This window comes from Microbacterium alcoholitolerans, assembly GCF_050408615.1.
In the GTDB taxonomy this organism is placed as follows: domain Bacteria; phylum Actinomycetota; class Actinomycetes; order Actinomycetales; family Microbacteriaceae; genus Microbacterium.
The window spans coordinates 396500-508947 of sequence record NZ_JBNTKD010000001.1 but is presented as its reverse complement, the minus strand read 5'-3'; the positions used below and the strand labels follow the sequence as shown (position 1 = coordinate 508947).

Below are 112448 nucleotides of genomic sequence, written 5' to 3'. Positions count from 1 at the left end.
CCTGGACCGGATCCTGGATGCCGTCGATCGGGTGATGGACCGCCCCAACAGCCTGACCGGCTCCGTCGACGCACAGGAGGCAGACCGATGAACGCCGAGTTCCGACTTCCCGATCTCGGTGAGGGACTCACCGAGGCCGAGGTGCTGCAGTGGCTGGTCAAGCCCGGCGACACAGTGACACTGAATCAGACGCTGGCCGAGGTCGAGACTGCCAAGGCGGTCGTGGAGCTCCCCTCTCCATACGAGGGAACCGTCACGTCGCTGCATGCGGACGCGGGTGAGACGATCGCCGTCGGTGCGCCGCTGATCGCCTTCGACATCGCCGGCGCGGAGCCGGAGGCGCCGAGCACGCAGAAATCAGACCAGGAAGAGGCGGGGGAGAAGGCCCAGCCGAATCTGGTGGGCTATGGCGCAGCACCCGCGGCCGGCGGGCGTCCGGCCCGCAGGGCTCGCAGAAGCGGCACCGCCTCGACGGTGGCCGCAGGCGCGGAGGCCGCGGTGATCGAAGCCGCGCCGCACGATGCGCTGCCGCCGGCGGCCGCCGAGCCGGCCGTCGGGGAGCGACCGCGATCCACGCCACCGGTGCGGGCCCATGCGAAGCGCCTCGGCGTGGATCTCGTGCTCGTCGCCGCGGAGGTCGGCGACCGCGTCATCACCCGCGCCGACGTGGACTCGTACGCCGAGCGCGTGGGGGCGAGCGCACCGCCCACGGAGGCGCCTGCCGAGACCGCATCTGCGGAGCCCGCACCTGCCGCGCCCTCTTCCGCAGCGCCCCTCGCGCCCGCGGGCGACCGCGCGCAGACCCGGATTCCGATCAAGGGCGTGCGCAAGCACACGGCGCAGGCGATGGTGCAGAGCGCCTTCACCGCACCCCACGTCACGACCTTCCACACCGTGGACGTCACCGCGACGATGGAGCTCATCGAGCAGCTGCGTGCTGACAGGTCGCTGGCCGATCATCGGATCGGACCGCTCGTGCTCATCGCGAAGGCCGTCTGCCTCGCACTGGGACGCAACCCCTCGCTGAACGCGACGTGGGACGAGCCCGCCGGAGAGATCGTCGAGAACCACTACGTGGACCTCGGAATCGCCGCCGCCACGGAGCGCGGCCTGATCGTGCCGATCATCCGGGACGCCGAGCGACTGTCGCTGACCGGAATGGCCGATGCGCTCACTCAGCTCACGCAGACGGCCCGCTCGGGCAGGACCAGCCCCGCCGAGCTCGCCGGCGGCACCTTCTCGATCACGAACATCGGTGTCTTCGGCATCGATGCGGGAACGCCGATCCTGCCGCCTGGACAGTCCGGCATCCTCGCCGTCGGCGCTGTGCGCCGGCAGCCATGGGAGCACCGCGGCGAGATCGCCCTGCGTCAGATGATGACGCTGAGCGTCTCGTTCGATCACCGTCTGGTGGACGGAGCGGAGGGCGCTCGGTTCCTGAAGGACGTCGCCGATCTGCTCGAGCAGCCGGGCCGCGCGATGCTCTTCTGAGGTGGAATCGTCGGCGCCGCGGTGATGCTCAAGCGTCCGCGAGCAGCGCCGACAGGGCCATGCACGAGAGCGTGTTCGCGGTGTGGGCCCGCCGGCGCAGTGCCTTGCTGGTGCTGTGCGGTGTGGAATTGAGCAGGCCGAAGCAGGCCTGCACCCGCAGTCGCAGCTCATCGCGGTCGGCATCGATCAAGGCGCTGAGACTGTCGATCCACAGTTCGATGTACGCGCGCTGCAGCCGGCGGACCTCGGCACGGGCATCTTCCGTGAGGTGCGGGAGATCCCGATCCTGCACGCGGATCACGGCTGCGTTGCCGAGTGCGAAGTCGACGTGGAAGTCGACGAGTGCTCGCATCCGATCGTGCGCTGTCGCATCCGCCGCGCCGACCTCGGCGCCACCGGCGACCAATCGCTCGCTGACACCGATGAGCAGTGCGGCCAGGAGTGCCTGCTTGCCGGCGAAATGCCGGTAGACCGCTGGTCCCGACACGCCGACCGCCGCGCCGATGTCCTCCAGGCTCACGCCGGAGTATCCGCGTCCGGCGAAGAGATCGGCCGCAGCGGCCAGGAGCGCGTCGGTGCGTTCGGCCTTGGCTCGGTCGCGAGCCGTGACGGGCGTTGTCATTTCGGTTAATCCTCGCTAACCTGAATTGTCGGGTTAGTGAACACTAACCAATCTGACGCGATATTTCAGCAATAAGACGTGAGTCAAGGAGGACCCACGATGTCGGTCACCCAGCAGACGCTCGCCGGCGAACTGCGCGACCGCCTCGCCGAGGCGGCACTCGGCGGGCCCGAGCGCTCGCGCGAACGTCATGTGGCGCGCGGCAAGATGCTGCCCCGCGACCGCGTCGCGCGCCTGCTCGACGAGAACAGCCCGTTCATCGAGGTGGCGCCGCTGGCTGCGCACGGGCTGTATGACGGACAGGCGCCCGGTGCCGGCGTGATCGCGGGCATCGGCCTCGTGCACGGCCGCCATGTCATGGTCGTCTGCAACGACCCGACCGTCAAAGGCGGCACGTACTTCCCGCTCACGGTGAAGAAGCACCTGCGCGCGCAGGAGATCGCTCTCGAGAACCGCCTGCCCTGCCTGTATCTGGTCGACTCCGGCGGGGCGTTCCTGCCGAAGCAGGACGAGGTCTTCCCCGACCGCGATCACTTCGGCCGCATCTTCTTCAACCAGGCCCGCATGTCGGCCGAGGGCATCCCGCAGCTGGCCGCGGTGCTCGGCTCGTGCACGGCCGGCGGAGCATACGTGCCGGCCATGAGCGACGAGACGGTGATCGTCCGCGGTCAGGGCACCATCTTCCTCGGCGGACCGCCCCTGGTGAAGGCTGCTATCGGAGAGGTCGTCACCGCGGAAGAGCTCGGCGGGGGAGAGCTGCACGCCCGACGCTCCGGCGTCGTCGACCACCTCGCAGAGGACGACGAACACGCGCTGGAGATCCTGCGGGACATCGTCGCGACGCTTCCGCAGCCAGGGGCGCCGGCCTGGCAGGTCGTGCCGAGCACACCCGCCCGCGAGACCGGCAGCATGTACGACGTCGTCCCGGTCGACGTGAACGCCGCCTATGACGTGCATGACGTGATCGATCGCCTGGTCGACGCCGACAGCTTCCGCGAGTTCAAACGCGAGTACGGCACGACGCTCGTCACCGGGTTCGCCGTCCTGCACGGGCATCCGATCGGCATCGTCGCGAACAACGGCGTCCTCTTCAGCGAATCCGCACTCAAAGGCGCGCACTTCATCGAGCTGTGCGATCAGCGCGGCATCCCGCTGCTGTTCCTGCAGAACATCACCGGCTTCATGGTCGGAACGGATGCTGAAGCCGGCGGCATCGCGAAGGACGGCGCCAAGATGGTCACCGCGGTCGCCACCACGCGCGTGCCCAAGCTCACGGTCATCATCGGCGGCTCGTTCGGCGCGGGCAACTACTCGATGTGCGGCCGCGCCTACTCGCCGCGCTTCCTGTGGAGCTGGCCCGCCAGCCGCATCTCGGTGATGGGCGGCGCGCAGGCGGCATCCGTGCTGGCGACCGTCAAAGAGGACCAGCTCACCGCCGCCGGCGCGAGCTGGTCCGCCGAGGATCGCGCAGAGTTCGAAGCGCCGATCCGCAGCCAGTACGAGGCGCAGGGCGAGCCCTACTACGCCACCGCACGACTGTGGGACGACGGCATCGTGGATCCCGACCAGACCCGCGACCTGCTCGGCCTCGCGCTCGACGTCGTCGCCCGCACGCCCGTGCCCGAACCGCGCTTCGGCCTCTTCCGGATGTGACGCCCATGAAATTCGACACAGTGAACATCGACACCGTGCTCGTCGCCAACCGCGGCGAGATCGCCCGCCGCATCATCCGCACCCTGCGCGAGCTCGGCATCCGCAGCGTCGCGGTGTACAGCGACGCCGACGCGCTCGCACCGCATGTCCGCGAGGCAGATGACTCCGTGCGCATCGGCCCGCCCGCCGCCACCGAGTCATACCTGAACGTGGATGCGATCATGGCCGCCGCGCAGCAGACCGGCGCGCAGGCGATCCATCCTGGCTACGGCTTCCTCTCCGAGAGCGTAGCCCTCGCGACGGCGTGCACCGCCGCAGGGGTGATCTTCATCGGACCCGACGTGCGAGCGCTGGAGATCATGGGCGACAAGGCCCGCGCACGCGACCACGTGGCCCGGCACGGAGTCCCGGTCGTTCCCGGCTTCGATGCCGCTGGGCTGGATGACGCGCAGATCCGCGAGCGGGCGGATGGAATCGGCTACCCGCTGCTCGTCAAGCCGAGTGCGGGCGGTGGCGGCAAGGGAATGGAGGTCGTCCGCTCCGGCGAGGAGCTGGCCTCCGCCCTCGCCACGGCGCGCCGCGTCGCGACCGCCGCCTTCGGCGACGACTCGATGGTGCTCGAGCGGCTGGTGCAGCGCCCGCGCCACATCGAGGTGCAGGTGTTCGGCGACGCTCACGGCAACGTGATCGCCCTCGGCGAGCGGGAATGCACGCTGCAGCGCCGCCACCAGAAGGTCATCGAGGAGGCGCCGGCCGCGAACCTTCCGGATGCCGTCAGACAACGCCTGCTGGACGCGGCCGTCGCCGCGGCGCGCAGTGTGGAGTACATCGGCGCGGGCACCGTGGAGTTCCTCGTCGAGGCGGATGCCGTCGACGACATCTTCTTCATCGAGATGAACACGCGCCTTCAAGTGGAACATCCGGTGACCGAGATGGTCACCGGACTCGACCTGGTCGCCCTGCAGCTGCACGTCGCCGCCGGTGGCACCCTCGAGCAGCCGCCGGTCGTCCGCGGGCACGCCATCGAGGCGCGCGTATACGCCGAGTCGCCGGAGCGGGGTTTCCTGCCCTCGACCGGACGTGTACTGCTCTTCGAGGCGCCTGAGGGTGCGCGGGTGGACGCCGCCGTCGAGACAGGCTCGGAGGTGAGCGGGTTCTACGACCCGATGATCGCGAAGGTGATCGCCCACGGTCCTGACCGCGCGAGCGCGCTGCGACGGCTGGATGCCGCGCTGGCGCGCACCGTCGTGCTGGGCGTGGAGACGAACATCGCGTTCCTGCGCGCGCTGTGCCGGCATGAGCGCGTCGTCTCGGGCGACCTCGACACCGCGCTGATCGAGACCATGCTTCCGCTGGCGCCCGCGGAGCCGACCGACCGGATGCTGGCATCCGCCGCCGCGGTGCAGGCGCGGGTCGCCGCCGTCGGGAGTTCCGCGGGCCCGATCTGGCAGAGCTTGAGCGGCTGGCGCCTGGGAGCCGCGGCATCCGTCGCCGACGCCGAATTCCTCACTGACGACGACCGCCTCGTCACCGCATCGGCTGAGGCAGCCCCGGGCGCAGCCGCGCTGCGAGACGCGGATGGCGCCGTCTGGGTGTCCGAACAGGGGATCACGATGCGTTTGCGTCCGCTGACACGGCGGGCGCGCCTGCACCGCGCGCTTGCCGAGCGGATGCCGGATTCCGGCCTCAGAGAACCGGAAGGTCGGGCGCCGATGCCCGGCAGCATCGTCGCTGTGCACGTCGCCGAGGGCGACTCGGTGCGCGCCGGCGATCCGCTCGTCTCGATCGAGGCGATGAAGATGGAGCACCCGGTGCTCGCGCCGCACGACGGCATCGTGCATCTGATGGTCGCCCTGGGCGACCAGGTGCGGCGCGACCAGGCGGTCGCCCGCGTCAGCGAACAGGAGACAGCATGACCGATGACCTCCGCTACGTCGATCTCGACGAGGACCAGCGAGAACTCGCCGCGATGGTGCGCGACTTCGCCGAACAGGTGGTCGCTCCACAGGCCTACGAGGCCGACCGCACGCACACGCTGAACCTCGACGTCGTTCGCCAGATGGGCGAGATGGGCCTGTTCGGCCTGCCGTTCTCGGAGGAGTACGGCGGGCAGGGCGGTGACTACCTGGCGCTCGGCCTCGCCATCGAGGGCCTTGCGCGCGCCGACCAGTCGATCGCGATCACGCTCGAAGCCGGCGTCAGCCTCGGCGCGATGCCGATCTACCGCTTCGGCAGCGAGGAGCAGAAGCGCGAGTACCTGCCGGCGCTGCTCGAAGGCACCGCGCTGGCGGGCTTCGGGCTCACCGAGCCAGAGGCCGGCAGCGACGCCGGAGCCACCCGCACGACCGCACGCCTCGACGGCGACGAGTGGGTGATCAACGGCACGAAGCAGTTCATCACCAACTCCGGCACCGACATCACCCGCTTCGTGACGGTGACCGCCGTCACCGGCACCCTTCGACAGGCTCAGGGACCGAGTGGGGAGAGGAAGGAGATCTCGACGATCATCGTGCCGAACGGCACTGCGGGCTTCACCGTCGAGCCCGCGTACGACAAGGTCGGCTGGAACGCCTCCGACACGCACCCGCTCACGCTGCAGGACGTGCGGGTTCCCGCCGAGAACCTGCTCGGCGAGCGCGGGCAAGGCTTCCGCAACTTCCTCAGCATTCTCGACGAGGGCCGGATCGCCATCGCCGCCCTCGCCACCGGCGCCGCAGAGGGATGCCTGGAGGCCGCCGTCGACTATGCGCAGAAGCGCATCGTCTTCGGCGCTCCGCTGAGCACCCGGCAGAACGCGCAGTTCACGCTGGCACGCATGCGCGCCCGGGTGCACACCGCACGACTCGCCTGGCACCACGCGGCACGCCTGCGCGATGCCGGACGTCCCTTCGCCGAGGCAGCGGCGATCGCCAAGCTCGTCTCGGGCGATGCGGCGATGGACAACGCCCGCGATGCGACGCAGATCTTCGGCGGCAACGGGTTCATGAACGAGTATCCCGTCGCGCGGCACTACCGCGACTCGAAGATCCTCGAGATCGGCGAGGGCACCACCGAGGTGCAGCTGCTGGTCATCGCCCGCGCACTGGGGCTGGCCGGGTAGGTTGACGCCATGACCGATATCGTCCAGCGCGGCCTCTACTACGAGGAGTTCGAGGTCGGCGCCCGCTACCTGCACCGCCCCGGCCGCACCGCCACCGAGGCCGACAACGTGCTGTTCACCACGCTCACGATGAACGGGCAGGCGCTGCACCTGGATGCAGCCTTCGCAGAGGCGCAGCAGCCGTTCGGTCAGCGGCTGATGAACTCGATGTGGACCCTGTCGACGATGGTCGGTGCCTCGGTCGGCCAGCTGACCCAGGGCACTCTGGTCGCGCAGCTCGGGCTCGGCGACATCTCGTTCCCGCATCCGCTGTTTCACGGCGACACCCTGTACACCGAGAGCGTCATCGTCGACAAGCGGCTCTCCTCGTCGCGGCCCGGTCAGGGCATCTGCACGATCGAGCACACCGGTCGGAACCAGGACGGCACCGTCGTCGCGAAGGCGACTCGCACGGCCTTGGTGCACTGCATGCCGGAAGGGGCATAGATGTCGTTTGCACTCGGACCCGCCCTGCTGTTCTGCCCGGCCGACCGGCCTGATCGCTTCGCCGGCGCGCTGCGGAAGGCTGATGTCGTGATCCTCGACCTCGAAGATGCCGTGCTGCCTGCAGCCAAGGCGCAGGCGAGGGAGAACATCATCGCGGCCGATGTCGATCCCGAGCGTGTCATCGTCCGCGTGAACGCACCCGACAGCGTCGAGTTCACCAAAGACCTCGCTGCGGTCGCACAGACCCCGTTCCGCACAGTGATGGTCGCCAAGAGCGAGGACGCGACCGCTTTCGATGCCTTCGAGGACGACTACCGTGTCATCGCGCTGTGCGAGACGGCGAAGGGCGTCCAGCAGTCGGCGGCGATCGCCGCGCACCCGCGGACCGTCGCTCTGATGTGGGGTGCGGAGGATCTGGTCGCCTCGCTGGGTGGCATGTCGAGCCGTTTTCCGGACGGCAGCTACCGGGATGTCGCGCGCATGGCGCGGGCGAGGGTGCTGCTCGCAGCGGGCGCCAGCGGCAAGGCGGCGATCGACGCGGTGCACCTCGACATCGAAGACCTGGAGGGTCTCGGTGCGGAGGCGGCCGATGCCGTGGCATCCGGATTCACCGCAACCGCCTGCATCCACCCGCGACAGGTCGAAGTCATCCGCGACGCCTACCGTCCCGATCCCGAGGCCGTGCAATGGGCGCGCGCCGTTCTCGTCGCGGCGGAGGGGGAGCGCGGCGTATTCCGCTTCGAGGGGCGGATGGTCGACGAGCCCGTGCTGCGGCACGCGCGCGCCATCGTCTCGCGCGGCTGACTCCTCGGCAGCGGCCGCGCCCGGTGCCCGGGCGGGCGCGATGCTCAGACTCCGATGGACTCCAGCAGCCGCAGACTGCCGGGCTCTGCGACGAACCGGTGCACGGATCCGTTCCTGATCACGTCGCCCTCGCGCGGCAGCGTCCCGCCGGAGACGTGCGTCAGCAGCGCCCGGATCACACCGCCGTGGCTGACCACGATGATCGACTCCGCGCGAGGCGCGGACCGACGACGTGACGCACGCGCGATGCGCGCGAGCGAGTCCAGTGCTCGCTCGCCGACCTGCTCGAGCGTCTCGGCACCAGGAGGAACGGTCTGCCAGTCGCTCCACTGCTGCAGGTACTCCTCGACGAGCATCCCCTCGCCGTCGCCGAACTCCCTCTCGCGCAGACCGCGGGTGAGCACAGGATCCGCGAGCCCCAGCTCGTCCGCGATGATGCGGGCGGTCTCCTGAGCGCGCACGAGAGGGCTGGCGTAGACCGCGTCGTAGCCGACCCCGGCCAGCACGGCGGCCGCGGCTCTGGCATCCGATCGTCCGGTGTCGTTCAGCGGGATGTCGGTGCTGCCCTGGATGCGTCGGTCGAGATTCCAATCGGTCTGGCCATGGCGCACGAGAGTCAGAAGGGTCACACTCTCACCCTAGGCGAGTCCGGCTCACAGAGCGCCGAGACGGGACGCCAGCGCCTGGAGGACGGGTGTGGTGCCCGCCGAGATGACCTGATCGGCCCACACGTCGGCGCGGGTGGGCTCGTGGTTGACGATGATCAGGGTCATGTCGCGTCGCCGGGCGCGCTCGATGACCCGGATGCCCGAGTTGACCGCCAGCGACGTGCCGGCCACCAGCAGGGCGTCGGAGCCGTGCACCAGCGACTCCGAGAGCCTGAACCGGGCGGGCGGGACGAACTCGCCGAAGTAGACGACCTCCGGCTTGAGCATTCCGCCGCAGACCGTGCACGGCGGAATCACGAAGCCCTCGGACGTCTCGGGGGTGACGTCGCCGTCCGGGTTGAGCGTGATGTTCTCGGGCACCGTTACCCACGGGTTCAGCCGATCTATCTGCTCGGAGATCGCCCGCCGATCGAACACCTGGCCGCAGTCCAGGCAGCGCACCCGGTGCATCGTGCCGTGCAGCTCGACGACGCGGCCGCTGCCGGCGCGCAGGTGCAGGCCGTCGACGTTCTGCGTGACCACGCCGGTGACGTCGCCGTGCTGCTCGAGCGCGGCCAGGGCACGATGCCCGCCGTTCGGGTCGGGTGAGGTGAAGGTGCGGTAGCCGAGGTGTCCGCCCAGCCAGTACCGGCGGCGTGCGGCCTCGTCGCCGAGGTAGGTCTGGATGGTCATCGGGTTCACCCGCGCGGGCGCTCCCGCGCCGCGGTAGGCCGGAATGCCGGAATCCGTCGAGATGCCCGCACCGGTCAGCACCGCGGTGCGGCGGCCCCGAAGCAGATCGGCGGCGCGGTCGATGGCGTCCGAGTCAGCGGTGGAGAGTTCGATCGACGGCACGAGAGCAGTCTAGGCCTGGCGTGCGCGCGCGGCGGGGGAGGATGGAGTCATGCAGCTGCTGCCCGTGAGCGACGCCGGAGACCGCGTGCTCGATGACTACCGCTCGCTGACGGATGCCGCGCTGCGGCGGGTGCGCGAGCCCGAGGGCGGCCTGTACATCGCCGAGTCCGCGAAGGTGATCGAACGGGCGCTGGAAGCGGGACACCTGCCGCGGTCCGTGCTCACCCAGGAGAAGTGGGTGGATGCCGTCGCCGCGCTCACCGCCGGGCACGACATCCCGGTGTACGTCGTCTCGGACGAGGTCGCCGAGAAGGTCACCGGGTTCGCGGTTCATCGCGGGGTGATGGCGGCGATGCAGCGCCCGACGCTTCCCGCCCTGGCAGAAGTGGTCGCCGACGCGCGTCTGGTGCTCGTGCTCGAGGACATCGCCGACCCGACGAACATCGGAGCCGCTTTCCGTGCCGCGGCGGGTCTCGGCGCCGACGCGGTGCTGGTCAGCCCGCGCTGCGGCGATCCGTTGTACCGCCGCAGCGTCCGGGTGAGCATGGGCACGGTCTTCCAGGTGCCGTGGACGAGGATCGGCGAGTGGCCGGATGCGGCGGCGGAGCTGCATGCGCACGGCTTCGAGACCGTGGCCCTGGCGCTGCGCGATGACGCGGTGCCCCTGGACGTCTACGCGGCCGACCGGCCCTCACGGGTCGCGCTGGTGATGGGCACCGAGGGCGAAGGCCTCTCGGCCGGCGCGCTTGATGCCGCCGACCGGATCGTCACGATCCCGATGACAGGTGGCGTGGATTCGCTCAACGTGGCATCCGCCGCCGCCGTCGCGCTGTGGGCGATGAGCCACTGACCTGTCGGTCTCGCGCTGAGTCTCAGGCGCCCTCGGCCTTGTCGTCGAGGACGCGCAGCACCGGCGCCGCTTCGGGGCGCTTGGCGGCGACGTGATCGCCCGACGACTGGTGGCGCAGCCGGCGCAGCACCCACGGAACCAGGTGTTCGCGCGCCCAGCCGATGTCCTCGGCGCGCGCAGCGCGCCAGGTGCGCACCGGCAGCGGCTCGGGTTGCATGGCCTGCAGGTCGTTCGGCACGTTCAGCGCGCGGAGCACCATGCGCGCGACCTCATGATGGCCGAGGGCGTTCAGGTGCAGCCGGTCATCTGCGAAGAAGCGGGTGTCCTGGATCGACTTCAGAGCCCACTGATCGGCGACGATGCAGTCGTGCCGGTCGGCGATGGCGCGCACGTTCTCGTTGTAGATGGCGACCTTGCCGCGGAACGGGCGGAACACCGGCGTGAATCCGGTGTCGATGCCGGTGAACAGCACGACTGCCGCGCCCGTCGACGAGAGCCGCGCCACAGCATCCTCGAGCTGTCCCGCGATGTCGTCCGGGTCGGTGCCGGGGCGGATGACGTCATTGCCGCCGGCGCAGATCGAGACGAGGTCCGGACTCAGGTCGACGGCGGGCTGGATCTGCTCCGCGACGATCTGCGCGATCAGCTTGCCGCGGACCGCGAGGTTCGCGTACGCGAAGTCGTCCACATCCTGGGTCAGCACTTCGGCGACGCGATCGGCCCAGCCGCGATTTCCGCCGGGCGTGTCGGGGTCAGGGTCGCCGATGCCCTCGGTGAACGAATCGCCCACCGCGACGAATCGCCGCCACGGGTGAGGGCCTTCGTTGGCGACATACGGGGTGCGCGACGAATCCTGGTCGGTCATCGTGTTCTCCTTCGACGAGCCGTCGCGGGGTGAGCGACATGCAGGAAGAGAGCCTACCCCTCGGCTGACACGCGTGGCAGACCGCGACGGGCCGTCGTGTCGGCGGCCTGGCCTATCGTAGATTCGATGCTCTCTCCGTCCTTCCCTCAGCGCGCCCCCTGGGGTACCGCCGACAAGCTGAGGGCATGGCAGCGCGAGGCACTCGAGCAGTACTTCGCCGACGACCGCCGCGACTTCCTCGTCGCCGCGACGCCGGGTGCAGGCAAGACGACGTTCGCGCTCACTCTCGCCGTCGAGCTGCTGCGGATGGGCGAGGTCAACCGGGTCATCGTGGTAGCCCCGACCGAGCACCTCAAGACGCAGTGGGCGGATGCCGCCGCGCGGGTCAGCATCCGCCTCGACCCGCGCTTCAAGAACAGCCACTGGGCGCCCTCGCGGCAGTACCACGGCGTCGTCGTCACGTACGCGCAGGTCGCGGCGCGCTCGTCGGTGCACCGTCACCTGACCGCGGATGCCAAGACGCTGGTGATCCTCGACGAGGTGCACCATGGCGGCGACGCCCTCAGCTGGGGCGACGCGATCCGTGACGCCTATACGCCCGCGAAGCGGCGCCTGCTGCTGTCGGGCACGCCGTTCCGCAGCGACACCGCCCCCATCCCGTTCGTCGAGTACCTGCCGGACGAATCCGGGGCGCGCGTGTCGAGCACCGACTACTCCTACGGCTACGGACGCGCACTCCAGGACGGCGTTGTGCGGCCAGTGCTGTTCCACATGTACGCCGGCAAGATGCGCTGGCGCACCAGCGCCGGCGACGAGCTCGAGGCGCACCTCGGCCAGGACAACACGAAGGATGTGAACTCCCAGGCGTGGCGGACGGCCCTCGATCCGGAGGGGGAGTGGATGCCCGCGGTGCTGTCGGCCGCCGACCGCCGCCTCACCGAGATCCGCCACCACGTCCCGGACGCCGGCGGCCTCGTGCTTGCCACGGATCAGACCGTCGCGAGGGCGTACGCGAAGATCCTGCACAGCATCACCGGTGAGCAGGCGACCATCGTGCTCTCCGACGACGCGACCGCCTCCGAGCGCATCGACCAGTTCAGTGGGAACACCCGACGCTGGATGGTGGCCGTTCGCATGGTGTCCGAAGGCGTGGACGTGCCGCGGCTGGCTGTGGGCGTGTACGCCACCTCGTCTTCGACGCCGCTCTTCTTCGCGCAGGCGATCGGCCGCTTCGTGCGGGCTCGGCGCCGCGGTGAGGCCGCGAGCGTGTTCCTGCCGAACGTGCCGGTGCTGATGACGCTGGCGAACGAGATGGAGCGCCAGCGCGATCACGCGCTGGATCGTCAGACGAAGGACGACGACGGGCTCGAGGACTCGCTGCTCGAGAGTGCGAACCGCGAGGAAGACGCATCGGATGCCCTCACGCAGGAGTTCAGCTACCAGGCCATCTCATCGCTGGCGCACTTCGATCGCGTGGTCTTCGACGGCAAGGACTTCGGGCAGCTGGCGGAGCCTGGCACACCCGAGGAGGAGGAGTTCATCGGATTCCCCGGGCTGCTCGAACCCGAGCACGTGCACGAGCTGCTGATGCAGCGGCAGGCGCGACAGGGACGTCTTCGAGAGGCGCGCGAGGCGGCGACGCCGGTGGAGGCCACCTCGACGCTTCCCGCGCCCCTGCACCGCACTCTGCGCGAGCAGCGCCAGCTGCTGAACAGCCTGGTCGGCCTGTATGCGCGCCAGAGCGGTGAGCCGCACGGTTCGGTGCACGCCGAGCTGCGTCGCGTGTGCGGCGGACCGGCGGTCGCGCAGGCGACCGTGACGCAGCTGCAGTCCCGCATCGATGTGCTCCGCAAGCGCGTCCGCTCCTGACCTCTGCGTTCGGGCATCCGAAAACCTGCCAATCCTCGCCCTGATGCGAGCGGACGCCACGGTGCTCGATAGCGTTGAGTGTTCGCCCACGAGCTCGGAGGATGCATGACCGCGCCCGTCCAACCCACCGCCGCCGACCGAAGGCAGTGGGCCCGCTACCTGGTCGAGGAGCGCGCCGAAGGCGCCGTCTACTCCCGTCTCGCGACCCGCAAGACGGGAGAGGAGCGCGAGATCCTGCTCGCCCTCGCCGAAGCCGAGCGTCGCCATGAGCAGCACTGGCTGAAACTGCTCGGCGGCGAACCGGCTCGCCTGCCCAGGGCCGGATTCCGCTCGAGGATGCTCGGGTGGATGGCCGGGCGCTTCGGGTCGATCTTCGTGCTCGCACTCGCGCAGAGCGCCGAGGCGCGTTCTCCGTACGACGCCGAGATGCACGCGACTGCCGCCATGCGCGCTGACGAGAAGGTGCACCACGAGGTGGTCCGCGGCCTCGCGGCGCGTGGGCGTCGCCGCCTGTCCGGATCGTTCCGTGCAGCGGTGTTCGGCGCGAACGACGGGCTCGTCTCGAACCTCGCGCTGGTGCTCGGCATCGGGGCGACCGGGGTCAGCTCATCCTTCGTGCTGTTCAGCGGCGTGGCGGGGCTGCTCGCCGGAGCGCTGTCGATGGGAGCGGGGGAGTTCGTCTCGGTGCGCTCCCAGCGCGAGCTGCTCACCGCGACCGAGGCCAATAACGATGCGGATGCCGCCGCAGGCGACCTCGACATCGACGCCAACGAGCTCGCTCTCGTCTACCGCGCGCGTGGCGTCGGCCCGGAGGAGGCCCTCGCGAGGGCCGAGCGCGTCGTCACCGCGGCACGCGCGGGTGCACGGCGCACGACGACGGGGACGGTGGGCACGCACGCCGGACACAGCGATCACGAGATCGTCGGCAACGACTGGACGGCCGCCCTCTCGAGTTTCCTGCTCTTCGCATCCGGAGCGATCGTCCCCGTGCTTCCGTGGATCTTCGGCCTCACGGGACTTGCGGCGATCCTCCTCGCCCTCGCACTCGTCGGCATCGCCCTGCTCACCACCGGTGCACTGGTCGGGATCCTGTCCGGCGGTCCGCCCCTGCGACGCGCGCTGCGTCAGCTCGCGATCGGATTCGGTGCGGCGGCGATCACCTACGCATTGGGCGTCGTGTTCGGCGTCGGCGCTCTCTGACCGGAGTCGACAGTCATCGCGACGTGCGTCAACCCCCTGCCGCAAAAGCCGACGATGCGAGTGACTGGAACTCCCCACGAAGAGCGAGGAGTTCAGAATGACCAGCATCGTCGAGACCATCGAGGTCGATGTCCCCGTGACCGTCGCGTACAACCAGTGGACGCAGTTCGAGAGCTTTCCCCACTTCCTCGAGGAGGTGGTGTCGATCACGCAGATCGACGACACACGCAATCACTGGGTGGTCAACGTCGCCGGAGCGGAGCGCGAGTTCGACACCGAGATCACCGAGCAGCATCCCGATGAGCGCATCGCCTGGCGCAGCGTCGGCGGCGACACCGCCCACGGCGGCGTGGTGACCTTCCACAAGCTCACGGACACTTCGACGCGGGTGGCGGTGCAGATCGACTGGGAGCCGGAGGGGATGCTCGAGAAGGTCGGAGCCCTGGCCGGGGTCGCCACGCACGCCGTGAAGAAGGACCTCGACAACTTCAAGGAGTTCATCGAGGGTCGCGGCGCGGCCACCGGCGGCTGGCGCGGCGACGTCTGATCCCCGCAGGACGACGAAGGCCCCGAATCTCAGATCCGGGGCCTTGGCCGTTCTGTGCGCGGAGGGGGACTTGAACCCCCACGCCCTTGCGGGCACTGCGACCTCAACGCAGCGCGTCTACCATTCCGCCACCCGCGCAGGTGGTGAAGGTCGTTGCCGACCGAAGAGAAACGTTACCAGGTTTCCCCATCGTGTTCGAACCAGATCGACGCCCGGGCGTGGCACCGGCGTTCGATAGCCTGATGTCATGCCCGAGCCGTCCCTTCCCGAAGTCGCGCAGATCGCACGCGACCTGATCCGCATCGACACCTCGAACTTCGGGGGAGGCAGGGCGAACGGCGAGCGCGAAGCCGCGGAGCACGTCGGCGCGTATCTGCAGAGCCTGGGACTTGAGCCCGAGTACTACGAGCCCATCGCGCGCCGGACCAACGTCATGGCGCGTGTGCCCGGTCGCAATCCGGGTCGCCCGGCGCTTGTGGTGCATGGACACCTCGACGTCGTCCCCGCCATGGCCGAGGACTGGAGCGTCGATCCGTTCGAAGGCGTCATCCGCGACGGGATGCTGTGGGGGCGCGGCGCGGTGGACATGAAGAACATGGATGCCATGATCCTCACCGCCGTCGCCGACATCCTGCGCGCCGGCGAGCAGCCGGACCGCGATCTGATCCTCGTGTTCTTCGCCGACGAGGAGAACGGCGGCGTCGAGGGATCGGCGCTGGTCGTGAAGGACAGACCCGAATGGTTCGCCGGAGCGACCGAGGCGATCAGCGAGGTCGGCGGGTACTCGATCTCGGTCGACGACCGCCGGGCCTATCTGCTGCAGGTGGGCGAGAAGGCGCTGATGTGGCTGCGCCTGGTCGCGAAGGGCCGTGCCGGTCACGGCAGCCGCTACCACGAGGACAACGCGGTCACCCGCCTCGCCGAGGCCGTCGCCGCCATCGGACGCACCCGGTGGCCGATCCGGCTGACTCCGACGACCAGCGCTCTGCTCCACGGTCTCAGCGAGATCACCGGACGACCGGTGGATGACCCGGACGCTCTCGCCGCGGCGGCAGGTCCTGCAGAGGCCTTCCTGCGCTCGACCTTCCGCACCACTGCGAACCCCACCGCCCTGACCGCCGGATACAAGCACAATGTCATCCCGGAGACCGCCGAGGCGCTCATCGATGTTCGGGTCATCCCCGGCACCGAGGACGACGTGCTCGCCGAGCTGCAGCGGATCGTCGGCGACGACATCGAGATCCAGACCGTGGTCCGCGACATCGGCATGGAGACGCCCTTCGAAGGCGACCTCGTCGATCAGATGGTCGCCGCCCTCGGGCGCCACGACCCCGGCGTTCCGGTGATCCCGTATCTGCTCGGCGCGGGCACCGACAACAAGGCGCTGGCCGCGATCGGCATCACCGGCTACGGGTTCGCGCCGCTGCAGCTGCCCGCCGATCTCGACTTCACAGGGATGTTCCACGGTGTGGATGAGCGCGTGCCCGTAGAATCGCTTGTCTTCGGTCAGCGGGTGCTGGCCGACCTGCTGCGCCGCTGCTGACCGGCATCCGCTGCATTCTCTCCTCGCGACCCCCGAAAGCACTGCATGAACCTGCTCGAAGCGCTCATTCTCGGCATCGTGCAGGGACTCACCGAGTTCCTGCCCATATCGTCCAGCGCGCACCTGCGCATCGTCGGCACGTTCCTGCCGTCCGGCGAGGACCCGGGGGCGGCCTTCACCGCGATCACCCAGATCGGCACAGAGGCCGCGGTCGTGGTGTTCTTCTGGCGTGACATCGTGCGCATCATCGGGCAGTGGTTCCGATCCTTGAGCGGCAAGGTGCCGCGCAACGACCCGGATGCCCGGATGGGCTGGCTGATCATCATCGGCAGCATCCCGATCGTCGTGCTCGGGCTGCTCTTCCAGGACAAGATCGAGACGGTGCTGCGCTCGCTCTGGCTGGTGGCCATCATGCTCATCGGCTTCGGCCTGCTGCTCGGCATCGCCGACTACATCGGTGCCAAGAAGCGCAAGCTCAACGAGCTGACCTACCCCCACGGCGTCGCGTTCGGGTTCGCGCAGGCCCTGGCGCTCGTTCCCGGAGTCTCGCGCTCCGGCGGCACGATCACGATCGGTCTGTTCCTCGGTTACGAGCGAGCCGCCGCCGCCCGGTACGCATTCCTGCTCGCGATCCCGGCAGTGTTCGGCAGCGGCTTCTACCAGCTCGCCAAGCACTGGGGAGACCCGAACCAGCACTTCACCCTCACCGAGACCTTCGCCGCGACCGGCATCGCCTTCGTCGTCGCCCTCGGCGTGATCGCCTTCTTCATGAACTGGATCTCGAAGCGCAGCTTCCTGCCGTTCGTGATCTACCGCGTGCTGCTCGGGATCGTGATCATCGTGCTGCTGTCGATGGGCGTCATCCCCGCGCTGTAGCCGTCCCTGCAGGGGCGACCCGGCATCAGCGCTTGTCCGGGCCGTCCCCGCGACGGCGCAGATAGCGCTCGAACGCCTGGGCGATCGCATCGCCGGACGCATCGGGGGAGTCCCATGTGTCGCGGGTCCGCTCGAGCTGGCGGATGTACTCCGACATGTCCTCGTCGTCTGCCGCGGCTGCGTCGATCGATGCCTCCCACGCGGCGGCCTCGGTGCGCAGGTGCTCACGGCTGGGGCCGACCCCGGTCAGCTCCTCGAGGCGATCCAGCAGCGCCAGTGTCGCCTTGGGCGACGGTGCTGCGGTGGCGACGTAGTGGGGGACGCTCGCCCACAGGCTCGCGGCGGGGATCTCGGCCTGCTGCGCGAAGTGCTCGAACACGCTGAGGATCCCGACTGGGCCCTCGTACGTCGACTTGTCCAGGCCGTGCGCGGATCGCACGCGCTCGTCCTGACTGGCCGCGAAGACCGAGATCGGTCGGGTGTGCGGCACATCCGACAGCATCGCCCCCAGCGTCACCATGCCGGTGACGTCATCGCGCAGGGCGATGTCGATGAACTCGGTCACGAACGCCTGCCAGGCGCGGGCGGGCTCCGAACCCGTCAGCAGCCAGAGCTCGGGTCCGTCAGTCGGCACAGTCGGACGCCACAGCGACGCCTCCGGCCAGTTCAGCTCCCGGCCGCCCGCCGCATCCAGCCGCGTGGACGGACGGGTGTACTGATAATCGAAGTAAAGCTCTGGGTCGACGGTGTGCACGCGCTCGTATTCGAGGGATTCGCGCAGGCCGGCGATGGCGCCGCTGGCAGCCTCACCCGCGTCGTTCCAGCCGTCGAATGCGGCGACGATGATGCGAGAGCCGAGGACGTCCATCGAGCCCCTTCCTGTCCACCGGAGATATCCCTCCAGGGTAGTCGCGTGCCGTGGGTCCCGGGCGGGGACACGGCTAGCATGGGTTCAGTGAGCAACAAGCCGAGCGCAGTCCTGTGGGACATGGACGGAACCCTGGTCGACACCGAGCCCTACTGGATCGCCATCGAGACCGACCTCGTCGAATCGTACGGCGGCACCTGGTCGTCGGAGGACGCCCTCGGGCTGGTGGGCAACGCCCTGATCGACAGCGCGCAGAAGCTGCGGCAGGCGGGCGTCGACATGGAGCCGGAGGCCATCGTGCAGCTGATGACCGATCGGGTCGGCGAGCGGCTGCGGATCCAGGGTGTGCCGTTCAGACCCGGCGCGCGGGAGCTGCTGGCCGATCTGCGCGCACAGGGCATCCCGACCGCCCTGGTGACGATGTCGCTTCGGCGGATGGCGCTGGGCGTCCTGGAGCTGATCGACTTCCCGGCTTTCGACTTCGTCGTCGCCGGTGACGACGTCGAACACCCCAAGCCGCACCCCGACCCGTATCTGCAGGCGGCCGGCCTGCTCGGCGTCGACATCGCCGACGCCGTCGTCATCGAGGACTCGCCGACCGGCGTCGCCTCGGGGCTGGCATCCGGTGCGACGACGCTCGGCGTGCCGCACATCGTCGCTCTCGACGGTCTCGGAGCGCACGAGCTGTGGCGGACCCTTGAGGGCAGAACGGCCGCCGACCTCGCGGACCTGCATGCGCGTCTCTCGATGGGCGCGGCACGATGAGCGCGGCACGACCCAGTGGACCGTTCCGCGAAGGTGACCGCGTTCAGCTGACCGGGCCGAAGGCCCGCATGCACACGATCACGCTGCGCGCCGACGGGGAGCTGCACACTCACCACGGCGTGCTGTTCCATCGCGACCTGATCGGCCAGCCCGACGGCTCGGTCGTCACCAACAGCTCGGGGCACGACTACCTCGCACTGCGCCCGCTGCTGCGCGACTTCGCACTGTCGATGCCTCGCGGGGCAGCGATCGTGTACCCGAAGGATTCGGCGCAGATCGTCATGCAGGCCGACATCTTCCCCGGCGCGGTGGTGGTCGAGGCCGGCGTCGGCTCCGGCGCGCTCTCGCTCGCCCTGCTGCGCGCGATCGGGCCCGATGGAGCCCTGACCTCGTTCGAGCGTCGTGAGGACTTCGCTGATGTCGCGAAGGCCAACGTCGAGACCTTCTTCGGCGAGACTCCGAACACCTGGAACGTCGTCGTGGGCGACCTCGCCGACGAGCTGCCCGCGCAGTTCGAGGCCGGCTCTGTCGACCGCGTCGTGCTCGACATGCTGGCGCCCTGGGAATGCATGGACGTGGTCGCGGATGCGCTCACGCCCGGCGGCGTGGTGATCTGCTACATCGCGACAGCGACGCAGCTTTCCCGCGTCGCGGAGTACATCCGCGGAACCGGGCTGTTCACCGAACCAGACGCCTCGGAGACGATGGTGCGCGGCTGGCACGTCGAGGGACTGGCGGTGCGCCCGGATCACCGCATGGTCGCGCACACCGGCTTCCTGCTGACCGCGCGGCGTCTCGCTCCGGGCGCGGTGCCTCCGGAGGTGCGCCGTCGCGCGTCGAAGTCGAGCTACGGTGATGAGGATGTCGAGCTCTGGACGCCCGGCGCGGTCGGGGATCGCGAGATCACCGACAAGAACCTGCGCAAGCGGGTACGCGAGGCGCAGAAAGCAGCGACCGGCGCGCGGGTCGCTGCGGCGTCGCGCGAGACGACCCCGGCTTCGGAATAGACTGGGGCGCGTGCGTAAATCGATCGCTGCTCTCTCGGCCCTCGCCCTCTCCGCCCTCGCGCTGACCGGATGCTCGGCCGCGCCGACTTTCGACGGTGCGGCGTGCGATCGCTCCAGCTCTGCGGGTCTCGCTGCATCCGTCAACGCATCCGGTGACATCGGCACGCCCCAGGTCGGCCTCTCGATGCCGGTGCGCGCATCCGAGGTCAAATACGCCGATCTGATCGTCGGGGACGGCGCCGCGATCACCTCCGAGACGCAGAACGCGATCATGGCCCGCGTGCTTCTGAACGGCACCACAGGTGAGCTGATCCAGCAGCCGGGCAACAGCGTATGGAGCCCGCAGTCGGCGACCGCCGAGCTCGCGGGTGTCGACGAGGCGCTCAGGTGCGCCACCGAGGGAAGCAGGATCGTTGTCGCGATTCCGGCGGCAGACCTCGCGGAAGGGCTCCCCGAGCAGATCGGGCTCGGCGCCGATGACAGCCTGGTCGCCGTCTACGACGTCCGCTACACGCTGCTCTCCAAGGCCGAGGGCCGGGACGTCTTCAACGCCGCACGCGGACTTCCGTCGGTGGTCCGCGCACCCGACGGGCGCCCCGGCATCATCGTCCCCGGCACCGCGGCGCCGAAGGATGCCGTCACCGAGACCCTCATCGAAGGCGAGGGCGACAAGGTCGGCGATGGCGCACCCATGTTCAACTACACCGCCGTCGGCTGGTCCGACCGCGAGGTGACCGGCACGTCGTGGGACGGCCAGGTGCTGATCGACACACAGTCGCTGCCGGCCGAGGTGGGCGAGGCGATCTCCGAGGCGACGGTCGGCTCGCAGCTGATGGTCGTCGTGCCCGGTGACTCCGATGCGACAGTGTACGTCGTGGACGTCCTCGGGATCATCCCGGAGGAGCTGACTCAGGGATGAGTGCCGCGCGGATCCCTGCGGAGGAGCGTCTGACGAATCTCGTCGTGGCGCTGATGGCCACGGAGATCGGCCTGACGAAGCAGCAGATCCTCGACAATGTGTCGGGCTACCGGCAGCGGGTCGAGGCGGGCGCGAAGCCCGACTCGCTGGAGAAGATGTTCGAGCGGGACAAGGACGATCTGCGTGCGCTCGGCATGCCGATCGAGACGATCGGCGATCCGACCGATCCGCAGGACCTGCGGGAGGCGCGCTATCGCATCCCGCTGGCGGAGTACGACCTGCCGTCCGACATCGAGTTCACTCCGGCCGAGCTCGCCGTGCTGCGCCTCGCCGGCAGTGTCTGGAGCGCGGAATCGGTTTCCGGCGACGCGCAGGCCGGCGTCCGCAAGATCCGTGCGCTCGGCATCGACGGTGACGAGCAGATCATCGGTTTCGCTCCGCGGATCACCGCACGGGATGCTGCGTTCCCCGCTTTGCAGGAGGGCATCGAGCGCAGCAGGCTCGTCGTCTTCGAGTACCTCAAGCCCGGCGAGGATGCGCCGACGCGCCGTCGCATCCAGCCGCTCGCCCTGGTCGAGTACGAAGCGCGCTGGCACCTGTTCGGCATCGACATCGACGCGGCCGCCGAGCGCACCTTCCTGCTCGGGCGGATCGTCAGCGATGTGAAGGTGACCGGGCAGGGATACGACGCGGCGATGAAGGAGGGCGCAGCGGATCGGGCGCTGGCCGGACTCGTCGCCGTCGCCGCTTCGCAGACGGCGCTGCTGGAGGTCACGCCGGGGACGGAGGCCGCCCTCAGGCTCGGACGCCGCGCGACGCCTGCGGCCCAGGGCATCACCGTCCCGTACGTGGACCGGCACATCTTCGCCGACGAGCTCGCCTCGTATGGACCAGAGGTCCGCGTCGTGGAGCCCGTCGTCCTGCGTGACGCGGTCATCTCACGACTGCAGACGATCATCGCCGTCCACGACCCTTCGGCCGGCTCGGATGCGAAAGGGGAGCGCGTATGAGTCCCTCGCCCGCCCCGCTGCTCGCGGCCGATCGCGTTCGGCTGTATCTCACCCTGGTCCCGTATCTGCTCGAGCGCGGACAGGTGACCCTCGACGAAGCGGCCGCGGACTTCGGCGTGGGCGCCGACGAGATGCGCAAGATGGTCGAGAAGCTCACGGTGATCGGGCTGCCAGGCGACTCCGGGTACTGGCAGCTTCCGCAGGAGATGTTCGACATCGACTGGGACCTGCTCGACGACCACGGCGTCATCGAGATCACGAATGACGTCGCACTGCGCCGGGTGCCTCGATTCACCGCCCGTGAAGCCGCGGCGCTGCTCGCCGGCCTGCAGATGGTCGCCGCGGTGCCGGCGGTCGCAGACTCCGGCCTGGTCGCCGGGCTGATGGCCAAGCTGTCGCGCGGGTCCGCCGACGCTCCGCCGGATCTCATCGTCGCCCCCGTCGCGGTCACGGAGGTGCAGAACGTCGTCTCCCGTGCAGTGCACGAGGGAGTCGCGGTGACGTTCCGCTACCAGGCACCGGATGCCGAGGCCACGACCCGCACGGTGGATCCGACGCAGATCCTCATCACGAACGGGCAGTGGTACCTGCAGGGCTGGTGCCATCTGCGTCGCGCTCAGCGCACGTTCCACCTCGACCGGGTCAGCGACCCGCAGCTCACCGCGATCACGATCACGCACGCCGACGCCGCCGTCCCCACGGAGTTCGGCCAGGATGCGGGGGAGGGGCGCGTAACGGTTCGGTTACCGCACCGCCTGGTCCCGCTGCTGGGCGCGTTCTCGCACGAGGAGATCGAGCGCACCGATGACCTCGTCACACTGCGCATGAACATGGCAGATCCCCGCGGAATCAAGCGGATCGCGGGGCGGTTCGGCGGAGCGCTCGAGGTGCTTGAACCGGCGCTGGCGCGCTCGACGACACGGGATTGGGCATCGGCCGGACTCGACCTGTACAACGCACCCGGCAGCGGTGCGGCGCAGGTAGACTGATCCGACCGTGACCCATCAATGAGGAGACCTCCATGGGCAATCTTTTCGCAGGACCACACCTGTGGATCATTCTGATCATCATCCTTCTTCTGTTCGGCGCGGCGAAGCTGCCGGCGCTGGCGAAGAGCCTCGGTCAGTCCGCTCGCGTGTTCAAGGGCGAGATGAAGGCCATGAAGGAAGACGGCGCTGAGACCGCGACCGAGGGCACTGACGCCGCGTCGACCGGTACCGCCGCATCTGCACCTGCAGCGCCTCCGGCCGATCGTCCTGCCGATCAGGACACGCCACCTCGCGCTTCATAGGCCGTGACTGAACTGGACGTCGAAGCGCAGCCCGAAGGAGGTAAGCGCGACCGGCGGATGTCGCTCGGCGAGCATCTGAGAGAGGCGCGCAGGCGACTGATATTCGGTGTGCTCGGCCTCGCTGCGGGGATGGTTGTCGCGTTCATCATCACCGATCCGGTCATCGAGTTCCTCACGGAGCCGATCCGGATCATCGATGAGGAGCGCGGCGGCGACTTCGCAGAGCTGATGTTCACCGGCATCGCGTCGGGTTTCAACCTGCGGATCCGCATGGCTCTTTCGATCGGACTGCTGCTGTCGGCGCCGATCTGGCTGTGGCAGATCTGGGCGTTCGTCATGCCTGGCCTCACCCGCAAGGAGATCAAGTACACGCTCGCCTTCGTCGGCGCCGCGGTGCCGCTGTTCTTCGCTGGTGGTTACGTGGCTGTGATGGTGGCACCGCATGTCATCGAGGTGATGTCGAACTTCGTCCCCGAGATCGGCGTGAACTTCTTCGACTCCGACTACTACTACGACTTCATCTTGAAGTTCGTGCTCGTCATCGGCGTCTCCTTCGTGCTGCCGGTCTTCATGGTCGCGCTGAATCTTGCGGGGATCATGACCGGCAGGGCGATGCTCAAAGGGTGGCGCGTCGCGATCCTCGTCTCATCACTTTTCGCTGCCATCGCCACGCCGGCCGCGGACATCGGATCCATGCTGTTGCTCGCGGGCATTCTGATCGTGCTCTACTTCGCCGCTGCGCTCCTGTCCGTGCTGTTCGATCGCCGCAAACGTAAGATCCAGCTGGCCGCCGGCCTCGATCCCGACAACCCGGTGGCGTGAATGAGTTCGCCCGCTGAGCGCTACGCGGCCGCACGCGCCGCCGCAGAGCATCCTCAGACGCAGGCGTTCGCCGCGCGGCAGCGCTTCGACCTGGACCCGTTCCAGGTCGAAGCCTGCCACGCCCTCGAGCGGGGCCGCAGCGTCCTGGTGGCAGCGCCCACCGGCGCGGGGAAGACGATCGTCGGGGAGTTCGCGATCCACCTGGCGATGCAGTCGGCGGGCGACAAGGCGTTCTACACGACGCCGATGAAGGCGCTGTCGAACCAGAAGTTCCGAGAACTGGTCGACGTGTACGGTGCCGAGGACGTCGGTCTGCTCACCGGCGACACGAACATCAACGGCAACGCCCGCATCGTGGTGATGACCACGGAAGTGCTGCGCAACATGCTGTATGCGGACTCCGACGCGCTCCGCGGACTGCGCTACGTCGTCATGGACGAGGTGCACTATCTCGCCGACCGCTTCCGCGGCCCGGTGTGGGAGGAGGTCATCCTGCACCTGCCGCAGGATGTCCGACTGATCTCGCTGAGCGCGACCGTGTCGAACGCGGAGGAGTTCGGGGACTGGCTCGACACGGTGCGCGGTGGCACAGAGGTGATCGTCTCCGAGATCCGGCCCGTGCCGCTGGAGCAGCACGTGCTGGTGCGCGACGATCTGCTGCCGCTGTTCGACGACCGGGCCGGCATCGCCACCGCTCAGGTGAACCAGGAGCTGCTGCGCATCCGCTCCTTCACCGGCTCGCGGTACGAGAGCAACCGCCAGGCTCAGTCGTACAGCAGCAACCGCCACGCGGGCAGGCAGGCGCACAGGCCCCCTCGCGGAGGCAGACGCCCGGTGCGCGCGTCGAACATGCGGCGCATCGAGCGCATGGATCGCCCGGAGGTCGTGCAGCTGCTCGAGCGCGCCAACCTGCTTCCGGCCATCTTCTTCATCTTCAGCCGCGTAGGCTGCGATGCCGCCGTGCAGCAGGTGCGTCGCGCCGGCGTGCGCCTGACATCCCAGGAGGAGCGCGCCGAGATCCGCGAGATCGTGGACGAGCGCACGCGGTCGCTGCAGGACGAAGACCTGGACGTCCTCGGCTTCTGGGAATGGCGTGACAACCTCGAGCGAGGCGTCGCCGCGCACCACGCCGGCATGCTCCCCGCCTTCAAGGAGGTCGTCGAGGAGTTGTTCCAGCGCAAGCTCGTGAAGGCGGTGTTCGCCACCGAGACGCTCGCTCTCGGCATCAACATGCCCGCGCGCACGGTGGTGCTCGAGAAGATGGAGAAGTTCAACGGCGAGGCGCGTGTCGCGATCACGTCGGGCGAGTACACGCAGCTCACCGGTCGTGCCGGCCGCCGCGGCATCGACGTCGAAGGCCATGCCGTCGTGCAGTGGAGCGAGGGAATGGATCCGCAGGCTGTCGCCGCGCTGGCATCCCGCCGCACCTACCCGCTGAATTCCAGTTTCCGTCCGACGTACAACATGGCGGTCAACCTGATCGATCGCTTCGGCAGGGCGCGTGCGAGAGAGATCCTCGAGTCGTCCTTCGCGCAGTTCCAGGCCGATCGCGCGGTCGTCGGCCTCGCGCGAAAGGTCAAGGACGCCGAGGAATCCCTCCAGGGGTACCTGAAGGCCATGCACTGCGAGCACGGCGACTTCCTCGACTACGCCGCGATCCGTCGTGAGCTCAGCGATCTCGAGAAGAAGAACCGCAGGGATGCCGGCGGCCCTCATGGCGCGCGCGACAAGCGGATGAAGAAGATCCAGTCGCTGCGCACGCGCATGCAGCGGCATTCCTGCCACGCGTGCCCTGACCGCGAAGCCCACGCGCGCTGGGCGGAGCGCTACTTCTCGCTGAAACGCGACACGGATCGCATCCGTCGTCAGATCGAGACCCGCACCGGCACGGTCGCGAGGATCTTCGACCGGGTGATCGACGTGCTGCAGGTCGTCGGGTATCTCGACGGGGACGGCGCGGATCTCAGCCTCACGGATGCCGGACGCACCATGCGCCGCATCTACGGTGAGCGCGACCTGCTGGTCGCGGAGTCACTTCGCCAGAGGCTGTGGCGCAACCTCGATGCGCCGTCACTGGCGGCGATGGCCAGCTGCCTCGTCTACGAGCCGCGCCGCGATGAACAGGGGATGGGGGAGCGTGGACTGCCGCGAGGGGCGTTCCGCATCGCCTACGACGCCACCACGCGGCTGTGGGCGGAACTCGATGATCTCGAGCACGACTACTCGCTGCCGCGCACCGAGCCGCTGGCCCCAGGACTGGCGGCAGCGATGCACTCCTGGGCGCGGGGCGGCTCGCTCGACCGCGTGCTCATCGATGCCGACATGGCAGCCGGCGACTTCGTGCGGTGGGCGAAGCAGACCATCGACCTGCTCGATCAGCTCTCGATCGTCTCCGAGGACGATGAACTGGCGCGCACCGCGCGCCGCGCACTCGATGGTGTGCGACGCGGCATCGTCGCCTACACGGCGGTGTGATCGGATGCCCGAACGAGCCACCGATGCACCGGCGCGCCCGCTGACGCCGCTGCTTCCGCTATGGATCGCCGCACCTGCCGCAGGCGCAGCCGGCCTGCTGATGAGCCTGGCCTTCCCGGCTGTCGCGGCCTGGCCGCTGGCGCTCGTGGCGGTCGCGATCATGCTGACCGCGCTCATCGGCCGCCGGATCGGCGGCGCGATGCTCGTGTCGGGCGTGTACGGGCTCGCCCTCTTCTCAGTGCTCGTGTCATGGACGGCGCGGTACCTCGGGCCCGTGCCATGGCTCGCGCTCACTGTGCTCGAGGCGGCGCTGACCGCTGTCGCACTGGTGCCCGTCGCGCTCGCCTACCGATGGCTGCCGCGCGCTTGGCCGCGCAGCCAGGCGGTGGTGCTTCCGCTGGTGGTCGCGGCGCTGTGGACGATACACGAGCTGTTCCTCGGCAACTGGCCGTACGGCGGCTTTCCGTGGGCGCGCATGGGGATGACTCAATCGGAGGGCCCGTTCGCCCCCGTGGCGTCGTGGGCCGGGGTGAGCGGGCTGACGTTCCTGATGGTCGCCGCTGTCGCACTGGTGATCGAGACGGTGCGCCTGCGAACCTGGCATCGACCCGTCCTGCTCATCGCTCCGGTCGCCACAGTTCTCGTGCTCTTTCTCACCCCGCTGTTCCCGACGGTCGACAGCGGCCGCATGCGCATCGCCGCAGTGCAGGGCAACGGCACGACCGGCTACTTCGACGAGCGCGAGCCGTACGGCGTGATCACGGCGCAGAAGGCGGCGACCGACACCATCCAGGGCGAGGACGTCGACCTGATCGTGTGGCCAGAGGGCGGCGTCGACTACGACCCGTTCCTGGACCCGGCGACGGCGCGTCGACTCACCCGAATCGTGAACTCTTTCGAGGCGCCTCTGCTTGCCAACACCGCCACGATGCGCGGCGACGAGTACTTCAACACGTCGTTCCTGTGGACCGAGGACGGCACAGCCCCGCAACAGCACGACAAGCGGCATCCGGTGCCGTTCGGCGAGTATGTGCCGGATCGCGACTTCTATTACGCGCTCGCCCCCGATCTGATCGGATTGATCGGGCGTGAGTACACGCCGGGCATGAACCCCCCGCTGGTCGAAGTCGACGGCACCGGGGTGGGGCTGGCGATCTGCTTCGACGTGATCTACGACGAGGTGATCCGCGAAGGCGTCACGGGCGGTGCCGAGGTGCTCGTGTTCCAGACCAACAACGCCGACTTCCGCGGCACCGATGAGAATCTGCAGCAGCTCGCGTTCGCGCGCATGCGCGCCATTGAGACCGGCCGCAGCGTCGTCAACGTGTCGACGGTCGGCACCAGTCAGATCATCAGGCCGGACGGCTCGACGGTGGCATCCCTGGACGCAGATGAGGCCGGAGCGCTGCTCGAGGATGTCGAACTGCGATCCGGCCTCACGGCTGGGGTGGTGCTGGGCCCGTGGATCCAACTCACGATCGTGATCTCGGGGCCGCTGATCCTGCTGCTCGCCGGCCTGCGGGCCAGGCTGCGGTGATTCAGGCCCCGATGCGCTCGCGCGTCGGGTCGTCGCCTGCACCGCGGCGTGCGCGGACGTAGGCGAGTCGGTCTTCCAGGAGCTCTTCGAGCTCGTCACGGGTGCGGCGCTCGAGCAGCATGTCCCAGTGGGTGCGGGCTGCCTTCTCGTCGGTGTCGTCGAGCTTGACCGATGCCCCGTCGACCTGCAGCACGGCCTCGGCACCGCAGGCGCGGCACTCCCAGGTCTGCGGCGGCTCTGCGTCCGCGGCGAACATCAGGGTCGTCTCCTGGCCGCACGACTCGCACTTGTACGAAGTCGCGCGACGCTCCATGAACACGACGCCCTCTTCGCTCTGAAGGCTCTGTGCACCCAATCGGATGCCGCGAAGGCTGCGATCTGCCATTGTGTGGTCCTCTCGTCGGTGTCAGGTATAACGCTCGCGCCTGTGCGCTTCATCCACAGCGGCGGCTTCCGCGCAGAACTCACAGCGGAATCCCAGAACGAACCCCTGTTTTCGGGTGTATCAGGAGTTCAGCGCGCGCACGGCCAGATCGGCGCGATCCGTCACGATTCCGTCCGCCCCAGCGCCGACGATGCGCCGCATGTCCGCAGGATCATTGATCGTCCACACGTGCACTTCGACCCCGTGCCGATGGGCGGCGCGCACCAGGCTCGGAGTGAAGACCTGGACGCCGCGGTGGCGCTCCGGGATCTGGACGGCATCCACGTCGCGCAGTGCGCGGGCGGGGGAGAGGCGCAGGGCGGAGAGCGCCCGCAGCTTCGCGATGACCTGGGTGCCGCCGGATGTCGCAGGCCGGATCGCGGCGCCCGCCCTCATGACGGAATCGACAGCAGCCAGCCGGTTGCGGTCGCTGAAGCTCGTCAGCAGGACGCGATCGGTGTGTGGGGCGATGAAACCACCGATGGGATCTGCGGCAGCGGCGGTCTTCACATCGATGTTGAATCGCATCGCCGGGAAGGACTCCAGCGCCTCGGCCACCGTCAGCAGTCCGCCATGGTCGGCGAACACCGCGGCGAGTTCGGACGTGCGCACCTCCGAGATCCGCCGCGTGTCGCCGGTCAGTCGCTCGAGGGTGTCGTCATGGAACAGCACCACGTCACCGTCCGCGGTGACCTGGCAGTCCGTCTCGACATAGCCGGCGCCGACGGCATCGGCAGCGGCGAACGCCGCCGCGCTGTTCTCCCAGATCGTCGAGTCGTCAGCGGGCCCGGTCAGCCCACGGTGGGCGAACACGCGAGGGCTTGGTGCGGCGCTGAAGTACGGGTGGGTCACACGTCCCGCTGCGCGTCGATGGTCCCGGCATCCGAACGGGGTGTGAACGCCGTGCCGATGCCCTTGAGCGCCTCGGTGAGCTCGCTGGGGATGATCCACAGCTTGCTCGACTCGCTCTCGCTGATCTTGGGCAGCATCTGCAGGTACTGGTACGCGAGCAGCTTGTCGTCCGGCCTGCCCTGATGGATCGCCGTGAAGACGTTCTGGATCGCCTCGGCTTCACCCTGAGCGCGCAGAACCGCGGCCTGCTTGTCACCCTCGGCCTTGAGGATCGCCGCCTGCCGCTGACCCTCCGCCTCGAGTATCTGCGACTGCTTGGAGCCTTCTGCGGTGAGGATCGCCGCGCGACGGTCGCGCTCTGCGCGCATCTGCTTCTCCATCGAGTCCTGGATGGAGTGCGGCGGGTCGATCGCCTTCAGCTCGACGCGGGAGACGCGGATGCCCCACTTGCCGGTGGCCTCGTCGAGAACGACGCGCAGCTGGCCGTTGATCTCGTCGCGGCTGGTCAGCGCCTCTTCGAGGTTGAGCCCTCCCACGACGTTGCGCAGGGTGGTCGTGGTCAGCTGCTCCACCGCGCCCAGGTAGTTCGCGATCTCGTAGGTCGCCGCACGAGCCTCGGTCACCTGGAAGTAGACGACCGTGTCGATCGACACCACGAGGTTGTCCTCGGTGATCACCGGCTGCGGCGGGAAGGAGACGACCTGCTCGCGCATGTCGATCAGCGGTCGCAGTCGGTCGATGAACGGCACGAGGATGTTCAGACCAGGGCTGAGCGTCTTGTGATACCTGCCGAGCCGTTCGACGATCCCCGCACTCGCCTGGGGGATGATGCGGATCGCTCGTGCCAGCGTGACCAGCACGAAGATGATGACGGCGATCGCGAGGATCCATGCGATCGCGACGGGAATGAACGTCGTGTCCATCAGAGGTCCTCTTCGTTGACGGGGTGGACGATGGCGGTGGCGCCGATGATCTCCATCACGGCGATCACGCTGCCGGCAGGGATGGGCGCGTCGTCGAAGCTGCGGGCGGTCCAGGTGTCGCCGTTGCTCAGCTTCACCTGACCCGACGTCGCGGTGATGTCCTGCAGCACGGTGCCCTGCAGGTCGAGAATGGCGTCCATGTTGGAGGGCGTGCTGTCCTCGCCACTGCGCAGCCGATGCAGCAGGGTCGGTCTGAGAAACAGGATGAACGAGGCCGCGGCGACTCCGGCGATGATCACCTGCGCCCACAGCGGCAGGCCCACCAGATCGCTGACCAGTCCCAGACCGCTGCCGAAGGACAGCATCAGGAATGTCATGTCGAGGGTGAGCATCTCGATGACCAGGAACAGTGCGATCAGCACCAGCCAGCCGACCCACGCCCACTCCTCGACGACCGTCATCAGTGTCGCGAAGCCGTCCATTGGGCCCTCCTGGGGTCAACCTATCACGTGCTGGCCGCCCGGGCTCCGACCACCGTCGTTGTAAGATCGGGTGTCGCCGAACGTGCGATTCTCCGCGCCCACGAGGAGTCGAAATGACCCAGGTTCTCCCCGCCGGATCCCTCGACGGCAAGGTGGCGCTCGTCACCGGTTCGTCGCGAGGCATCGGCGCTGACACTATCCGCTACTTCGCCGAGGCCGGCGCCGACGTCGTGATCAACTTCCGCAACAAGGCGCCGCGCGCCGAGAAGCTCGCGAACGAGCTGCGCGCGCTGGGACGACGAGTGCTCGTGGTCGGCGCAGATCTCACCGACGCGGGTTCGGTGGCGGACATGTTCAGGCAGGTGCGTGAGGAGTTCGGCAAGCTCGATGTCCTCGTGCTCAACGCTTCGGGAGGCATGGAGTCCGGCATGGCCGAGGACTACGCCCTCACCCTCAACCGCGACGCGCAGGTCGGCGTGCTGCAGGCTGCCGAGCCGCTGCTCGGCGATGGCTCACGGGTGGTCTTCGTCACCAGCCATCAGGCGCACTTCATCCGGACGACGCCGACGATGCCCGAGTACGAGCCCGTCGCCAAGTCGAAGCGAGCCGGTGAGGACGCCCTGCGTGAGTTCATCCCCGCCCTGAGCGAGAAGGGCATCGGCTTCACGGTCGTATCCGGAGACATGATCGAGGGGACGATCACGGCCACGCTGCTCGAGCGCGCGAACCCCGGTGCGATCGCGGGCCGTCGCGAATCCGCCGGCAAGCTCTACAACGTCTCCGAGTTCGCAGCCGAGGTGGCGCAGGCCGCGGTCGACCCGGTGCCGGCGGACAACACGCGACTGATCGGCGACACGTCGGACTTCATCACTGAATGAACTCGGCCTCGGTTGCCGTGGTCTTCAGTGTGATCGCACGCACGATCTGCACGACGCCGAGCACGACGAGCGTGATTCCGACGATGATCCACAGCACCGCCGCGGTGTAGAGCGGGGCGAAGAAGACGACGATTCCGGCGATGATCGACAGGATTGCGTAGAGGAGCGTCCACACTCTCGAAGTCGAGTTCTTGAGCAGGCTCAGTGAGACCACGCCGTCGACGATCCAGCTGACGCCGATGAAGATCATCGTGATGATGATCAGCGCGGCTGAGCTGGCGTAGAAGTTCGCGAACATGATCACGCCGGCGACGACGTAGAGAAGACCGAGCAGGATGTGACCGACGCGCGACCAGCCGCCCTTCTCTCTGGAGAATATGGCCAGTGCGATGTAGACCAGGCCGCCGATGATGAAGTAAGCGCCGATGATGGCGACGGCGATGCCTGCGATGACCGTCGCCGACTTGCCCGGCCACACGAGCAGGATGATTCCGGCGGCGAGTGCGATGACGCCGGAGACGGTGAGGAACACGCGGACGGACTTCACGAAGCTCTTCGCTTCCGCTGGTGAGTCGGTCATGAGGAGTACCCTTTCTGAGACCTCGCATGAGGATTGGACCTCAGCGTAGCGGCCGGTGGAAGGAACGAACAGTGACCAAGGCGCATGCCGCAGACAGCCACGACATCATCCGCGTCGAGGGAGCGCGTGAGAACAACCTGAAGGACGTGAGCGTCAGCATCCCCAAGCGTCGGCTCACCGTTTTCACCGGGGTGTCCGGTTCCGGCAAGAGCTCACTGGTCTTCGACACGATCGCCGCTGAGTCGCGTCGAATGATCGATGAGACGTACAGCGCGTTCGTGCAGGGATTCATGCCGTCTGTGCCGCGTCCGGACGTCGACGTCCTCGAGGGGCTGACGACGGCGATCATCGTCGATCAGGAACGGCTCGGGGCCAACCCGCGATCGACCGTCGGCACGGTGACCGATGCGAACGCGATGCTGCGCATCCTGTTCTCGAGATTCGGGTCGCCCTACATCGGCGGCCCGACCGCCTTCTCGTTCAACATCCCGACCCAGAAGGCGAGCGGGGTGATGACGGGTCCCGGCGGCGAGAAGAAGATCGTGAAGGACGCCATCTATCTCGGCGGGATGTGCCCGCGGTGCGAGGGCAGGGGAGCGGTGTCGGACCTCGATCTGGCGCAGATCGTCGACGAGTCGAAGTCGCTGCTCGGCGGGGCGATCATGGTGCCGGGCTACACGGCGGACGGCTGGATGGTCAAACAGTTCGCCGGCTCCGGCTTCTACCCGGCCGACAAGCCGATCGAGGACTTCACCGAGAAGCAGCGTCATCTCTTCCTGTACGGCGAGGTGACGAAAGTGAAGATCAATGACATCAACATCACCTATGAGGGCCTGATCCCCAAGATCACGAAATCGATGCTGTCGAAGGATCTCGACGCCCTTCAGCCGCACATCCGCCGGTTCGTCGAGCGCGCAGCGACGTTCGCCGTCTGTCCTGAGTGCGAGGGCACGCGCCTCACCGAGGGCGCGCGCTCGTCGAAGATCGACGGCGTGAGCATCGCGGATGCGTGCCGGATGCAGATCACGGACCTCGCGACATGGGTGCGCGGCCTCGACACGCGCGGTGCTTCTCCGCTGCTCACAGCGCTCAGCGACAATCTGGATGCCTTCGTGACGCTCGGGCTCGGATACCTCAGCCTTGATCGTCCCTCAGGGACGCTGAGCGGGGGAGAGGCGCAGCGCATCAAGATGCTTCGCCACCTCGGCTCTTCGCTGACAGACGTCACGTACGTGTTCGACGAGCCGACGATCGGTCTTCACCCGCACGACATCCAGCGGATGAACGGGCTGCTGCTGCAGCTGCGCGACAAGGGGAACACGGTTCTCGTGGTGGAGCACAAGCCCGAGACGATCGCGATCGCCGACCACGTCGTCGACTTGGGCCCGGGGGCCGGCAGTGCGGGCGGTGAGATCTGCTTCGAGGGCGATCTCGCCGGTCTGCGCGTCGGCGGCACGCTCACCGGCAGACACCTCGACGACCGGGCATCCGTCAAGCCGTCGGTGCGCCCCGCGACCGGAGCGATGCAGGTGCGCGGTGCGGACGAGAACAACCTGCAGAGCGTGGATGTCGACATCCCGCTCGGGGTGCTGACGGTCGTGACCGGCGTCGCCGGCTCGGGCAAGAGCTCGCTGATCCACGGATCCGTCGCGCCGAGAGAGGGCGTGGTGTCGATCGACCAGACCGCGATCAAGGGCTCTCGCCGCAGCAACCCCGCCACCTACACCGGGATGCTCGAGCCGATCCGCAAGGCCTTCGCGAAGGTCAACGGCGTGAAGCCTGCCCTGTTCAGCGCCAACTCCGAAGGCGCGTGTCCGTCCTGCAAGGGGTCGGGTGTGATCATCACCGAACTCGGATTCATGGACACCGTCGAGACCCCGTGCGAGGACTGCGGCGGCAAGCGGTTCCAATCTGCTGTGCTGGAGTACAAACTCGGCGGCAAGGACATCGTCGAGGTCTTCGACATGCCGGTGCGCGAGGCGCAGGAGTTCTTCGCCGGGGGAGAGGCGAAGATCCCGGCCGTGGGGAAGATGCTCGACCGGATGGCTGACGTCGGGCTGGGGTATCTCACACTCGGGCAGCCGCTGTCGACCCTGTCCGGCGGTGAGCGGCAGCGCATCAAGCTCGCCATCCAGATGGCCGAGGGCGGCGAGGTCTACGTGCTCGATGAGCCGACCACCGGTCTGCACCTGGCGGATGTCGAGAACCTGCTCGGGCTGCTCGATCGTCTGGTCGACTCCGGCAAGAGCGTGGTCGTCATCGAGCACCATCAGGCGGTGATGGCGCACGCCGACTGGATCATCGATCTCGGTCCCGGAGCGGGCCACGACGGCGGCAGGGTCGTCTTCGAGGGAACGCCGGCGGAGCTGATCGCCGAGAAGTCGACGCTGACGGGCCAGCACCTCGCCGAGTACGTGGGATCCTGAGCGGGTGACTCTGAAGATCTCCACCCGCAATGCACGGTTTCAGCTGATCGAGGCGCTGCTGAACAACCGCAATCGTCGGCTGCGGGAGAAGCGCTTCATCGTGCAGGGCGTGCGTCCGATCAGCCAGGCGATCGCGCATGACTGGATGATCGAGACGGCTCTCTTCGACGCGCAGCGGAAGCTCTCGCCCTGGGCGAGGGATGCGGTGGCGCGGGCATCCGAGGGAATAGCGATGAGCCCCGAGCTGCTTGCCGAGCTCTCCGGAAAGGAGGAGGGCGGCGCCGAGGTGATCGTGATCGTGCGGATGCCGGAGGACGACCTCGCCCGCATCCCGGAGCGGGCGGACTTTCTCGGCATGGTGTTCGACCGCCCCACTCAGCCCGGCAACATCGGCGCGATCGTGCGCTCCCTCGATGCCTTCGGCGGGGATGGCCTGGTGGTGTCAGGGCATGCGGCCGATCCGTACGACCCGAAATCGGTGCGGTCGTCGACGGGTTCGCTGTTCGCGACGCCGGTCGTCCGCGCCGCATCGCAGGGTCCGGTGACGGACTGGGTCGCGCAGATGCGGGCCGGCGGGATTCCGGTGACGACGGTCGCGACGGATGAGCACGGGGATATGGATGTGTGGGACTACGACTTCACGCAGCCGACGCTGGTGCTGATCGGCAATGAGACGGTGGGCCTGTCACGTGGGTGGCGTGACGCTGCAGATGTGACGGTGCGCGTGCCGATGACCGGCTCGGCGAGCTCGCTGAACGCCTCGAACGCCGCCACGCTCATGCTCTACGAGGCCGCGCGGCAGCGGGCGCGGCGGACGGCGTCGCAGCGATGACGCGTGATCAGGATGCCATCGACGAGCGCATCCAGGCGTACTACGGCGTGCAGTTCGATGAGAGCGTCCGCCTGACGACCCGTTCGGCGCAGGGGCCGCTGGAATTCCAGCGCACGCAGGAGCTGATCCGTCGGCATGTGCCGCCCGGGCGTGTGCTCGACATCGGCGGCGGTTCCGGGATCCATGCGAACGCGCTGCAGGATGCCGGATACGAGGTCGAGCTGATCGACTCCGTCGCCCGCCACGTGCGGTCGGCGGGGGAGAACGGCCTGACCGCGAGAGTGGCGGATGCCCGTGACCTGCCGTACGAGGCCGATTCTTTCGACGCGGCGCTGCTGCTCGGCCCGCTGTACCACCTCGCGAGTCTGCAGGATCGCCTCACGACCCTGCGCGAAGCTGCGCGCGTGGTCCGGCCCGGCGGGGTGGTGCTTGCGGCCGGATTATCACGATATATCGCGTTCGGGAACGTGTCGCTCGCCAAGGATTCGATTCCTTCGCCGATTCCGAGCGAGTGGGCCGCGTTGATCACCGAAGGCACGCCCGGACCGGGCCTGCGGTTTCCCGCCGGACACTTCCACACGGCGGAAGGATTGAAGTCGGAGTGCGAAGCGGCCGGCCTGGACGTCATCGACGTGGTCGGCGTGGAGGGCCCGGCCGGACTGTTCCTTGAAATCGCTGGCGCCGTGAGCGATGAGATCCGGGATGCGGCGCTGGTGCTCGCACGGGCGGCTTCGTCCGTTCCGGGAATACGGGATCAGAGCGCGCACCTGCTGGCTATCAGTGCAGTTCACTGACGTGCGACTGCGGAGCGGCTTGGCCGGGAGAACGCCGATAATGCACATTATGTCAGATCAACACGGATGAGATGAGCCGGTGCTCGCGTCCACCTCTCCCCGCGATCCCGCGCACAGATCGTCGTGCGCGCGGTGGTCAGCGATCACCAGGTGGCACGCCGAGCGCACGACGAGTCTGCACGCGGACGCGCTCATGGGGATCCTCGAGCAGAGCGATGACACGCCGCTCCGGATCATCCAGTTCATGTCGTGTGATCACCTTCAGCGCCGTCTCGCGAACCCGCCACGATTCGTCGCGCAGCGCCTTGAGCACAACTTCCGGATGCATGGGAGGGCCGATGTGCAGCAGCCCGCGCACGCCCCACACGCGACTCCAGTACGCCGGCCATCCGATCGTGCCGCCCAGCCAGACGATGTCGGGATACCGTGGATCATCGTCGACTGCGTCTCCTCGCAGCAGTGCCTCGCACCACTCGACGACAACATCCCGACCGAACAGCTCCACGGCGTTCCGTGCGTTGCCCGCCGGTCCCAGGCGGCGGTCGGGCACGCGGTCCATGACTCGACCGTAGCGCGCGGCGGGGACGCCGCAACAGGCATCATTGACGGGTGAGCCTTGATGACCGACCGACCGAGAGATCGTACGTCCGCGTCCAGGCGCGCTACCGCGGGCGCCTCGGCGTCGAAGTCGGCATCTTCGTCGCCGTCGACCATCTGCGGCGAGCTGGCATCCTCTCCCCCGATGAGGAAGCGCAGTACTTCGACATCGACGACTGGTTCCGCGCGCAGCTGCCGAACCCGCCCTTCTACGACGACGGCAACTCCGTTGGCGCCATTACGTGGTTCAAGTCCCCTCTCCCCCGCGAGATGTCCGAACGCGTCGAGACCATGTGCGCGATCCTGGCGGCGCACGACGTCGCCTACGACGTCGTCGGCTCGGATGCCCCGGGTGAGCAGATCTACGAGGACGATTTCCAGGTCGGCGATGTCGCGAGGGTGCGAGACGATCCGTCTCCGATGCCCGAAGGACTCGAGTTCAGCCCGACGAGCGCCGGTTCGAAGAGACAGTTCGCGCAGGAGACGACGAGGGCGTCTGCGACACTCGGATGATGGCATCCGACGAACGCGTGACCTTGGTCTCCAGTGAGCACGAGCACTGGACCCGTTTGGCGGCCCGCATGGCGACGCTCATCTCTGAGCATCTCGGCCCGGTAGCCGTAGAGCACATCGGGTCTACCGCGGTGCCCGGGATACCGGCAAAGCCCGTCGTCGATCTCGCCGTCGGTGTGCCGGCGGAACGGGTCCTGCGATCCGCGAAGAAGCTGGCAAGCTGCGGATTCGACCTCGAGGGCGAGCGACCGGGCCACGCGTGGCTCAGCTACCCCGACCGCTCGGCGCGGTCGTTCGTCATCCACGTGTTTGATGTGCAGGGAGCAGAATGGGGCAGGCGGCTGCGCTTTCGCGACATACTCATCGCCGAGGATCGGCAGCGCCCCAAGTACCTTGCCGTGAAGCATCAGGCGGCTGCTGTCGCCGAGGGGTGGGGCGAATACACCCGAGCGAAGGCCGCTGTGGTGGCTGAGATTCTCGGCGACAGCGCACATCCTGAAGGCTGAACGCTGCGGGATCGGTACCTGGCGGAGTCAGCCGACTCGGGTGGCGAACACGTAGCCGTCCGGGTCGGTGAGATCGGTGTCGCCGACGGCGATCACCCGGTGGGAGCCGCTGCCCGTGGCATCCGACAGCCCCACCTGCTTGGCGAGCCCCGCCCGCTTGTAAAGGGCCAGCGTGACCTGACCGGTGCGGAACTCGGCGTACGTTCCGCCGAAGCTCTTGGCGACGGCCGCGCCGTGCTGCTCGTAGAACCGCTTGCTCGCCTTGACGTCGGCCACACCGAGCAGCAGGACCATGCTGATGATCTCGCCGGTGGCCGGGCCGGTGTTCTTCTTGCTCTCACTCGAGATCTGCCACACCGTGCCCTCCGGAGCCCGCAGTGAGCCGCCGTAACCCCAGATGCCCTTCGAGACAGGCTTCAGCACCTCGGCGCCACCGGCGATGGCCCGGTCGAACAGCGCGTCCACATCGGCAGGCTGCGTGAGAACCAGCGATGGCGCGAACCCGCGGAATCCGGAACTCGACGACGGCGCGACCACGACCGAAACGCGGTCGGCCAGCCCGAACGAGTCACGGTAGAACCGCTCGGCGGATTCGGCCTGATCGGCGTCTTCTACTTCGAGAGTGATGTTGTTGATCTCCATACGTCGAGGCTAGAGCGCTGTTTCAGGGCATCCTTCTCGATTCCTGATCGATCGGCGGACGACGACCTCATCGGCCGACGACTAGCCTGGAAGAGTGACTGCTGCTCCCCCACTCCGCACGACTCCGGGGTGGCGCGCGTGGCTGGTCTGGGGCGTCGCCGTCGCCGCGTATGTGCTCGCGATCGCGAATCGCACGTCCCTTGGTGCGGTCGGGGTGGATGCCGCAGAGCGATTCCAGGCGGATGCCGCGACGCTGTCGCTCTTCGCCGTCGTGCAGTTGGCGGTCTACGGCGGCATGCAGATGCCGATCGGCGTGCTGCTGGATCGGTACGGGTCGCGTCCGATCATGGTGATCGGGATGCTGCTGATGGCCGCCGGTCAGTTCGTGATGGCCGTCTCACCGAGCATCGGCGTCGCCCTCGTGGCCCGCGTGCTGCTCGGAGCGGGCGACGCGGCGATCTTCCCCGCGGTGCTCCGCCTCGTGGCGACCTGGTTCCCCGCACAGCGGGGACCGGTGATGGTGCAGCTGACGGGGCTCGTCGGGCAGACCGGCCAGCTCGTCGCACTCCTGCCCCTCGCGGCGCTGCTGCACTCCACGACCTGGACGATCACGTTCGGCAGCATCGCCGGGCTCGGTCTGCTCTTCGCGGTGCTGGTGTGGATTCTGGTCCGCAACCATCCACCCGAGCAGCCGGCTGACATCACCGTCAACACCGAGACCGGCGCGATCCGGGTGGTCACATCAGCCATCGACACCGGCGTCGGCATCCGCGCTGCGTGGGCTCATCCGGGCACGCGGCTGGCCTTCTGGTCGCACTTCACGACGCCGTTCGCCGCCAACGCGTTCCTCCTGCTCTGGGGCATGCCATACCTCACCGCCGGCGAAGGGCTCTCAGCGGCCGCCGCCGCCGGGCTGCTGTCGCTGAACGTCGTCGTCGCCATGACACTCGGCCCGATCCTCGGGACGCTCTCGCGTCGCATCCCGACCCGACGCTCACTCGCCCTTGTGCTGCCGAGCATCGGGATCCAGGTCGCGGCCTGGCTCGTCGTCATCTTCTGGCCGGGCCCCGCGCCACTGTGGCTGCTGGCTGCACTCGTGATCAGTCTGGCGGCGGGCGGACCGGCATCCATGATCGCGTTCGACCACGCCCGCACGCACAATCCCGCACATCGACTCAGCACCGCGACCGGCGTGACGAACTCGGGCGGGTTCCTGGCTTCGCTGATCGCGATTTTCCTGATCGGCCTGGCACTCGATCTGCAGGGCGCCGGCACGCCAGAGACATACTCTCTCGAGACGTTCCGCTGGGCGTTTCTCACCCAGCTGCCGCTGTGGGTCCTCGGCACGGCGTTCCTCGTCCACGAGCGCAAGAGCACTCGCATCCGAATGGGACTCGCTCCAGAGCGACGCCGCCACCGCTGACGAGTCAGCGTCGGGGCGTCCATCCGATCGGTCGCGCTCCCCCGCGTCCGCCGCGCTCGACGTCCGCTCGCGCGGACCAACCCTGCGCGGCATCCACCGCATCGAAGCCGCCGCGCGCAAGACGCATGCCGACGTCATCGTGGTGCATGCGCGGCGCACCGCCCCGACGCACCGACGCCCTCACACTCCACGTGTCATCCGCGAAGCCTCCGCCGCGGAACACGCGGTAGTCGTCGTAGCGTTCGGGGTCGAGGAAGTCCCAGCACCATTCCCACACGTTGCCGAGGGTGTCGAACAGGCCGTTCAGATTGGGCATCTTGAGACCGACGTCCTGCGGCGCGCTCACGCCGTCGAGCGAGGTCCAGGCGACCTCGGCCAGCGGACCGTAGTGCGGTCCGCTCGAGCCGGCGCGGCAGGCGTACTCCCACTCCGCCTCGGTCGGCAGACGATACCCGTCGCTGTCGACGTGCCAGGTGACCTCCTCGCCGTCGAACGCGTAGGCGGGATCGAGCCCCTCCCATTCCGACGCGGCATTGCAGAACCGCACCGCCCGCAGCCAGCTGAGATCGCGCGCAGGACGACGCGGATGCTGCGATGGCACACCCAGCACCTCGGCGAACTGCTCTTCGGTCACCGCGAACACGCCGACCTCGAACGGCTCCAGATCGACCGTGCGGTGAGTGTTGCGGCGCGCATCGTGCAGCGTCACGGTCCCCGCCGGCATCGCTTTCAACTCCCACAGATCCATGCTCACTCCGTCACAGGCACGGGCCCGGTGCGCGGCGGATCCGATCCGCGCACGGGGTCCTCTCCCCCGGCGACGCGCACAGCGAAGACGCGCATGAAGAACTGGCACATCGGTCCGACCAGCAGGGCGAAGGCCACGGTGCCGACGCCGACGTTGCCGCCGAGCGCCCAGCCAACGGCGACCACCGTGACCTCGAGCGCGGTGCGGACGATCCAGATCGGCCATCCCAACCGCTCGCGCAGGCCCGTCATCAGCCCGTCGCGGGGTCCGGGACCGAAGTGCGCACCGATGTACAGACCCGTGGCCGCAGCGAGCACGGTGAGTCCGACCGCGAAGGACAGCACGCGCAGCCACAGCTGATCCGCTTCGGGGATCAGCAGGAACCCGACGGACCGACTCCGAGTGCGTTCACGACCGTGCCGAAGCCGAGCTTCTGCTTGATCGGAATCCACAGCAGCAGCACGACGATGCTCACCAGGATCGTGACCGTGCCGAATGACAGCGGCACGTGTCTCGTGATGCCCTGTGTGAGCACGTCCCAGGGTGCGGCGCCGATGGCGCCCCGGACCATGAAAGCGATGCCTACGCCATAGAGGAACACGCCGATGAAAAGCTGCGCGAAACGCCGAGGCAGGCGTCGCCCGCTGAAGCGGCTCATTGCGGCATCAGTTCAGTCCACTCGGCGTACTTCGCGGTGCGGCCGTCGCCCGACGACGTGCGCGTGACGCGCCGCCTGATCCACGGGCCGACGAACTGACGGTAGTACGCGAGGCCGGCCGGACCTCCAGGGAACTCGGTGGTCGGCGACCACCACTCCGCCGGCGGCTCGGCACCGAGGGCGTGCAGCACGCGAGCGGCGACGCGATGATGCCCGTTTGCGTTCATGTGCAGGCGATCCTGCGACCAGTAGCGCGGCCGCGACAGCTCGGTGTCCGGCCAGTTCCACGCCCGGATGATGTCAGAGCGGTCTTCGATGCGGTGCTCGACGGCCGCGGAGAGCAGATCGCCGCGCTTCTGGAACACGTCTCCCAGCGGCAGCTGTGCACTGGGGTTGGCGCCGGAGAGCACGATCAGTCGAACGCCGCTCTCATCGCAGCGCCGCAGCACGCGTGAGAACGCGTCGGCGATGTGCTCGATGTCGGCATTCGGGCGCAGGATGTCGTTGCCGCCGCCGTTGAACGACAGATGCGTGGGTTCGAGCGCCAGGGCGCGCTCCAGCTGCTCGTCGACGATCGGCCAGACCAGACGCCCACGGATCGCGAGGTTGGCGTACTGCACCGGCTCACCCGTGGCATCCGCCCACCCCTGCGCGGCCAGATCGGCCCAGCCGCGCACCGTGCCGTCTGGAAGCTCGTCCCCGACACCCTCGGTGAAGGAGTCCCCGATCGCCACGAATCGCACTGCTGCCATCGTCCCAGCCTATTGCCGGATGCGGAGGGCGGCTGCCCGCCGTCGGCGTGCTCAGCCGTCGGCCAGCAGTTGCTTCACACGTGGGATGACCTCGGTTCCGTAAAGCTCGATGCTGCGCATCATCGCCTCGTGCGTGAGGGTTCCGGTGGCGTACTTCATGTCGAAGCGCCCGATGCCGAGGGTGCGGATCGTGTCGGCGATCTTCGCGGCGACACGCTCTGGGGACCCGCTGTAGATCGCGCCAGCCGGCCCGACGTCATTCTGGAAGCGCGCCCGGCTGTATGCCGGCCAGCCGCGCTCGCGACCGATCGTGTTGTTCATCGCTTCGAAGCCTGGATATGCCGTCTCCCAGGCCTCTTCATCGGTGTCGGCGATGTGGCCGGGAGAGTGCACCGCGATGGGATTCGTCGGGGTTCCGAAGCTCTGCACCGACCTGTGGTACAGGTCGACGAACGGGCGGAAGCGACCGGCGGGTCCGCCGATGATGGCGAGCATCAGGCCGACGCCGTGGCGCGCCACCCGCACGACAGACTCCGGGCTCCCACCCACGCCGACCCACGCGCGCATGCCGTTCTCGGTCTTCGGGAACACATCGGCATCGGTGAGCGAGGAACGCATGGTCCCGGACCAGGTGACCGGCTTCTCTTTGAGGAGTTCGACCAGCAGATCGAGCTTCTCCTCGAAGAGGGCTTCGTAGTCGCGCAGATCGTAGCCGAACAGCGGGAAGGACTCTATGAAAGAGCCACGCCCGAGCACGACCTCCGCACGGCCGTTCGAAACGGCGTCAAGCGTCGCGAAGCGCTCGAACACCCGCACCGGGTCATCGGACGACAGCACTGTAACCGCTGTGCCGAGTCGGATGCTCTCGGTGCGCGACGCGATGGCCGCCAGCACCATCTCTGGTGCGGAGACGGCGAACTCAGGGCGGTGGTGCTCCCCCACGCCGAAGAAGTCCACGCCGACGCGATCGGCGAGCTCCGCCTGCGCGACGACGTTGCGGATCGTCTGGGCGTGGCTGAGCAGCTCGCCGTCTGCGCCGCGAGTGACGTCCCCGAAGGTGTCGAGTCCGAATTCGATGGTCATGCCGTTCCTTTCGTATGCACATGCATGAACCATTCCGGCGTCGGGGGAATTCCCCGCGTGCGATCAGCGGAGGAAGACGCTGCGCAGGGTGTCGAGACCGACGCCGCCGATGTCGAGGGCGCGCTTGTGGAAGTCCTTGAAGCTGAAGTCGGTGCCCTGCTGCTCGCGCACCGCGTCTCGCACCTGCTCCCAGATCCGCTGGCCGACCTTGTACGACGGCGCCTGCCCGGGCCAGCCGAGATACCGGTTGACTTCGAACTGTCGGAACTCGTCGGGCATGTTGACGTTGCGGCGCATCTGTTCGAGTGCGTAGTCATGATCCCAGATGCCGTCGCCCTCGAGCGTCGGCTTCCTCAGGTGCACACCGATGTCGAGCACGACACGCAGGGCGCGCATCCGCTGACCGTCCAGCATGCCGAGCCTGTCGGCGGGGTCGTCGAGGTAGCCCAGCTGCTCCATCAGACGCTCCGCGTACAGCGCCCAGCCCTCGGCGTGGCCGGATGTGCCGGCGAGCACGCGCCGCCAGGTGTTCAGCTCGCCGCGGTTGTACGTCGCCTGGGCGATCTGCAGATGGTGGCCGGGAACGCCCTCGTGGTACACGGTCGTCAGCTCTCGCCAGGTGTCGAACTCGGTGACGCCTTCCGGCACGGACCACCACATGCGACCGGGACGCGAGAAGTCGTCCGTCGGCCCGGTGTAGTAGATGCCGCCCTCTTGCGTGGGGGCGATCATGCACTCCAGCTCGCGCATCTGCTCAGGAATGTCGAAGTGCGAGGCACCGAGTTCGGCGATGGCGCGGTCGCTGGTCTCCTGCATCCACTTCTGCAGCGCCTCAGTGCCGTGCAGCTTCCGGGCGGAGTCGGCCTCGAGATGTGCGACGGCCTCTTCGACCGTGGCACCGGGCAGGACCTCGTCGGCGATCGACTCCTGCTCGGCGATCATGCGCTGCAGTTCCTCGCGACCCCACTCATAGGTCTCGTCGAGATCGATCGTCGCACCGAGGAAGCGACGGGAGTTGAGGGCATAGAGCTCGCGGCCGACGGCGTCCTCCTCGCCGGCGACCGGCGCGAGTTCGTTCGTGAGGAAGTCGCCGAGCGCGTCGTACGCGACGCGCGCGGCGCCGGCGTGGTCCGCGAGGTCGCGTGCAAGGGATGCTGGCAGCTGCCCCTCTGCGGGAGCAGCCCCTGCGACGAACGAGGCGAAGAATCCGTCGTCGGCGGTGTAGCGGACGATCTGAGTCGCGACCTCGCGCACCTGACGGCGTGCCGGCACGACACCGTGGCGGATGCCCTCGCGCAGCGTCTCGGTGTAGCCCCTGAGTGCCGTCGGCACGGCCGACAGACGTTCGGAGACGACCGACCAGTCCTCGGCCGTCTGCGTGGGCATGAGGTCGAACGCCTGACGGAAGTCCTGGGCGGCCGAGGCGATCACGTTCAGATCCCGCAGGTGCCACTTCGCGTCATGCAGCTCCGACTGGAGTCGCAGCTCGGCGGACAGGTCGGCCTTGGTGACCTCATCGACGCTGTCCACCGGCTCGAGCGCATCCAGCTTCGCGAGGGCGTCACGGGCCGCGGTGACCGCGCGCTCGTGCCCTTCGGGGCTCACGTCGTCCAGTCGGGCGTTCGCCTCGTTGCGACCGATATAGGTCGCGAGGACGGGCGACAGCTCGACCAGCGTGTCGACCCAGTCCTCGGCGACCCGGTCGATGGCGGACGGAGTGCGAGGCTCAGCAGTCATGAATTCGAGCCTAGTGCGCAGCCTCGTTCCAGTCGCGCCCGGCGCCGACCTGCACATCCAGCGGCACCGAGAGCTGGGCGGCGCCGGCCATCTGCGTGCGCACGATCTGCTCCACGCGGTCCCACTCCCCCGGAGCGATCTCCACGACGAGTTCGTCGTGGATCTGCAGCAGAGCACGAGAGGCGAGTCCACTTCGGCGCAGGTCGGCATGGATGCGATTCAGCGCGATCTTCATGATGTCGGCCGCGCTGCCCTGGATGGGCGCGTTCAGTGCCGCTCGCTCGGCGTTCTCACGCAGCACCCGGTTCGGGCTGTTGAGGTCGGGGAACGGGCGACGCCGCCCGAAGATCGTCTCAGTGTAGCCGTCTTCCTTCGCCTTCAGCACCGACGCGCGCAGGTAGTCGCGCACCGCGCCGAAGCGGGCGAAGTACTCGGTCATCAGCTTCTTCGCCTCGGACTGCTCGATGCGCAGCTGCTTCGACAGGCCAAAAGCGCTGAGCCCGTAGACGAGGCCGTACGACATCGCTTTGACCTTCGTGCGCATCGCCGGGGTGACGTCCTCCGGGGCGACGCCGAACACCCGTGCGCCCACGAAGCGGTGCAGGTCCTCACCGGAGTTGAATGCCTCGACAAGGCCCTCGTCGCCGGACAGATGCGCCATGATGCGCATCTCGATCTGCGAGTAGTCGGCCGTCAGCAGGGTCTCGAAGCCTTCGCCGACTTCGAACGCGCTGCGGATGCGACGCGACTCCTCGGTGCGCACGGGGATGTTCTGCAGGTTCGGGTCGGTGCTCGACAGGCGCCCGGTCTGGCTTCCGGTCTGCACGTACGTGGTGTGGACGCGGTGGTCGGCCGCGATGGCTGCATCCAGCGATTCGATGATCTGCCGGAGCTTGGTCGCCTCACGGTGCTGCAGCAGCAGGGCGAGGAACGGGTGCGGGTTCGTCTCCTGCAGATCGGCCAGCACCGCGGCATCCGTCGAGTAACCCGTCTTGGTCTTGCGGGTCTTGGGCAACTGCAGGTCTTCGAACAGCACCTCCTGGAGCTGCTTCGGCGAGCCGAGGTTGAACTCGCGCCCCACCAGCGTGAACGCGTCGGCCGCCAGTGCGTCCGTGCGCGCCAGCAGCTCGCCGGAGAACGTCGAGAGCACGTCGTGCGACACGGCGACGCCGGCGATCTCCATGTCGGCGAGCACGAGCAGCGCCGGCAGTTCGATGTCGTCGAGGACGGATGCCACCGACTCGGGCATCTGCTCTCGGATCTCGGCTGCCGTGCGGAGAGTGAACCACGCCTCCTGGGACGGCGTGGCACCGTCGGTCTCGGGAACCAATTGGGTCGGATCGGCTTCCGGCAGCTTCTCATCCAGATACCGGCTCACCAGGTGCGCGAGCGTCTTGTCCGGGAAGCTGGGACGCATCAGCCAGCCGGCGAGGAGCGTGTCGCAGCTGAGGCCGCCGAGACGGATGCCCGCGCGCAGCAGCGCCTTCACCTGCGGCTTCGCGTCGTGGAGGACCTTCTCGGCATCCGACTCCAGCCACGTGCGCAGCGCACCTGCAGTCTCGTCCGTCCAGTCGCCCTCGCGCAACTCGGTCTCCCCCGCGATGCCGAACCGCGTGATCGTGCCTCCGGCGACGACGAGGTGGAGGGCGAGCTCGCCGGTCTGCGCCGCCAGCCACGTTGCGATCTCGGGCGCCGAGGCCTCGACCGCGTCCGGCACGGCCACTGCCGGCTCATCGTGCACCGGCTCATCACTCGCGCCCACGGCGTCGAAGACGCGCGGCAGCAACGTGCGGAACTCCAGGCGGGCGAAGATGTCTCGCACGGCCTGAGGGTCGATCGGCGCGACCACGAGATCGGCCGGCGTCACCGTGAGATCGACGTCGGTGAGCAGGCGGTTCAGCTTGCGGTTGCGGCGCACGGCTTCCATGTGCTCGCGGAGGTTGCCGCCCACGACGCCCTTGATCTCGTCGGCGCGATCGAGCAGCTCGTCGAGGCCGCCGAACTGCGTCAGCCACTTCACCGCGGTCTTCTCGCCCACTTTCGGCACGCCGGGCAGGTTGTCGCTGGTCTCGCCGACGAGGGCTGCGATGTCCGGGTACTGCTCGGGGCGCACGCCGTAGCGGTCCTGCACGGCGATCGGGTCATAGCGCTTGAGCTGGGAGACGCCCTGCACCGAGGGGTACAGCAGCGTCACCTCGTCGTTCACGAGCTGGATCGTGTCGCGGTCGCCGGAGACCAGCAGCACGTCGTACCCCTGTGCCGAACCCTGCACCGAGAGCGTGGCGAGGATGTCATCGGCCTCGACGCCCTCCTTGGTGAGCACAGGGATCGACATCGCGGCCAGGCAGTCCTGCAGCAGCGGGATCTGCCCCTTGAACTCGGAAGGCGTCTCAGACCGGGTCGCCTTGTACTCGGGGTACTCATCGGTGCGGAACGAATGCCGGGAGGTGTCGAACGCGATCGCGAGATGGGTCGGCTTCTCGGTCTTGATCAGGTTCACGAGCATCGACAGGAAGCCGTAGATGGCGTTCGTGTGCTGATTGTCCTTCGTCGTGAAGTTCTCCACCGGAAGTGCGAAGAATGCGCGATAGGCGAGGGAATGGCCGTCGACGACCATGAGGGTAGGCTTTGCGGAGTCCGTCACCCTGTCAGCCTAACGAGGACGACAGACACCCGCTTGAGGAGGATCAGTGACCGAGAACCAGATGACCGGACTGGAGTGGGCCACGCAGCGTGGCATGGGCGCCCTGGCCGAGAAGATGGGGATCGAGTTCACTGAATTCTCGATCGACCGCAGCGTCGCGACGATGCCCGTCGAGGGGAACACCCAGCCGGTCGGGCTGCTGCACGGCGGTGCATACGTGGTGCTCGGCGAGTCCCTCGGCTCGATGGCGGCGAACCTCGCAGCGGGCCCCGGAAAGCTCGCGGTCGGCATCGACATCAACGCCACGCACACCCGTTCGGCGACCTCCGGAGTGGTGACGGGCGTGTGCACGCCGATCCATCTCGGACGCAGCCTGAGCGTGCACGAGATCGTCGTCTCCGACGATCAGGGGCGCCGCTGCTCGACGATCCGCATCACCAACCTGATCAAGACCGTCGACGCCTGACGGAGGAATGCGAAGAGGCCCCGCCGATCGGCGGGGCCTCTTCGCATTGGAGAATTCGACTCACTTCTTCGGAGCGAGCTGCTCGATGATGGCCTTGGCGACATCCTGCATCGTGAGGCGACGGTCCATCGACGCCTTCTGGATCCAACGGAACGCCTCCGGCTCGCTGAGCCCCATCTTCTCGTTGAGCAGTCCCTTGGCGCGATCGACGAGCTTGCGGGTCTCGAAGCGCTCGACCATGTCGGCGACCTCGGCCTCGAGGGTGATGATCTGCTCGTGGCGCGCCAGGGCGATCTCGATCGCGGGCAGCAGGTCGTTCGGCGTGAAGGGCTTGACCACGTAGGCCAGTGCGCCGGCCTCGCTGGCGCGCTCGACGAGCTCCTTCTGGCTGAAGGCGGTCAGCAGCACGACGGGGGCGATGTTCGCCTTGTGCAGCTTCTCGGCGGCGCTGATGCCGTCGAGCTGCGGCATCTTGACGTCCATCACGACGAGGTCGGGGCGCAGTTCGGTCGCGAGCTGCACGGCCGTCTCGCCGTCACCCGCCTCACCGACGACATCGAAGCCGTTGTCGCGCAGGATCTCGACGATGTCGAGGCGGATCAGCGACTCATCCTCGGCGACGACGACGCGTCGCGGGGCGGATGGCGTGGGCTGCTCAGGCTGTTCTTGCTCGGTCACAGATGAAATCCTATCGGAGGTGAGTGCCGGCGGTGGGACTCGAACCCACACGCCCTTTCGGACAAAGCATTTTGAGTGCTCCGCGTCTGCCATTCCGCCACGCCGGCCCGGATCGACTTTAGCGCATGAGAAGGGGCGGAACCCGCAGGTCCCGCCCCTTCCGAATGCTCAGACCCCGGCTTTGTAGACGGGGGCCGCCCCGCCGACGGCGTCCCCGACCTTGTGGACGCGGATGTCGTTGGTGGAGCCGATGATCCCGGGAGGGGAACCGGAGATCACGACGACCCGATCGCCCTCCTGCGCAAGGTTCGTGCGCAGCAGGTACTCGTCGACCTGGCGGTACATCGAATCGGTGTGCTGCACGGTCTCGACCAGCGTCGAGCGGATTCCCCACGTCAGCGACATGCGACGTCGGATGCCCGGCTCGGGGGTGAACGCGAGCATCGGGATCCGCGAGCGAAGGCGCGACAGACGACGCGCCGAGTCGCCGGACTGCGTGAAAACGCAGAGGAACTTCGCCTCGACGAACTCGGCGACCTCGAGAGCGGCCAGCGTGATGGCGCCACCCTGCGTGCGCGGCTTCGTCGTCAGCGGCTGGATGCGCTCCAGGCCGTGCTCCTCGGTCGACTCGATGATGCGGGCCATGGTCTCGACGACCACGATCGGGTAGGCGCCGACGCTGGTCTCGCCCGAGAGCATGACCGCGTCCGCGCCATCCAGCACGGCGTTGGCGACGTCAGAGGTCTCGGCGCGCGTCGGCACCGGGCTCTCGATCATCGACTCGAGCATCTGAGTGGCGACGATGACCGGCTTCGCCATGCGGCGCGCGAGCTCCACGGCGCGCTTCTGCACGATCGGCACGGCCTCGAGCGGAAGCTCCACGCCGAGGTCCCCACGGGCGACCATGATGCCGTCGAAGGCGTCCACGATCTCTTCCAGGGCGTCCACCGCCTGCGGCTTCTCGATCTTGGCGATGACGGGGATGCGGACACCCTCTTCGGCCATGATCTCGTGCACGCGGTTGACGTCCTCCGCGTTGCGGACGAACGACAGGGCGATGACGTCTGCGCCGGTGCGCAGACCCCAGCGCAGGTCGTCCTCGTCCTTCTCGCTCAGCGCGGGAACGTTGACGGCGACGCCCGGCAGGTTGATGCCCTTGTTGTTCGACACGGCACCGGCGACGATGACCTTGGTGGTGACGACGGTGCCATCGGTCTCGACGACCTGGACACGCACCTTGCCGTCGTCGATCAGCAGGAAGTCACCAGGCTTCACGTCCTGCGGCAGACCCTTGAAGGTCGTGCCGCAGATCTCGCGGTTGCCGATGATGTCCTCGGTGGTGATCTTGAAGATGTCACCGACCGCGAGCTCGTAAGGGCCTGCCTCGAACTTGCCGAGGCGGATCTTCGGGCCCTGCAGGTCGACGAGCACCGCTACGGCGCGTCCCGCGTCGTCCGCGGCGCGGCGCACGTTCGCGTAGTTCGCGTCGTGCACGCTGTAATCGCCGTGGCTGAGGTTCAGCCTGGCGACGTCGACTCCGGCTTCGATCAGGGCACGGACGGTCTCATACGTCGAGGTGGCGGGTCCTAGGGTGGCGACGATCTTCGCGCGTCTCAAATCTTCTCCAGGGTCGGAAGGTGACAACAGAAAAATGGCGACGTTGCCGCGCTCAGCCTACGCGGGCTGCACGCTGAGTGCGACATCTGTTGCGGCCACGGGCGCCGGCAGCGCCGACGTGCCCACCAGATGGCGGTCGATGGCGGATGCCGCGGAGCGCCCCTCGGCGATGGCCCACACGATCAGGGACTGGCCGCGACCGGCATCCCCGGCGACGTACACGCCCGGCAGGGCGGTCGCGTAGTCGTCGTCCCGGCGCAGCGTGCCGCGCTCGGTCACCGGCAGAGCCGTGTCGCCGTCGAACGAGTGGGTCTCGGGGCCGGTGAATCCCATCGCGATCAGCACGAGATCGGCAGGGATCTCGCGCTCGGTGCCGCTCTTGGGGACGCGACGTCCGTCGACGAACTCGGTCTCGGCGACGCGCACGGCGCGCACCTCCCCGGCGGCGTCCGAGAGGAATTCGACGGTGGATGCCAGGTACGAGCGCTCCCCGCCCTCTTCGTGGGCGGACTGGACCTCGAACAGCGTCGGCTGCGTCGGCCACGGCTGATGGTCGGCGCGCTCCGTGCCGGGCCGGCGTCCGATGGCGAGGTTCGTGACGCTCAGCGCGCCCTGCCGGTGCGCCGTGCCGATGCAGTCCGCGCCGGTGTCGCCACCGCCGATCACGACGACATGCTTGCCGGCAGCGGTGATCTGGTTGGCGACGTCGTCGCCCGCCGTCGCGTGGTTGGACTCGACGAGGTACTCCATCGCGAAGTGGATGCCATCGAGGTCGCGCCCCAGGATCGGCAGGTCGCGCGGCACCGTCGCGCCGGTCGCCAGCAGCACGGCGTCGTATCGCGCGCGCAGGTCGTCCCATGAGATCTGGACGCCGATCTCGACGCCGGCGCGGAAGCGGGTGCCCTCCTCCTGCATCTGTCGGAGGCGCGTCTCGAGGTGGCGCTTCTCCATCTTGAAGTCCGGAATGCCGTAGCGCAGCAGCCCGCCGATGCGGTCGTCGCGCTCGTAGACCACGACGGTGTGCCCGGCGCGTGTCAGCTGCTGGGCGGCGGCCAGCCCCGCGGGGCCCGAGCCGACCACCGCGACCGTCTTGCCCGTGAGCCGCTGAGGCGGCTGCGGATCGACCCAGCCGCGAGCGAACGCCTCATCGATGATGGAGACTTCGACCTGCTTGATGGTGACTGCGGGCTGGTTGATGCCGAGCACACACGAGCTCTCGCACGGAGCGGGGCACAGCCGCCCCGTGAACTCCGGGAAGTTGTTCGTGGCGTGCAGCCGCTCGATCGCCGCACGCCCCTCCTCGCGCCACGTCAGGTCGTTCCACTCGGGGATCAGATTGCCCAGCGGGCACCCGGAATGGCAGAACGGCACGCCGCAGTCCATGCAGCGTCCGGCCTGGCGCTTGAGCACCGCGCGATCGCCGGGCTCGTAGACCTCTTTCCAGTCCATGATGCGCACCGGCACCGGACGGCGAGCGGGAAGCTCGCGCTCCGTCGTCTTCAGAAAGCCTTTGGGGTCAGCCACCGGTCACCTCCAGGATCCGGTTCCAGATGACGTCGCCGTCGGGATCGACTCCCTCGGCCAGCGCCTCCTGTCGCATGGTCTGCACGGCCGCGAAGTCACGCGGCAGCACCTTGATGAATTCGGCCTGGGCGACGTCGAAATCGGCCAGGATCTCGGATGCCAGTGGTGAGCCGGTGCTGTCGATGTGTTCGGACAGCAGCGCCCGCAGCACTTCCACGTCCGCACGGTCCAGCGGTTCGAGACGCAGCTCACCGGAGGAGAGCCCCTCGGTGTTCACCTGCGCGGGACGGAGCCGGCGGACGTAGGCGACGCCACCGGACATCCCGGCGCCGAGGTTGCGTCCCGTGTCGCCGAGGATCACTGCCACCCCTCCGGTCATGTACTCCAGCGCATGGTCGCCGACGCCTTCCACCACGGCGGTGGCTCCGGAGTTGCGCACGAGGAACCGCTCCCCCACGACGCCCGAGATGAACATCGTCCCGCTCGTCGCCCCATAGCCGATGACGTTGCCGGCGATCACATTCTGGTGCGGAGCGAACGTGGCCTGTCGCGACGGCCGGATCGTGATGTCGCCTCCGGAGAGGCCCTTGCCGACGTAGTCGTTGGCGTCTCCCTCGAGGCGGAGCACGATGCCGGACGGCAGGAAGGCGCCAAGCGACTGCCCGGCCGTGCCGTGCAGCGTGACATCGATCGTTCCTCGAGGCAGCCCGTGCGCGCCGTGACGTGCGGTCAGGTGGTGCCCGAGCATGGTGCCCACGGCGCGCTCGGTGTTGCGGATGGGCAGCTCGAGCACGACCGGATCGCCGGTGTCGAGTGCAGACGCGGTGTGGGCCAGCAGGCTCGCGTCGAAATGCTTCTCCAGCTCGTGATCCTGAGAGCGGCCGCTGCGACGCGGCTCGCTGGCCGGGAACGCGGGGCCCGCCAGGATCGGCGAGACGTCGAGACCTTCGCTCTTCCAGTGCCGTACGGCCTCGTCAGTGCGCAGCAGATCGGTGCGGCCGATGATCTCATCGAGCGAGCGGAAGCCGAGCTCGGCGAGCAGTTCGCGCACCTCCTCCGCGATGAACTCCATGAAGTTCACGACGAACTCGGGCTTTCCGGTGAATCGCTCCCGGAGCACCGGGTTCTGCGTCGCGACGCCCACCGGGCACGTGTCCAGGTGGCACACGCGCATCATGATGCATCCGCTGACCACGAGCGGCGCGGTCGCGAAGCCGAACTCCTCCGCACCCAGCAGGGCGCCGATGATGACGTCCCGGCCGGTCTTCAGCTGACCGTCCACCTGCACCACCACCCGGTCGCGCATGCCGTTGAGCATGAGGGTCTGCTGCGTCTCGGCCAGGCCCAGCTCCCACGGGGTGCCGGCGTGCTTCAGCGAGTTCAGCGGGCTCGCGCCGGTGCCGCCGTCATGGCCGGACACCAGCACGACATCGCTGAGCGCCTTGGCGACACCGGCCGCCACTGCGCCGATGCCGGACTGGCTGACGAGCTTGGTGTGGATCCGGGCGCGCGGGTTCGCGCGCTTGAGATCGAAGATGAGCTGCTTGAGGTCTTCGATCGAGTAGATGTCGTGGTGCGGCGGCGGTGAGATCAGCCCGACACCCGGGGTCGCGTGCCGCGTGCGCGCCACCCACGGGTAGACCTTCTGCGGGGGCAGCTGACCGCCCTCACCGGGCTTGGCGCCCTGCGCGAGCTTGATCTGCAGGTCATCCGCTTCGGTGAGGTACTGACTGGTCACGCCGAAACGCCCCGATGCGACCTGCTTGATCGCGCTGCGCCTCTCGGGGTCGATGAGACGGCCGGGGTCCTCCCCGCCCTCTCCGGTGTTCGACTTCGCACCGAGGCGGTTCATCGCGATCGCGAGGGTCTCGTGGGCCTCCTGGGAGATCGACCCGTAGCTCATCGCTCCGGTGGAGAATCGCTTCACGATCGCGCTGACCGGCTCGATCTCGTCGATCGGCACGGGCGGCCGTTCACCCGTGCGCAGCGCGAACAGGCCGCGGAGCGTCTTCAGCTCCCGCGCCTGATCGTCGATGAGCCGGGTGTACTCCCGGAAGATGTCGTAGCGGCGCGTGCGGGTGGAGTGCTGCAGACGGAACACCGTGTCCGGGTTGAACAGGTGCGGTGAGCCGTCGCGGCGCCACTGGTACTCGCCACCGGTCCAGAGGCGCTCGTGCGCGCGTGCAGCGCCGTCCTCCGGGTAGGCGAAGTCGTGGCGGGCCTGGTTCTCGGCGAAGACCTCGCCGATGCCGATGCCGCCGAGCTTCGTCTCCGTGCCGGTGAAGTACGCGTCGACGAACTCCTGACTGAGGCCGATCGCCTCGAACACCTGTGCACCCGCGTAGGACGAGACAGTCGAGATCCCCATCTTCGACATGATCTTGAGCACCCCCTTCCCGAGCGCGTAGATCAGGTTGCGGACCGCCTTCTCGGGGGTGATCCCGGTGATGAAGCCAGTGCGCACGAGGTGCTCGACGCTCTCCATCGCGAGGTACGGGTTGACGGCGGATGCGCCGTAGCCGATGAGGGTCGCGACGTGGTGGACCTCTCTGACGTCGCCGGCTTCGACGACGAGACCGACCTTCATGCGGTTCTCGCGGCGGATCAGATGATGATGCACGGCCGAGACCATCAGCAGCGACGGGATGGGAACGAGATCCTTGTTGGAGTCGCGGTCCGAGAGGATGAGCAGTTCGGCGCCGCGCTCGATGGCGGCATCCGCTTCGGCGCACATCTCGGCGAGGCGCTCCTGCATCGTGTGCTCACCTGCGTCGAAGTGGTACAGACCGCGGATCGTCGCGCTGGAGTGGCCAGGAAGGGCCTTCTCGATGTGGCGGATCTTCGCGAGTTCATCGTTGTCGATCACCGGGAAGTCGAGTGTGACCGTGCGCGCGTGATCGGGCCCCCAGCTGAGGAGGTTGCGTTCCGGGCCGAGCCCGAGCCGCAGGCTGGTGACGACCTCTTCGCGGATGGCGTCCAGCGGCGGGTTGGTCACCTGGGCGAACTGCTGCACGAAGTAGTCGAACAGCAGCCGGGGGCGTTCGCTGAGCACGGCGATGGGTGTGTCGCTTCCCATAGCGCCGAGCGGTTCGGCGCCGTTCTGCCCCATCGGGGTCAGGAGGATGCGCACCTCCTCCTCGGTGTAGCCGAAGGTGCGCTGGCGGCGGGTGATGGATGCTGCCGGATGCACGATGTGCTCGCGCTCTGGAAGGTCGGCGAGGCGCACAGCGCCCTCGTCCAGCCATTCGCGCCAGGGGTGCATCGCGGCGAGATCGCGCTTGATCTCCTCGTCTTCGATGATCCGGCCCTGGGCGGTGTCGACGAGGAACATTCGGCCGGGCTGGAGCCTGCCGCGCCGCTTGATGCGCTCGGGCGCGAACTCGAGGACTCCGGTCTCGCTGCCGATCACGACCAGTCCGTCGGTGGTCTCGGTCCAGCGGCCGGGGCGGAGGCCGTTGCGATCGAGGGTGGCGCCGACCTGCGTGCCGTCGGTGAAGATCAAGGCGGCGGGGCCGTCCCACGGCTCCATCTGGTTCGAGTGGTACTCGTAGAACGCCCTAAGGTCCGGCTCGATGTCGGTCTGCTTCTCCCAGGCCTCCGGCACCATCATCATGACGGCGTGCGGCAGGCTGCGACCGGTGAGGGTGAGCAGCTCGAGCACCTCGTCGAACGAGGCGGAGTCGCTGGCGCCGACGGTGCAGATCGGCAGCAGGGGGCGCATGTCGCCGAGCAGTTCGGACTCGAGCTGAGACTGGCGGGCGCGCATCCAGTTGCGGTTTCCGCCCACGGTGTTGATCTCGCCGTTGTGGGCGAGCATCCGCAGAGGCTGTGCCAGCGGCCACGACGGGAACGTGTTCGTCGAATACCGGGAGTGGACGACGGCCAGCTCGGAGGCGAAGCGCTCGTCCTGCAGATCCGGGTAGAACGGCTCGAGCTGCAGGGTGGTGACCATGCCCTTGTACCCGAGGGTGCGGCAGGACAGCGACACGAAGTAGGCGTCGAGCTCATGGCCTGCGCGCTTGCGCAGGCGGTAGGCGATCCGGTCGAGTGCGAGGCCGGATGCTCCGCCGTGGCCGCCCGCGGCGGGAAGCGAGACGAAGAGCTGCTCGAAGGCCGGGCGAGCCTCGTCGGCGAGCTTGCCGAGGTTCTCGTTGGCGGTCGGGACCGTGCGCCATCCGAGCACGGCGAGGCCCTCTTCAGCGGCGATGCGCTCGATGCCGGCCTTCTGCTCGCGGCGGGCACTCGACTCACGCGGGAGGAATGCCAGGCCTGCGGCGTACTCGCCGGCCGGGGGAAGCTCGAAGGAGGTGACCGCTCGGAGGAACGCGTCCGGCATCTGGGTGAGGATGCCGGCGCCATCTCCGGTGCCGGCGTCAGAGCCGATCGCACCGCGGTGCTCCAGGTTGCGCAGCGCTTCCAGCGCCAGCGCGATGATGTCGTGGCCGGGTTCCCCGCGGAGCGTTGCGACCATGGCCAGGCCGCAGGCATCCTTCTCGTGGGCGGGGTTGTACATCCCCTGCTTCGGGGGGTAGGCGCCGGAGGCGCCGTAGGGAGGCTGGAAGTACACCAGTCACCGTCCTCAGTTCTCAGTGAACCCGGGGACGTCTTCGGCCCGCTCGTTCAGTGCGATTTCTCGCTCGAAGAGGAGACTCCGGCGGAGGCTCCCCGCTGACGGGAGCTGTGCTTGTGGCGCTGGCTCCTAGACGACTTCGGCTGTCGACGGAGGCTCGCTCACGTCGACGAAGTCGGAGGGATTGTCCTGCGATTCTACATCCGCGGTGGCGGGCTGCCGACCGGGGACGTACGCGGACGTCTCGACGCCGGGGTGCCGTCGGGTCTGGACGATCATGATGACGAGGCCGACGACGACGCCGATGATGGCCGCCCACACGTTGCTGCGCAGGCCCAGGATGATCTCGCTCGGGTCGATCCGGATGGACTCCCAGACGATGCGTCCTGCGCTGTACCAGATCAGGTACAGGGCGAACAGCTTGCCCCACTGCAGGCGCAGCTTGGAACCGGCCCAGAGCAGCGCGATCACGCCGAGGCCGTTCCACAGCACCTCGTACAGGAACGTGGGGTGGAACAGCGTGCCCTCGGCCAGCCCAGGGGGGAAGGCCGGGTTCGTCGACTCGATCTCGAGTCCCCACGGCACATCGGTGGGGAGGCCGAACAGCTCGTGGTTGAACCAGTTGCCGAAGCGGCCCATGGCCTGCGCGAGCAGCAGTCCCGGCGCCAGTGCGTCGGCGAAGGTCCAGAACCGGATGCCGGTCCACCGGCATCCGATCCAGGCGCCGACGGCGCCGCCGAGCAGCGCTCCGAAGATGGCGATGCCGCCCTCCCAGATCGCCCACACCGAGCCGTACTCGAACGGGTTCCAGGTGTTCTTGTCGGGGCCGAAGTAGAAGTCCGGGTGGGTCAGCACGTGAAAGACGCGCGCTCCGACGATGCCCAGCACCACGGCGGGGATCGAGATGTCGACCACGACCCACTTCTCCGCACCCCGCTTCGTGAGGCGGTGGTTCGTCAGGAGCACTGCGGCGATGATGCCTGCGATGATGCACAGCGCGTAGAAGTGGATGGTCGGTCCGCCCGGCCACAGCGGGAAGGTGCTGACCTCGGGGCTCGGAATGCTTGCGGGCACGGCCGAGAGAGTGCTGAAGGGCGCGAAGTGCATGAGAACGATCCTAGTATCGCGTCGTCGGCGTGCCGCCGGCGAGTGCTCTGGTGGTTTCTGCGAGGGCGTCGAGTCCGCCGTCACGCAGTGCCTTGACGAGTGCTGTTCCGACGATGGCGCCGTCGGCGTACTCGGTCACACCGGCGATCTGCGCGGCGTTGGAGATTCCGATGCCGACGCACGCGAGCGTCTCGCCGCGTGCGCGCATGCGCTCGACGAGCGTGCGGGCGGCGCGATCGAGAGCGGCGCGCTCCCCCGTGATGCCCATCGTCGAGACGGTGTACACGAAGCCGGTCGAGGAGGAGATCACGAGGTCGAGACGCTCGTCACTCGAGGTCGGCGCCGCAAGGAAGATCCGGTCGAGACCGGTGCGCGTGCTCGCCGCGATCCACTCCTCGGCAGCCTCGGGGGTGATGTCGGGCGTGATGAGACCGGCGCCGCCGGCGGCGAGCAGGTCGTCCGCGTAGCGGTCGACTCCGTACTGCATCACGGGGTTCCAGTACGTCATGACGACGACAGGGACGTCGGTCTCGGCGGTGATCGCCTTCACCGCCGTGAACAGGTCCCGCATCCGGAATCCATTCGCCAGCGCGTGCTGTGTCGCCTGCTGGATGACCTCGCCGTCCATCACCGGGTCGGAGTACGGCGGGCCGAGCTCGATGACGTCGACGCCGTTGCGGGCGAGCGTGAGCGCTGCCTGGATGCTGGTGTCGAGGTCGGGGTAGCCGACCGGCAGGTAGCCGACGAACGCGCCGCGACCGGCCGCATGCGCCTTGCGGATGGCCTCCGCCACGCGGCTCATCGTGCCTCGTTCTGTTCGTCGTACAGCTCGAAGTACCGCGCTGCGGTGTCCATGTCCTTGTCGCCGCGGCCCGAGAGGCACACGGCGATGAGGCCGTCAGTGCCGAGCTCGCGGCCGAGGCGCAGAGCGCCGGCAAGTGCGTGCGCGGATTCGATCGCGGGGATGATGCCCTCGGTGCGACTCAGCAGGCGCAGCGCCTGCATGGCCTCGTCGTCGGTGGCCGGAATGTACTCGGCACGCCCGATGGTGCTCAGCCAGGAGTGCTCGGGGCCGACGCCGGGGTAGTCGAGACCCGCGGAGATCGAGTGCGACTCGATGGTCTGGCCGTCCTCGTCCTGCAGCACGTAGGTCTTTGCGCCGTGCAGAACTCCGGGACGACCGCGGCCGATGGACGCCGCATGGCGTGGTGTGTCGACGCCGTCGCCTGCCGCTTCGACGCCGTAGAGCTTGACGCCCTCATCGTCGAGGAAGGCGTCGAACATCCCGATGGCGTTCGATCCCCCGCCGACGCAGGCGACGACGGCATCCGGAAGACGACCCGCCTCGGCGATCAGCTGCTCGCGCGCCTCTTCGCCGATGATCTTCTGGAAGTCGCGCACCATCGCAGGGAACGGGTGCGGACCCGCCGCGGTGCCGAAGATGTAATTGGTCGTCTCGACGCTGGCGACCCAGTCGCGGTAGGCGTCGTTGATGGCATCCTTCAGGGTGCGCGATCCGGTCTTCACAGGCACGACCTCCGCGCCGAGCAGCCGCATCCGTGCGACGTTCAGCGCCTGGCGCTCGGTGTCGACTTCGCCCATGTAGATCGTGCAGTCCAGGCCGAACAGCGCTGCCGCCGTCGCGGTGGCGACACCGTGCTGGCCGGCGCCGGTCTCGGCGATCACCCGCGTCTTGCCCAGTCGCGTGGTCAGCAGCGCCTGGCCGAGCACGTTGTTGATCTTGTGCGAGCCGGTGTGGTTGAGATCCTCGCGCTTGAGGAACACCCGGGCTCCCCCGGCGTGCTCCGCGAAGCGGGGCACCTCGGTGATCGGCGAGGGACGACCCGCGTAGGAATGCAGCAGGCTCGCCAGTTCCGCGCGAAACGCCGGGTCGGCAATCGCATCCTCGTACGCGGCGGTGAGCTCATCGATAGCGGCGATGAGGGACTCCGGCATGTAGCGTCCGCCGAAATCGCCGAAGAACGGGCCGTGCTGGTCGCGCAGACTCACCGGTGCACCTCCCGGGTGTGGTTCGGAATGTCGCCGGCAGCGAGGAACGAGCCGAGTGTCGCCACGGCGTCGCCGGTGACGAGTGCCTCGCCGATCAGCACGACGTCCGCCCCGGCCTCGCGGTATCGCGTGACGTCGGCGGGCTCGAGCACCGCCGACTCGGCGACCTTGACCGCGGATGCCGGGATGCGGTCCGACAGACGCGCGAACAGATCGCGATCGAGCTCGAGCGTGTGCAGGTTGCGGGCGTTGACGCCGATCAGGCTCGCACCGAGGTCGATCGCGACTTCGAGCTCTTCGGCGGAGTGGGTCTCGACCAGCGGCGTCATGCCGAGCTCGAGGATGAGAGCGTGCAGCTCGGCGAGCACCGCGGGCTCGAGCCCGGCGACGATCAGCAGCGCCAGATCGGCGCCTGCGGCGCGGGCCTCGAACACCTGGTACGGCGTCGCGATGAAGTCCTTGCGCAGCGCAGGGAGCTCGACGCTCGCCGTGACGGCTTCGAGATCGGCGAGGCTTCCGCCGAATCGCCGCTCCTCGGTGAGCACGCTGATCGCCGACGCTCCGCCCCGCTCGTACAGCGATGCCTGCAGTGCGGGATCGGGGATGTCTGCCAGTGTGCCGCGCGAGGGGCTGGCGCGCTTGACCTCGGCGATGATCTTGACGCGGTCGGCGGGCGCCAGCGCCGCGAGGGCGTCCCGTGCCGCCGGGCGCTCGGATGCCTCACGCTCGACGACGGAGAGCGGTCGCGACAGTGCGCGTCGTTCCGCGTCCTGCACCGCGCCGGCCGTCAGGTCGGCGAGGACCATCAGTGCGCCTTCGGTGCGTACTTCGGGCCCTTCACTCCCCAGCCCGCCTTCGCCATCGCCCAGCCGACGATCAGTCCGGCCAGGACGATGCCGGCGCAGATCCAGACAGCGACCGGCATCTCGAGCGCGAAGAAGACGGTTCCGGCGGCGAAGCCGAGCAGCATGATCACAACGGCCGTCCACGCAGCAGGCGAGTGTCCGTGTCCGGGGTCGGCGATCGGGTTGGTCATGTTCTCCTCCGGGAGGCTAGGCGATGAGATCAGTCTATCGGGCAGAGTCTGTCGGGTCGGTGCCGTGGGACAGCTCGTCCCACGAATCGACTGCATCCAGGGGGCCGGTCTCATGATGCTGCGCCTCGGAAGACGAGCGGTAGCGACGACCGCCGGACTTCCATGAGCGCGCGGTGGCGAGTACGAAGACGGATGCCACCAGCAGCACCGCCCAGGCCGCCAGGGCGACCGCCGGCCAGGCGGTGGGGACGATCGCGTCGACGATGTCGTAGAGCGCAGCATCCCCGGTCAGTCCGGTCGCCTCAGCCACAGCCTTCGCCGCCGCGCTCAGCGGCGGGCCGAAGAGCAGCGTGGTCGTGCCCATGATCAGCACGATCGCGCCGCCTGCCGCGAGCAGCCCGAAGATGTACCGCAGCATGACTCCGGCGATGGAGAGGGCGGCCCCGAGCGCCAGCACGGCCAGCGAGAGCGGCGCGAGCAGCGTCAGGGCGTCGGCGCCGGCGATGAGGAGCGGCTCTGCGGCATCCGACCTCTCGACGACGAGCCAGGTCTGCGTCGATGAGATGATGCCGATGGCACCCGCGAGCAGAAATCCCAGCACCGCCATCATGCGCGCGCGACGCAGCATGTCACTCCCCTTCCCCGGCACGGAACGAGAGCTCGCGCCCGTCGAAGCAGGTCCGGGTGCCGGTGTGGCACGCAGCGCCGTGCTGGTCGACCGCGAGCAGGATCGTGTCACCGTCGCAGTCGACCGCGACCCCGTGCACCCGCTGCGTGTTCCCGGAGGTGTCGCCCTTGCGCCAGTACTCCCGGCGTGAGCGCGACCAGTACACCGCGCGACCACCGGTGAGCGTGCGCCGCAGCGCCTCGGCGTCCATCCATGCGAGCATCAGAACCTCGCGGCTGTCGTGCTGCTGCACGATCACCGGAGCCAGGCCGGCGTCGTTCCAGACGACCCGCGCGATCTGCGCTTCGATGTCCGCGTCGGATGTCATGAGTTCGGACCGCCCTGGCCTCTTGCGCCGAGCCCGTCGTTCACCCCGCGGCGGACACTCACACCGTGTCGCACGACGACGCCGGCGGCGTCCAGCGCGTCCTTCACGTCGCCGACGGTCAGCTGCCCGCTGTGGAACACGCTCGCAGCGAGCACAGCGTCAGCCCCCGCCGCGATGGCCGGGGCGAAGTGCTCGACGGTGCCCGCGCCGCCTGAGGCGATCACCGGCACCGATGACACCTCGCGCATGAGCCGCACCAGTTCCAGGTCGAAGCCGTCCTTGGTGCCGTCCGCGTCGATGGAGTTCACGAGAAGCTCGCCTGCGCCGCGCTCGATGGCCTCGCGCGCCCAGTCGAGCGCATCGAGGGTCGTCTCGGTGCGTCCGCCGTGCGTGGTGATGGCGTATCCGGAGCGCGTGCCCGTGCCGCCCTTCACATCCAGCGACAGCACCAACACCTGAGCACCGAAGCGGTCGGCGATCTCGCCGATCAGATCCGGGCGGGCGATCGCGGCGGAATTGACGCCGACTTTGTCCGCGCCCACCCCCAGCAGCCGGGCGACGTCCTCGACATCGCGCACTCCCCCGCCGACGGTGAGCGGGACGAACACCTGCTCGGCAGTGCGCTGCACCACGTCGTACGTCGTCGATCGGGCATCCACCGTCGCCGTGACGTCGAGGAAGGTGATCTCGTCGGCTCCCTGCGCGGCGTAGTGCGCCGCGAGCTCGACCGGATCTCCCATGTCGCGCAGATCCCGGAAGTTCACGCCCTTCACCACACGACCGGCGGCGACATCGAGGCACGGGATCACACGTGCGGCAAGAGTCATCAGAGCCTCGCAGCGTGGATCGCGGTGACCAGGATCGCCCGTGCGCCGAGCGCGTACAGGTCGTCCATCACCTGGTTCATGCCCTTGCGCGGGATCATGACGCGCACGGCGACCCAGTCCGCATCGCGCAGCGGTGAGATCGTCGGGGATTCCCGCCCGCCGGCGATGGCCACGGCCTGGTCGACGAGGTGGGCCGGCAGGTCGTAGTCCAGCAGCACGTACTGCCGCGCGACCATGACACCGCGCAGGCGCCGCAGCAGGCGCGAGGTGCCAGGAGCGTCGCCGGGCCGGCTGATGAGCACGGCCTCGGATTCGATGATCACCGGGCCGAAGATCTCGAGCCCCGCCTGGCGGAGCGTGGTGCCGGTCTCCACGACGTCCGCGATCACATCGGCGACGCCGAGCCGCACGGCCGATTCGACCGCGCCGTCGAGCGGCACGAGTTCGGCCTGGACGCCGTGCTCTCGCAGGAAGTCGTCGACCAGCCCGGGGTAGGCCGAGGCGACGCGCACGCCCGCGAGGTCTTCGATGGACTCGAAGCGCCCTGCCGGCGCGGCGAAGCGGAACGTCGATCGGGCGAAGCCCAGCTGCTCGATCTCGCGAGCATCGTCCTGACGCACGTCGATCAGCAGGTCGCGTCCGGTGATCCCGACGTCGAGAGCGCCGGATGCCACGTACGTCGCGATGTCGCGCGGACGGAGGTAGAAGAATTCGACGTCGCTGTCGGCGTCGACCACGTGCAGCGTCTTGGGGTCGCGGCGGCCGACATATCCCGCCTCGGCGAGCATCTCGGCGGCGGTCTCGGAGAGCGAGCCCTTGTTGGGAACGGCAATGCGGAGCATGGATGTCCTTCTGATCGAACGGTCTGGTGGGGACGCGCTCACAGATGTCGGTAGACGTCCTCCAGGCTCAGCCCCTTCGCGAGCATCATGACCTGCAGGTGGTAGAGCAGCTGCGAGATCTCCTCAGCCGCGTTCTCGCTCGATTCGTACTCGGCGGCCATCCACACCTCGGCGGCCTCTTCGACGATCTTCTTGCCGATCGCGTGCACGCCGCGATCCAGCTGTGCGACGGTGCCCGATCCCTCGGGACGGGTCTGCGCCGTCTCGCTGAGCTCGGCGAACAGTTCGTCGAAAGTCTTCACAGCTCAAGGCTAGCCGCTCGCGCACGCTCCCGGAGACCAGTGACGGCGGCTGTGACGTCCTCTGCGCCGTATACGGCAGAGCCCGCGACGAACGTGTCTGCTCCCGCTTCCGCGGCCTGCGCGATCGTGGCGTCTGAGATGCCGCCGTCGACCTGCAGCCACACGTCCGAGCCGCGACGCCGCGCCTCGTCGTGCAGCGCGCGCAGCTTCGGCATGGTCTCGGGCATGAATCCCTGGCCGCCGAATCCGGGCTCGACCGTCATCACCAGGATCTGGTCGAACTCGTCGAGGATGTCGTACAGTGCGTCAGCGGCGGTGCCCGGCTTGATCGCGATGCCGGCACGAGCGCCGATCTCGCGCAGCCTGCGCGCGAGGGCGACGGGGTCGTGTGCCGCCTCGAGGTGGAACGTGACGCTGGCGGCACCGAGTTCGGCGTAGCCGGGCGCCCAGCGGTCGGGGTCGGTGATCATCAGGTGCACATCCAGCGGGATGGGGCTGGTGGCCTGGATCCGCTCGACCATCTGCGGACCGAATGTGAGATTCGGCACGAAGTGGTTGTCCATCACGTCGACGTGCGCGAAATCCGCCGCGGCGATGCGGGCGAGCTCGGACTGCATGTTCGCGAAGTCCGCGGCGAGGATGCTGGGGTTGATGCGCGGGGCGCTGGGCGGGTTCATGTCACTGATCTTCCTCAGCGGAGTCTTCGGTGGGAGTGGCGGAGCGCTGCAGCAGCGCAAGGAACATGGCATCCGTGCCGTGTCGGTGCGGCCACAGCTGCGCGCTCGAGCTGCCGGGGCCGGGCTCGATGGGCGCCGCCAGGTCGATCGGCGCGGATGCGACGCCGGCGACGACCGCGCGGGCATCCAGCTCGACGACGTCATCTCGCCGGCGGAGCACCTCGGCGACGACGCCGGTGGTCTCGGCGAGGTGCGGCGAGCACGTGGCGTACGCGACGATGCCGCCCGGTGCGAGCGCGTCTATCGCGGCATCCAGAAGCTGGCTCTGCAGGTCGACGAGCTCGGCGACGTCCGAGGGCGACTTGCGCCATCGCGCTTCCGGCCGGCGGCGCAGTGCGCCGAGGCCAGTGCACGGCGCGTCGACGAGGATGCGATCGAACCCGCCCGGGTGCTGTGCCGCGAAGTCGCGCCCGTCGGCCTCGTGCACCGGCACATCGATCGGCAGCGGGCGCACGGCGTTGCGGACGAGCCCCGCCCTCGCGGGCACCACGTCGTTCGCCTCGAGCCGCGCACCGGCCTCATGCGCGAGCGCGGCCAGCATCGCGGTCTTGCCGCCGGGGCCGGCGCACAGATCGAGCCACCGCTCCCCCGTCCGCACGGGAGCCGCTGCGGCGACCGCGAGGGCGACGAGCTGCGAGCCCTCGTCCTGCACCCGGATCGCGCCCTCGGCATGGCCGATCGCGTCACGGGGGTCGCCGCCGGGAGAGCCGAACGCGGTCGGGGCGTACGGGCGCCGTGGCTCGGCGGGCTCCGCAAGGCCCGGGAGCGCGGCGAGCGTGACCTCGGGCGAGACGTTGTCCGAGTGCAGCAGCTCCTCGAGCTCCTCTGCGCGCCCCTCCGCGGCCAGCGCCCGGCGCAGTGCGCGGATGACCCAGACCGGGTGCGCTGTGCGCAGCGCCAGCCGCTCGTCGTCCGAGCGCGCACCGCTCTCGATGCGCTTCTGCCAGGTGTCGGCGTCATCGCGTCCGATGCGGCGCAGCACCGCGTTCGCGAAGCCGGACGCACCGCGACCGACCTCGGACGCGACCAGGTTGACCGACTCGTTGACGGCGGCGTGGGCCGCAACCCGGGTCGACAGCAGCTGATGCGCACCCAGGCGCAGCGCGTCGAGCACCGCAGGGTCGATGTCTGCGACCGGACGCCCGGCGGCCTCGGCGATGATGGCGTCATAAGTGCCGCGTCGACGAAGCGTGCCGTACGCGAGCTCGGTGGCGAGAGCGGCATCCTGCGTGTTCAGCTTCGCGTCGCCGATGAGCTTCGGCAGCAGCAGGTTGGCGTAGGCGTCCTCGCCGGAGACGGCCCGGATCACGTCGTACGCCACCCAGCGGGCCGGCTGGATCTTCGGTCTGCTCATGATCCGGCCTTCACCGCGGCGTCGAGATGGGCGCCGCGCCACCAGTCGGCGGCGTTCATTGCGCCCTTCCCTGCGGGCTGCACGCGCGTCACAGCGAGAGGCGTCGAGCCGGTGCCGATCAGCACGGCGCCCTTGGTGCCGAACAGCTCGCCCGGTGCGAGCGAGGGAGAATCGGATGCCGCCGGCGCAGCCGCCAGGATCTTGAGTCGCGCCCCATCGAGGGTGGTGTGCGCACCCGGTTCCGGAGTCACCCCGCGATAGCGGGCGAAGACGGCGTCGACGGGCAGTGACCAGTCGAGCAGGCCGTCTTGCAGCGTGAGCTTGGGCGCCAGGGTGACCTCGCCGGACTGCGGAACGGCGACCGCGGTTCCGCCTGCCATCGCGGCGACCACGTCGCTGGTGAGCTCAGCGCCGTCGGCGGCGAGGATGTCCAGTGCGTGATCGGCGGTGGCGTCCGACGGCACGGCGACTTCGCGCATCGCGTACACGTCACCGGCGTCGAGCGCCGGAACGAGCTGGAAGACGCTCACGCCGAGCTGGCGGTCGCCGGCGATCAGCGCGCGCTGGACCGGGGCCGCCCCGCGCCACTGCGGCAGCAGCGAGAAGTGCAGGTTGACCCAGCCGTGTGCCGGGGCGGACAGCAGGGGTTCGCGGACGATCCCGCCGTAGGCGACGATCACGCCGAGATCGGCGCGCAGCGCCGAGATGCGGCCGGTGGCCTCGTCGTCCAGTTTCGCGGTCTTCAGCACCGGGAGACCCAGGTTCTCTGCCGCCGAGGCGACCGGCGACGGAGTCAGCACCCGCTTGCGCCCGAGCGGCGCGTCGGGGCGGGTGATGACGGCGACGATCTCGTGCTGTGCGGCGAGGAGGCGAAGGGCCGGAATCGCGACGGCCGGCGTGCCGGCGAAGACGATGCGCATGAAGGTTCTCCGGAAGGTCGGGGCAGATCAGATCTCTGGTTCGAGGATATCGAGGTGCACGGCGAGCGGGATCCGCTGTCGTCCCCTGCCGCGGCGGGCCTGCGCCGCCTCGGCGACGACGGTCGCGCGCAGCGCGCTGGCGACGGCCTGGCCGGCTGCGTATTCGAAGCGCACCAGCGCTCGCATCCGTCCCTCGTCGCCGATGGGAACCGGACCGAGCACGGCTTCGCCTCGGATGCCGATCTGCGCGAGTGCGTCGAGAGCCGCGCGCACGGAGGCAGGCAGCCCGTCGATCTGGGCGACGCGGGTGGTGGGCGGCATCTGCAGCGGCCGACGGCTCTCGAGCTCGCTGCGGGCGTAGACGGCAGGTGTCCACGTGGCCAGCGCTCGCGCGACCGGGCCGTTGACGCCCACCAGGTGTATCGGTGCTCCGGGAGCGGCCAGGGCGGCCGCGTTGGACCACCAGCGCAGGCACGACTCTCCGATGCGCAGCTCCGGCGCCTGCAGCATCCGCGCCCCATCGAGCAGGATGACGGCGCGGTATCCGTTCGCAGCGATCGGTTCGGCACCGCGGGTGGCCACGACGAGCGCGGGCTTGTCGTCGACGTGCTGCACGGGGTGCGCGCCGTCCGAGACGATCACGCGGACTCCCGGGAACGCGCGGCCCAGCTCGTCTGCGGTCCGCTCGGTGCCGGAGGAGGCCAGTCGAACCTGCGTCGATTCGCACTGGCTGCACCGCCACGAGTTCGCCGACACCCCGCACCAGCCGCAGACCGGCACGGCGCCGCGTCGGCGTGCCCCGAGCGGTCCCCCGCAATGGGCGCAGCGCGCCGGCGCGCGGCACGTGGCACAGACCAGCGTCGGAGCGAAGCCGGGCCGCGCGACCTGCACCAGCACTGGGCCGTCGGCCGTGGCGGCGCGGGCGGTGGCGAAGGCGCTTGAGGGAACGCGCTGCGCCGTCTGCTCGAGCTCCTGCGGCGTGCTGAGCTGCACCTTCGGCGTGATGCGGCGCGCCGCGGTGACATCCTGCATCCAGCCATGAAGCACCAGACGCTCCGCGTCGGTGGAGCGCGCGTGCCCGACCAGCAGCAGTGCGCTGCCCTCCTGCTCCTGACGGATCAGCGCCGCGTCGCGCGCGTGCACGTAGGGGGCCAGCGGCTCTGCCAGCAGTGGGTCGCCGTCATCCCAGATCGCCACCAGCCCGGCGCGCGCGGCGGAGTAGACCGCCGAGCGGTTGCCGATGACGACGCAGGGCGCCTCGTCGAGCGTGCGCAGGAATCCGCGGTAGCGATCAGGGTTGCTCTGGCGCGCATCGTGGCGCACGATGGCGTCATCGGGGAGCATCTCCTGCAGCGTCGCGAGCAGCAGCTCCTGATCGCGGTAGTCAGGCACGACGAGGATGCTGGAGCGTCCGTCCGCGAGCGTCACCGCGGCGGCCGCGCTCAGCACGGCGGCCCACCCCGGGATGCTCCCCTCCTGCACCGGGATCGCCTCGACCGCGGCACGACCGGCACCTGACAGCACGGCGTCGAGACCTTCGTACCGGGCGACGACCTCACGCGCCCTTGCGAGCGACTCCGCTGTGATCGTCGCAGTCTCGGTGACGGACTGCCACGACTTCTCGACGCGCACCTGGCGCTTGGGGATCGCCAGGCGCAGCACGTCCGACGCGGAACCTGCGGCACGATCCGCCGCGCGACGCGCCAGCCGGTACAGACGATCGGGCATCACGACCGTCGGCGAGACAACGCTGTCGATCTCGGAGAGGGTGCGCGTCGCATCCGGCTCCTCATCGACCTCGACGACGAAGCCGTCGATCATCCGTCCCGCGCTGCGCAGCGGTGCCTTGATGCGCACGCCCGGCATGACTTCGCCGAGATGCTCGGGCAGGGCGTAGTCGAACAGCCGGTCCAGCTGCGGCAGCGGCGAATCGATCAGCACGCGCGCAATGCGCCGACCTCCCCCCGGATCCGCTGTCGCCTGCTGTGCAGGAGCGACGGGCTCGGCAGCCACCCCGGCCTCAGAAGCCGGCAGCGCGGCGCAGCTCTTCGGCGCGGTCGGTGCGCTCCCACGTGAAGTCGGGGAGCTCGCGCCCGAAGTGGCCGTACGCGGCAGTCTGCGCGTAGATCGGGCGCAGCAGGTCGAGCTCCTCGATGATGGCCTGCGGGCGCAGGTCGAACACCTCGATGATGGCTCGCGTGATCGTCTCGTCGTCGATCTTGCCCGTGCCGAACGTCTCGACGTACAGGCCGACCGGGCGTGCGACGCCGATCGCGTAGGCGACCTGCACCTCGGCACGGTCGGCGAGCCCGGCGGCGACGACGTTCTTCGCCACCCACCTCATCGCGTAGGCGCCGGAGCGGTCGACCTTCGACGGGTCCTTGCCGCTGAACGCTCCGCCGCCGTGACGGGCCGCTCCGCCGTACGTGTCGATGATGATCTTGCGGCCGGTGAGCCCTGCATCGCCCTTGGGCCCGCCGATGACGAACGGACCCGCCGGGTTGATGTAGTACTTGAGGTCGGACGCGAGGTCGAGACCGGTCTGCTCGAGCACCGGGTCGATCACGAGCTCGCGGACGGCCTCTCGCAGCGCATCCTGCGAGATCTCGGGGTGATGCTGCGTCGACAGCACGACGGCATCCACGGTCTTCGGAGTCAGCCCCTCATAGCCCAGGGTGACCTGCGTCTTGCCGTCGGGGCGCAGGAAGTACAGCTCGCCCGAGCGCCGGACCTCGGTCAGCCGCTCGGCGATGCGGTGCGCGGTCCAGGCAGCCATCGGCATCAGCTGGGGCGTCTCGTTCGTGGCGAAGCCGAACATGATGCCCTGATCGCCGGCGCCGAGCAGATCGCGCGGGTCGGTCGATGCTCCCTCGCGGTGCTCGCGTGCCTGGTCGACGCCCGAGGCGATGTCGCTGGACTGCTCCCCCACCGAGATGCTCACACCGCACGACGACCCGTCGAAGCCGGTGTCGCTCGAGGTGTACCCGATCCCGTTGACGACGTTGCGCACGATCGTCGGGATGTCGACGTACCCCTCGGAGCGGATCTCGCCGGCCACATGGACGAGCCCGGTCGTGACGAGCGTCTCGACGGCGACGCGCGACCCGCGGTCCACGGTGAGCAGCCCGTCGAGGATGCTGTCCGAGATCTGGTCGCAGATCTTGTCGGGGTGCCCCTCGGTGACGGACTCGGAAGTGAACAGACGCAGCGCGCTCATGGGTGCTCCAGATCGGCGGGTTCGGGCGGAGCCGGATTCGACTCGACGCCGTTGTGTTGCAGGCCAGTGTGCATGAAGCCGCCGACATCCGGGGTCGGACGTCGGCGGCTCACACGCTGAAGGTCACTCTGCGTGACGGATGCGAAGCTTGTCTTCGTTGATCTCGTGCAGCGCGATGGTGAGCGGCTTGTCCTCAACGGACGAGTCGACCAGCGGCCCCACGTTGTCGAAGAGGTTGCCCTCGTGCAGGTCGGAGTAGTAGTCGTTGATCTGACGCGCGCGCTTGGATGCGTAGATGACGAGCTCGTACTTCGACTCGACGCGCTCGAGAAGGTTGTCGATGGGCGGGTCGATGATGCCCTGGTTGGTTCCGGCCATGGTGGACCTCCTGGTCAGGCGACGATGTGCGTGTGACGTGTCGCGAAGTAGATGGATGCGTGCGCGCGAACGGATCAGCGCGCAGAGCCTGAAGACAATTCTACGACCTCTTCCGCCGCGGTGGCGACGTCGCCGTTCACGACGAGGTAATCGAACTCGTTCTGAGCGGCCAGTTCAGTGCGCGCGGTGCGCAGCCGACGGGTGCGCTCCTCCGCATCCTCGGTGCCTCGACCGACGAGCCGGTCGACGAGTTCGTCCCACGTCGGCGGCAGCAGGAAGACCAGGGATGCCGACGGCTCAGCGGCCCGCACCTGTCGGGCGCCCTGCAGATCGATCTCGAGAAGGACGGTCTTTCCCTCGGCAAGCGCCGCGTCGACCGGCCCGCGCGGAGTGCCGTAGCGGTGCTTGTTGTGCACGACCGCATACTCCAGCAGCTGTCCTTCTGCGACGAGTCGGTCGAACTCGGCGTCGTCGACGAAGAAATAGTGCACGCCGTCGACCTCACCAGGTCGAGGACTGCGGGTCGTCGCGGACACCGAGAGGTGGATCTCGGGATGCGTCTGCCTGATGTGCGCGGCGACCGTGCCCTTGCCGACGGCCGTAGGGCCCGCGAGCACCAGGAGACGGCTGCGGGCCGCCCGCGGACGGTGTCGAGGGAATCGCTGGTCCAGCCACTCGGAGAGCGCGACGCGCTGCCGAACCCCGAGACCGCCGAGACGCTTCACCGGCGAGATGCTCAGCTCTTCGAGCAGGCGGTCGCGCTTTCCGGCGCCGATCGCCGGCAGTGCGGTCAGGAAATCGGTGATGCGCATCGTCGCGGCATCCGAGTCAGCGTCCTCGGTCGCCTGGCGGAGGACGTCCTGTGGCGCGATGACACGGGTGGTCAGATCCCGCTTCAGCGACGCCCTGCCGCGGCGGCGCTCGAGTGCGCGCCGCGACGCGGCTGCGCGATCGACATCCGGAACGGCACGGCGATCAGCCATGAAGAACCTCCTGATAGCGCGCAGCGCGCGCGGTGATGGCCTCGGCGATGCCGTCGGGTCCTGCGGTGAGGATGCTGCGGCTCTCGCTCGCGAGAACATTGCTCGCGAGCGAGCCGAAGCGGGCGACCAGATCGTCCGGCGTCGCCCCTTGGGCTCCGAATCCCGGTGCGAGAATCGGGGTCTGCGAGAGCCCGGCGTCGTCCAACCCGAACTCGGCGCGCTCCACCGTCGCGCCGATGACGAGCCCCACGGGGCCCAGACCGCCGCCGAAGGCATCCGACCCGTTCACCCAGGTGACGTCGCGCGCGACGCGCTGCGCGACCGTCTCGGCCTCGCCGGCCGCGACATCGATCGTCTGCGCGGTCTGCAGCGCCGCCGCCTCGGGGTTGCTCGTCGCGGCGAGCACGAACACCCCCTTGTCGGCGCGGACGGCGCCGGTCAGGGTCTCGCGCAGCGACTCCGGTCCGAGGTACGGGCTGACCGTCACCGCGTCCGCCTCAAGGGGCGAGCCCGCCTCGAGCCACGCCGATGTGTAGCCGGCCATCGTCGAGCCGATGTCCCCGCGCTTGGCATCCGCCAGCACGAGCAGCCCCGCCGCGCGCGCAGCCGACATCACATCCTCCAGCGCGGCGAATCCGCGCGAGCCGAACCGCTCGAAGAACGCCACCTGCGGCTTCACGACGCCGACCCGCCCCGCCGCAGCCTCGACGACCGCGAGGCTGAAGGAGCGGACGCCGTCCGCATCCTGCCCCATCCCCCACTGCTCGAGAAGGGCCGCATGCGGATCGATGCCGACGCACAGCGGGCCGTGCGCGTCGAGCGCCGCGCGGAGGCGGGCACCGAACGACTGGGTCACGCCGACCCCTCGCGATCCAGCGCGTACTCCTGCAGGCTGCGCACATCGAAGCCCTCGTGCGCGGCATCCATTCCGCTCACCGCGGCGCCGAGCACGGCCATGGTCGTGAACAGCGCCTTGTCGGCGGCGACGGCCGCCGCACGGATCTCGTAGCCGTCGGCGCGCGCGGCGCCTCCGCTCGGGGTGTTCACGACGATGTCGATCCGCCCGTCGTTGATGAGGTCGACGATGTTCTGACCGCCGCTGTCCTGCGTCTCGCTGTACTTCGACACGACGGTGACGCCGATGCCGTTGCGGCTGAGGATCTCGGCAGTGCCCTCAGTCGCGACGAGCTCGAATCCGAGCTGCTGCAGGCGATGCGCGGGCAGGATCACGGCGCGCTTGTCGGCGTCGGCCACCGAGATGAACACGGTTCCCTCGGTCGGCATGCCGCCGTAGGCCGCAGCCTGGCTCTTCGCGAACGCGGTCGGGAAGTCGCGGTCGATGCCCATAACCTCGCCGGTGGAGCGCATCTCCGGGCCGAGCACCGAATCGACGATCTTGCCGTCGTGCGTCCGGAACCGCTTGAAGGGCAGCACCGCCTCCTTCACGGCGACCGGGGCGCCGAGCGGCACACGCGAGCCGTCCTGAGCGGGCAGCATGCCCTCATCGATCAGCTCGGCGACGGTGGCTCCCGCCATGATGCGGCTCGCCGCCTTGGCGAGCGGGATGCCGAGTGCCTTCGACACGAACGGGACGGTCCGGCTCGCGCGCGGGTTCGCCTCGATCACGTAGAGGACACCGGCGCTGATCGCGAACTGCACATTGAGCAGTCCGCGCACGCCGACCCCCTCGGCGATCGCGAGCGTCGCCGTGCGGACGCGATCGATGTCGGTGCGCCCGAGCGAGACCGGCGGCAGGGTGCAGCTCGAATCCCCCGAGTGGATGCCGGCCTCTTCGAGGTGCTCCATGACGCCGCCGATGTACAGATCGGTGCCGTCGTAGAGCGCGTCGACGTCGATCTCGATCGCGTCGTCGAGGAAGCGGTCCACCAGCAGCGGCTTGCCCTCCTCGATGATGACCTCGCCCTCGGTGCGCACGAAGTAGTCGCGCAGCGCGACGGTGTCGTAGACGATCTCCATGCCGCGACCGCCGAGCACGAAGCTGGGCCGGACCAGCACGGGGTAGCCGATCTCCTCGGCGACGCGCACCGCGCCGTCGACATCGATCGCCGTGCCGTTGCGCGGAGCGATGAGTCCCGCGTCGTCGAGCAGACGCGAGAACAGCTCGCGCTCCTCGGCGAGGTCGATCGCAGCCGGACTCGTGCCGAGCACGTTGTATCCGGCGGCCTCGATGCCCTTGGCGAGCCCCAGCGGGGTCTGGCCGCCGAGCTGGCAGACGACACCCAGGATGGCGCCGCTGCGCGCCTCGGCGTCGAGCACCTCGAGCACGTCCTCCAGCGTCAGCGGCTCGAAGTACAGCCGGTCGGAGGTGTCGTAGTCGGTCGAGACGGTCTCGGGGTTGCAGTTGACCATTACGGTCTCGAATCCGGCTTCCGACAGCGCGAACGACGCGTGCACGCACGAGTAGTCGAACTCGACGCCCTGGCCGATGCGGTTCGGGCCCGAGCCGATGATGACGACCTTGGTGCGGTCGCTCGGCGCCACCTCGTTCTCGAAGTCGTAGCTCGAGTAGTGGTACGGCGTGAGCGCGGGGAACTCCCCCGCACAGGTGTCGACCGTCTTGTACACCGGACGCAGGTCGAAGCCGTGGCGGATGCTGCGCACCTCGACCTCGTCGAGGCCGCGCAGCTGCGCGATCTGCGCGTCCGAGAAGCCGTGCTCCTTGGCGAGGCGGAGCGTGTCGGCATCCAGGTCTGCGGCAGCGGCGACCGCGTCGGCGACCTCGTTGATCAGCACCATCTGGTCGATGAACCAGGGGTCGATCGCCGTGGCCTCGAAGGCCTGCTCGATGGTGGCGCCCTTGCGCAGCGCCTGCTGCAGGGCGACGATGCGTCCGTCGGTCGGCGTCTTCGAGATCTCGAGCAGCTCTTCGACGGAGCGCTCCTCCGGGCCCCAGTGGAAACTGGAGCCGCGCTTCTCGAGCGAGCGCAGCGCCTTCTGCAGTGCGGTCGTGTAGTTGCGGCCGATCGCCATCGCCTCGCCGACCGACTTCATGGTGGTGGTGAGCGTGGCATCCGCCGCGGGGAACTTCTCGAACGCGAACCGCGGCACCTTGACGACCACGTAGTCGAGCGTCGGCTCGAAGCTCGCCGGCGTCACACCGGTGATGTCGTTCGGGATCTCGTCGAGGCGGTAGCCGAGCGCGAGCTTGGCTGCGAGCTTGGCGATCGGGAACCCGGTGGCCTTGGATGCCAGCGCCGAGGAGCGCGAGACCCGGGGGTTCATCTCGATGACGATGATGCGGCCGTTGGTCGGGTCGACGGCGAACTGGATGTTGCACCCGCCGGTGTCGACGCCGACGGCGCGGATGATGTCGATCGAGATGTCGCGCATCTTCTGGAACTCGCGGTCGGTGAGCGTGAGCGCCGGTGCGACGGTGATCGAGTCTCCGGTGTGCACGCCGACGGGGTCGACGTTCTCGATGGAGCAGACGACCACGGTGTTGTCGGCGGTGTCGCGCATCAGCTCGAGCTCGTACTCCTTCCAGCCGAGGATCGACTCCTCGAGGAGCACCTCGTTGGTCGGCGAGTCATGCAGCCCGGCGCCGCCGATGCGGCGCAGGTCCTCCTCGTCGTAGGCGAAGCCCGACCCGAGTCCGCCCATGGTGAAGCTCGGACGAACGACGAGCGGGTAGCCGAGCACGGCCGCACCGTCGATGAGCTCGTCCATGGTGTGGCAGATGATCGACTTGGCGACGTCTGCGCCCGCTTCGATCACGAGCTCCTTGAAGATCTGACGGTCCTCGCCCTTGCGGATCGCATCCACCTTCGCGCCGATCAGCTCGACGTCGTACTTCTCGAGGATTCCGCGCTCGTGCAGCGCCATGGCGGCGTTCAGCGCGGTCTGGCCGCCGAGGGTGGGCAGGATGGCGTCGGGCTTCTCCTTGGCGATGATCGTCTCGATCACCTCCGGGGTGATCGGCTCGATGTACGTCGCATCGGCGAAGTCGGGGTCGGTCATGATCGTGGCCGGGTTGGAGTTCACCAGGATGACGCGCACGCCCTCCTCGCGCAGCACGCGGCACGCCTGGGTGCCGGAGTAGTCGAACTCACAGGCCTGGCCGATCACGATCGGGCCGGAGCCGATGACCAGAACGGAATTGATGTCGTCGCGCTTCGGCATTACTTGCTGGCCTCCTGGGTCGCGATGACGAGATCGCGGAAGCGGGTGAAGAGATAGTGGGCGTCGTGCGGTCCTGCCGCCGCCTCGGGGTGGTATTGGACGGAGAACGCCGGGATTCCGTGGGCGCGGATGCCCTCGACGACCTGATCGTTGAGTCCGACGTGGCTGACCTCGACGAGGCCGTAGCCGTTCGGGCTCTCGAAGGGACCGTCCAGCGGTGCCTCCACCGCGAAGCCATGGTTGTGCGCCGTGATCTCCACGCGGCCGGTCGCCCTGTCGAGCACCGGCTGGTTGATGCCGCGGTGTCCGAAGGTCAGCTTGTAGGTGCCGAGACCGAGCGCGCGGCCGAACAGCTGGTTGCCGAAGCAGATGCCGAAGTACGGCAGGCGGGCATCGAGCACCTCGCGGAGCACGGCCACCTGCGTGTCCGAGGCCGAGGGGTCGCCGGGACCGTTCGAGTAGAAGACGCCGGCGGGCTCGATCGCCTGGATGTCGGCGAAGGTCGCCGACTGCGGCAGGACATGCACGTCGAAGCCGAGAGCGGTGAGGTTCTCGAGCGTCGACTGCTTCACGCCGAGGTCGAGCACGGCGAGGTTGCCGATGCGCTCCGCGGTGGCGGGCAGCACCCGCGCCTCGGATGCCGAGACGGCAGCCGACAGGTTCTGTCCGGCCATCTCGGGAGCCTCGGTCACCCGACGCTGCTGCTCGGCGCCGTCCAGTGCTGCGTCCGCGCCGGAGAAGATCCCTCCGCGCATCGCTCCCGCGTCGCGGATCCGGCGGGTCAGCGCGCGCGTGTCGATGCCGCTGATGCCGACGATCCCATCGCGCACGAGTGCGTCGTCGAGCGACTCCTCGGCTCGCCAGTTCGACACGCGACGTGCGGGGTCGCGGACGATGTAGCCCGCGACCCAGATCTTCGAGGACTCGTTGTCCTGGCTGTTCATACCGGTGTTGCCGATGTGCGGAGCGGTCTGCAGGACGATCTGCCCGGCATAGGAGGGATCGGTCAGCGTCTCCTGATAGCCGGACATTCCGGTGGCGAAGACGACCTCGCCGAGCGTGGTGCCGCGGGCGCCGTAGGCGCGGCCGGCGAAGCGGGTGCCGTCCTCGAGGACGAGTACGGCAGCGTCGGGATTCTGCGTGGTCAAGGGTTCACTCCGTTCTCCGAAGCGGCGCACAGGCGCTCGAGCTCCGGCAAGATCTGCTGAGGATCGGCTGACGCGAGCCGAAGGAAGGAATCGACGAGGATGCCGTCGGCCGCACGCCACACCAGGCGGATCAGCCCATCGCGCTCGACCACCCGGTCGATCGTGACGGTCGCACGATCGGCGGCGACGAGCCGCCCGGAGGCGAGGAAGACCGTCGGGGCTCCGTCGAGGCTGAGCGCCACCCCGCGGTCGGTGAGCACGAGCTCTCCGCGGGCGCGGTAGGTCAGCGGGCGGATGGCGACCCGTTCCAGAGGCTGATCGTGCTTCGTCGTGGCGACGTAGAGGATCTCCTGGCGAGCGGTGACCTCGGCATGCTCCGGCACGCCGATGGGCGCGCTGAGCCCCGAGTCGCGTCGCAGGCGCGCACGCCATGCGAAGAACATCGCCAGCAGGATGAGTGCGGCCGCGGCGGCCATGATCAGGCCGGCGAGTTCACGCGTCATACGGTGCTCCGCTCGTGCAACTGCTCAACCAGTGTTCCGCCGTCAAGGGTGACCACGCCGCCGTGGATCGTCCACTGCACCCGGCCGGGCAGCTCGCGGCCGAGGTACGGCGAGTTGTGGCTGCGGCCATGCAGATCGGCCTCGGTGAACACACCGGGCACTGATGGGTCGTAGAGCGTGATGTGCGCGGGCCGGCCGACCTCGAGAGAGCCGAAGCCGTCCAGCTGACCGATGCGCGCGGGTGTCGTGCTGAGCACGCGGGCGACGTCCGACCATTCCAGCATCCCGGTGGTCACCATCGACTGATGCACCACGCGGAGTGCGCTCTCGAGCCCCACCATGCCATTCGCGGCGGACTGCCACTCGCACGCCTTGTTCTCGGACGGATGCGGGGCGTGGTCGGTGGCGACGATGTCGATCGTGCCGTCCGCGAGGCCCTCGCGCACCGCCATCACGTCCTCCTGCGTGCGCAGCGGCGGGTTCACCTTGTAGCGGGCGTCGTAGTCGCGCACCAGCTCATCGGTCAGCAGCAGGTGGTGAGGCGTGACCTCTGCGGTCACCTGCACGCCGCGCTTCTTGGCCCAGCGGATGAGGTCCACCGAGCCGGCGGTGGACAGGTGGCACACGTGCAGGCGGGATCCGACATGCTCGGCGAGCAGCACGTCGCGGGCGATGATCGACTCCTCGGCGACGGCCGGCCAGCCGGTAAGACCCAGCTCTGCGGAGACGACGCCCTCGTTCATCTGGGCGCCCTCGGTCAGGCGAGGGTCCTGTGCGTGCTGGGCGATGACGCCGTCGAACGCCTTCACGTACTCCAGCGCACGGCGCATGATCAGCGGGTCCCAGACGCAGAATCCGTCGTCGCTGAACACGCGGACGCGTGCGCGGGACGATGCCATCGCGCCGAGCTCGGCGAGGCGCTCGCCCTTCTGGCCGACGGTGACGGCGCCGATGGGCTGCACGGTGGCGTAGCCGGCGGCCTCGCCGAGGGCGAGCTCCTGCTCGACGACGCCGGCCGTGTCGGCGACCGGCTGGGTGTTGGGCATCGCGAACACGGCGGTGAAGCCGCCTGCTGCCGCCGCCCGCGTACCGGTCAGCACCGTCTCGGATGCCTCGAAGCCGGGCTCGCGCAGGTGCGTGTGCAGGTCGACGAGCCCCGGGAGGGCGACGAGACCCGCGGCGTCGATCACGCGCGAACCGGCTCTGCTGAGCCCTGCGCCGATCTCGGTGATGACACCGTTCTCGATCACGATGTCGGCGCTTTCGCGCCCGAGCAGCTGGACTCCTGTGACGACGAGGGTCTGGCTCACTTCACTTCCCCTCGTTCTTCGCTTCTTCCGTCTTCGTTCCGTCCGCCTGCCAGAAGCAGGTAGAGCACGGCCATCCGCACCGAGACCCCGTTCGCGACCTGCTCCAGCACGGTGGAGCGCGGCGAATCGGCGGCATCGGAAGAGATCTCGAGACCGCGATTCATGGGGCCGGGGTGCATGACAATGCTACCGCTCGGCAGCGATGCCGCGCGCACTGCGTCAAGCCCCCACATGCGCGAATACTCCCGCTCAGTCGGGAAATACGCGGCATGCATCCGCTCGCCCTGAATGCGCAGCATCATGACAGCATCCGGGCCCTCGGCGAGAGCCGCATCGAGGTCGTACAGCACCCGCACGGGCCACTGCGTGACGTTCTGCGGCACGAGCGTCGGCGGGGTGACCAGCGTGACGTCCGCGCCCAGGGTGGACAGCAGCCAGACGTTGGATCGGGCGACGCGTGAGTGCAGCACGTCGCCGACGATCACGATGCGCAGGCCCGCCAGGTCGTGGCCACGGCTGTCTGCTCTGTATCGGCGCTTGCGGATCGTGAAGGCGTCGAGCAGCGCCTGGGTGGGATGCTCGTGCGTGCCGTCGCCGGCGTTGAGCACGCCGGCCGAGATCCAGCCGCTGGTCGCCAGCGTGCGGGGCGCGCCCGAGGCGGGATGGCGGATGATCACAGCATCCGCTCCCATCGCCTCCAGAGTCTGGGCGGTGTCCTTCAGGCTCTCGCCCTTGGAGACGCTGGACCCTTTCGCCGCGAAGTTGATGACGTCGGCGGAGAGCCGCTTGGCCGCCGCCTCGAAGGAGATGCGCGTGCGGGTGGAGTCCTCGAAGAAGAGGTTCACCACGGTCTTCCCGAGCAGGGTCGGGAGTTTCTTGACCTCGCGCGACTGGGTGTCGGCCATGTCTTCGGCCACGTCGAGGATGCGCAGCGCCAGCTCGCGATCGAGGGTGCGGGTGTCGAGCAGGTGCCTCATGATTCGATCGTCACCTCGTCGGCGCCGTCGAGTTCGCGAAGACGCACGTTGACACGCTCAGAACGAGAAGACGGGATGTTCTTGCCCACGAAGTCGGGGCGGATCGGCAGCTCGCGGTGGCCGCGGTCGACGAGGATCGCCAGGCGCACCGCGGCGGGGCGTCCGATCGACTGCAGCGCGTCGAGGGCGGCGCGGATGCTGCGACCCGAGAACAGCACGTCGTCGACGAGCACGACGGTTCTGCCGTCGATCCCGCCGACGGGGATCTCGGTGCGCTTCGGCGCGCGGGTCGGGTGCTTCGAGAGGTCATCGCGGAACAGCGTGATGTCGAGCGATCCGACCGGGATGTCGACACCGGCGATGCCGGAGACGACCGGACCGAGTCGGTCTGCCAGAGTCACTCCCCGAGTCGGGATGCCGAGAAGGACGAGGCCTTCGGCGCCGCGGTTGGATTCGAGGATCTCATGGGCGATGCGCGTCAGAGCGCGCGCGATATCGGCTTCTTGCAGCACGGTGCATGCAGACAATGGCCACGTCCCTTCTCCGCCTCACAGGACGGGGTTAAAGGTGGTGATGACTCCAGTCTAGCCCGGGCCGTGCCGGCTGCTGCGCACGAGGCCGTGCACGGGAACAGGCCCGTTGCCGAGTACAGGCTGCCTTCGTGTGATTCGGCCTGCGCTCGTGAAACAGCCTGTGCTCGTTGACGCGCGGCGCAGGCCCTCGGATACCCTGATCGGATGCCGGCTCTGCGACGCCTGACCTTCGTGCGTCACGCGATGCCCGAAGTGGATTCAGCGTCGCCGCCGAGCGCGTGGCCGCTCAGCGACGCGGGGGTCGCCGCAGCCGCTGCCCTGGTGCTCGAGGTCGACGCCGGCACGATCGTGGTGTCGAGCCCTGAGCGCAAGGCGCGGCAGACGGTTGCGCTGGCGGTGGGCTCGTCGATCGCGCAGGTCCCGACCGATCCGCGCCTGCGCGAGGTGGATCGCGTCGAGCGGGTGCACGACGGCTTCCGCGCGGCGCGTGCTGCGTGGGTCGCGGGCGACCTCGACGATCGTCATGACGGGTGGGAGGCGCCGGACGCCGCCGCGCAGCGCTTCCACGATGGGCTGCTCGCCCACGCGGCCGAGCACCTGATTGTCGGCACGCACGGCATGGTGCTGACGGCGTGGATGGTGGCGCAGGGGCAGGTGCCGGCCGGCGACGCCGCCGTCACCTTCTGGAACGCTCTGCAGTTCCCCGACGTCGTCGAGATCTCCGCACCGCTGCTGCGAGTCAGGGCTGTGCTGTCGGATGCTGACGGTCGGATCGTTCTGATCAAGCGCACTCGTGCAGGTCAGGAGCCGTACTGGACGACCCCCGGCGGTGGAGTCGAACCGACGGACGCGTCACCCGCGGATGCCCTGCGCCGCGAACTGCGCGAGGAGCTGGGCGCGGAGGCCGTGATCGGCGAGATCCTCCATGAGCGCCAGCTCGACGGCATCCGATCGGAGATCTTCTGCGCCGCCCGCCTCGTCAGCACGGATTCCTCGCTGCGGCACGCCCCGGAGCTCACCGACAGGTCCCGGGGCCGGTACGAAATCGAGCGCGTCTGCCCCAGCGACCTGCCCGACCTCGACCTGCGCCCCGCCGAGCTCCAGGACCTGCTTCTGCGTTCCTGATCACTGACGCCCACGCGTCTCACGGGCGTGTCGCGCCCGCGACACGCCGAGCGTTCGCTCCGCCGTCAGTAATCCGGCACGGACCGCGCCGCCGAGGAGGTCGTCGAGCGTGAGCAGTCGGATGCTGGTATCGGCGCCCATCAGACGCCGAGGCGCAGCGCCTCGTCGGTGACCGGGTCGAGCTTCTTCGCGCGGATCTCGTGACCGGCTGTGGACAGGCACTTCCCGGTGTTCAGGTCCCACTTCCAGTCGTGCATGCTGCAGGTGAGCACGCCGTCCTCGTCGATCTTGCCCGTGCGGGTCAGGTCGGCGCGCAGGTGCGGGCAGCGGCGCTGCACGACCCAGTCGCCGATCTCGGCGTCCTCGGTCTGGTCGGTCTGCTCCTGGTACCAGTTCTCGACGTACTCGATGCGATCGACCGACAGGCACTTCAGGAACGTGGTCAGGAACTCGTTGAACTTGCCGCTTCGGCCGACGGAGAACTGCATCGACAGGAAGATCGAGTTCGACCAGTCGATCTCGTGATCGCGGATGTTCGTCGAGACCAGGTCGGCGGGGATCGTGTACCAGTAGATGCACTCCTCCCCCGCGTACTCGCGGACCTTCGCCTTCGGGAAGTCGACGACCATGTCGAGCTCGCCGATGCGGAAGCGGACGCTGCCGCCGACGCCGAGACGGATCGTGCGCGACTTCTTCAGCAGCGGCTCCCACCACTCCTTGATGGCGGCGAGCATCTCGGCCGGGGGCAGCACCTCGGCGCGGGTCGCCTCCTCGTCGACGATCTCCTGCTGGCGGGTCGCCTTCTGCTCGGCCAGGTACTCCCACTTCTCGTCGAAGATGTGCGCGATCTCCGCGTCGCTGTACAGCGACTGCGACACGGTCATCTCACCGTGGTTCATCTCGACAACGGTGCCGGGGATGAACAGCTGTCCGTCGTACTGCGGGGCCTGTTCCTTGAGGTGCGCCAGGAACTCCTTCTGATCGGTGAAGATCGAGTCGTCGTCCTGACCTGTGCCGTTGTACCTGAACAGCTCCTCGCGCAGGAACATCGGCGGACCCGCCATCGGGAACACGTGGGGCGCATCGACCTTCTCGATGTAGTACATCGCGCGCTTGTTCTGAGCCTCGCGCTTGAGCTTCGCGAAGTTCTGCTTGGCGTCCTGCGGCAGGTCGTAGACCATCGGCCACCAGATCGCGCCGGACACCTGGGTGAAGTACGCCTCGGGCTTGCCGAAGGAGAGCAGCGCCTCGAGATCGAGCGGATGCGAGTCGTTCTGATTCAGGATCGACGCGGTGCCGTCGTCGACGCTCAACGACGAGTCGCCGATGGGACCGTCGCTGGGGGCGCGGAGCGGCGTGATCATGAGCTTCAGTTCGCCGCGCTCGATCACCTTGCCCGCGGGCGCGTAGGTGATGTTGTCGTATCCGAGCTTGCGGATGTCGACCTCGAGGTCATCGGTGACGTACTCCGGCAGCAGCACCTCGATGTCCTTCGAGATGTACTTCTCGAGAAGGCGCGGGTCGAAGTGATCGCGGTGCCGGTGCGAGATGTAGAGGAAGTCCGCCTCCCGTCCGAAGCGCTCCCAGTCGAGTCCGCGGTTGTCGGGGAACGGGAACCAGGAGCCGTAGAAGGATGGACCGAGAACCGGGTCGCAGATGATGTTTCCGCCGGCCGTCTCGATGAACATCCCGGCGTGGCCGAGTCCCGTGATCCGCATGTCTCTCCTCTTGCTGTGGACCCGTCGATTCTACCGGGGCTCTCTCAGAAGGCGCCGAGTCGGGCCGTGACTATCCGTTCCGCGCTGACGCGCCCGTCACTCAGCTCTCGAGCAGTCCGCGGATGTCATCGGCGGTGAGCACCTGAGAGAACAGCGCCTCGTCGTCCATCACGGCGGTGAACAGCCGCGCCTTGCGCTGCTGCAGCGCGAGCACCTTCTCCTCGATCGTTCCCGCCGCGATCAACCGGTACACGAACACGCGTCGAGTCTGTCCGATCCGGTGGGTGCGGTCGATCGCCTGCGATTCCGCGGCGGGATTCCACCACGGATCCAGCAGGAAGACATAGTCGGCCTCGGTGAGCGTCAGACCGAATCCGCCGGCCTTCAGGCTGATCAGGAAGACGGGCGCATCGCCGCCGCGGAACCCGTCGATGACATCGGCCCGTCGTCGTGTGGAGCCGTCCAGATACTCGTACGGGATGCCGGTCTCTCGCAGGCGCTCGGCGGCGAGCCCCAGGAACGAGGTGAACTGGCTGAACACCAGGGCGCGATGTCCCTCCGCCCGAAGCTCCTGGATGTGCTCCAGGAGCACATCCAGCTTGCGGGATGCGACGTGCGGCGCGTCCGGCTCGATCAGTTGCGGAGCGAGCGCGAGCATCCGCAGCATCGTCAGGGAGCGGAACACGATGAACCGGTTCCGGTCGAGGTCGGCGAGCAGGCCGAGCACCTTCTGCCGCTCGCGCTGCAGCACAGTGTCGTACAGTGCGCGGTGCGGCGCGCTGAGCTCGACGAAGACCTCCTGCACCTGCTTCTCGGGCAGATCGGCCGCGACGAGGTCCTTCGTTCGTCGCAGCATGAGCGGACGGATGCGACGGCGCAACCGCTCCAGCCGCCGTCGGCGGTACTCGCCGCCCTCTTCGTTGTCGGGCACCTTGCCCTGCTCGATCGGCTGCACGTACTCCTCGCGGAAGCGCCGCTTCGACGGAAACAGCCCAGGTGCTGTCAGGGCGAACAGCGCCCACAGGTCGGTGAGGCTGTTCTCCAGCGGTGTTCCCGTGACGGCGATCACCACGTCCGAGCGCAGATCCGCGATCGCGCGGTGCACCTTCGTGGCGGGGTTCTTCGCGAACTGCGCCTCATCGAGGATCAGCCCGGCCCACTCGACATCGATGTAAGCGTCCGCCTCCAGCCGAAGCAGCGTGTACGAGGTAACGATGACGTCGGCCCGACCCGCTGCATCCGAGATGCTCGCGGCACGCCGTGCGCCGGTCCCCTCGATCAGCTGCACTCGCAGACCGGGGGCGAAGCGCGCGGCCTCACTGCGCCAGGTGGCGAGCACCGAGGTCGGCGCGATCACCAGGAACGGCCGCTTCTCCCCCGTCTCGGCGGCGTGGGCGATCAACGACAGCAGCTGCAGGGTCTTGCCGAGCCCCATGTCGTCGGCGAGGATCCCGCCCAGCCGGTGCGCCCAGAGGAAGGCCAGCCAGTTCAGGCCCTGCTGCTGGTACGGACGCAGCGTGGCGTCGAGCCCGGCGGGCGGCGACGTCTCAGGGATCGTCTCGACATCGCGCAGCCCCTCCGCCGTCGCGCGCCACGAGATCGCGGGCTCGGACTGATCCGCGAGATCCTCGAAGTCGTCCCAGAGCGCGGTCTGATACCGGCTGATCCGCGGTGCGGTCTCCCACTCCACCAATCCCGCCGCCTCATCGATCAGCTCGCGCAGCTGCTGGAGCGCGGGATGCGCCAGCGAGAGGTACGTGCCGTCGACGAGCAGCAGCTTCGTCCGCCGCATGCTGAGCGCCGTGAACAGCGGCGTGAACGGGATCGCATGCCCGTCGATCTTCACGATGATGCCCATGTCGAACCAGTCGGGATCGTTCGTCTCGACCGTGGAGACCGTGATCTCGGGCGTGCCGGACAGCTCCCGGTACTTCTTGCGCCGTCCGGTGATGATCACCTGCACCTCGCTGTCCTCGAACAGCGGCAGCATGCGAGCAGACCATTCGGCGGCGGCGACCCCTGCCAGCGCCGCCCGCGCCGAGAAGGGCTCCTCCGAGCCGCTCGACCATATCGCCTCGATCTCGCGGAGACGCTCGCGCTCGGCATCCGGGTCTCGATACGCGCCTTCGCTCGCCCCGAACCCGATCGTGCCGTGCCCGGCGTACTGCCATTCGAACCGGTACTCGACCCGGTCGCCCCCATGGAACGAGACGCGCAGCACCGGCTCGGGCACCGCGAGCGGTGGCAGTTTCAGGCCACCCGGCGCGTGAACCGGCGCCTGCCTCGCGAGCACCGGGTAGGCCTCGGCGAGGAACGTGTCGCGGTCACTCGCCGGGACGCGGATGGGACCGGATGCCGTCATCGCGGCGTGCACGGCGCCCGGCAGCTCGACGGGTGCGACGGCGATCTCTATCTCCGAGCCGACGACCTCCCAGCGGTACACGCCGATGCGGCCGATGCGGCCGATGCGAGCCGGCGATTCGGGCACCACCGGTTCGTCGCCGATCGCCAGGTCCGCGGATACGAGGAGGTCGCCGCTCTCATCCGGTTCGATGCGCAGCCCTGCGGTCGCGCTCTCGACCAGCTGGACGCGGGTGTGCTTCTGCGTCGGGACGACCGGGATCCCTAAACGTGCCATCGCTCCGAGCTGCGTCCACAGCAGCGCCGACTCGATCCGGTCCAGAGCGATCCAGTCCCCTGCGGTGCCCGAGAGCAGAGAATCGCGGGCGACGCTCAGGAAGTCGACGAACCAGCGCACCTGGCTCGCATCGAACCGGCCGGACGTGCGGCGCATGGAGTCCCAGCTCGCGTCGCCATGCACCCACCTGCCCGTCGACGCGCTGCGCATGAGCGGGCGCACGACGAGCATCACCTCGCCGTGCTCCCCGCTGAGTTCGCGCGGAGTGGCGGAGCGCAGCGCTGCCGGGCCCCACCGGTCATACTCGCGCTCGGCACGGACCCGCAGCTCGATGCCGAGCGCCAGCGCCCCCGTCGCGCGCGGCGTCTCCGCCGGAGTGAGGATGGATCGCCACGTCGGCGGCAGCGGGGGTCGCGAGAACGCCCCGAACTGCTCCCAGGGCTCGCGCGGAGGCGGGCTGGGCACGGCCACGGGCTGTGGCGCACTCGCGCGCGCCGCAGCGGACCCGGCATCCGATTCGGCGCCGATGAGGATCGTCGCGACGATGTGCTTGCATCCGGATGCCACCGGGCAGGAGCAGCTCGCGTTCATCACCCGCGTGCCGTCGAAGCGGATCCGGCAGCGGTACGGTGACCGCTGACCGCCGAAGACGTCCGCTGTGAGAGTCTGCGCCGCGGCATCCCAGCGGACCGCGGTGACTCGTCCCTTGCGGGCGTAGTCGAGTCCACGCTGATAGCCGCCGTCCCCGGCCAGCGCGCGCAGCGCACGGACATCGGGACGCGGCGAGCTCATGAGGGCATCCTGCACTCAGCCTCCGACATGGCGTCGCCTCCGAGGTGCCGTGGTGCGCGGTGCGCCGCCGTCAGACGGAGCGGGCGATGCGGGCGAGCACGCCGTGCACGAACGCGCCGGAGTCCTCGGTGGAGAGCTCCTTGGCGAGCTCGACGGCCTCATCGATGGCGACGGCCGTCGGGACCTCGTCGTTGTAGACGATCTCCCACGTGCCGATGCGCAGCAGGGCGCGATCCACCGCGGGCATCCGCTCGAGCTTCCAATCGCGACTGTGCGTCGTGATCTGCTCGTCGATCTCTTCGCGGTGATCCACGATGCCGTCGACGATGTCACGGGCGTACAGCCAGGACGCCTCGCGGGCGGGCTCGCTCGCCGCGCGCTTCGCGGCGGCTGCGAGGGCCACAGCTAGATCCTCGTCGCGGATGTCCGAGGAGAACAGGATGTCGAGGGCGCGCTTGCGCGCCTTGGTGCGAGCGCTCAAGGTCAGTCGTTGACGCGGCCGAGGTAGTCACCGGTGCGGGTGTCGACCTTGACCTTCGTGCCCTGCTCGAGGAACAGCGGGACCTGGATCTCGTAGCCGGTCTCGACGGTGGCCGGCTTGGTGCCGGCCGACGAGCGGTCGCCCTGCAGGCCGGGCTCGGTGTAGGTCACTTCGAGGACGACGGATGCCGGCAGCTCGATGTACAGCGGGTTGCCGTCGTGAAGGGCGATCTGCACCCGCTGGTTCTCGAGCATGTAGTTCTTGGCATCGCCGACGATGGCCTCGGAGACGCTCAGCTGGTCGTAGTCCTCGACATCCATGAAGACGAAGCTGTCACCGTCGGTGTACAGGTAGGTGAAGTCGCGGCGGTCGACGTTCTCGATGTCGATCTTCGTGCCGGCGTTGTACGTCTTGTCGACCGACTTGCCCGTCACGACGTTCTTGAGCTTGGTGCGCACGAACGCCCCGCCCTTGCCCGGCTTGACGTGCTGGAACTCCACGACGCTCCAGAGCTGTCCGTCGATCTTGATGACGACGCCGTTCTTGATGTCTGCAGTGGATGCCATGCGTGCATGTCCGTTCGTGTCGAAGTCAGATGGCCGGCGCGGATGCGCGCGAGAAGTGGCCGAGGATTGATTCTATCGGATGCCCGGGATGCGCGTTTCAGCGTCGTGTCACGGCTCAGTGACGCCGATCGCCGCGATCAGCGCGCGCACGGCCTCGGCGTAGCCGTCGACGCCCTTGCCGACCACGCGAACGGCGGCGACGTCATCGAGGTAGGAGAAGTGGCGGAACTCCTCTCGGGCGTAGACGTCCGAGATGTGCACCTCCGCGAACGGCAGGCCGATGCCGGTCAGGGCGTCGCGCAGCGCGACGGAAGTGTGCGTGAGTCCCCCTGGGTTGATGATCACGCCCGCGCAGTCCGCGCGTGCGGCGTGGATGGCGTCGATCAGGATGCCCTCGTGGTTGCTCTGCACAGCGCGCACTTCGTAGCCGGACGCCCCCGCCGCTTCAGCCGTGAGGCGCTCCACATCGGCGAGCGTCGCGGTGCCGTACACGTCCGGCTCCCGGGTTCCGAGCAGATTGAGGTTCGGACCGTTCACGAGCAGCAGGCGATGGGTTGCGGACACGCTCCGCACACTACCAGCGCTCATCCCTTCGTCACTTCGGCGAGCACGATGACGCCGGCTTCGTCTGCGCCGCAGAACCGACCGAACGACCCGAAGTACGAATCCGGGCTCGCGCCGGCGGGCAGGTCTTCCAACGTCACCAGGGCGCCGAGTCCGCGCAGCGGCGAACCGTCCGTCACCGCGCTCCCGTCATCGAGGATCACCCCGGCGCCGTCCGACCTGTCCGGCTCCGCGGAGTCCGGCCAGACGATCCATGCGCTGTCGCCCACGTCACCCTCCCAGAGGAAGCAGCCGTTCCCGGCCACCGCCAAGGCCCCCTCGAGCGCACTCGCGGACACTCCGGCGGAGACGAGCACCTCCGCTCGGCCCTGCGGAGACAGGTCACCGAGACCGAAGCCGGCCTCGCCATCGCCCGAGCCGCATCCGGTCAGCGCTGCGACGGCGATCAGCAGCGTCCCAGCCCAGATTCCCGATCCCGACATGCACCGGACTGTATCAGCCCGCGATCTCCTGGTACGCGGCGAACATCAGAGTCTCGTCCGGGGCCTGGACGACGGTCGGCTTGGCGATGTCGTCGAGCAGGATGAAGCGCAGCAGGCCGCCACGCGCCTTCTTGTCGCGCTGCATCGTGGCCAGCAGCTGCTGCCACGCGCCGGCGCGGTAAGCGGTGGGCAGGCCCAGTGACTCCAGCACCGAACGGTGACGGTCGGCGCCGGCGTCCGAGAGACGACCGGCGAGCCGCGAGAGCTCGGCGGCGTACATCATGCCGATCGAGATCGCCGCGCCGTGCCGCCACTGGTAGCGCTCGGAGTGCTCGATCGCGTGTCCGAGCGTGTGCCCGTAGTTGAGGATCTCGCGCAGACCCGCCTCGCGGAAGTCGCTCGAGACGACCTTCGCCTTCATCTCGATCGCCAGCTCGACGGTGCGGCGAAACGCGTCGCTGGACGGATCCACGGCCCGCTGCGGGTCGGCCTCGACGATGTCGAGGATCTCGGGCGCCCAGATGAAACCCGCCTTGACGACCTCGGCGTAGCCCGCCGTGGCCTCATTGGAGCTGAGGGTGCTCAGCTCGTCCAGGTCGCCGATCACAGCGCTCGGCGCCCAGAAGGCGCCGACGAGGTTCTTGCCCTCGGCCGTGTTCACGCCGGTCTTGCCGCCGACCGCCGCATCGACGAGGCCGAGCACGGTCGTCGGCACCTGCACCACCTGCACACCGCGCAGCCACGTCGCCGCGACGAAGCCGGCGAGGTCGGTGACCGACCCTCCGCCGTAGCCGACGACGGCATCCGTGCGGGTGAAGTCCGCCTGACCCATGACCTGCCAGCAGAATGCGGCGACCTCGATGCGCTTGCCCTGCTCGGCATCCGGGACCTCGGCCAGCAGCACCTCCCGCGGGCCGTCGGCGGTGTCGGCAAGGAGTCGATCGCGCAGCTCTGCAGCCCGGACCGCGAGGGTCGGCGGATGCACGACGAGCACCTTCCGCACGCTCGGCGCCAGCGATTCGGACACGGTGTCGAGGATGTCGCGCCCCACGGTGATGTCGTACGCGGTCTGCCCCGTGACGCTGATTGTCGTCGTGCTCATGACTGTTCCTTCCTCCAGGCTGCGATCTCCTCGGCGATGGTCCTCATAGGACGTCGCGACGTGTCGACGGTCAGATCCGCGACCTCTTCGTACCAGCCGCGTCGCTGTTCGAAGATGCTGCGCCATCGTGTCAGCGGGTCGTCGTCGCCGGCGAGCAGCGGGCGACCGCCGCCGCCGATCCGGTGTGCGACAGCCTCTTCGCTGACGGTGAGGAAGACGACCGGATGATCCATGAGCAGTGTCCTGGTGGCGGCATCCGTCACGGCGCCACCACCCAGCGACACGACGCCGCCCTCGGCGACGGCCGACGCGACGACGTCGCGCTCGAGCTGTCGGAAGTGCGTCTCGCCGTGCTCGGCGAAGAGCTGCGGTATGGGTCCGTGGGCGGCCGCGATGCGCTTGTCGGTGTCGATGAACGCCACTTCCAGCATGCGTGCGATCTTGCGGCCCACGCTGGTCTTGCCGGCGGCCATCGGGCCGACCAGAACCAGTGTCAGCGGATGCTCAGGCGCGCTCATCATGGGCGACCAGCGCCGCCTCGGACGCCGGAGCCGTGCGGAGCGTCTCGGGGATCGCCGCCAGGTACGACTCGATGTTGCGACGCGTCTCGCCCACGCTGTCGCCGCCGAACTTCTCCAGCAGCGAGTTGACCAGCTCGATGGCGACCATGGCCTCGGCCACGACACCCGCCGCCGGCACGGCGCACACATCGGAGCGCTGGTGGTGCGCGGTCGCGCTCTCGCCGGAGGCCACATCGACCGTGTGCAGAGCACGCGGCACGGTCGCGATGGGCTTCATGCCGGCACGGACGCGGAGCACCGTGCCGGTGGTCATGCCGCCCTCGGTGCCACCTGCGCGATCGGATGCCCTGGTGATGCCGTCTGCGGCGTTGAACAGCTCGTCGTGCGCGGCTGAGCCCCGGCGGCGGGTGGTCTCGAACCCGTCGCCGACCTCGACGCCCTTGATCGCCTGGATGCTCATCAGCGCCTGCGCGAGACGCCCGTCGAGGCGGCGATCCCAGTGCACGTGCGATCCGACCCCTGGCGGCAGCCCGTAAGCGAGCACCTCCACGATGCCGCCGAGCGTGTCGCCGTCCTTCTTGGCTGCGTCGACCTCGGCCACCATCAGAGCGGAAGTGCTCGCATCGAAGCAGCGCAGCGGATCGGCGTCCAGGGCGTCGACGTCATCGGGGGTGGGCAGCGCGGCGTCATGAGGCACCTGAACCGGGCCGATCGAGAGCGTGTGGCTCACCAGGCGGATGCCGAGTTCCGACAGGAACGCGCGTGCCAGTGCCCCCAGTGCCACGCGAGCCGCGGTCTCCCGGGCGCTGGCACGCTCGAGGATGGGCCGCGCCTCGTCGAAGTCGTACTTCTGCATGCCCACGAGGTCTGCATGTCCGGGGCGGGGCCGGGTGAGCGCTGCTCCCCTGCCGCGCGAGCGATCGGTGAGCTCGGTGGGTGCCGGGTTCATCACCTCGGTCCACTTCGGCCACTCGGTGTTGCCGATGCGCAGCGCGATCGGGCTGCCCAGCGTGCGGCCGTGCACGATGCCGCTCGAGATCGTCAGCTCGTCCTGTTCGAACTTCATGCGCGAGCCGCGGCCGTAGCCGAGTTTGCGGCGCTGGAGGTCGGCCTGGATCGCCTCGGCCGTGATGGTGACACCGGAGGGAAGTCCCTCCATGATGGCGATGAGTTCGGGGCCGTGGGATTCGCCGGCCGTGAGCACGCGGAGCATTGCTCTAGTCTTCCATGGCCCGCGCCCGCATGGCCGCCACTATGACGTCCTCCTGCGGGAGCTGCTGCTCCTGATCGCCGAAGCGGAAGATGCGGATCTGCCGGACGGCCTGGTAGAGCAGCATCTCGAAGCCGGAGATGACGTTCTCTGCCGGCCATCTGGCTGCCAGCGCGGACGGCCACGGCGCGTAGGCGGCTTCGAACAGGGTGCCGCCGACGGCCGTGAGGGGGGTGGCCACGTCATCGTCGAGAACCGCGCCGCTGGGCAGGGTGGCGACGGTGACATCGACGTCGGATGCCGGCTGCTCGAACCCTTCGACGGTCAGGACGATCCCGAGCGCGTCCGCGAGGCTCCGCAGCCGGTCTGCGGCCTGCGGGCGGCGGGCGCGGAGATCGACCCGTGTCGCCCCGAGGTCGCGCAGCGCGACCAGCGCGGATGCCGCGGTGGCGCCCGCTCCGAGAACGCGCGCCCTGGCGACCTCGCGGATGCCGGCGTGCGTGAATGCGTCGACGATGCCTCCGACGTCGGTGTTGAAGCCGCGGCGCGTGGTGCCGAGCAGCAGCGTGTTGACCGCCCCGGTCAGCGCGGCGTGGCGATCGAGCTCATCGGATGCCCCGTGCGCGATCTCCTTCAGCGGCATGGTCAGCGACAGGCCGCGCCATGAGTCGTCGAGATCCTCGAGCGCATCGGCGAACATGCTCTCGTCCACCTGGCGTCGCTCGTACTGCCAGTCGAGATCGAGCAGGCGGTATGCGGCCGAGTGGATCGCCGGCGACCTGCTGTGGCCGATCGGGTCGCCCCATACGGCGAGCCTCGTGCGCTCGGTCATTCCCGCGCCACCTGAACCCCGCCCATCAGTAGCAGCCGCCGTCGGGATTCTCCTCGCACCACTTGCGGTACTGCGCCTCCGCGGCCTGCTGCTCCGCGTAGGTCGCCGAGAAGACCGTCTCACCGGTGTCGAGGTTCACGGTGACGAAGTAGAACCACGGGCCGTCCGCAGGGTTCTGCGCAGCGGCGATCGCCGCGTGGCTGGGATTGGCGATCGGCGACGCGGGAAGCCCGGCATGCTGGTACGTGTTCCAGGGATTCTGGTCGTTCTTCACCGATTCCCACGGCCACGACGCGACAGGGCCTTCGTGTGTCAGCCCATAGCCGTACTGCGCGGTCGAGTCCATCTGCAGCAGGCCGTGGGTCTCGTCGTTGGCCGGGTCGAGTCGGTTCGCGATCACGCGCGAGACCTTGTCGAAGTCGGCTGTGTGCCCCTCCCGCTGCACGATGGAGGCCACCGTGAGCACCCGCTGCGCATCGTCCGCGGAGACGCCGATCTCGTCGAGTGACTCCTGCGTGCGCGCGACCATGCGGCCGATGACATCCTGCGCGGTCGCGCCCGGATCGAACGTGTACACCGCGGGGAACAGCCACCCCTCCAGGGTCTCGGCCTGCACGCCGTACACGGTCGGGTCCTGGATCGCGGCCTGCAGCTCCTCCATCGGGATGCCGACGCCGTCGACGATCTGCGGCAGCGAGGATGCGACGGTGCCGCCCTCGCCGATGCGCACAGTGTTCTCCATGCGATTCGCCGGGTCGTCCAGCGACTCCAGGGCGGCGGCGGCCGTCATCTTCTCCTGCATCGTGTAGACACCGGGGTAGAAAGTGGCGGACGGCTTCTCGGCGACCAGGTAGTCGTAGAAGACGCGATCGGTCTTCGTGACGCCGGCTTCGAACAGCGCGGTCGAGACCTGTGATCCGGTGTCATCGGACTTGATGGTGACGAGCACTTCGCCGGTGGCGATGCCGGGCTCGTAGTCCTTCGGCTCGCCCCAGCCCATGGCGTCGCTGATCCTGTCGCCGTACTGGCTCCAGACCCACGCACCACCTGCGGCGATGCCGCCGAACACGACGAGCATGATGATCAGGCCGATGAGGCAGCCTCTCCCGCGCCGCTTCTTCGGAACGTCGTGGTGCTGCTCTGGGGCGAACAGCGAGTGCAGCGAAGCTGCTTCCGGATCTGCCTGGTTCGGATCTGCCTGGCTCGGATCTGCTTCGCTCGGATGTGCCTCAACGGGCGCTGCGCCGGGTGCCTCGGTGCGGTCGGGAGCCGCGTGTGCGGGTTCGGAGGCGACGTCCGCGGAGCCGAATGAGTCATCCGCGCGGGCTGCCGACCGGGCAGGCACCGCCGGCGCCGGCGGCGCGATCGGCGTCGACGCAGGTGGTGTGACGTGCGCGGGCGTGGTGTCCGACTCGCGTGCGGCGGCTTCGCGTGCAGCCGCCTCGCGCAGTGCGCGGCGTGAGCCCGGTGCGGGGGCCTCACGTGCCTCACGGTTCTGTCGTCCGGTCGACGGCGACGCCGCCGTCGGAAGATTGCCGAACAGGTCGCTCAGATTCCTGCTGGCTTCATCCGGTTCAGGCATCGCGCAGCGGCTCCTCGGGGGGATCGATCAACGCACCGGCGGGGTGTCCGGTGCTCTTCTCAGTGTCGACCGCGTGCTGCAGCAGCACCACTGCGGCCACCTGATCGACAATGCTACGAGAGTTCTTCTGAGATCTGCCCGAAGAACGCAGCGCGGCGTGTGCGCTGACCGTGCTCAGCCGCTCATCGACCATGCGCACGGCGCGCCCGGTGCGCCTGCGCACGTCAGCTGCGAACTCCCGCGCGTCGACAGTCGACAGCGTCTCCTCACCGCGCATGTTCACCGGCAGGCCGATGACGATCTCGATCGGATCCCACTCCGCGGAGAGTTCGACGATGCGATCCACGGAGGTCTCCGAGCGCGGAACCGTCTCCACGGGAACCGCGAGCATGCCGTCCGGGTCGCAGCGGGACACGCCGACACGGGCCTTCCCGACGTCGATGCCGAGTCGGATGCCCCGACGGAAGCCGCTCACGCGCCTCCGAGCTCCGTGACCACGGCGGCCAGCGCCTCATCGAGCGCGGTCGCATCCGTGCCGCCGCCCTGAGCCACGTCATCCTTGCCACCGCCACCGCCGCCGAGCACGCCCGCCGCGATGCGCACCAGAGCGCCGGCCTTGGCGCCGGCTGCGCGTGCGGCATCGTTCGTCGCGACGACGATGATCGGTCGACCGGAGACGACGCCGCCGAATGCGACTACGGCGGCATCCGTGCCGAGACGCTCGCGCACGCTCAGGGCGAGGGTGCGCACGTCGTCAGCGGATCCGACCTCGCCGAGCGAAGCGGATGCCACGCGGTAGTCGCCGACGGGCTGCGCGGCCTCGACGAGTGCCGGGACGCGGCCCTCGCGCTCCTTGGATTCGAACTGCGCGATGCGCTTCTCAGCGGCCTTCAGGTTCGCCTGGAGCTCTTCGATGCGCGCGCTGAGCTGGTCGCGCGGCGTCTTCAGCGCTGCGGTCAGCTGCGACACGACAGTGCGCTCAGCAGCCAGCTCGCGGAAGGCGTCCTGACCGACGAGAGCTTCGATGCGACGGTTCGATGCGCCGATCGACGACTCGCCGACGAGGCTGACCAGGCCGATCTCAGAGCTGGTCGACACGTGCGTGCCCGCGCAGAGCTCGCGCGACCAGGGACCTCCGATGTCGACCATGCGCACGACGTCACCGTACTTCTCGCCGAACAGCGCCATGGCGCCGGCTTCCTTGGCCTCGTCGAGCGAGACGATGCGGGTCGTCACCTCGAGTGCGTCGTTCACGGCCCGCCCGACGATGTCCTCGATCTCGGAGCGCGTCTCGGTCGACAGCGGCTGGGACCAGGCGAAGTCGAAGCGCATGTAGCCGGCGCGGTTGAGCGAACCGGCCTGCGTGGCCGTCTTGCCCAGCGTGTCGCGAAGTGCGGCGTGCACGAGGTGCGTCGCGGAGTGCGCCTGCTGGGCCGCGCGGCGGTTGGCGGCGTCCACGACGGTGGTCGCGCGGTCGTCGACCGCCACCGAACCGGATGCCACGTGCACGGTGTGGCTGATCAGGCCCGCGACGGGTCGCTGCACGTCGAGGACGTCCAGCTCGAAGCCGGTGCCGACGATGGTTCCCTTGTCGGCGACCTGACCGCCGGACTCGGCGTACAGCGTGGTCTCAGCGAGGATCACCTCGGCGACGTCCCCCTCCGCGGCGCTCGCGACGGAGTGGCCGTCGACGATGATCCCGAGGACGCGCGATTCGGTCTGCAGATCCGTGTAGCCGGCGAAAGCCGTCTCGCCCTGGGCGCGGAACTCGCGGTACACCGACAGGTCGGCGAGCTGGCTCTTGCGACCACGCGCATCGGCCTTGGCGCGCTCACGCTGCTGCTGCATCAGATCGTCGAAGGCGCCGCGATCGACCTCGAGGCCGGCCTCCTGGGCGACCTCGAGCGTCAGATCGATCGGGAAGCCGTAGGTGTCGTGGAGCAGGAAGGCCTCGGAGCCGCTGAGCGTCTCACCGCCGGCCTTCTTCGTGTCGGCGAGGGCGAGATCCAGGATCGTCGACCCCTGAGCGAGAGTGCGGCGGAAGGTCTCCTCCTCGGCGATCGCCGCCGAGGACAGCGTCGACCACTCGGTCTCCAGCACGGGGTAGGCCGACTTCATGGCATCCCGAGACGCCGTGAACAGCTCGGGGAAGGTGGGTGCGTCGACTCCGAGCAGACGCATGGCGCGCACCGTGCGCCGCATCAGGCGGCGCAGCACGTAGCCGCGACCGTCATTGGACGGGCGAACGCCGTCGGAGAGGAGCATCAGCGACGAGCGCACGTGGTCGGCGATCACGCGGAAGCGCACATCGTCCTCGTGCGACGCGCCGTAGCGGCGTCCGGAGAGCTCGGCGGCGCGATCGAGGACCGGACGCACCTGATCGGTTTCGTACATGTTCTCGACGCCCTGCTTGAGGAAGGCGACGCGCTCGAGGCCCATGCCGGTGTCGATGTTCTTCTTCGGCAGCTCGCCGACGATGTCGAACTCCGTGGCGCTGCGAACGTTCTGGATGAAGTCCTGCATGAACACGAGGTTCCAGATCTCCATGAACCGCGAGTCGTCGACGGCCGGCCCGCCGTCCTTGCCGTACGACGGACCGCGGTCGAAGAAGATCTCGGAGTCGGGCCCGCCGGGACCGGCCTGACCGGTGTGCCAGTAGTTGTCGGCGCGTCCGAGGCGCTGGATGCGCTCCGGCTTCAGCCCGATGACGTCGCGCCAGATGGCCTCCGCCTCGTCATCGGTCTCGTAGATCGTGACCCAGAGATCCTTCTCGTCGAAGCCGAGTCCGCCGTCGCTCTCGGAACTCGTCAGCAGTTCCCAGGCGTAGCGGATCGCCCCCTCTTTGAAGTAGTCGCCGAACGACCAATTGCCCATCATCTGGAAGAACGTGCCGTGGCGGGCGGTCTTGCCGACCTCTTCGATGTCGTTGGTGCGGATGCACTTCTGCACGTCGGCGATGCGCGGGTGCGGTGCGGGCACGACGCCGGTGAGGTACGGGATGAACGGCACCATTCCTGCGACCGTGAACAGCAGTGTCGGGTCGTCGCTCACGAGGGAGGCAGACGGAACGATGACGTGATCGTTCTTCTCGAAGAAGTTCAGGTACCGCTGCGCGATCTCCGCAGTTTTCATAGCTCTGGTGCGTGTCCTTGCGTGGTGTGTCCGCGTCCGTGAACGCGGCGGAGGGGTGATTCGGTCCCGTCAGCAGCGCAGCGCGGGCGCCGGTGCGGTTCAGCGGTCGGTCGGATCCGACAGCCGCGCGTCCTCTTGGCGATAGGCGTCGCCCAGGATGGCCGTGAACTGAGAGAGGCGCGCGTCGATGTCGCCGAAGATCTCCTGACCCCGCGGGTCCTTGTTCATGAAGTGGGCGGCGACGAACCCGCCGATCACGCCGATCAGGAACCAGAGGAGAGTCTTCATTCCGCCATCCTACGACGAGAGGCGCCGGGGATTCCCGACGCCTCTCGTGCAAACGCTGTCAGATCAGCGAGCCGCGTAGTACTCGACGACGAGCTGCACTTCACAGGTCACGGGGACCTCAGCGCGCTTCGGGCGACGAACCAGGCGGGCCTGCAGCTTGTCGAGTTCCACCTCGAGGTAGCCGGGAACGGGAGGCAGGACCTCGGCGTGACCGCCGGCGGCTGCGACCTGGAAGGGCTCGAGGCCCTCGCTCTTGGCCTTGACGTGGATGAGCTGACCCGGCTTCACGCGGAAGGACGGGCGGTCGACGAGCTGACCGTCGACGAGGATGTGACGGTGCACGACCAGCTGACGGGCCTGTGCGGTGGTGCGGGCGAAGCCGGCACGCACGACGAGGGCGTCGAGACGCATCTCGAGCAGCTCGACCAGGTTCTCACCGGTCAGGCCGTCCTTGCGGCGAGCCTCGTTGAACGCGATGCGCAGCTGCTTCTCGCGGATGCCGTACTGCTCGCGCAGACGCTGCTTCTCACGCAGACGCACGGCGTAGTCGCTGTCAGCCTTGCGCTTGGTGCGGCCGTGCTCGCCGGGAGCGTAAGGACGCTTCTCGAGGTAGCGGGCGGCCTTCGGGGTGAGCGGGATTCCCAGCGCGCGGCTGAGACGGACCTTGCGGCGGTCCTGGGACTTCGTGACCACGAAGCATTCCTTCCGTGACGTGGACGCGTCTTTCACGTCTCACGGGCGTATCTCCGACACTCTGCCGCTGGGCGCACGCCGGGGCGCCGTGACGGTTCCCACCCGAGGGTGGATGAGTGGAGGGATGCCCGAAAACTCTGTTTCGAGCCGCTCAATGCTAACAGATGCGGCCTGGGCGGTCAGTCCACCGGCTGAAGAGTCTCAGCGGTCGCCGAGGATGCGACGGATTCTCTCGAGGCGCGCCGAGACGTCGCGCTCGGCGCCGAGGCTCTTCGGCTCGTAGTAGCGCCGTCCGTCGAGCTCGTCGGGCAGATACTGCTGCGGCAGGATGCCGACGTCGCTGTCGTGCGGATAGCGGTAGCCCTTGCCGTGCCCGAGGCGCTTCGCGCCGGCGTAGTGCGCGTCGCGCAGATGAATCGGGACGCGCCCGAAACCGCCTGCGCGCACATCCGCGATCGCCTGGTTGATCGCCACGTAGGCGGCGTTCGACTTGGCGGTCGTCGCCAGGTAGATGGTGGCCTCGGCGAGCGGGATGCGGCCTTCGGGCATCCCGATGAACGCCACGGCGTCCGCGGCCGCGTTGGCGATCGTCAGCGCCTGCGGGTCGGCGAGGCCGATGTCCTCCGCTGCGGAGATCACCAGACGCCGCGCGATGAAGCGCGGGTCCTCCCCCGCCTCGATCATGCGCGCCAGATAGTGCACCGCGGCGTCCGGATCGGAACCGCGGATCGACTTGATGAAGGCGCTGATCACGTCGTAGTGCTCATCGCCCTGACGGTCATAGCGCAGCAGCGCGCGGTCGACGGCCTGGGCGACGTCCTCGTCCGTGACCTCCGCCGGCGATCCGTCGTCCGCCCTGGATGAGGCCACCGCCGCCGCGGCCTCCAGACCGGTCAGCGCACGGCGGGCATCGCCGGAGGCGAGCCTGATCAGCGCCCCGCGAGCGTCGTCGGCGATGGTCACCGAGCCGGACAGACCTCTGGCATCTGTCACCGCACGATCGATCAGGACGCCGATGTCCTCGTCTGTGAGGGGCTTCAGCGTCAGGAGCAGCGATCGCGACAGCAGTGGCGAGATCACCGAGAAGGACGGATTCTCTGTGGTGGCTGCGATAAGGATGACCCAGCCGTTCTCGACGCCGGGCAGAAGCGCGTCCTGCTGGGCCTTGGTGAATCGATGGATCTCGTCGAGGAACAGGATCGTCGTCTGGCCGTACAGGTCGCGCTGCGTGATCGCCTCCTGCATCACCTCGCGCACGTCCTTGACCCCGGCGGTGATGGCCGAGAGCTCGACGAAGCGGCGACCCGAGGAGCGGGCGATCGCCTGTGCGAGCGTCGTCTTGCCCGTGCCGGGCGGACCCCAAAGGATGATCGAGACGGCACCGGGCGCACTCGCCTCCGGATCGGCCAGCGCCACGATCGGCGAGCCCGCGCGCAGCAGGTGCTGCTGCCCGGCGACCTCGCTCAGTGAGACCGGCCGCATGCGCACGGCAAGCGGCGTCTGTCCCGACATCAGGGAGGCGGCGGAGGTCATGAGTCCAGGCTACTGGCGCGACCGACATCGGGCCGCGTCCGCCGGTAGGCTCGCAGAGGCGGCGTTGCCGCGATCCAGGCTTGAGAGGAGCAACGATGGCGGTACGCGGTTCTCGCGGTGCGGCACAGCGCGCACGCACGGAAGCGGAGCGGGCGCGGTTGTACGCGGCCCGCACGGCCTGGTACGAGAAGCAGCTGCGCCGTCGACGCCGTGACACGGTCATCGCCGTCGTCGCCGGCGGGCTGATCGTCATCGGCGCCATCGTCAGCCAGACCGTCCTCGGACAGTCGACCGCCCCGGCGCCGGAGCCGAGCGTTCAGACGACGCCCACCCCGACGCTCACCGGCCTGCCGGTCGAGACTTCCGCGCCCGAGACCCCACAGACTCCGGTCGAGACTCCTGCGTCTGAGCCCACGCAGACTCCCGGCGAGTGAACTAGGCTGAGCAACGTCCTTTCCCACTCCCGCGGGACGTCCGCGCAAGGAGAACATCGTGTCTGACGACAACGCCGCCAAGCCCACCCCTCCCGTTCCCGGACCGCCCGTCCCCGCTCCGCCGCGCCGGCCGATGCCCGCCGCAGCTGCCGCGGCTCCTATTGTCGCGCCGGCGCCTGCGCCGATCGATTCGGATGCCGCGCAGTGGGGCCGTGTCACCGAAGACGGCACCGTCGAGGTCCGCGAGGGCGATTCCTGGCGTGCCGTTGGCCAGTATCCGGACGGCACCTCCGATGAGGCGCTCGCCTACTACGTCCGCAAGTACGACGATCTCGCTGTCAAGCTCGGCACACTTGAGACCCGCGCTCAGGGCGGCGGAGCGTCGGCATCCGACCTCAGCAAGCAGGCCACGCACCTGCTCGGCGAGGTCACGGACGCCGCGGCCGTCGGCGATCTCGCCGGTCTGCGCACCCGCGTCGAGTCGCTGCTGGAGTCGCTGTCCGAGGCGACGGCGAAGGAGGCCGAGGCCGCGAAGGAGGCGCTCGACGCCGCCATCGCCGAGCGCACTGCGATCGTCGAGAAGGCCGAGGCCATCGCCGCACGCGACCTGACGAAGGTGCAGTGGAAGCAGGTCACCGTCGAGATGACCGACCTGTTCGATGCTTGGCAGGCTCACCAGCAGACCGGACCTCGTCTGCCGAAGGGTGCCGCGCAGCAGCTCTGGAAGCGATTCCGGGATGCACGCTCGACGGTCGACAAGGCACGTCGTGCGTTCTTCTCCGACCTCGACGATGTGCATCGCGCCGCGCGCGATGTGAAATCGCGCCTGGTTGAGCGGGCCGAGGCCCTGGCACCGCGTGGTGTCGACGGCATTCCGGCATACCGCAGCCTGCTCGACGAGTGGAAGGCCGCCGGTCGTGCGGGTCGCAAGGCGGACGATGCGCTGTGGGCGAAGTTCAAGGCCGCAGGTGACGCCCTGTACGCGGCGCGTGCCGAGCAGGCCGCCGCTGAGGAGGCCGACTCGGCTCCGCGCATCGAAGAGCGCGAGGCGCTGCTGGTCGAGGCGAAGGCCGTCGCCGACGAATCGAACCTCAAGCGCGCCCGTGCCCTGCTGACCCGCATCCAGCGTCAGTGGGACGAAGTCGGACGCATCTTCCCGCGTGAGAAGGAGCGTGCGCTCGATGACCGCATGCGCTCCATCGAGCAGGCGCTGAAGTCGCGCGAAGAGGTCGACTGGAAGAAGAACAACCCCGAGACCAAGGCTCGCGCGAACGACATGAGCTCGCAGCTGGTCGAGGCCATCGAGAAGCTCGAAGCTGAACTCGCGGCGGCCGAGAAGTCCGGCGACAAGAAGGCAGTGAAGGACGCGACCGAGGCTCTGGCCGCTCGCCGCGCCTGGCTGAGCGCCCTCGGTTGATCAGTTCTGGGCTGATCAGTTCTGGGCTGATCAGTTCTGCGCTGATCTGCAGCCGGCTGCGTTATCCACAGTGTGAGCCGTGCCGCCCCATCCCGGGCGGGCACGGCTCACACTGTTAAGGGTGCATCCCGCCCTGTTCTACCGCCCTGGTGAGCGGCTCTCGCTCACCGAGCTCAGCGCCGCGAGGCTGGACGGGCACGTCATCGAGATCGGCGAGGGCTACATGCCCGCAGACACGGTCGAGAGCAGCGCTGACCGGGCGGTGAGCATCTCGATGCTGCTGTCGCCTCGCACAGCTGCCAGCGGAGCCACTGCCGCCTGGGTGCACGGCGCGGGCGATCTGCCGCCGAGCATCCACCACGTCACTCGGATCGGCCCGTCGCGACCGCGCACGAGGCCGTCGGTTCGCGTCGTCCATCATGACCGCACCCTCGCGTCCGAGGAGGTCCAGCTCATCGGCGGAGTGCCCGTCACCACGCCCGTCGTCACGGCGGTCACGCTGCTGTTCGATCTGGCCCGGCACGGCGGGGATGACCGCTGGCTGCGCGCGCTGCTGCTCGGGCGACCCGATCTCACCGAAGCGGTCCGCGCCCACGTCGCCAGCATCGAGCGGAGACCGGGCTGCCAGACGGCGAGGCGGATCCTTGCGGAGATGCTCGCCGATCAGGAGGTCGTGACGCGGTAGACGTCGTAGACCGCGTCGATCCGGCGGACCGCGTTCAGCACGCGGTCGAGGTGAACGGAGTCGCCCATCTCGAAGACGAACCGGCTCAGCGCGAGACGCTCATCGGTGGTGGTGACGGTCGCCGAGAGGATGTTCACATGGTGCTCGCTGAGCACGCGCGTGACATCCGACAGCAGCGCGGAGCGATCCAGCGCCTCGACCTGGATCTGCACGCGGAACACGCTCTTCGTGGTCGGCGCCCACTCGACGTCGACGAAACGCTCCGGGTCGGTGCCCAGCGCCTTCACGTTCACGCAGTCCTGGCGATGCACCGACACGCCGCTCCCCCGTGTGACGAAGCCCACGATGGCGTCGCCGGGCACGGGTGTGCAGCAGCGCGCCAGCTTGACGAGGATGTCGGCCGCGCCGCGGACGAGGATGCCCGAGTCGCCGGTGCGGGCCTCGCGGACCGGCACCTGACGACCTGGCAGATCGATCGCGCCGGTGCTGGTGTCCTGCTCGACGGCGACGAGCGCTGTGACCTTCTCGAGCACCGACTGCGGCGAGACATGTCCTTCGCCGACGGCGGCGTACAAGGCAGAGACGTCTTCATAGCGGAGCTGGTGGGCGACCTCGGTGAACGACTCCTGGCTCATCAGGCGCTGCAGTGGCAGGTTCTGCTTGCGCATCGCCCTGGCGATGGATTCCTTACCCTGTTCGACCGCCTCTTCGCGGCGCTCCTTCGTGAACCAGCCGCGGATCTTGTTGCGCGCCCTGGTGCTCTTGACGAAGGCCATCCAGTCCTGGCTGGGACTGGCATCCGGGTTCTTCGAGGTGAAGACCTCGACGACGTCACCGCTCTTCAGCACTGTCTCCAGCGGCACGAGCCTGCCGTTGACCTTCGCTCCCATCGTGCGGTGACCGATCTCGGTGTGCACGGCGTAGGCGAAGTCGACCGTCGTCGCCCCGGCGGGAAGGCCGATCACCCGCCCCTTCGGCGTGAAGACGTAGACCTCCTTCGCACCGATCTCGAAGCGCAGTGAGTCGAGGAACTCGCTCGGGTCGGCGGTTTCTGCCTGCCAGTCGGAGATGTGGGCCAGCCAGGCCATGTCGGTGTCGCTCGCGCGCACCTCGACCTTGCCGCCGTTCACCCGCTCCTTGTACATCCAGTGCGCGGCGACACCGAACTCCGCCTGCTGATGCATCTCGTGCGTGCGGATCTGGATCTCGACGGTGCGTCCTGACGGGCCGATCACGGTCGTGTGCAGCGACTGGTACAGGTTGAACTTGGGGGTCGCGATGTAATCCTTGAACCGTCCGGGCAGCGGGGTCCATCGTGCGTGGATGGCACCGAGCACCGCGTAGCAGTCGCGCACGGAGTTGACCAGGACGCGGATGCCGATGAGGTCGTAGATGTCATCGAACTCGCGCCCGCGCACGACCATCTTCTGGTAGACGGAGTACAGCTGCTTCGGCCGGCCGACGACCTTTCCTCGGATGCGCAGCTCGCGCAGGTCCTCATCGATCGACTCAATGACGTTCTGCAGGTACTTCTCGCGCTGCGGGGTGCGCTGCGCGATCAGACTGTTGATCTCTGCGTAGATCTTCGGGTGCAGCACCGCGAACGACAGATCCTCGAGCTCGGACTTGATCGTCTGGATGCCGAGTCGATGCGCGAGAGGCGCATAGATCTCGAGCGTCTCCCTGGCCTTCTTGCTGGCCTTCTCGGGAGGGACGAAACCCCACGTGCGGGCGTTGTGCAGCCGGTCGGCCAGCTTAATGAGCAGGACCCGGATGTCCTTCGACATCGCGACGATCATCTTGCGCACCGTCTCGGCCTGCGCGCTCTCGCCGTACTTCACCTTGTCGAGCTTCGTGACGCCGTCGACGAGCATCGCGACCTCGTCGCCGAACTCCTCGGTCAGCTCGGCCAGCGCGTAGCCGGTGTCCTCGACGGTGTCGTGCAGCAGCGCAGCGGCGATCGCGCGGGGCCCCAGGCCCAGCTCCGCGAGGATCTGCGCCACGGCGAGCGGATGAGTGATGTACGGCTCACCGCTCTGACGCAGCTGGCCCGCATGCTTGTCGCGCGCGACGCGATAGGCGCGCTCGATGATCGGCAGATCGCCGCGCGGATGGTTAGCGCGGACGGTTCGGATCAGGTTGTCGAGGTCATTGACCCGGGGAGCACGCGAGAAGATGCGCGGCACAAGCCGACGCAGGCTCGATCCCTGCGATGTGGCCTGAGAATCCGCCATCTGCTGCTCCCATCCCGATCAGATCATCCTACGCGGGGTCGGCAGGACGCCGACCCCGCTGAGAGGGTCAGGCGTTCGCCGCTGCGGCGCGCTCGCGCGCCTCATGGACCTTCGCGTCGTGCGCGATGATGGCCGGCTCCTTCTCGCGGAACAGCGAGTACAGCGGAGCGGCGACGAACAGCGTCGAGTACGTGGCGACGATGATGCCGACGAAGATCGACAGCGAGATGTCGGTCAGCGTCTCCGCACCCAGCCAGAACGCGCCGATGAACAGGATCGCGCCCACGGGCAGCGCTGCTACGACGGAGGTGTTGATGGACCGCACCAGGGTCTGGTTCACCGCCAGGTTGACGGACTCGCCGAACAGGCGGGTCGTCTGATTGGCGTCCTCCGTCGTGTTCTCGCGGACCTTGTCGAACACGACCGTGGTGTCGTACAGGGAGTACGCGAGGATCGTCAGGAACCCGATCACCGCCGCCGGCGAGATCTCGAATCCGGCGAGGGCGTAGACGCCGACCGTGATCACGAGCACGTCGAGCAGACCGATGATCGCGGCTGCAGACATCTTCCAGGTGCGGAAGTAGATCGCCAGGATCAGGAAGGTCAGGGCGAGGAAGATCGCCAGACCCCACAGCGACTGGCGCGTGACGTTCTCACCCCAGGCCGGCCCGATGAAGGAGTTGGTGATCTCGGTGGCGTCGACGCCGTAGGCATCCGCGAGTGCAGTGGTGACGAGCTGCGTGTCGGCTGCGCTCATCTGGTCGGTCTGCACGCGGATGTCGCGGTTGTTCACCACGACGACTTTGGTGGTCGCCTCGGGAACCACCGAGCGCACAGCATCCGTCGCCAGCGACTGGTCAGTCGACTGCGGCTCCTGAACCATGAACTGCGATCCACCGGTGAACTCGATCGAGAACTGGATCGGGCGGATCAGCGGCACCAGCGCCGAGGCGACGATGAGCGCGATCGCGATGATGAACCACAGGCGTCGCTTCGCGACGAACGGGAAGGAGGTCTTCCCCGAATAGAGCTTGTTGCCGAACTCATTCATGGAGAACATCAGGCGTCGGAGTCCTTTCCGGCATCCGAGGATCCCTGAGAAGCGAGAGCCTCGGCGCGTTTGCGCTCAGCGATGGTCTGGCGTTTCTCGGCCTCGCCTCGCGCTCCCTTGTTGCGGGCGGTGCGGCCGGTCGAGCCGACCTCCGCCTGCCGGTACCGCGCACGACCGCGGTAGACCGCGCCGAGAGACTCGGGGTCGAGTCCGGAGAGCTTGTGCCCGCCGCCGAAGAACCGCGTGCGCGCCAGCAGCTGCATCACCGGGTGCGTGAAGATGACGAAGATGAAGACGTCGATCAGCGTCGTGAGACCCAGCGTGAACGCGAAGCCCTTCACCGTGGCGTCCGCGAGGATGTACAGCACCACGGCCGCGAGGATGTTGATCGACTTCGAGATGTAGATCGTTCGCTTCGCGCGTCCCCAGCCGTCCTCGACGGCGCCGGTGATGGATTTGCCGTCTCGCAGCTCGTCTCGTATTCGCTCGAAGTAGACGATGAAGGAGTCGGCTGTGAACCCGATCGATACGATCAGGCCGGCCACACCTGCCAGCGAGAGGCGGAAGCCCATGCGCCACGCGAGGATGCAGATGATGATGTACGTCAGCACCCCCATCACGCCGATCGACGCGATGATGACCCAGCCCAGCGCCCGGTAGCTGATCAGAGAGTAGACCGCCACGAGGCCGAGACCGATGAGCCCGGCGATGAGACCGATCTGCAGCTGCTGCGAGCCCAGCGTCGCGGAGATGGTGTCGGAGCTCTCGACGGTGAAGCTGAGCGGGAGTGCACCGTAGCGGAGCTGGTCGGACAGGGCCTGCGAGCTCTCCTGCGTGAAGTTGCCCGAGATGCTCGGCTTGCCGTTGAGGATCGCGGCCTGCATCACCGGTGCCGAGATCACGACGCCGTCGAGCACGAACGCGAACTGGTCTCGCGGGGTGAGACCCGCGATGCGGTTGGCGTTGAGCCGCTGGCTGATGTCGCCGAAGACCTCGGTGCCGTGGCCGTCGAGCTCGAGGTTGACGGTCCACGCACCGGACTGCTGGTCGCGGCCGGCGGTGGCGTCGTCGATCGAAGTGCCGTCGAGCTCCATCGGTCCGAGCAGGTACTTGACCGAGCCGGTGGGGTCACAGGCGACGAGCGGCTCGTCCTCCGGGGCGTTGGTGCGGTCGTGCTCCGCCGTGCAGTCGTAGGACTGCAGAGTGGCGATCTGCTTCTCGGTCATCCACGCCGGGTCGCTGGCGTCGGTGGGCGCCGGGGTGGGAACCGCGTTCATGGTCTCGTTCGGCGTGGGGAACGGCGTGGTGCTGCCGTCCTCGCCGACGAACTCCGTCGCCGGGTCGGTCGCCGCGAGGACGACGCGGAACTCGAGCTTCGCACTCGCCTGGATGCGGTCGCGGGTCTCCTGATCGGCGACACCCGGGATCTGCACGACGATGTTGCGGCCGCCCTCGGTGGTGATGTCGGCCTCGGCCGTGCCGGAGGCGTCGACACGCTGGCGGATGATCGCCGCGGCCTGGTCGAGCTGCTCCTGGGTCGGGTCAGCGCCGTCGGGCGTCTGCGCGCTCAGGATGATCTGCGTGCCACCCTGCAGGTCGAGGGCGAGCTCAGGTGTCCATGAGCTCTCCTTGAACCCGTAGACGCCGAGGGCGTTGATGCCGAACAGCGCCGCCGTGACGAGAAGCAGGCCGAGGAGGACCCGCCACGCATGACGGGTCGGAGATGAGGATGCCACGTGGTTCCGCTTTCCGCGAGATACGCCCGGGGGCGTCAGTTGTCGTCGTTGCGCTCGAGACGAGCCTTCGTCTCCTCAGGCGTCTCGACCTGGATCGACTCGATGCCGTCGTCGGCCCCCTTGGCGGGGGTGACGTCGGGGTGCTCGTCGGCGACGACGTCCTCGACCGGTGCGTCCAGCGCCACAGCATCCGCAGCGTCCTCGTCGTGCGAGTCGACCGGCTCGGTCGGGTCGACCACGCGCAGAATCGCCTGGCTGTGAACCTCGATGACCGTGCCCGGAGCCAGCTCGATCTCAGCGGGCTTGTCGAGGTCGACCGGGTCGTAGGAGACGACGGTTCCGTAGAGCCCGCCCTGCAGCAGCACCTTGGCGCCGGGGATGGTCTTCGATGCCTTCTCCTCCTGCTGCTCCTTCATCTGCTTCTGGCGCTTGCGGGTGTTCAGGAACATGAACACGAGCATCACGGCGAGAAGTCCGAAGAGGATGATTTCCATGAGAGTTGAAGCCTTTCGAGGTGCACGCCGAACGCGGCGGTGCGTAGGGGATCTAGCCGGGAAGTCTTCAGCGATTATAGGTCATCGAACAATGCGACCCCGTCCGGGTGCGCGATGCCGAGGTGCGCGTAGGCCTCTGGCATCGCGATGCGCCCGCGTGGCGTTCGCCCGAGGAAGCCGATCCGCACGAGGTACGGCTCCACGACGCTCTCGACCGTCTCCCCCTCTTCGCCCACTGCGACGGCGAGGGTGCTGAGCCCAACCGGCCCGCCTCGAAACCTTCGCACCAGGGCATCCAGCACCGCGCGGTCGAGACGATCGAGGCCGATCGGATCGACGTCGTACAGCTCGAGGGCGGCGCGCACGTCGGCTATGGATGCGGACCCACTCCCGCTGCCGTGTACGAGCGCGTAGTCGCGCACGCGTCGCAGCAGCCGGTTCGCGATTCGCGGTGTGCCGCGCGAGCGGCGGGCGATCTCGGAGAGCGCGTCGTCGGGGAGGCGGACGCCGAGCACGCCTGCCGAGCGCCTGATGACCTGCTCGAGATCGCCGTCGTCGTAGAACTCCAGGTGTCCGGTGAATCCGAAGCGATCGCGCAGCGGGTTGGGCAGCAGGCCGGAGCGGGTGGTCGCGCCGACCAGCGTGAACGGAGCGAGGTCGAGCGGGATGCTGGTGGCGCCGGCGCCCTTGCCGACCATGATGTCGATGCGGAAGTCCTCCATCGCGAGGTACAGCATCTCTTCCGCGGAGCGGGCCATGCGGTGGATCTCGTCGATGAAGAGCACCTCGCCCGGGGTCAGGCTGGAAAGCAGTGCGGCGAGATCGCCGGCATGCTGGATCGCCGGACCGCTGGACAGCCGCAGCGGCCTGCCGCTCTCGTGCGCGACGATCATCGCCAGCGTCGTCTTGCCGAGACCCGGCGGGCCCGCGAGGAGGATGTGATCGGCCGTCCGCTCCTGGATGCGCGCCGCCTCCAGCAGCAGCTGCAGCTGACCGCGCACCTTCGGCTGCCCCACGAACTCGTCGAGACTCGCCGGGCGCAGCGCACCCTCGATCGCGAGCTCGGCCTCGTCCAGCGCCTCGCCGGCGTCGCGCGCCGGCTCAGCCACGCTTGGCTCCTGGGCCCATCGCTGCGAGAGTCCGGCGCAGCAGCGCCGGGACGGATTCACGCTCGGCGTCCGTGGCATCCTCCGCCGTCTGCGCGGCGGCTTCGGCTGCGATCTTCTCGGTCCAGCCGAGGCCCACCAGGGCGGCGGTCACCTGCTCGGTGACGTCCGTGCTCACCGCTCCCGCAGGGCTGGATGCCACGCGCGGCTGCACCTTGCCGGCGAGCTGCACGACGATGAGCTTCGCCGTCTTCGGTCCGATGCCCGAGACCCGACGGAACGGCGCGTCGTCTTCTGCCGTGACAGCTTCGGCGATCTGATCGACCGTGAGGTGGGACAGCACACCCAGCGCGGACTTCGGACCGACTCCGGTGACGCTGATCAGCTGACCGAAGATCTCCAGCTCGTCGGCATCGCCGAAGCCGTAGAGCGTCAGCGCGTCCTCGCGGACGATCAGACTGGTGTGCAGTCGCAGCTGCTCCCCCACCACCGCGGTGTGGCCGATGTCGGCCGGCACGAAGACCGAGAAGCCGACACCGCCGGTCTCGACGACGACCTGGCCGGATGCGGCATGCAGCACGGTGCCGCGCAGAGAGGAGATCATGTCTCCAGCCTATCGAGCAGGTCGTACATCTGTTCGAGCGACACGAGTCGAGCTGCGGGCGATGCGCTCGGCATCCGCCCAGGCGCGCTGCGCTGGCGTGAGAGCGGTGCCCGTGTCGCTCGCGGCGCCGCCCCGACGCCACGCATGACAGAGGGCGATAGCAAGGGCATCCGCTGCGTCAGCGGGCTGGGGAGGCGCGTCGAGCCGCAGGATGCGCGCGATCATCGACTGCACCTGGCGCTTGTCCGCCGAACCGTACCCGGTGACGGCGGCCTTCACCTCGCTGGGCGTGTGGGTCGCTGCCGGCAGTCCGGCCTCGGCCGCGACGAGCAGTGCGACGCCGGATGCCTGGGCGGTGCCCATCACCGTGTGCATGTTCTGCTGAGCGAACACGCGCTCCACCGCCACGGCAGCCGGGCCGTGTTCCTCGATCACCGCGCGGAGCCCCGCGGCGATGCCGGCCAGGCGCTCGGCGATGTCGGCATCCACCGGTGTTCGCACGACGCCGACGTGCACCAGCGTGGCGCGCCGCGCACGGTCGACGTCGACGATGCCGATGCCGCACCGGGTCAGCCCGGGATCGATGCCGAGCACGCGCAGAGGAGAACTCACTCCCCCAGGCTACGAGTCATGCTTCGACTCGGACCCGAGGCGCGCCCGCGCGGGCGCGAGGATCAGTCGTCGTCGCCGTCGTTCTCGAGCTCGGCCTGGACCTCTGCCGACAGATCGAAGTTGCTGAAGACGTTCTGCACGTCGTCGCTGTCCTCGAGCGCGTCGATCAGACGGAAGATCTTGCGCGCGGTGGCTGCATCGATCTCGACCTTGAGGTTCGGCACGAACTCGACGTCCGCCGATTCGTAGTCGATGCCTGCCTCCTGCAGGGCAGTGCGCACGTCTACCAGGTCGGTGGCCTCGGTGATGACCTCGAAGCCCTGGGAGTGCGGCTCGATCTCCTCCGCGCCGGCCTCGAGCGCCGCCATCATGACGTCGTCCTCGGTGGTTCCCTCGGAACCCACAACGATGACGCCCTTGCGGCTGAAGTTGTACGCGACCGAACCCGGGTCGGCCAGGGTGCCGCCGTTGCGGCTGAGCGCTGTGCGCACCTCCGCTGCCGCGCGGTTCTTGTTGTCGGTGAGGCACTCGATCATCAGCGCGACGCCGTTGGGGCCGTACCCCTCGTACATGATCGAGGCGTACTCGACGGCCTCACCGCCGATGCCGGCGCCGCGCTTGACGGCGCGATCGATGTTGTCCTTCGGCACCGACATCTTCTTGGCCTTGAAGACGGCGTCGTACAGGGTGGGGTTGCCGGCCAGGTCGGCGCCGCCGAGCTTGGCCGCGACCTCGATGTTCTTGATCAGCTTCGCCCACGACTTGGCACGGCGCGCGTCGATGACCGCCTTCTTGTGCTTGGTCGTCGCCCACTTGGAATGCCCGGACATATATCTCCGCTCGTCTCATCCGCCCGGAGTCGCCTCCAGGGCGTCGTCCAGTCTAACGAATCGCCGGGGCCGGCCCGCCATGACAGGTCAAGCGCATGCATCACAGCCTCTTGTCCCGAAGGGGGGCCAGTGCTTGACTGACCCCCATGGACGATCGGGAGCGGGCTCTCGACGCCGCGCACGACCTCGCGACGCGATTCCTGCATACTCTCGACGAGCGGCCCGTATGGCCGCGCGCCGACATCGATGAGATGCTCACCGCGTTCGGCGGCCCGCTGCCGGAGAGCGAGACGGACGCGGCAGCCGTCGTCGTCGAGATGGCCGAGCGGGCCGATCACGGGCTGGTGGCCATCGCCGGTGGACGCTTCTTCGGTTTCGTGATCGGTGCGACACATCCCGCGGCCCTCGCCGCGGACTGGCTGGTGTCGGCGTGGGATCAGAATTCCGGCTCGTCGCTGCTCACACCCGCCACGGTGGCGATGGAGCGCGTCGCCGGGCAGTGGATGCTGGAGCTGCTGGCGCTTCCGGCTTCAGCCAGCGTCGGATTCGTCACGGGCGGTCAGCTGGCGAACTTCACCTGTCTTGCCGCCGCGCGCAATGCCGTCTACGCCAGGGCCGGCTGGGATATCGCGGCTCGCGGGCTGCGCGGGGCACCAGCGCTGCGGCTCGTCGTCGGCGCAGACCGCCACGGCTCAGTGGACAGGGCCGCGCGATTTCTCGGCATCGGGCGGGACGAGATGCTGATCGTCGGCTCCGACGACCAGGGCCGGATGCGCCCCGAAGAACTCGAGGAGGCGCTCAGCGGTGATGGCGGTCCGCTGATCGTGTGCATGCAGGCCGGCGAAGTGCACACCGGCGCTTTCGACGATTTCGCGGCGCTGATCCCGCTCGCCCATGAACACGGCGCCTGGGTGCACGTCGATGGCGCGTTCGGGCTGTGGGCCGCTGCGTCGCCGGTGCTGCGGCGCCTGACCACGGGTATGGCGGATGCTGATTCATGGGCGACCGACGCGCACAAGACGCTCAACGTGCCGTACGACTGCGGGATGGCCATCGTCCGCGAACCGGCGGATTCGATCGCGATGTTCCGCACCGGCGGCGACTACCTCATCTACTCGGGGCTCGACCCTTGGGATACGACGCCCGAGCTGTCACGTCGGGCGCGGGGCGTGCCTGCGTGGGCCGCGCTGCGCGCGCTCGGTCGCGCGGGAGTCGCCGCCCTGATCGAACGGCTGCACGAGAACGCGCTGCTGTTCGCGGACGGTCTCTCGTCGATCGACGAGATCGAGATCCTGAACGATGTCGACTACACCCAGGTGATGTTCCGCCTCGCCTCGGATGAGCGGACGCGTCAACTGGGTGCGGCCATCCTCAGTGAGGGCACCGCGGCGGTCACAGGCGCCGAGTGGCGGGGAAGGGCCGCCCTGCGCTGCTCGATGTCATCGTGGGTGACCACCGCAAGTGACATCGACCGCACGGTCGACGCGATCCGCGGCCTGGTGCGCTCCTGACCACGGCGGGTGTCAGCCGCTGCGCCCGCCGACCCGGTCGAGGAAGCGCTGATGAAAACGCGTCTCCCCCGAGATCTCCGGGTGGAAGCTGATCCCCAGCAGGTTCCCCTGTTCCACGGCGACCACCCGTCCGTCATCCAGGGCGGCCAGAGCCGTGGCATCCGGTCCCACCGTCTCGACGACAGGGCCGCGGATGAACGTCGCTCGCACCGGCTCCGCGCCGAGCGCAGGGACGTCGAGGGATGCCTCGAACGACTCGACCTGGCGCCCGAAGGCGTTGCGGCGGACGACGACGTCGATGCCGCCGAACGTCTGCTGACCATCGATCGCGTCGGTGATGGTGTCGGCGAGCATGATCAGCCCCGCGCAGGTGCCGAGCATCGGCATGCCCTCGGCGATCGCGTCGCGGATCGGCGCGCGCAGCCCGAAGATGCGGGAGAGCTTGTCGATGACACTGGACTCTCCGCCGGGGATGACGAGGCCGTCGACGGCGGCGAACTGCTCGGGACGGCGGACGGGCACGACCTCCGCATCCAGTCGCTGCAGCAGGGCGACGTGCTCGCGCACATCGCCCTGCAGCGCGAGCACGCCGACGCGGCTTCGCGACATCCGCTGCTTACCAGCCGCGCTCGGCGAGGCGGTGAGGTGCGGGCAGGTCCGAGACGTTGATTCCGACCATCGCCTCGCCGAGTCCGCGCGAGACGT

Annotated in this window: 108 protein-coding genes and 2 tRNA genes (2 of these 110 running past the window's edge); 35 read left to right on the top strand and 75 right to left on the bottom strand. The window is 68.6% G+C overall.

Annotation, left to right across the window (positions count from 1 at the left end; all coding sequences use genetic code 11):
- Together ACQUSX_RS02480 and ACQUSX_RS02475 are read left to right on the top strand one after the other, a co-directional pair.
- Positions 1 to 91: the 3' end of an alpha-ketoacid dehydrogenase subunit beta gene (locus tag ACQUSX_RS02480; RefSeq protein WP_428905386.1), read on the top strand. The gene continues 938 nt to the left of window position 1, outside the view; the window shows 91 of its 1029 coding nt (coding positions 939–1029); the start codon falls outside the window, past its left edge; it ends in the stop codon at positions 89 to 91.
- Positions 88 to 1491, top strand: coding sequence for a dihydrolipoamide acetyltransferase family protein (locus ACQUSX_RS02475; protein ID WP_428905385.1), 1404 nt, complete (start codon positions 88 to 90; stop codon positions 1489 to 1491). Before ACQUSX_RS02480 ends, ACQUSX_RS02475 begins: the two co-directional genes overlap by 4 nt.
- A gap of 28 nt (positions 1492 to 1519) precedes the next feature.
- Here the strand turns inward: ACQUSX_RS02475 and ACQUSX_RS02470 are convergent, their stop codons facing one another.
- Positions 1520 to 2113: a TetR/AcrR family transcriptional regulator gene (locus ACQUSX_RS02470; RefSeq protein ID WP_428905384.1), complete on the bottom strand. Its 594-nt coding sequence runs from the start codon at positions 2111 to 2113 to the stop codon at positions 1520 to 1522.
- A gap of 99 nt (positions 2114 to 2212) precedes the next feature.
- On the opposite strand from ACQUSX_RS02470, the gene ACQUSX_RS02465 reads away from it, so the two are divergent.
- From ACQUSX_RS02465 to ACQUSX_RS02445, 5 genes are read left to right on the top strand one after another with little or no spacing between them, the layout of a single operon-like run.
- Positions 2213 to 3766 (top strand): carboxyl transferase domain-containing protein, encoded by a 1554-nt coding sequence (locus ACQUSX_RS02465; protein ID WP_428905383.1) that lies wholly within the window; start codon positions 2213 to 2215, stop codon positions 3764 to 3766.
- Positions 3767 to 3771: 5 nt separating this feature from the next.
- Positions 3772 to 5682, top strand: a complete 1911-nt coding sequence (locus tag ACQUSX_RS02460; RefSeq protein ID WP_428905382.1) for an acetyl/propionyl/methylcrotonyl-CoA carboxylase subunit alpha — start codon at positions 3772 to 3774, stop codon at positions 5680 to 5682.
- Positions 5679 to 6866 (top strand): acyl-CoA dehydrogenase family protein, encoded by a 1188-nt coding sequence (locus ACQUSX_RS02455; RefSeq protein ID WP_428905381.1) that lies wholly within the window; start codon positions 5679 to 5681, stop codon positions 6864 to 6866. The genes ACQUSX_RS02460 and ACQUSX_RS02455 overlap by 4 nt, the downstream gene beginning before the upstream one ends.
- Positions 6867 to 6875: 9 nt before the next feature.
- Positions 6876 to 7352: a MaoC family dehydratase gene (locus ACQUSX_RS02450; protein ID WP_428905380.1), complete on the top strand. Its 477-nt coding sequence runs from the start codon at positions 6876 to 6878 to the stop codon at positions 7350 to 7352.
- Positions 7353 to 8156, top strand: coding sequence for an HpcH/HpaI aldolase/citrate lyase family protein (locus tag ACQUSX_RS02445; RefSeq protein ID WP_428905379.1), 804 nt, complete (start codon positions 7353 to 7355; stop codon positions 8154 to 8156). It begins immediately after the preceding gene.
- Positions 8157 to 8200: 44 nt separating this feature from the next.
- On the opposite strand, the gene ACQUSX_RS02440 is transcribed toward ACQUSX_RS02445, so the two are convergent.
- Positions 8201 to 8785 carry a histidine phosphatase family protein gene (locus tag ACQUSX_RS02440; RefSeq protein ID WP_428905378.1) on the bottom strand — a complete coding sequence of 195 codons (585 nt, stop codon included), beginning with the start codon at positions 8783 to 8785 and terminating at the stop codon, positions 8201 to 8203.
- A gap of 24 nt (positions 8786 to 8809) precedes the next feature.
- The gene (locus ACQUSX_RS02435; protein WP_428905377.1) at positions 8810 to 9658 is read right to left on the bottom strand and encodes a Sir2 family NAD-dependent protein deacetylase; all 849 of its coding nucleotides are present in this window, start codon (positions 9656 to 9658) and stop codon (positions 8810 to 8812) included.
- Positions 9659 to 9707: 49 nt separating this feature from the next.
- Between ACQUSX_RS02435 and ACQUSX_RS02430 the strand changes: the two genes are divergently transcribed.
- The gene (locus ACQUSX_RS02430; RefSeq protein WP_428905376.1) at positions 9708 to 10508 is read left to right on the top strand and encodes a TrmH family RNA methyltransferase; all 801 of its coding nucleotides are present in this window, start codon (positions 9708 to 9710) and stop codon (positions 10506 to 10508) included.
- Between the two features lie 22 nt (positions 10509 to 10530).
- Here ACQUSX_RS02430 and ACQUSX_RS02425 read toward each other — a convergent pair whose 3' ends face one another.
- Positions 10531 to 11373 (bottom strand): SGNH/GDSL hydrolase family protein, encoded by an 843-nt coding sequence (locus ACQUSX_RS02425; protein WP_428905375.1) that lies wholly within the window; start codon positions 11371 to 11373, stop codon positions 10531 to 10533.
- A 126-nt stretch (positions 11374 to 11499) separates the two neighbouring features.
- Between ACQUSX_RS02425 and ACQUSX_RS02420 the strand changes: the two genes are divergently transcribed.
- The 3 genes from ACQUSX_RS02420 to ACQUSX_RS02410 all read left to right on the top strand — a co-directional run bounded on the left by ACQUSX_RS02420 (position 11500) and on the right by ACQUSX_RS02410 (position 14989).
- Positions 11500 to 13242, top strand: a complete 1743-nt coding sequence (locus ACQUSX_RS02420; RefSeq protein ID WP_428905374.1) for a DEAD/DEAH box helicase — start codon at positions 11500 to 11502, stop codon at positions 13240 to 13242.
- Between the two features lie 105 nt (positions 13243 to 13347).
- On the top strand, positions 13348 to 14442 hold the full coding sequence (locus tag ACQUSX_RS02415; RefSeq protein WP_428905373.1) for a VIT1/CCC1 transporter family protein: 1095 nt from the start codon (positions 13348 to 13350) through the stop codon (positions 14440 to 14442).
- 97 nt (positions 14443 to 14539) lie between these two features.
- Complete coding sequence (locus tag ACQUSX_RS02410; protein ID WP_428905372.1) at positions 14540 to 14989, top strand: SRPBCC family protein; 450 nt, start codon at positions 14540 to 14542, stop codon at positions 14987 to 14989.
- Positions 14990 to 15044: 55 nt separating this feature from the next.
- Here the strand turns inward: ACQUSX_RS02410 and ACQUSX_RS02405 are convergent.
- Positions 15045 to 15127, bottom strand: a tRNA-Leu gene (locus ACQUSX_RS02405).
- Positions 15128 to 15236: 109 nt separating this feature from the next.
- Between ACQUSX_RS02405 and ACQUSX_RS02400 the strand changes: the two genes are divergently transcribed.
- Together ACQUSX_RS02400 and ACQUSX_RS02395 are read left to right on the top strand one after the other, a co-directional pair.
- Positions 15237 to 16532 carry a M20/M25/M40 family metallo-hydrolase gene (locus ACQUSX_RS02400; RefSeq protein ID WP_428905371.1) on the top strand — a complete coding sequence of 432 codons (1296 nt, stop codon included), beginning with the start codon at positions 15237 to 15239 and terminating at the stop codon, positions 16530 to 16532.
- A gap of 45 nt (positions 16533 to 16577) precedes the next feature.
- Positions 16578 to 17408, top strand: a complete 831-nt coding sequence (locus tag ACQUSX_RS02395; protein ID WP_428905370.1) for an undecaprenyl-diphosphate phosphatase — start codon at positions 16578 to 16580, stop codon at positions 17406 to 17408.
- 25 nt (positions 17409 to 17433) lie between these two features.
- Here the strand turns inward: ACQUSX_RS02395 and ACQUSX_RS02390 are convergent, their stop codons facing one another.
- Complete coding sequence (locus ACQUSX_RS02390) at positions 17434 to 18276, bottom strand: PAC2 family protein (RefSeq protein ID WP_428905369.1); 843 nt, start codon at positions 18274 to 18276, stop codon at positions 17434 to 17436.
- Positions 18277 to 18354: 78 nt separating this feature from the next.
- Here ACQUSX_RS02390 and ACQUSX_RS02385 point away from each other — a divergent pair, with 78 nt between their 5' ends.
- The 9 genes from ACQUSX_RS02385 to lnt are packed head-to-tail and all read left to right on the top strand — an operon-like array spanning position 18355 to position 28102.
- Positions 18355 to 19041, top strand: a complete 687-nt coding sequence (locus ACQUSX_RS02385; RefSeq protein ID WP_428905368.1) for an HAD family hydrolase — start codon at positions 18355 to 18357, stop codon at positions 19039 to 19041.
- Entirely contained in the window at positions 19038 to 20048 is a 1011-nt protein-coding gene (locus tag ACQUSX_RS02380; protein ID WP_428905367.1) for a tRNA (adenine-N1)-methyltransferase, read from the top strand. Before ACQUSX_RS02385 ends, ACQUSX_RS02380 begins: the two co-directional genes overlap by 4 nt.
- 10 nt (positions 20049 to 20058) lie before the next feature.
- Positions 20059 to 20967 carry a hypothetical protein gene (locus tag ACQUSX_RS02375; RefSeq protein WP_428905366.1) on the top strand — a complete coding sequence of 303 codons (909 nt, stop codon included), beginning with the start codon at positions 20059 to 20061 and terminating at the stop codon, positions 20965 to 20967.
- On the top strand, positions 20964 to 21977 hold the full coding sequence (locus tag ACQUSX_RS02370; RefSeq protein ID WP_428905365.1) for a helix-turn-helix transcriptional regulator: 1014 nt from the start codon (positions 20964 to 20966) through the stop codon (positions 21975 to 21977). Before ACQUSX_RS02375 ends, ACQUSX_RS02370 begins: the two co-directional genes overlap by 4 nt.
- On the top strand, positions 21974 to 22966 hold the full coding sequence (locus tag ACQUSX_RS02365) for a helix-turn-helix transcriptional regulator (protein ID WP_428905364.1): 993 nt from the start codon (positions 21974 to 21976) through the stop codon (positions 22964 to 22966). Before ACQUSX_RS02370 ends, ACQUSX_RS02365 begins: the two co-directional genes overlap by 4 nt.
- Positions 22967 to 22998: 32 nt before the next feature.
- Positions 22999 to 23268, top strand: a complete 270-nt coding sequence (locus ACQUSX_RS02360) for a twin-arginine translocase TatA/TatE family subunit (protein WP_428905363.1) — start codon at positions 22999 to 23001, stop codon at positions 23266 to 23268.
- A 57-nt stretch (positions 23269 to 23325) separates the two neighbouring features.
- Positions 23326 to 24090, top strand: a complete 765-nt coding sequence (gene tatC, locus ACQUSX_RS02355) for a twin-arginine translocase subunit TatC (protein ID WP_428907573.1) — start codon at positions 23326 to 23328, stop codon at positions 24088 to 24090.
- Positions 24091 to 26565, top strand: a complete 2475-nt coding sequence (locus ACQUSX_RS02350) for a DEAD/DEAH box helicase (RefSeq protein WP_428905362.1) — start codon at positions 24091 to 24093, stop codon at positions 26563 to 26565. It begins immediately after the preceding gene.
- 4 nt (positions 26566 to 26569) lie between these two features.
- Positions 26570 to 28102: an apolipoprotein N-acyltransferase gene (gene lnt / locus ACQUSX_RS02345; protein WP_428905361.1), complete on the top strand. Its 1533-nt coding sequence runs from the start codon at positions 26570 to 26572 to the stop codon at positions 28100 to 28102.
- A gap of 1 nt (position 28103) precedes the next feature.
- On the opposite strand, the gene ACQUSX_RS02340 is transcribed toward lnt, so the two are convergent.
- The 4 genes from ACQUSX_RS02340 to ACQUSX_RS02325 all read right to left on the bottom strand — a co-directional run bounded on the left by ACQUSX_RS02340 (position 28104) and on the right by ACQUSX_RS02325 (position 30783).
- Positions 28104 to 28487 (bottom strand): RNA polymerase-binding protein RbpA, encoded by a 384-nt coding sequence (locus ACQUSX_RS02340; RefSeq protein ID WP_428905360.1) that lies wholly within the window; start codon positions 28485 to 28487, stop codon positions 28104 to 28106.
- 120 nt (positions 28488 to 28607) lie between these two features.
- Positions 28608 to 29378 (bottom strand): glycerophosphodiester phosphodiesterase family protein, encoded by a 771-nt coding sequence (locus ACQUSX_RS02335; protein ID WP_428905359.1) that lies wholly within the window; start codon positions 29376 to 29378, stop codon positions 28608 to 28610.
- Positions 29375 to 30301 (bottom strand): SPFH domain-containing protein, encoded by a 927-nt coding sequence (locus ACQUSX_RS02330; RefSeq protein ID WP_428905358.1) that lies wholly within the window; start codon positions 30299 to 30301, stop codon positions 29375 to 29377. The genes ACQUSX_RS02335 and ACQUSX_RS02330 overlap by 4 nt, the downstream gene beginning before the upstream one ends.
- On the bottom strand, positions 30301 to 30783 hold the full coding sequence (locus tag ACQUSX_RS02325; protein ID WP_428905357.1) for an NfeD family protein: 483 nt from the start codon (positions 30781 to 30783) through the stop codon (positions 30301 to 30303). Before ACQUSX_RS02325 ends, ACQUSX_RS02330 begins: the two co-directional genes overlap by 1 nt.
- Before the next feature lie 113 nt (positions 30784 to 30896).
- Here ACQUSX_RS02325 and ACQUSX_RS02320 point away from each other — a divergent pair, with 113 nt between their 5' ends.
- Entirely contained in the window at positions 30897 to 31661 is a 765-nt protein-coding gene (locus tag ACQUSX_RS02320) for an SDR family oxidoreductase (RefSeq protein ID WP_428905356.1), read from the top strand.
- Here the strand turns inward: ACQUSX_RS02320 and ACQUSX_RS02315 are convergent.
- Positions 31651 to 32241 (bottom strand): HdeD family acid-resistance protein, encoded by a 591-nt coding sequence (locus ACQUSX_RS02315; RefSeq protein WP_428905355.1) that lies wholly within the window; start codon positions 32239 to 32241, stop codon positions 31651 to 31653. The two genes, ACQUSX_RS02320 and ACQUSX_RS02315, sit on opposite strands and share 11 nt — an antisense overlap.
- A 26-nt stretch (positions 32242 to 32267) precedes the next feature.
- Here ACQUSX_RS02315 and ACQUSX_RS02310 point away from each other — a divergent pair, with 26 nt between their 5' ends.
- The 3 genes from ACQUSX_RS02310 to ACQUSX_RS02300 are packed head-to-tail and all read left to right on the top strand — an operon-like array spanning position 32268 to position 36293.
- Positions 32268 to 34667 carry an ATP-binding cassette domain-containing protein gene (locus ACQUSX_RS02310; RefSeq protein ID WP_428905354.1) on the top strand — a complete coding sequence of 800 codons (2400 nt, stop codon included), beginning with the start codon at positions 32268 to 32270 and terminating at the stop codon, positions 34665 to 34667.
- 4 nt (positions 34668 to 34671) lie between these two features.
- Positions 34672 to 35499 (top strand): TrmH family RNA methyltransferase, encoded by an 828-nt coding sequence (locus tag ACQUSX_RS02305; RefSeq protein WP_428905353.1) that lies wholly within the window; start codon positions 34672 to 34674, stop codon positions 35497 to 35499.
- Entirely contained in the window at positions 35496 to 36293 is a 798-nt protein-coding gene (locus ACQUSX_RS02300; RefSeq protein ID WP_428905352.1) for a class I SAM-dependent methyltransferase, read from the top strand. Before ACQUSX_RS02305 ends, ACQUSX_RS02300 begins: the two co-directional genes overlap by 4 nt.
- A 136-nt stretch (positions 36294 to 36429) precedes the next feature.
- Here the strand turns inward: ACQUSX_RS02300 and ACQUSX_RS02295 are convergent, their stop codons facing one another.
- Complete coding sequence (locus ACQUSX_RS02295; RefSeq protein ID WP_428905351.1) at positions 36430 to 36852, bottom strand: HEAT repeat domain-containing protein; 423 nt, start codon at positions 36850 to 36852, stop codon at positions 36430 to 36432.
- A 50-nt stretch (positions 36853 to 36902) separates the two neighbouring features.
- On the opposite strand from ACQUSX_RS02295, the gene ACQUSX_RS02290 reads away from it, so the two are divergent.
- Positions 36903 to 37403, top strand: a complete 501-nt coding sequence (locus tag ACQUSX_RS02290; protein WP_428905350.1) for a hypothetical protein — start codon at positions 36903 to 36905, stop codon at positions 37401 to 37403.
- Positions 37400 to 37909 (top strand): GrpB family protein, encoded by a 510-nt coding sequence (locus ACQUSX_RS02285; protein WP_428929945.1) that lies wholly within the window; start codon positions 37400 to 37402, stop codon positions 37907 to 37909. Before ACQUSX_RS02290 ends, ACQUSX_RS02285 begins: the two co-directional genes overlap by 4 nt.
- Before the next feature lie 27 nt (positions 37910 to 37936).
- Here the strand turns inward: ACQUSX_RS02285 and ACQUSX_RS02280 are convergent, their stop codons facing one another.
- A complete protein-coding gene (locus tag ACQUSX_RS02280) occupies positions 37937 to 38551 on the bottom strand; it encodes a glyoxalase (RefSeq protein WP_428905348.1) in 615 nt (204 codons plus the stop codon).
- Between the two features lie 94 nt (positions 38552 to 38645).
- On the opposite strand from ACQUSX_RS02280, the gene ACQUSX_RS02275 reads away from it, so the two are divergent.
- Entirely contained in the window at positions 38646 to 39974 is a 1329-nt protein-coding gene (locus ACQUSX_RS02275) for an MFS transporter (RefSeq protein ID WP_428905347.1), read from the top strand.
- Positions 39975 to 39978: 4 nt separating this feature from the next.
- Here the strand turns inward: ACQUSX_RS02275 and ACQUSX_RS02270 are convergent, their stop codons facing one another.
- From ACQUSX_RS02270 to polA, 7 genes are all read right to left on the bottom strand, one after another.
- Positions 39979 to 40722, bottom strand: coding sequence for a formylglycine-generating enzyme family protein (locus ACQUSX_RS02270; protein ID WP_428905346.1), 744 nt, complete (start codon positions 40720 to 40722; stop codon positions 39979 to 39981).
- Between the two features lie 2 nt (positions 40723 to 40724).
- Positions 40725 to 41066 carry a YczE/YyaS/YitT family protein gene (locus ACQUSX_RS02265; protein ID WP_428905345.1) on the bottom strand — a complete coding sequence of 114 codons (342 nt, stop codon included), beginning with the start codon at positions 41064 to 41066 and terminating at the stop codon, positions 40725 to 40727.
- Between the two features lie 29 nt (positions 41067 to 41095).
- Positions 41096 to 41380, bottom strand: a complete 285-nt coding sequence (locus tag ACQUSX_RS02260) for a DUF6198 family protein (RefSeq protein ID WP_428905344.1) — start codon at positions 41378 to 41380, stop codon at positions 41096 to 41098.
- Complete coding sequence (locus tag ACQUSX_RS02255) at positions 41377 to 42132, bottom strand: SGNH/GDSL hydrolase family protein (RefSeq protein WP_428905343.1); 756 nt, start codon at positions 42130 to 42132, stop codon at positions 41377 to 41379. Before ACQUSX_RS02255 ends, ACQUSX_RS02260 begins: the two co-directional genes overlap by 4 nt.
- Positions 42133 to 42183: 51 nt before the next feature.
- Positions 42184 to 43215 (bottom strand): LLM class flavin-dependent oxidoreductase, encoded by a 1032-nt coding sequence (locus ACQUSX_RS02250; protein WP_428905342.1) that lies wholly within the window; start codon positions 43213 to 43215, stop codon positions 42184 to 42186.
- A gap of 63 nt (positions 43216 to 43278) precedes the next feature.
- Positions 43279 to 44952: a DUF885 domain-containing protein gene (locus tag ACQUSX_RS02245; protein ID WP_428905341.1), complete on the bottom strand. Its 1674-nt coding sequence runs from the start codon at positions 44950 to 44952 to the stop codon at positions 43279 to 43281.
- A 10-nt stretch (positions 44953 to 44962) separates the two neighbouring features.
- The gene (polA, locus tag ACQUSX_RS02240) at positions 44963 to 47596 is read right to left on the bottom strand and encodes a DNA polymerase I (RefSeq protein WP_428905340.1); all 2634 of its coding nucleotides are present in this window, start codon (positions 47594 to 47596) and stop codon (positions 44963 to 44965) included.
- A gap of 61 nt (positions 47597 to 47657) precedes the next feature.
- On the opposite strand from polA, the gene ACQUSX_RS02235 reads away from it, so the two are divergent.
- Positions 47658 to 48062 carry a hotdog fold thioesterase gene (locus tag ACQUSX_RS02235; protein WP_428907572.1) on the top strand — a complete coding sequence of 135 codons (405 nt, stop codon included), beginning with the start codon at positions 47658 to 47660 and terminating at the stop codon, positions 48060 to 48062.
- A gap of 60 nt (positions 48063 to 48122) precedes the next feature.
- Here ACQUSX_RS02235 and ACQUSX_RS02230 read toward each other — a convergent pair whose 3' ends face one another.
- From ACQUSX_RS02230 to pyrR, 29 genes are all read right to left on the bottom strand, one after another.
- Positions 48123 to 48740 carry an ANTAR domain-containing response regulator gene (locus ACQUSX_RS02230; RefSeq protein WP_428905339.1) on the bottom strand — a complete coding sequence of 206 codons (618 nt, stop codon included), beginning with the start codon at positions 48738 to 48740 and terminating at the stop codon, positions 48123 to 48125.
- Between the two features lie 24 nt (positions 48741 to 48764).
- Positions 48765 to 48847 (bottom strand) — tRNA-Leu (locus tag ACQUSX_RS02225).
- 61 nt (positions 48848 to 48908) lie between these two features.
- Positions 48909 to 50357 carry a pyruvate kinase gene (pyk, locus tag ACQUSX_RS02220; RefSeq protein ID WP_428905338.1) on the bottom strand — a complete coding sequence of 483 codons (1449 nt, stop codon included), beginning with the start codon at positions 50355 to 50357 and terminating at the stop codon, positions 48909 to 48911.
- 57 nt (positions 50358 to 50414) lie between these two features.
- Positions 50415 to 51881: a glutamate synthase subunit beta gene (locus ACQUSX_RS02215; protein WP_428905337.1), complete on the bottom strand. Its 1467-nt coding sequence runs from the start codon at positions 51879 to 51881 to the stop codon at positions 50415 to 50417.
- On the bottom strand, positions 51874 to 56394 hold the full coding sequence (gene gltB / locus ACQUSX_RS02210; protein WP_428907571.1) for a glutamate synthase large subunit: 4521 nt from the start codon (positions 56392 to 56394) through the stop codon (positions 51874 to 51876). The genes ACQUSX_RS02215 and gltB overlap by 8 nt, the downstream gene beginning before the upstream one ends.
- Positions 56395 to 56580: 186 nt before the next feature.
- Positions 56581 to 57558: a prolipoprotein diacylglyceryl transferase gene (gene lgt, locus ACQUSX_RS02205; protein WP_428905336.1), complete on the bottom strand. Its 978-nt coding sequence runs from the start codon at positions 57556 to 57558 to the stop codon at positions 56581 to 56583.
- Positions 57559 to 57568: 10 nt separating this feature from the next.
- Complete coding sequence (gene trpA / locus ACQUSX_RS02200) at positions 57569 to 58360, bottom strand: tryptophan synthase subunit alpha (protein ID WP_428905335.1); 792 nt, start codon at positions 58358 to 58360, stop codon at positions 57569 to 57571.
- On the bottom strand, positions 58357 to 59568 hold the full coding sequence (gene trpB / locus ACQUSX_RS02195; protein WP_428905334.1) for a tryptophan synthase subunit beta: 1212 nt from the start codon (positions 59566 to 59568) through the stop codon (positions 58357 to 58359). Before trpB ends, trpA begins: the two co-directional genes overlap by 4 nt.
- Positions 59565 to 60374 carry an indole-3-glycerol phosphate synthase TrpC gene (trpC, locus tag ACQUSX_RS02190; protein ID WP_428905333.1) on the bottom strand — a complete coding sequence of 270 codons (810 nt, stop codon included), beginning with the start codon at positions 60372 to 60374 and terminating at the stop codon, positions 59565 to 59567. The genes trpB and trpC overlap by 4 nt, the downstream gene beginning before the upstream one ends.
- A complete protein-coding gene (locus tag ACQUSX_RS02185) occupies positions 60374 to 60604 on the bottom strand; it encodes an HGxxPAAW family protein (RefSeq protein ID WP_428905332.1) in 231 nt (76 codons plus the stop codon). The genes trpC and ACQUSX_RS02185 overlap by 1 nt, the downstream gene beginning before the upstream one ends.
- 34 nt (positions 60605 to 60638) lie before the next feature.
- Positions 60639 to 61232, bottom strand: coding sequence for a Trp biosynthesis-associated membrane protein (locus ACQUSX_RS02180; RefSeq protein ID WP_428905331.1), 594 nt, complete (start codon positions 61230 to 61232; stop codon positions 60639 to 60641).
- Between the two features lies 1 nt (position 61233).
- Complete coding sequence (hisI, locus tag ACQUSX_RS02175) at positions 61234 to 61599, bottom strand: phosphoribosyl-AMP cyclohydrolase (protein WP_428905330.1); 366 nt, start codon at positions 61597 to 61599, stop codon at positions 61234 to 61236.
- A complete protein-coding gene (gene hisF, locus ACQUSX_RS02170) occupies positions 61596 to 62426 on the bottom strand; it encodes an imidazole glycerol phosphate synthase subunit HisF (protein ID WP_428905329.1) in 831 nt (276 codons plus the stop codon). The genes hisI and hisF overlap by 4 nt, the downstream gene beginning before the upstream one ends.
- Positions 62426 to 63268 carry an ATP phosphoribosyltransferase gene (gene hisG / locus ACQUSX_RS02165; protein WP_428905328.1) on the bottom strand — a complete coding sequence of 281 codons (843 nt, stop codon included), beginning with the start codon at positions 63266 to 63268 and terminating at the stop codon, positions 62426 to 62428. The genes hisF and hisG overlap by 1 nt, the downstream gene beginning before the upstream one ends.
- Before the next feature lie 38 nt (positions 63269 to 63306).
- Positions 63307 to 63570: a phosphoribosyl-ATP diphosphatase gene (locus tag ACQUSX_RS02160; protein ID WP_428905327.1), complete on the bottom strand. Its 264-nt coding sequence runs from the start codon at positions 63568 to 63570 to the stop codon at positions 63307 to 63309.
- Positions 63567 to 64247, bottom strand: coding sequence for a ribulose-phosphate 3-epimerase (rpe, locus tag ACQUSX_RS02155; RefSeq protein WP_428905326.1), 681 nt, complete (start codon positions 64245 to 64247; stop codon positions 63567 to 63569). Before rpe ends, ACQUSX_RS02160 begins: the two co-directional genes overlap by 4 nt.
- 1 nt (position 64248) lies before the next feature.
- Positions 64249 to 65661 (bottom strand): RsmB/NOP family class I SAM-dependent RNA methyltransferase, encoded by a 1413-nt coding sequence (locus tag ACQUSX_RS02150; RefSeq protein ID WP_428905325.1) that lies wholly within the window; start codon positions 65659 to 65661, stop codon positions 64249 to 64251.
- On the bottom strand, positions 65658 to 66581 hold the full coding sequence (gene fmt / locus ACQUSX_RS02145; RefSeq protein ID WP_428905324.1) for a methionyl-tRNA formyltransferase: 924 nt from the start codon (positions 66579 to 66581) through the stop codon (positions 65658 to 65660). Before fmt ends, ACQUSX_RS02150 begins: the two co-directional genes overlap by 4 nt.
- Before the next feature lie 27 nt (positions 66582 to 66608).
- The gene (locus tag ACQUSX_RS02140; RefSeq protein ID WP_428905323.1) at positions 66609 to 68594 is read right to left on the bottom strand and encodes a primosomal protein N' family DNA-binding protein; all 1986 of its coding nucleotides are present in this window, start codon (positions 68592 to 68594) and stop codon (positions 66609 to 66611) included.
- A gap of 7 nt (positions 68595 to 68601) precedes the next feature.
- On the bottom strand, positions 68602 to 69798 hold the full coding sequence (gene metK / locus ACQUSX_RS02135) for a methionine adenosyltransferase (protein ID WP_428905322.1): 1197 nt from the start codon (positions 69796 to 69798) through the stop codon (positions 68602 to 68604).
- Between the two features lie 123 nt (positions 69799 to 69921).
- Complete coding sequence (gene rpoZ / locus ACQUSX_RS02130; RefSeq protein WP_179410807.1) at positions 69922 to 70176, bottom strand: DNA-directed RNA polymerase subunit omega; 255 nt, start codon at positions 70174 to 70176, stop codon at positions 69922 to 69924.
- 74 nt (positions 70177 to 70250) lie between these two features.
- The gene (gene gmk, locus ACQUSX_RS02125) at positions 70251 to 71159 is read right to left on the bottom strand and encodes a guanylate kinase (protein WP_428905321.1); all 909 of its coding nucleotides are present in this window, start codon (positions 71157 to 71159) and stop codon (positions 70251 to 70253) included.
- Positions 71152 to 72015 carry an orotidine-5'-phosphate decarboxylase gene (gene pyrF / locus ACQUSX_RS02120; protein ID WP_428905320.1) on the bottom strand — a complete coding sequence of 288 codons (864 nt, stop codon included), beginning with the start codon at positions 72013 to 72015 and terminating at the stop codon, positions 71152 to 71154. Before pyrF ends, gmk begins: the two co-directional genes overlap by 8 nt.
- Positions 72012 to 75299 carry a carbamoyl-phosphate synthase large subunit gene (gene carB, locus ACQUSX_RS02115; RefSeq protein WP_428905319.1) on the bottom strand — a complete coding sequence of 1096 codons (3288 nt, stop codon included), beginning with the start codon at positions 75297 to 75299 and terminating at the stop codon, positions 72012 to 72014. The genes pyrF and carB overlap by 4 nt, the downstream gene beginning before the upstream one ends.
- The gene (gene carA / locus ACQUSX_RS02110) at positions 75299 to 76447 is read right to left on the bottom strand and encodes a glutamine-hydrolyzing carbamoyl-phosphate synthase small subunit (RefSeq protein ID WP_428905318.1); all 1149 of its coding nucleotides are present in this window, start codon (positions 76445 to 76447) and stop codon (positions 75299 to 75301) included. The genes carB and carA overlap by 1 nt, the downstream gene beginning before the upstream one ends.
- On the bottom strand, positions 76444 to 76950 hold the full coding sequence (locus ACQUSX_RS02105) for a PH-like domain-containing protein (protein WP_428905317.1): 507 nt from the start codon (positions 76948 to 76950) through the stop codon (positions 76444 to 76446). Before ACQUSX_RS02105 ends, carA begins: the two co-directional genes overlap by 4 nt.
- The gene (locus tag ACQUSX_RS02100) at positions 76947 to 78260 is read right to left on the bottom strand and encodes a dihydroorotase (RefSeq protein ID WP_428905316.1); all 1314 of its coding nucleotides are present in this window, start codon (positions 78258 to 78260) and stop codon (positions 76947 to 76949) included. Before ACQUSX_RS02100 ends, ACQUSX_RS02105 begins: the two co-directional genes overlap by 4 nt.
- Complete coding sequence (locus tag ACQUSX_RS02095) at positions 78257 to 79237, bottom strand: aspartate carbamoyltransferase catalytic subunit (RefSeq protein ID WP_428905315.1); 981 nt, start codon at positions 79235 to 79237, stop codon at positions 78257 to 78259. The genes ACQUSX_RS02100 and ACQUSX_RS02095 overlap by 4 nt, the downstream gene beginning before the upstream one ends.
- Positions 79234 to 79764 carry a bifunctional pyr operon transcriptional regulator/uracil phosphoribosyltransferase PyrR gene (gene pyrR, locus ACQUSX_RS02090; protein WP_428905314.1) on the bottom strand — a complete coding sequence of 177 codons (531 nt, stop codon included), beginning with the start codon at positions 79762 to 79764 and terminating at the stop codon, positions 79234 to 79236. The genes ACQUSX_RS02095 and pyrR overlap by 4 nt, the downstream gene beginning before the upstream one ends.
- A gap of 210 nt (positions 79765 to 79974) precedes the next feature.
- Between pyrR and ACQUSX_RS02085 the strand changes: the two genes are divergently transcribed.
- Positions 79975 to 80895, top strand: coding sequence for an NUDIX domain-containing protein (locus tag ACQUSX_RS02085; protein ID WP_428905313.1), 921 nt, complete (start codon positions 79975 to 79977; stop codon positions 80893 to 80895).
- 140 nt (positions 80896 to 81035) lie between these two features.
- On the opposite strand, the gene ACQUSX_RS02080 is transcribed toward ACQUSX_RS02085, so the two are convergent.
- The 16 genes from ACQUSX_RS02080 to ACQUSX_RS02005 form a co-directional block, all read right to left on the bottom strand.
- Positions 81036 to 82613 (bottom strand): Rieske 2Fe-2S domain-containing protein, encoded by a 1578-nt coding sequence (locus ACQUSX_RS02080; RefSeq protein ID WP_428905312.1) that lies wholly within the window; start codon positions 82611 to 82613, stop codon positions 81036 to 81038.
- Positions 82614 to 82713: 100 nt separating this feature from the next.
- On the bottom strand, positions 82714 to 86043 hold the full coding sequence (locus tag ACQUSX_RS02075) for a DEAD/DEAH box helicase (RefSeq protein ID WP_428905311.1): 3330 nt from the start codon (positions 86041 to 86043) through the stop codon (positions 82714 to 82716).
- Between the two features lie 70 nt (positions 86044 to 86113).
- Positions 86114 to 86524: a transcription antitermination factor NusB gene (gene nusB, locus ACQUSX_RS02070; RefSeq protein WP_428905310.1), complete on the bottom strand. Its 411-nt coding sequence runs from the start codon at positions 86522 to 86524 to the stop codon at positions 86114 to 86116.
- Positions 86525 to 86526: 2 nt separating this feature from the next.
- Positions 86527 to 87090 carry an elongation factor P gene (gene efp, locus ACQUSX_RS02065; RefSeq protein WP_428905309.1) on the bottom strand — a complete coding sequence of 188 codons (564 nt, stop codon included), beginning with the start codon at positions 87088 to 87090 and terminating at the stop codon, positions 86527 to 86529.
- Between the two features lie 108 nt (positions 87091 to 87198).
- On the bottom strand, positions 87199 to 87654 hold the full coding sequence (locus tag ACQUSX_RS02060) for a type II 3-dehydroquinate dehydratase (RefSeq protein ID WP_428905308.1): 456 nt from the start codon (positions 87652 to 87654) through the stop codon (positions 87199 to 87201).
- Between the two features lie 20 nt (positions 87655 to 87674).
- Positions 87675 to 88136: a hypothetical protein gene (locus ACQUSX_RS02055; RefSeq protein ID WP_428905307.1), complete on the bottom strand. Its 462-nt coding sequence runs from the start codon at positions 88134 to 88136 to the stop codon at positions 87675 to 87677.
- A 13-nt stretch (positions 88137 to 88149) separates the two neighbouring features.
- Complete coding sequence (gene aroB / locus ACQUSX_RS02050; protein WP_428905306.1) at positions 88150 to 89238, bottom strand: 3-dehydroquinate synthase; 1089 nt, start codon at positions 89236 to 89238, stop codon at positions 88150 to 88152.
- Positions 89235 to 89756 carry a shikimate kinase gene (locus ACQUSX_RS02045; RefSeq protein ID WP_428907570.1) on the bottom strand — a complete coding sequence of 174 codons (522 nt, stop codon included), beginning with the start codon at positions 89754 to 89756 and terminating at the stop codon, positions 89235 to 89237. Before ACQUSX_RS02045 ends, aroB begins: the two co-directional genes overlap by 4 nt.
- Positions 89743 to 90972 carry a chorismate synthase gene (aroC, locus tag ACQUSX_RS02040; RefSeq protein WP_428905305.1) on the bottom strand — a complete coding sequence of 410 codons (1230 nt, stop codon included), beginning with the start codon at positions 90970 to 90972 and terminating at the stop codon, positions 89743 to 89745. The genes ACQUSX_RS02045 and aroC overlap by 14 nt, the downstream gene beginning before the upstream one ends.
- Positions 90973 to 90976: 4 nt before the next feature.
- Entirely contained in the window at positions 90977 to 91801 is an 825-nt protein-coding gene (locus ACQUSX_RS02035; RefSeq protein ID WP_428905304.1) for a shikimate dehydrogenase family protein, read from the bottom strand.
- A 25-nt stretch (positions 91802 to 91826) separates the two neighbouring features.
- A complete protein-coding gene (mltG, locus tag ACQUSX_RS02030; RefSeq protein ID WP_428905303.1) occupies positions 91827 to 93383 on the bottom strand; it encodes an endolytic transglycosylase MltG in 1557 nt (518 codons plus the stop codon).
- Complete coding sequence (gene ruvX / locus ACQUSX_RS02025) at positions 93376 to 93858, bottom strand: Holliday junction resolvase RuvX (RefSeq protein ID WP_428905302.1); 483 nt, start codon at positions 93856 to 93858, stop codon at positions 93376 to 93378. The genes mltG and ruvX overlap by 8 nt, the downstream gene beginning before the upstream one ends.
- Positions 93855 to 96515: an alanine--tRNA ligase gene (gene alaS, locus ACQUSX_RS02020; protein WP_428905301.1), complete on the bottom strand. Its 2661-nt coding sequence runs from the start codon at positions 96513 to 96515 to the stop codon at positions 93855 to 93857. Before alaS ends, ruvX begins: the two co-directional genes overlap by 4 nt.
- Before the next feature lie 99 nt (positions 96516 to 96614).
- The gene (locus tag ACQUSX_RS02015; protein WP_428905300.1) at positions 96615 to 96803 is read right to left on the bottom strand and encodes a hypothetical protein; all 189 of its coding nucleotides are present in this window, start codon (positions 96801 to 96803) and stop codon (positions 96615 to 96617) included.
- A 63-nt stretch (positions 96804 to 96866) separates the two neighbouring features.
- Positions 96867 to 97496 (bottom strand): 30S ribosomal protein S4, encoded by a 630-nt coding sequence (gene rpsD / locus ACQUSX_RS02010; protein ID WP_337331178.1) that lies wholly within the window; start codon positions 97494 to 97496, stop codon positions 96867 to 96869.
- A 201-nt stretch (positions 97497 to 97697) separates the two neighbouring features.
- Positions 97698 to 99029: a replication-associated recombination protein A gene (locus tag ACQUSX_RS02005; protein WP_428905299.1), complete on the bottom strand. Its 1332-nt coding sequence runs from the start codon at positions 99027 to 99029 to the stop codon at positions 97698 to 97700.
- Between the two features lie 95 nt (positions 99030 to 99124).
- Here ACQUSX_RS02005 and ACQUSX_RS02000 point away from each other — a divergent pair, with 95 nt between their 5' ends.
- The 3 genes from ACQUSX_RS02000 (at position 99125) to ACQUSX_RS01990 (ending at position 101565) form a co-directional block, all read left to right on the top strand.
- Positions 99125 to 99463, top strand: coding sequence for a hypothetical protein (locus ACQUSX_RS02000; RefSeq protein WP_428905298.1), 339 nt, complete (start codon positions 99125 to 99127; stop codon positions 99461 to 99463).
- 133 nt (positions 99464 to 99596) lie between these two features.
- Positions 99597 to 100880 (top strand): DUF349 domain-containing protein, encoded by a 1284-nt coding sequence (locus ACQUSX_RS01995; RefSeq protein ID WP_428907569.1) that lies wholly within the window; start codon positions 99597 to 99599, stop codon positions 100878 to 100880.
- 121 nt (positions 100881 to 101001) lie between these two features.
- Positions 101002 to 101565 carry a type IV toxin-antitoxin system AbiEi family antitoxin gene (locus ACQUSX_RS01990; protein WP_428905297.1) on the top strand — a complete coding sequence of 188 codons (564 nt, stop codon included), beginning with the start codon at positions 101002 to 101004 and terminating at the stop codon, positions 101563 to 101565.
- On the opposite strand, the gene ACQUSX_RS01985 is transcribed toward ACQUSX_RS01990, so the two are convergent.
- The 8 genes from ACQUSX_RS01985 to ACQUSX_RS01950 form a co-directional block, all read right to left on the bottom strand.
- A complete protein-coding gene (locus ACQUSX_RS01985; RefSeq protein ID WP_428905296.1) occupies positions 101544 to 103799 on the bottom strand; it encodes a RelA/SpoT family protein in 2256 nt (751 codons plus the stop codon). The two genes, ACQUSX_RS01990 and ACQUSX_RS01985, sit on opposite strands and share 22 nt — an antisense overlap.
- A gap of 67 nt (positions 103800 to 103866) precedes the next feature.
- Positions 103867 to 104859, bottom strand: a complete 993-nt coding sequence (gene secF, locus ACQUSX_RS01980; protein ID WP_428905295.1) for a protein translocase subunit SecF — start codon at positions 104857 to 104859, stop codon at positions 103867 to 103869.
- Positions 104859 to 106586 carry a protein translocase subunit SecD gene (gene secD, locus ACQUSX_RS01975; protein ID WP_428905294.1) on the bottom strand — a complete coding sequence of 576 codons (1728 nt, stop codon included), beginning with the start codon at positions 106584 to 106586 and terminating at the stop codon, positions 104859 to 104861. Before secD ends, secF begins: the two co-directional genes overlap by 1 nt.
- 35 nt (positions 106587 to 106621) lie before the next feature.
- Positions 106622 to 107080 (bottom strand): preprotein translocase subunit YajC, encoded by a 459-nt coding sequence (gene yajC / locus ACQUSX_RS01970; protein ID WP_428905293.1) that lies wholly within the window; start codon positions 107078 to 107080, stop codon positions 106622 to 106624.
- 74 nt (positions 107081 to 107154) lie between these two features.
- On the bottom strand, positions 107155 to 108189 hold the full coding sequence (gene ruvB / locus ACQUSX_RS01965; RefSeq protein WP_428905292.1) for a Holliday junction branch migration DNA helicase RuvB: 1035 nt from the start codon (positions 108187 to 108189) through the stop codon (positions 107155 to 107157).
- Positions 108182 to 108790: a Holliday junction branch migration protein RuvA gene (gene ruvA / locus ACQUSX_RS01960; RefSeq protein WP_428905291.1), complete on the bottom strand. Its 609-nt coding sequence runs from the start codon at positions 108788 to 108790 to the stop codon at positions 108182 to 108184. Before ruvA ends, ruvB begins: the two co-directional genes overlap by 8 nt.
- A gap of 9 nt (positions 108791 to 108799) precedes the next feature.
- Positions 108800 to 109402: a crossover junction endodeoxyribonuclease RuvC gene (gene ruvC / locus ACQUSX_RS01955; RefSeq protein WP_428905290.1), complete on the bottom strand. Its 603-nt coding sequence runs from the start codon at positions 109400 to 109402 to the stop codon at positions 108800 to 108802.
- 62 nt (positions 109403 to 109464) lie between these two features.
- Positions 109465 to 110232, bottom strand: a complete 768-nt coding sequence (locus ACQUSX_RS01950; RefSeq protein ID WP_428905289.1) for a YebC/PmpR family DNA-binding transcriptional regulator — start codon at positions 110230 to 110232, stop codon at positions 109465 to 109467.
- A 146-nt stretch (positions 110233 to 110378) separates the two neighbouring features.
- Here ACQUSX_RS01950 and ACQUSX_RS01945 point away from each other — a divergent pair, with 146 nt between their 5' ends.
- Positions 110379 to 111743, top strand: a complete 1365-nt coding sequence (locus ACQUSX_RS01945; RefSeq protein WP_428905288.1) for a pyridoxal phosphate-dependent decarboxylase family protein — start codon at positions 110379 to 110381, stop codon at positions 111741 to 111743.
- 12 nt (positions 111744 to 111755) lie between these two features.
- On the opposite strand, the gene pdxT is transcribed toward ACQUSX_RS01945, so the two are convergent.
- Positions 111756 to 112352, bottom strand: a complete 597-nt coding sequence (gene pdxT / locus ACQUSX_RS01940; RefSeq protein ID WP_428905287.1) for a pyridoxal 5'-phosphate synthase glutaminase subunit PdxT — start codon at positions 112350 to 112352, stop codon at positions 111756 to 111758.
- Between the two features lie 7 nt (positions 112353 to 112359).
- Positions 112360 to 112448, bottom strand: partial view of a pyridoxal 5'-phosphate synthase lyase subunit PdxS gene (gene pdxS, locus ACQUSX_RS01935; protein WP_428905286.1) — the 3' portion only. Its footprint extends 811 nt past the window's final position; only the last 89 of its 900 coding nucleotides appear in the window; the start codon falls outside the window, past its right edge; its stop codon occupies positions 112360 to 112362.

Excerpts from the sequence above, each read along its gene's own strand:
- ACQUSX_RS02455 (WP_428905381.1), top strand. The coding sequence starts at position 5,679 with ATGACCGATGACCTCCGCTACGTCGATCTCGACGAGGACCAGCGAGAA.
- ACQUSX_RS01945 (WP_428905288.1), top strand. The coding sequence starts at position 110,379 with ATGGACGATCGGGAGCGGGCTCTCGACGCCGCGCACGACCTCGCGACG.
- ACQUSX_RS02380 (WP_428905367.1), top strand. The coding sequence starts at position 19,038 with ATGAGCGCGGCACGACCCAGTGGACCGTTCCGCGAAGGTGACCGCGTT.
- ACQUSX_RS02105 (WP_428905317.1), bottom strand. The coding sequence starts at position 76,950 with ATGACGCGTGAACTCGCCGGCCTGATCATGGCCGCCGCGGCCGCACTC.
- ACQUSX_RS02460 (WP_428905382.1), top strand. The coding sequence starts at position 3,772 with ATGAAATTCGACACAGTGAACATCGACACCGTGCTCGTCGCCAACCGC.
- ACQUSX_RS02000 (WP_428905298.1), top strand. The coding sequence starts at position 99,125 with ATGGCGGTACGCGGTTCTCGCGGTGCGGCACAGCGCGCACGCACGGAA.
- lgt (WP_428905336.1), bottom strand. The coding sequence starts at position 57,558 with ATGCACTTCGCGCCCTTCAGCACTCTCTCGGCCGTGCCCGCAAGCATT.
- ACQUSX_RS02310 (WP_428905354.1), top strand. The coding sequence starts at position 32,268 with ATGAGGATTGGACCTCAGCGTAGCGGCCGGTGGAAGGAACGAACAGTG.
- ACQUSX_RS02245 (WP_428905341.1), bottom strand. The coding sequence starts at position 44,952 with ATGACTGCTGAGCCTCGCACTCCGTCCGCCATCGACCGGGTCGCCGAG.
- lnt (WP_428905361.1), top strand. The coding sequence starts at position 26,570 with ATGCCCGAACGAGCCACCGATGCACCGGCGCGCCCGCTGACGCCGCTG.
- ACQUSX_RS02295 (WP_428905351.1), bottom strand. The coding sequence starts at position 36,852 with ATGGACCGCGTGCCCGACCGCCGCCTGGGACCGGCGGGCAACGCACGG.
- fmt (WP_428905324.1), bottom strand. The coding sequence starts at position 66,581 with ATGCGCATCGTCTTCGCCGGCACGCCGGCCGTCGCGATTCCGGCCCTT.
- rpe (WP_428905326.1), bottom strand. The coding sequence starts at position 64,247 with ATGAACCCGCCCAGCGCCCCGCGCATCAACCCCAGCATCCTCGCCGCG.
- ACQUSX_RS02180 (WP_428905331.1), bottom strand. The coding sequence starts at position 61,232 with ATGCTGCGTCGCGCGCGCATGATGGCGGTGCTGGGATTTCTGCTCGCG.
- ACQUSX_RS02250 (WP_428905342.1), bottom strand. The coding sequence starts at position 43,215 with ATGACCATCGAATTCGGACTCGACACCTTCGGGGACGTCACTCGCGGC.
- ACQUSX_RS02420 (WP_428905374.1), top strand. The coding sequence starts at position 11,500 with ATGCTCTCTCCGTCCTTCCCTCAGCGCGCCCCCTGGGGTACCGCCGAC.
- ACQUSX_RS02055 (WP_428905307.1), bottom strand. The coding sequence starts at position 88,136 with ATGTCGGGATCGGGAATCTGGGCTGGGACGCTGCTGATCGCCGTCGCA.
- tatC (WP_428907573.1), top strand. The coding sequence starts at position 23,326 with ATGTCGCTCGGCGAGCATCTGAGAGAGGCGCGCAGGCGACTGATATTC.
- ACQUSX_RS02185 (WP_428905332.1), bottom strand. The coding sequence starts at position 60,604 with ATGACCAACCCGATCGCCGACCCCGGACACGGACACTCGCCTGCTGCG.
- ACQUSX_RS02260 (WP_428905344.1), bottom strand. The coding sequence starts at position 41,380 with ATGAGCCGCTTCAGCGGGCGACGCCTGCCTCGGCGTTTCGCGCAGCTT.
- gltB (WP_428907571.1), bottom strand. The coding sequence starts at position 56,394 with ATGTACAACCCCGCCCACGAGAAGGATGCCTGCGGCCTGGCCATGGTC.
- ACQUSX_RS02315 (WP_428905355.1), bottom strand. The coding sequence starts at position 32,241 with ATGACCGACTCACCAGCGGAAGCGAAGAGCTTCGTGAAGTCCGTCCGC.
- hisI (WP_428905330.1), bottom strand. The coding sequence starts at position 61,599 with ATGACATCCGACGCGGACATCGAAGCGCAGATCGCGCGGGTCGTCTGG.
- ACQUSX_RS02450 (WP_428905380.1), top strand. The coding sequence starts at position 6,876 with ATGACCGATATCGTCCAGCGCGGCCTCTACTACGAGGAGTTCGAGGTC.
- ACQUSX_RS01995 (WP_428907569.1), top strand. The coding sequence starts at position 99,597 with ATGCCCGCCGCAGCTGCCGCGGCTCCTATTGTCGCGCCGGCGCCTGCG.
- mltG (WP_428905303.1), bottom strand. The coding sequence starts at position 93,383 with ATGCCTGAACCGGATGAAGCCAGCAGGAATCTGAGCGACCTGTTCGGC.
- ACQUSX_RS02370 (WP_428905365.1), top strand. The coding sequence starts at position 20,964 with ATGAGTGCCGCGCGGATCCCTGCGGAGGAGCGTCTGACGAATCTCGTC.
- trpA (WP_428905335.1), bottom strand. The coding sequence starts at position 58,360 with ATGAGCCGCGTGGCGGAGGCCATCCGCAAGGCGCATGCGGCCGGTCGC.
- aroB (WP_428905306.1), bottom strand. The coding sequence starts at position 89,238 with ATGAGCACGACGACAATCAGCGTCACGGGGCAGACCGCGTACGACATC.
- gmk (WP_428905321.1), bottom strand. The coding sequence starts at position 71,159 with ATGGCTGATCGCCGTGCCGTTCCGGATGTCGATCGCGCAGCCGCGTCG.
- ACQUSX_RS02320 (WP_428905356.1), top strand. The coding sequence starts at position 30,897 with ATGACCCAGGTTCTCCCCGCCGGATCCCTCGACGGCAAGGTGGCGCTC.
- ACQUSX_RS02300 (WP_428905352.1), top strand. The coding sequence starts at position 35,496 with ATGACGCGTGATCAGGATGCCATCGACGAGCGCATCCAGGCGTACTAC.
- ACQUSX_RS02270 (WP_428905346.1), bottom strand. The coding sequence starts at position 40,722 with ATGGATCTGTGGGAGTTGAAAGCGATGCCGGCGGGGACCGTGACGCTG.
- ACQUSX_RS01985 (WP_428905296.1), bottom strand. The coding sequence starts at position 103,799 with ATGGCGGATTCTCAGGCCACATCGCAGGGATCGAGCCTGCGTCGGCTT.
- alaS (WP_428905301.1), bottom strand. The coding sequence starts at position 96,515 with ATGAAAACTGCGGAGATCGCGCAGCGGTACCTGAACTTCTTCGAGAAG.
- ACQUSX_RS02330 (WP_428905358.1), bottom strand. The coding sequence starts at position 30,301 with ATGGACACGACGTTCATTCCCGTCGCGATCGCATGGATCCTCGCGATC.
- ACQUSX_RS02445 (WP_428905379.1), top strand. The coding sequence starts at position 7,353 with ATGTCGTTTGCACTCGGACCCGCCCTGCTGTTCTGCCCGGCCGACCGG.
- ACQUSX_RS02285 (WP_428929945.1), top strand. The coding sequence starts at position 37,400 with ATGATGGCATCCGACGAACGCGTGACCTTGGTCTCCAGTGAGCACGAG.
- ACQUSX_RS02075 (WP_428905311.1), bottom strand. The coding sequence starts at position 86,043 with ATGAGCTCGCCGCGTCCCGATGTCCGTGCGCTGCGCGCGCTGGCCGGG.
- hisF (WP_428905329.1), bottom strand. The coding sequence starts at position 62,426 with ATGACTCTTGCCGCACGTGTGATCCCGTGCCTCGATGTCGCCGCCGGT.
- hisG (WP_428905328.1), bottom strand. The coding sequence starts at position 63,268 with ATGCTCCGCATTGCCGTTCCCAACAAGGGCTCGCTCTCCGAGACCGCC.
- ACQUSX_RS02095 (WP_428905315.1), bottom strand. The coding sequence starts at position 79,237 with ATGAGGCACCTGCTCGACACCCGCACCCTCGATCGCGAGCTGGCGCTG.
- ACQUSX_RS02365 (WP_428905364.1), top strand. The coding sequence starts at position 21,974 with ATGAGTCCCTCGCCCGCCCCGCTGCTCGCGGCCGATCGCGTTCGGCTG.
- ACQUSX_RS02470 (WP_428905384.1), bottom strand. The coding sequence starts at position 2,113 with ATGACAACGCCCGTCACGGCTCGCGACCGAGCCAAGGCCGAACGCACC.
- ACQUSX_RS02325 (WP_428905357.1), bottom strand. The coding sequence starts at position 30,783 with ATGGACGGCTTCGCGACACTGATGACGGTCGTCGAGGAGTGGGCGTGG.
- secF (WP_428905295.1), bottom strand. The coding sequence starts at position 104,859 with ATGTTCTCCATGAATGAGTTCGGCAACAAGCTCTATTCGGGGAAGACC.
- efp (WP_428905309.1), bottom strand. The coding sequence starts at position 87,090 with ATGGCATCCACTGCAGACATCAAGAACGGCGTCGTCATCAAGATCGAC.
- metK (WP_428905322.1), bottom strand. The coding sequence starts at position 69,798 with ATGAGCGCGCTGCGTCTGTTCACTTCCGAGTCCGTCACCGAGGGGCAC.
- pdxT (WP_428905287.1), bottom strand. The coding sequence starts at position 112,352 with ATGTCGCGAAGCCGCGTCGGCGTGCTCGCGCTGCAGGGCGATGTGCGC.
- ACQUSX_RS02415 (WP_428905373.1), top strand. The coding sequence starts at position 13,348 with ATGACCGCGCCCGTCCAACCCACCGCCGCCGACCGAAGGCAGTGGGCC.
- ACQUSX_RS02150 (WP_428905325.1), bottom strand. The coding sequence starts at position 65,661 with ATGAGCAGACCGAAGATCCAGCCGGCCCGCTGGGTGGCGTACGACGTG.
- ACQUSX_RS02035 (WP_428905304.1), bottom strand. The coding sequence starts at position 91,801 with ATGACCGAGCGCACGAGGCTCGCCGTATGGGGCGACCCGATCGGCCAC.
- ACQUSX_RS02425 (WP_428905375.1), bottom strand. The coding sequence starts at position 11,373 with ATGACCGACCAGGATTCGTCGCGCACCCCGTATGTCGCCAACGAAGGC.
- ACQUSX_RS02400 (WP_428905371.1), top strand. The coding sequence starts at position 15,237 with ATGCCCGAGCCGTCCCTTCCCGAAGTCGCGCAGATCGCACGCGACCTG.
- ACQUSX_RS02340 (WP_428905360.1), bottom strand. The coding sequence starts at position 28,487 with ATGGCAGATCGCAGCCTTCGCGGCATCCGATTGGGTGCACAGAGCCTT.
- ruvA (WP_428905291.1), bottom strand. The coding sequence starts at position 108,790 with ATGATCTCCTCTCTGCGCGGCACCGTGCTGCATGCCGCATCCGGCCAG.
- ACQUSX_RS02235 (WP_428907572.1), top strand. The coding sequence starts at position 47,658 with ATGACCGGACTGGAGTGGGCCACGCAGCGTGGCATGGGCGCCCTGGCC.
- ACQUSX_RS02430 (WP_428905376.1), top strand. The coding sequence starts at position 9,708 with ATGCAGCTGCTGCCCGTGAGCGACGCCGGAGACCGCGTGCTCGATGAC.
- ACQUSX_RS02255 (WP_428905343.1), bottom strand. The coding sequence starts at position 42,132 with ATGGCAGCAGTGCGATTCGTGGCGATCGGGGACTCCTTCACCGAGGGT.
- ACQUSX_RS02280 (WP_428905348.1), bottom strand. The coding sequence starts at position 38,551 with ATGGAGATCAACAACATCACTCTCGAAGTAGAAGACGCCGATCAGGCC.
- rpoZ (WP_179410807.1), bottom strand. The coding sequence starts at position 70,176 with ATGGCCGGAACCAACCAGGGCATCATCGACCCGCCCATCGACAACCTT.
- ACQUSX_RS02005 (WP_428905299.1), bottom strand. The coding sequence starts at position 99,029 with ATGACCTCCGCCGCCTCCCTGATGTCGGGACAGACGCCGCTTGCCGTG.
- carB (WP_428905319.1), bottom strand. The coding sequence starts at position 75,299 with ATGCCGAAGCGCGACGACATCAATTCCGTTCTGGTCATCGGCTCCGGC.
- ACQUSX_RS02385 (WP_428905368.1), top strand. The coding sequence starts at position 18,355 with ATGGGTTCAGTGAGCAACAAGCCGAGCGCAGTCCTGTGGGACATGGAC.
- ACQUSX_RS02360 (WP_428905363.1), top strand. The coding sequence starts at position 22,999 with ATGGGCAATCTTTTCGCAGGACCACACCTGTGGATCATTCTGATCATC.
- ACQUSX_RS02465 (WP_428905383.1), top strand. The coding sequence starts at position 2,213 with ATGTCGGTCACCCAGCAGACGCTCGCCGGCGAACTGCGCGACCGCCTC.
- ACQUSX_RS02475 (WP_428905385.1), top strand. The coding sequence starts at position 88 with ATGAACGCCGAGTTCCGACTTCCCGATCTCGGTGAGGGACTCACCGAG.
- ACQUSX_RS02395 (WP_428905370.1), top strand. The coding sequence starts at position 16,578 with ATGAACCTGCTCGAAGCGCTCATTCTCGGCATCGTGCAGGGACTCACC.
- ACQUSX_RS02350 (WP_428905362.1), top strand. The coding sequence starts at position 24,091 with ATGAGTTCGCCCGCTGAGCGCTACGCGGCCGCACGCGCCGCCGCAGAG.
- ACQUSX_RS02015 (WP_428905300.1), bottom strand. The coding sequence starts at position 96,803 with ATGAAGACTCTCCTCTGGTTCCTGATCGGCGTGATCGGCGGGTTCGTC.
- ACQUSX_RS02390 (WP_428905369.1), bottom strand. The coding sequence starts at position 18,276 with ATGGACGTCCTCGGCTCTCGCATCATCGTCGCCGCATTCGACGGCTGG.
- ACQUSX_RS01950 (WP_428905289.1), bottom strand. The coding sequence starts at position 110,232 with ATGTCCGGGCATTCCAAGTGGGCGACGACCAAGCACAAGAAGGCGGTC.
- ACQUSX_RS02080 (WP_428905312.1), bottom strand. The coding sequence starts at position 82,613 with ATGCGGATCACGGGACTCGGCCACGCCGGGATGTTCATCGAGACGGCC.
- trpC (WP_428905333.1), bottom strand. The coding sequence starts at position 60,374 with ATGGTCCTCGCCGACCTGACGGCCGGCGCGGTGCAGGACGCGGAACGA.
- ACQUSX_RS02045 (WP_428907570.1), bottom strand. The coding sequence starts at position 89,756 with ATGAGCGCGCCTGAGCATCCGCTGACACTGGTTCTGGTCGGCCCGATG.
- yajC (WP_428905293.1), bottom strand. The coding sequence starts at position 107,080 with ATGGAAATCATCCTCTTCGGACTTCTCGCCGTGATGCTCGTGTTCATG.
- ACQUSX_RS02410 (WP_428905372.1), top strand. The coding sequence starts at position 14,540 with ATGACCAGCATCGTCGAGACCATCGAGGTCGATGTCCCCGTGACCGTC.
- ACQUSX_RS02085 (WP_428905313.1), top strand. The coding sequence starts at position 79,975 with ATGCCGGCTCTGCGACGCCTGACCTTCGTGCGTCACGCGATGCCCGAA.
- aroC (WP_428905305.1), bottom strand. The coding sequence starts at position 90,972 with ATGCTCCGCGTGCTCACGGCCGGCGAATCCCACGGCCCCGAACTCATC.